The 115,343-nt window shown below is 67.4% G+C and carries 92 protein-coding genes and 1 tRNA gene (2 of these 93 only partly in view); 59 read left to right on the top strand and 34 right to left on the bottom strand.

Annotation, left to right across the window (positions count from 1 at the left end; translation table 11 throughout):
- On the top strand, positions 1-3,267 hold the 3' portion of the coding sequence (locus LRR16_RS04335; RefSeq protein WP_232204894.1) for a translocation/assembly module TamB domain-containing protein. Its footprint begins 936 nt before the window's first position; 3,267 of the gene's 4,203 nt are visible here — the last part of the coding sequence; its start codon lies off the left edge, out of view; it ends in the stop codon at positions 3,265-3,267.
- Between the two features lie 52 nt (positions 3,268-3,319).
- A complete protein-coding gene (locus tag LRR16_RS04330; RefSeq protein ID WP_006578135.1) occupies positions 3,320-3,868 on the top strand; it encodes a hypothetical protein in 549 nt (182 codons plus the stop codon).
- Positions 3,869-3,977: 109 nt separating this feature from the next.
- Here LRR16_RS04330 and metG read toward each other — a convergent pair whose 3' ends face one another.
- Entirely contained in the window at positions 3,978-6,062 is a 2,085-nt protein-coding gene (gene metG, locus LRR16_RS04325; RefSeq protein ID WP_232204893.1) for a methionine--tRNA ligase, read from the bottom strand.
- A 265-nt stretch (positions 6,063-6,327) separates the two neighbouring features.
- Complete coding sequence (locus LRR16_RS04320) at positions 6,328-6,960, bottom strand: OmpA family protein (RefSeq protein WP_023263915.1); 633 nt, start codon at positions 6,958-6,960, stop codon at positions 6,328-6,330.
- Positions 6,961-7,326: 366 nt separating this feature from the next.
- Between LRR16_RS04320 and apbC the strand changes: the two genes are divergently transcribed.
- The 14 genes from apbC to LRR16_RS04250 all read left to right on the top strand — a co-directional run bounded on the left by apbC (position 7,327) and on the right by LRR16_RS04250 (position 23,431).
- Positions 7,327-8,415: an iron-sulfur cluster carrier protein ApbC gene (gene apbC / locus LRR16_RS04315; protein WP_006578138.1), complete on the top strand. Its 1,089-nt coding sequence runs from the start codon at positions 7,327-7,329 to the stop codon at positions 8,413-8,415.
- A gap of 11 nt (positions 8,416-8,426) precedes the next feature.
- Positions 8,427-8,948 carry a DUF3305 domain-containing protein gene (locus LRR16_RS04310; protein ID WP_043438296.1) on the top strand — a complete coding sequence of 174 codons (522 nt, stop codon included), beginning with the start codon at positions 8,427-8,429 and terminating at the stop codon, positions 8,946-8,948.
- 76 nt (positions 8,949-9,024) lie between these two features.
- Positions 9,025-9,684: a DUF3306 domain-containing protein gene (locus LRR16_RS04305; RefSeq protein ID WP_232204892.1), complete on the top strand. Its 660-nt coding sequence runs from the start codon at positions 9,025-9,027 to the stop codon at positions 9,682-9,684.
- A 102-nt stretch (positions 9,685-9,786) separates the two neighbouring features.
- A complete protein-coding gene (locus LRR16_RS04300) occupies positions 9,787-11,952 on the top strand; it encodes a 4Fe-4S binding protein (protein ID WP_232204891.1) in 2,166 nt (721 codons plus the stop codon).
- A 286-nt stretch (positions 11,953-12,238) separates the two neighbouring features.
- Positions 12,239-12,874, top strand: coding sequence for a molecular chaperone (locus LRR16_RS04295; RefSeq protein ID WP_232204890.1), 636 nt, complete (start codon positions 12,239-12,241; stop codon positions 12,872-12,874).
- A gap of 251 nt (positions 12,875-13,125) precedes the next feature.
- Positions 13,126-13,335: a hypothetical protein gene (locus tag LRR16_RS04290; protein ID WP_006579351.1), complete on the top strand. Its 210-nt coding sequence runs from the start codon at positions 13,126-13,128 to the stop codon at positions 13,333-13,335.
- Between the two features lie 100 nt (positions 13,336-13,435).
- Positions 13,436-16,465 carry a molybdopterin-dependent oxidoreductase gene (locus LRR16_RS04285; RefSeq protein WP_232204889.1) on the top strand — a complete coding sequence of 1,010 codons (3,030 nt, stop codon included), beginning with the start codon at positions 13,436-13,438 and terminating at the stop codon, positions 16,463-16,465.
- Between the two features lie 10 nt (positions 16,466-16,475).
- Positions 16,476-17,165, top strand: a complete 690-nt coding sequence (gene fdh3B / locus LRR16_RS04280; protein ID WP_064572710.1) for a formate dehydrogenase FDH3 subunit beta — start codon at positions 16,476-16,478, stop codon at positions 17,163-17,165.
- Positions 17,162-17,401, top strand: coding sequence for a hypothetical protein (locus tag LRR16_RS04275; RefSeq protein ID WP_232204888.1), 240 nt, complete (start codon positions 17,162-17,164; stop codon positions 17,399-17,401). Before fdh3B ends, LRR16_RS04275 begins: the two co-directional genes overlap by 4 nt.
- 61 nt (positions 17,402-17,462) lie before the next feature.
- Complete coding sequence (locus tag LRR16_RS04270) at positions 17,463-18,704, top strand: formate dehydrogenase subunit gamma (protein WP_232204887.1); 1,242 nt, start codon at positions 17,463-17,465, stop codon at positions 18,702-18,704.
- 84 nt (positions 18,705-18,788) lie between these two features.
- Positions 18,789-19,334 (top strand): superoxide dismutase family protein, encoded by a 546-nt coding sequence (locus LRR16_RS04265; protein ID WP_006578443.1) that lies wholly within the window; start codon positions 18,789-18,791, stop codon positions 19,332-19,334.
- A gap of 94 nt (positions 19,335-19,428) precedes the next feature.
- The gene (locus LRR16_RS04260; protein WP_064572716.1) at positions 19,429-20,259 is read left to right on the top strand and encodes a formate dehydrogenase accessory sulfurtransferase FdhD; all 831 of its coding nucleotides are present in this window, start codon (positions 19,429-19,431) and stop codon (positions 20,257-20,259) included.
- Positions 20,260-20,398: 139 nt separating this feature from the next.
- Positions 20,399-20,965 carry a dCTP deaminase gene (gene dcd / locus LRR16_RS04255; RefSeq protein ID WP_006578441.1) on the top strand — a complete coding sequence of 189 codons (567 nt, stop codon included), beginning with the start codon at positions 20,399-20,401 and terminating at the stop codon, positions 20,963-20,965.
- Positions 20,966-21,160: 195 nt separating this feature from the next.
- On the top strand, positions 21,161-23,431 hold the full coding sequence (locus LRR16_RS04250; RefSeq protein WP_006578440.1) for an arginine/lysine/ornithine decarboxylase: 2,271 nt from the start codon (positions 21,161-21,163) through the stop codon (positions 23,429-23,431).
- Positions 23,432-23,536: 105 nt separating this feature from the next.
- Here LRR16_RS04250 and LRR16_RS04245 read toward each other — a convergent pair whose 3' ends face one another.
- The 3 genes from LRR16_RS04245 to argH form a co-directional block, all read right to left on the bottom strand.
- Positions 23,537-25,270, bottom strand: a complete 1,734-nt coding sequence (locus LRR16_RS04245) for a TRAP transporter large permease subunit (RefSeq protein ID WP_232204886.1) — start codon at positions 25,268-25,270, stop codon at positions 23,537-23,539.
- A gap of 12 nt (positions 25,271-25,282) precedes the next feature.
- Entirely contained in the window at positions 25,283-25,882 is a 600-nt protein-coding gene (locus LRR16_RS04240) for a TRAP transporter small permease subunit (RefSeq protein ID WP_232204885.1), read from the bottom strand.
- Between the two features lie 245 nt (positions 25,883-26,127).
- A complete protein-coding gene (gene argH, locus LRR16_RS04235) occupies positions 26,128-27,537 on the bottom strand; it encodes an argininosuccinate lyase (protein WP_232204884.1) in 1,410 nt (469 codons plus the stop codon).
- 183 nt (positions 27,538-27,720) lie between these two features.
- Here argH and LRR16_RS04230 point away from each other — a divergent pair, with 183 nt between their 5' ends.
- Positions 27,721-28,884, top strand: a complete 1,164-nt coding sequence (locus tag LRR16_RS04230; protein ID WP_232204883.1) for a YhcG family protein — start codon at positions 27,721-27,723, stop codon at positions 28,882-28,884.
- Between the two features lie 72 nt (positions 28,885-28,956).
- Here LRR16_RS04230 and ppc read toward each other — a convergent pair whose 3' ends face one another.
- Positions 28,957-32,028, bottom strand: coding sequence for a phosphoenolpyruvate carboxylase (gene ppc, locus LRR16_RS04225; RefSeq protein WP_232204882.1), 3,072 nt, complete (start codon positions 32,026-32,028; stop codon positions 28,957-28,959).
- A gap of 176 nt (positions 32,029-32,204) precedes the next feature.
- On the opposite strand from ppc, the gene hemC reads away from it, so the two are divergent.
- The 3 genes from hemC to LRR16_RS04210 are packed head-to-tail and all read left to right on the top strand — an operon-like array spanning position 32,205 to position 36,749.
- The gene (hemC, locus tag LRR16_RS04220; RefSeq protein WP_232204881.1) at positions 32,205-33,206 is read left to right on the top strand and encodes a hydroxymethylbilane synthase; all 1,002 of its coding nucleotides are present in this window, start codon (positions 32,205-32,207) and stop codon (positions 33,204-33,206) included.
- 9 nt (positions 33,207-33,215) lie between these two features.
- Entirely contained in the window at positions 33,216-35,555 is a 2,340-nt protein-coding gene (hemDX, locus tag LRR16_RS04215; protein WP_232204880.1) for a fused uroporphyrinogen-III synthase HemD/membrane protein HemX, read from the top strand.
- 3 nt (positions 35,556-35,558) lie between these two features.
- A complete protein-coding gene (locus tag LRR16_RS04210; protein ID WP_232204879.1) occupies positions 35,559-36,749 on the top strand; it encodes a heme biosynthesis protein HemY in 1,191 nt (396 codons plus the stop codon).
- Between the two features lie 76 nt (positions 36,750-36,825).
- Here the strand turns inward: LRR16_RS04210 and LRR16_RS04205 are convergent, their stop codons facing one another.
- A complete protein-coding gene (locus LRR16_RS04205; RefSeq protein ID WP_232204878.1) occupies positions 36,826-38,361 on the bottom strand; it encodes a deoxyribodipyrimidine photo-lyase in 1,536 nt (511 codons plus the stop codon).
- 104 nt (positions 38,362-38,465) lie between these two features.
- Here LRR16_RS04205 and LRR16_RS04200 point away from each other — a divergent pair, with 104 nt between their 5' ends.
- From LRR16_RS04200 to LRR16_RS04170, 7 genes are all read left to right on the top strand, one after another.
- Positions 38,466-39,206: a 16S rRNA pseudouridine(516) synthase gene (locus tag LRR16_RS04200; RefSeq protein ID WP_006575893.1), complete on the top strand. Its 741-nt coding sequence runs from the start codon at positions 38,466-38,468 to the stop codon at positions 39,204-39,206.
- 147 nt (positions 39,207-39,353) lie between these two features.
- A complete protein-coding gene (locus LRR16_RS04195; protein ID WP_006575892.1) occupies positions 39,354-39,926 on the top strand; it encodes a YqgE/AlgH family protein in 573 nt (190 codons plus the stop codon).
- Positions 39,919-40,386, top strand: coding sequence for a Holliday junction resolvase RuvX (gene ruvX, locus LRR16_RS04190; RefSeq protein ID WP_232204877.1), 468 nt, complete (start codon positions 39,919-39,921; stop codon positions 40,384-40,386). Before LRR16_RS04195 ends, ruvX begins: the two co-directional genes overlap by 8 nt.
- Complete coding sequence (pyrR, locus tag LRR16_RS04185; protein ID WP_232204876.1) at positions 40,383-40,946, top strand: bifunctional pyr operon transcriptional regulator/uracil phosphoribosyltransferase PyrR; 564 nt, start codon at positions 40,383-40,385, stop codon at positions 40,944-40,946. Before ruvX ends, pyrR begins: the two co-directional genes overlap by 4 nt.
- 118 nt (positions 40,947-41,064) lie before the next feature.
- Positions 41,065-42,036 carry an aspartate carbamoyltransferase catalytic subunit gene (locus LRR16_RS04180; RefSeq protein ID WP_006575889.1) on the top strand — a complete coding sequence of 324 codons (972 nt, stop codon included), beginning with the start codon at positions 41,065-41,067 and terminating at the stop codon, positions 42,034-42,036.
- 97 nt (positions 42,037-42,133) lie between these two features.
- Entirely contained in the window at positions 42,134-43,444 is a 1,311-nt protein-coding gene (locus tag LRR16_RS04175) for a dihydroorotase (RefSeq protein WP_232204875.1), read from the top strand.
- Between the two features lie 130 nt (positions 43,445-43,574).
- Positions 43,575-44,381 (top strand): 1-acyl-sn-glycerol-3-phosphate acyltransferase, encoded by an 807-nt coding sequence (locus LRR16_RS04170; RefSeq protein ID WP_232204874.1) that lies wholly within the window; start codon positions 43,575-43,577, stop codon positions 44,379-44,381.
- Positions 44,382-44,428: 47 nt separating this feature from the next.
- On the opposite strand, the gene LRR16_RS04165 is transcribed toward LRR16_RS04170, so the two are convergent.
- Positions 44,429-45,277, bottom strand: a complete 849-nt coding sequence (locus tag LRR16_RS04165) for a symmetrical bis(5'-nucleosyl)-tetraphosphatase (RefSeq protein WP_232204873.1) — start codon at positions 45,275-45,277, stop codon at positions 44,429-44,431.
- Between the two features lie 236 nt (positions 45,278-45,513).
- On the opposite strand from LRR16_RS04165, the gene rfbB reads away from it, so the two are divergent.
- From rfbB to LRR16_RS04050, 23 genes are all read left to right on the top strand, one after another.
- The gene (gene rfbB, locus LRR16_RS04160; protein WP_232204872.1) at positions 45,514-46,578 is read left to right on the top strand and encodes a dTDP-glucose 4,6-dehydratase; all 1,065 of its coding nucleotides are present in this window, start codon (positions 45,514-45,516) and stop codon (positions 46,576-46,578) included.
- The gene (gene rfbD / locus LRR16_RS04155; RefSeq protein ID WP_232204871.1) at positions 46,568-47,485 is read left to right on the top strand and encodes a dTDP-4-dehydrorhamnose reductase; all 918 of its coding nucleotides are present in this window, start codon (positions 46,568-46,570) and stop codon (positions 47,483-47,485) included. Before rfbB ends, rfbD begins: the two co-directional genes overlap by 11 nt.
- 10 nt (positions 47,486-47,495) lie before the next feature.
- Positions 47,496-48,374, top strand: coding sequence for a glucose-1-phosphate thymidylyltransferase RfbA (gene rfbA / locus LRR16_RS04150; protein ID WP_023264931.1), 879 nt, complete (start codon positions 47,496-47,498; stop codon positions 48,372-48,374).
- Entirely contained in the window at positions 48,371-48,958 is a 588-nt protein-coding gene (gene rfbC / locus LRR16_RS04145) for a dTDP-4-dehydrorhamnose 3,5-epimerase (protein ID WP_232204870.1), read from the top strand. The genes rfbA and rfbC overlap by 4 nt, the downstream gene beginning before the upstream one ends.
- Before the next feature lie 105 nt (positions 48,959-49,063).
- Entirely contained in the window at positions 49,064-50,479 is a 1,416-nt protein-coding gene (locus tag LRR16_RS04140) for a mannose-1-phosphate guanylyltransferase/mannose-6-phosphate isomerase (protein ID WP_232204869.1), read from the top strand.
- 1 nt (position 50,480) lies between these two features.
- Positions 50,481-51,311, top strand: coding sequence for an ABC transporter permease (locus LRR16_RS04135; RefSeq protein WP_006575880.1), 831 nt, complete (start codon positions 50,481-50,483; stop codon positions 51,309-51,311).
- Between the two features lies 1 nt (position 51,312).
- Positions 51,313-52,104, top strand: a complete 792-nt coding sequence (locus LRR16_RS04130) for an ABC transporter ATP-binding protein (protein ID WP_043441848.1) — start codon at positions 51,313-51,315, stop codon at positions 52,102-52,104.
- 128 nt (positions 52,105-52,232) lie between these two features.
- Positions 52,233-53,615 carry a phenylacetate--CoA ligase family protein gene (locus tag LRR16_RS04125; protein ID WP_232204868.1) on the top strand — a complete coding sequence of 461 codons (1,383 nt, stop codon included), beginning with the start codon at positions 52,233-52,235 and terminating at the stop codon, positions 53,613-53,615.
- Positions 53,612-55,174 carry a polysaccharide deacetylase family protein gene (locus LRR16_RS04120; RefSeq protein ID WP_232204867.1) on the top strand — a complete coding sequence of 521 codons (1,563 nt, stop codon included), beginning with the start codon at positions 53,612-53,614 and terminating at the stop codon, positions 55,172-55,174. The genes LRR16_RS04125 and LRR16_RS04120 overlap by 4 nt, the downstream gene beginning before the upstream one ends.
- Positions 55,171-56,286 (top strand): non-hydrolyzing UDP-N-acetylglucosamine 2-epimerase, encoded by a 1,116-nt coding sequence (gene wecB, locus LRR16_RS04115; protein ID WP_232204866.1) that lies wholly within the window; start codon positions 55,171-55,173, stop codon positions 56,284-56,286. Before LRR16_RS04120 ends, wecB begins: the two co-directional genes overlap by 4 nt.
- A gap of 130 nt (positions 56,287-56,416) precedes the next feature.
- Positions 56,417-57,535, top strand: coding sequence for a glycosyltransferase (locus tag LRR16_RS04110; RefSeq protein WP_232204957.1), 1,119 nt, complete (start codon positions 56,417-56,419; stop codon positions 57,533-57,535).
- Positions 57,532-58,524, top strand: coding sequence for a glycosyltransferase (locus tag LRR16_RS04105; RefSeq protein ID WP_232204865.1), 993 nt, complete (start codon positions 57,532-57,534; stop codon positions 58,522-58,524). The genes LRR16_RS04110 and LRR16_RS04105 overlap by 4 nt, the downstream gene beginning before the upstream one ends.
- An 87-nt stretch (positions 58,525-58,611) precedes the next feature.
- On the top strand, positions 58,612-59,868 hold the full coding sequence (locus LRR16_RS04100; protein WP_052511439.1) for a glycosyltransferase family 4 protein: 1,257 nt from the start codon (positions 58,612-58,614) through the stop codon (positions 59,866-59,868).
- The gene (locus LRR16_RS04095) at positions 59,865-61,811 is read left to right on the top strand and encodes a glycosyltransferase family 4 protein (protein WP_232204864.1); all 1,947 of its coding nucleotides are present in this window, start codon (positions 59,865-59,867) and stop codon (positions 61,809-61,811) included. The genes LRR16_RS04100 and LRR16_RS04095 overlap by 4 nt, the downstream gene beginning before the upstream one ends.
- Complete coding sequence (locus tag LRR16_RS04090; RefSeq protein WP_232204863.1) at positions 61,808-65,461, top strand: glycosyltransferase family 4 protein; 3,654 nt, start codon at positions 61,808-61,810, stop codon at positions 65,459-65,461. Before LRR16_RS04095 ends, LRR16_RS04090 begins: the two co-directional genes overlap by 4 nt.
- Positions 65,458-66,507, top strand: a complete 1,050-nt coding sequence (locus LRR16_RS04085) for a glycosyltransferase (RefSeq protein ID WP_006575871.1) — start codon at positions 65,458-65,460, stop codon at positions 66,505-66,507. The genes LRR16_RS04090 and LRR16_RS04085 overlap by 4 nt, the downstream gene beginning before the upstream one ends.
- 12 nt (positions 66,508-66,519) lie before the next feature.
- Positions 66,520-67,488: a glycosyltransferase gene (locus LRR16_RS04080; RefSeq protein WP_023264925.1), complete on the top strand. Its 969-nt coding sequence runs from the start codon at positions 66,520-66,522 to the stop codon at positions 67,486-67,488.
- On the top strand, positions 67,485-68,123 hold the full coding sequence (locus LRR16_RS04075) for a histidine phosphatase family protein (RefSeq protein ID WP_023264924.1): 639 nt from the start codon (positions 67,485-67,487) through the stop codon (positions 68,121-68,123). Before LRR16_RS04080 ends, LRR16_RS04075 begins: the two co-directional genes overlap by 4 nt.
- Positions 68,033-69,142, top strand: coding sequence for a glycosyltransferase (locus LRR16_RS04070; RefSeq protein ID WP_157072052.1), 1,110 nt, complete (start codon positions 68,033-68,035; stop codon positions 69,140-69,142). Before LRR16_RS04075 ends, LRR16_RS04070 begins: the two co-directional genes overlap by 91 nt.
- Before the next feature lie 50 nt (positions 69,143-69,192).
- A complete protein-coding gene (locus LRR16_RS04065; RefSeq protein ID WP_043441885.1) occupies positions 69,193-70,353 on the top strand; it encodes a glycosyltransferase in 1,161 nt (386 codons plus the stop codon).
- 37 nt (positions 70,354-70,390) lie between these two features.
- On the top strand, positions 70,391-71,374 hold the full coding sequence (locus LRR16_RS04060; protein ID WP_006575865.1) for an NAD-dependent epimerase/dehydratase family protein: 984 nt from the start codon (positions 70,391-70,393) through the stop codon (positions 71,372-71,374).
- Positions 71,361-72,344 (top strand): Undecaprenyl-phosphate N-acetylglucosaminyl 1-phosphate transferase, encoded by a 984-nt coding sequence (locus LRR16_RS04055; protein WP_006575864.1) that lies wholly within the window; start codon positions 71,361-71,363, stop codon positions 72,342-72,344. Before LRR16_RS04060 ends, LRR16_RS04055 begins: the two co-directional genes overlap by 14 nt.
- 12 nt (positions 72,345-72,356) lie before the next feature.
- On the top strand, positions 72,357-74,264 hold the full coding sequence (locus LRR16_RS04050; RefSeq protein WP_006575863.1) for a nucleoside-diphosphate sugar epimerase/dehydratase: 1,908 nt from the start codon (positions 72,357-72,359) through the stop codon (positions 74,262-74,264).
- Between the two features lie 53 nt (positions 74,265-74,317).
- Here LRR16_RS04050 and LRR16_RS04045 read toward each other — a convergent pair whose 3' ends face one another.
- The 7 genes from LRR16_RS04045 to LRR16_RS04015 all read right to left on the bottom strand — a co-directional run bounded on the left by LRR16_RS04045 (position 74,318) and on the right by LRR16_RS04015 (position 82,613).
- A complete protein-coding gene (locus LRR16_RS04045; RefSeq protein WP_232204862.1) occupies positions 74,318-75,532 on the bottom strand; it encodes a chondroitin 4-O-sulfotransferase in 1,215 nt (404 codons plus the stop codon).
- 105 nt (positions 75,533-75,637) lie between these two features.
- Positions 75,638-76,228 carry an adenylyl-sulfate kinase gene (gene cysC / locus LRR16_RS04040; RefSeq protein ID WP_023264920.1) on the bottom strand — a complete coding sequence of 197 codons (591 nt, stop codon included), beginning with the start codon at positions 76,226-76,228 and terminating at the stop codon, positions 75,638-75,640.
- A gap of 223 nt (positions 76,229-76,451) precedes the next feature.
- A complete protein-coding gene (locus LRR16_RS04035) occupies positions 76,452-77,546 on the bottom strand; it encodes a glycosyltransferase family 4 protein (protein WP_370646752.1) in 1,095 nt (364 codons plus the stop codon).
- 16 nt (positions 77,547-77,562) lie between these two features.
- Positions 77,563-78,831, bottom strand: coding sequence for a lipopolysaccharide biosynthesis protein (locus tag LRR16_RS04030; RefSeq protein ID WP_232204860.1), 1,269 nt, complete (start codon positions 78,829-78,831; stop codon positions 77,563-77,565).
- Positions 78,831-79,991, bottom strand: a complete 1,161-nt coding sequence (locus tag LRR16_RS04025; protein WP_232204859.1) for a glycosyltransferase — start codon at positions 79,989-79,991, stop codon at positions 78,831-78,833. Before LRR16_RS04025 ends, LRR16_RS04030 begins: the two co-directional genes overlap by 1 nt.
- Positions 79,992-80,095: 104 nt before the next feature.
- Entirely contained in the window at positions 80,096-81,421 is a 1,326-nt protein-coding gene (locus tag LRR16_RS04020) for an exopolysaccharide biosynthesis polyprenyl glycosylphosphotransferase (RefSeq protein WP_232204858.1), read from the bottom strand.
- Positions 81,422-81,431: 10 nt separating this feature from the next.
- Complete coding sequence (locus LRR16_RS04015) at positions 81,432-82,613, bottom strand: glycosyltransferase family 4 protein (RefSeq protein WP_232204857.1); 1,182 nt, start codon at positions 82,611-82,613, stop codon at positions 81,432-81,434.
- A 333-nt stretch (positions 82,614-82,946) separates the two neighbouring features.
- Between LRR16_RS04015 and LRR16_RS04010 the strand changes: the two genes are divergently transcribed.
- From LRR16_RS04010 to LRR16_RS03995, 4 genes are all read left to right on the top strand, one after another.
- A complete protein-coding gene (locus tag LRR16_RS04010) occupies positions 82,947-84,332 on the top strand; it encodes a phosphomannomutase/phosphoglucomutase (RefSeq protein WP_006575856.1) in 1,386 nt (461 codons plus the stop codon).
- Positions 84,313-85,443 carry a lipopolysaccharide heptosyltransferase I gene (gene waaC / locus LRR16_RS04005; protein ID WP_370646751.1) on the top strand — a complete coding sequence of 377 codons (1,131 nt, stop codon included), beginning with the start codon at positions 84,313-84,315 and terminating at the stop codon, positions 85,441-85,443. Before LRR16_RS04010 ends, waaC begins: the two co-directional genes overlap by 20 nt.
- Positions 85,444-85,445: 2 nt before the next feature.
- A complete protein-coding gene (gene waaA / locus LRR16_RS04000; RefSeq protein WP_232204955.1) occupies positions 85,446-86,849 on the top strand; it encodes a lipid IV(A) 3-deoxy-D-manno-octulosonic acid transferase in 1,404 nt (467 codons plus the stop codon).
- Positions 86,850-86,974: 125 nt separating this feature from the next.
- On the top strand, positions 86,975-87,802 hold the full coding sequence (locus LRR16_RS03995; RefSeq protein WP_232204856.1) for an META and DUF4377 domain-containing protein: 828 nt from the start codon (positions 86,975-86,977) through the stop codon (positions 87,800-87,802).
- Between the two features lie 82 nt (positions 87,803-87,884).
- Here the strand turns inward: LRR16_RS03995 and LRR16_RS03990 are convergent, their stop codons facing one another.
- The 7 genes from LRR16_RS03990 to LRR16_RS03960 all read right to left on the bottom strand — a co-directional run bounded on the left by LRR16_RS03990 (position 87,885) and on the right by LRR16_RS03960 (position 97,117).
- A complete protein-coding gene (locus LRR16_RS03990) occupies positions 87,885-89,048 on the bottom strand; it encodes an AAA family ATPase (RefSeq protein WP_232204855.1) in 1,164 nt (387 codons plus the stop codon).
- 41 nt (positions 89,049-89,089) lie between these two features.
- Positions 89,090-90,541, bottom strand: a complete 1,452-nt coding sequence (locus tag LRR16_RS03985) for a TolC family outer membrane protein (RefSeq protein WP_370646750.1) — start codon at positions 90,539-90,541, stop codon at positions 89,090-89,092.
- 117 nt (positions 90,542-90,658) lie between these two features.
- Positions 90,659-90,985 (bottom strand): rhodanese-like domain-containing protein, encoded by a 327-nt coding sequence (locus LRR16_RS03980; RefSeq protein WP_006579501.1) that lies wholly within the window; start codon positions 90,983-90,985, stop codon positions 90,659-90,661.
- A 13-nt stretch (positions 90,986-90,998) separates the two neighbouring features.
- Positions 90,999-91,652, bottom strand: coding sequence for a protein-L-isoaspartate O-methyltransferase (locus tag LRR16_RS03975; RefSeq protein WP_006579502.1), 654 nt, complete (start codon positions 91,650-91,652; stop codon positions 90,999-91,001).
- 163 nt (positions 91,653-91,815) lie between these two features.
- A complete protein-coding gene (locus LRR16_RS03970; protein WP_232204854.1) occupies positions 91,816-95,058 on the bottom strand; it encodes an efflux RND transporter permease subunit in 3,243 nt (1,080 codons plus the stop codon).
- Positions 95,059-95,076: 18 nt separating this feature from the next.
- Complete coding sequence (locus tag LRR16_RS03965) at positions 95,077-96,201, bottom strand: efflux RND transporter periplasmic adaptor subunit (RefSeq protein WP_232204853.1); 1,125 nt, start codon at positions 96,199-96,201, stop codon at positions 95,077-95,079.
- Complete coding sequence (locus LRR16_RS03960; RefSeq protein ID WP_231906235.1) at positions 96,185-97,117, bottom strand: TetR/AcrR family transcriptional regulator; 933 nt, start codon at positions 97,115-97,117, stop codon at positions 96,185-96,187. Before LRR16_RS03960 ends, LRR16_RS03965 begins: the two co-directional genes overlap by 17 nt.
- Before the next feature lie 195 nt (positions 97,118-97,312).
- Here LRR16_RS03960 and LRR16_RS03955 point away from each other — a divergent pair, with 195 nt between their 5' ends.
- The 3 genes from LRR16_RS03955 to LRR16_RS03945 all read left to right on the top strand — a co-directional run bounded on the left by LRR16_RS03955 (position 97,313) and on the right by LRR16_RS03945 (position 99,266).
- Positions 97,313-97,603: a YkgJ family cysteine cluster protein gene (locus LRR16_RS03955; RefSeq protein WP_232204852.1), complete on the top strand. Its 291-nt coding sequence runs from the start codon at positions 97,313-97,315 to the stop codon at positions 97,601-97,603.
- A 20-nt stretch (positions 97,604-97,623) separates the two neighbouring features.
- Positions 97,624-98,193 carry a DUF1439 domain-containing protein gene (locus LRR16_RS03950; RefSeq protein ID WP_232204851.1) on the top strand — a complete coding sequence of 190 codons (570 nt, stop codon included), beginning with the start codon at positions 97,624-97,626 and terminating at the stop codon, positions 98,191-98,193.
- A gap of 191 nt (positions 98,194-98,384) precedes the next feature.
- Entirely contained in the window at positions 98,385-99,266 is an 882-nt protein-coding gene (locus LRR16_RS03945; protein ID WP_006576557.1) for an undecaprenyl-diphosphate phosphatase, read from the top strand.
- Positions 99,267-99,613: 347 nt separating this feature from the next.
- On the opposite strand, the gene trmB is transcribed toward LRR16_RS03945, so the two are convergent.
- Entirely contained in the window at positions 99,614-100,393 is a 780-nt protein-coding gene (gene trmB / locus LRR16_RS03940; protein ID WP_370646749.1) for a tRNA (guanosine(46)-N7)-methyltransferase TrmB, read from the bottom strand.
- Between the two features lie 252 nt (positions 100,394-100,645).
- On the opposite strand from trmB, the gene LRR16_RS03935 reads away from it, so the two are divergent.
- A complete protein-coding gene (locus tag LRR16_RS03935) occupies positions 100,646-102,040 on the top strand; it encodes a Fic family protein (RefSeq protein WP_232204850.1) in 1,395 nt (464 codons plus the stop codon).
- A 225-nt stretch (positions 102,041-102,265) separates the two neighbouring features.
- Here the strand turns inward: LRR16_RS03935 and LRR16_RS03930 are convergent.
- The 5 genes from LRR16_RS03930 to ubiD all read right to left on the bottom strand — a co-directional run bounded on the left by LRR16_RS03930 (position 102,266) and on the right by ubiD (position 108,709).
- Positions 102,266-102,340, bottom strand: a tRNA-Gly gene (locus LRR16_RS03930).
- Positions 102,341-102,386: 46 nt separating this feature from the next.
- On the bottom strand, positions 102,387-103,316 hold the full coding sequence (locus tag LRR16_RS03925; protein ID WP_232204849.1) for an aldose epimerase: 930 nt from the start codon (positions 103,314-103,316) through the stop codon (positions 102,387-102,389).
- 97 nt (positions 103,317-103,413) lie between these two features.
- Positions 103,414-105,480, bottom strand: a complete 2,067-nt coding sequence (locus LRR16_RS03920) for an acetoacetate--CoA ligase (RefSeq protein ID WP_232204848.1) — start codon at positions 105,478-105,480, stop codon at positions 103,414-103,416.
- A gap of 99 nt (positions 105,481-105,579) precedes the next feature.
- Complete coding sequence (locus LRR16_RS03915; protein WP_232204847.1) at positions 105,580-107,061, bottom strand: NAD-dependent succinate-semialdehyde dehydrogenase; 1,482 nt, start codon at positions 107,059-107,061, stop codon at positions 105,580-105,582.
- 97 nt (positions 107,062-107,158) lie between these two features.
- The gene (gene ubiD, locus LRR16_RS03910) at positions 107,159-108,709 is read right to left on the bottom strand and encodes a 4-hydroxy-3-polyprenylbenzoate decarboxylase (RefSeq protein ID WP_006577484.1); all 1,551 of its coding nucleotides are present in this window, start codon (positions 108,707-108,709) and stop codon (positions 107,159-107,161) included.
- A gap of 651 nt (positions 108,710-109,360) precedes the next feature.
- On the opposite strand from ubiD, the gene LRR16_RS03905 reads away from it, so the two are divergent.
- On the top strand, positions 109,361-110,470 hold the full coding sequence (locus LRR16_RS03905; protein ID WP_043441833.1) for a lytic transglycosylase domain-containing protein: 1,110 nt from the start codon (positions 109,361-109,363) through the stop codon (positions 110,468-110,470).
- A 120-nt stretch (positions 110,471-110,590) separates the two neighbouring features.
- Here the strand turns inward: LRR16_RS03905 and LRR16_RS03900 are convergent, their stop codons facing one another.
- From LRR16_RS03900 to ribD, 6 genes are all read right to left on the bottom strand, one after another.
- Complete coding sequence (locus LRR16_RS03900; protein ID WP_232204846.1) at positions 110,591-111,775, bottom strand: pyridoxal phosphate-dependent aminotransferase; 1,185 nt, start codon at positions 111,773-111,775, stop codon at positions 110,591-110,593.
- Positions 111,776-111,955: 180 nt separating this feature from the next.
- A complete protein-coding gene (gene nusB / locus LRR16_RS03895; protein WP_006579655.1) occupies positions 111,956-112,450 on the bottom strand; it encodes a transcription antitermination factor NusB in 495 nt (164 codons plus the stop codon).
- The gene (gene ribH / locus LRR16_RS03890) at positions 112,443-112,943 is read right to left on the bottom strand and encodes a 6,7-dimethyl-8-ribityllumazine synthase (protein WP_006579654.1); all 501 of its coding nucleotides are present in this window, start codon (positions 112,941-112,943) and stop codon (positions 112,443-112,445) included. Before ribH ends, nusB begins: the two co-directional genes overlap by 8 nt.
- A 68-nt stretch (positions 112,944-113,011) precedes the next feature.
- Positions 113,012-114,121, bottom strand: a complete 1,110-nt coding sequence (gene ribBA / locus LRR16_RS03885; protein WP_064572811.1) for a bifunctional 3,4-dihydroxy-2-butanone-4-phosphate synthase/GTP cyclohydrolase II — start codon at positions 114,119-114,121, stop codon at positions 113,012-113,014.
- A gap of 170 nt (positions 114,122-114,291) precedes the next feature.
- Positions 114,292-114,930, bottom strand: coding sequence for a riboflavin synthase (locus tag LRR16_RS03880; RefSeq protein WP_232204845.1), 639 nt, complete (start codon positions 114,928-114,930; stop codon positions 114,292-114,294).
- A 98-nt stretch (positions 114,931-115,028) separates the two neighbouring features.
- Positions 115,029-115,343 carry the 3' portion of a bifunctional diaminohydroxyphosphoribosylaminopyrimidine deaminase/5-amino-6-(5-phosphoribosylamino)uracil reductase RibD gene (gene ribD, locus LRR16_RS03875; protein ID WP_232204844.1) on the bottom strand. It continues 804 nt past the right edge of the window, so only the last 315 of its 1,119 coding nucleotides appear in the window; its start codon lies off the right edge, out of view; its stop codon occupies positions 115,029-115,031.

Raw genomic sequence — 115,343 nt, 5'->3', positions numbered from 1 at the left:
CTGCGGCCGGTGGACGCCAGCGGTGCGGCGCCATCGGCGCCGGCCAGTGTTCCCGCGGCGCCGGCCAGCGTTCCGGCCGCGCCGGCCAGTGTTCCGGCGGCCTCGGCGCCGCAGGCTTCGGCCCCCGCCGCGTCTGGCGCCGCGCCGCTAACCGTGGCCGGCGAGGTGTCCATCCGCAATCACGAGGCCGGGCCGCTGGACGCCGAGCGGCTGCCGGTGCAGTCGGTGCGCGCGACGGTCGAGCTGAGCCAGGCGGCGCAGCATGTCCGCGACCTGCACGTGGCGCTGCCGGGCAATGGCGAGATCGCCGGCAGCGGTTCGCTGCGCGACGGCCGCGGCGGTTTCGACCTGGACGTGCGCCGGCTCGACCCGCATGCACTGCACGGCAAGCTGCGCAGCGCGCGGCTGTCCGGCCCGGTGATCGTGCGGCTCGAGCCCGGCCGCCAGAGCGTGGCGCTGGACCTGGGCGGCGGCGAGCTCAAGCTGTTCGCCGACGCGCGCATCGACGCCGACGCGGTCACGCTGGCCGCGCTGCGCCTGGGCGTCGCGCAGGGCAGCGTGCACGCCGAGGGCAGGCTCGGGCTGAAGGAGCAGCAGCCGTTCAGCTTCAAGGGCCGGATCACCGATCTGGACCCGGCGGGGCTGGCCAGCGTCGCCAAGGGCCGCATCAACGCGAACTTCGACGCCTCCGGCACGCTGGCCGGCGAGCCGCGCGTGGCGGCGGATTTCTCGATCGGCGACAGCGAATACGCCGGGCTGCCGATGACCGGCGGCGGCAAGATCCGGCTGGCCGGCCAGCGGCTGCTGCCGAGCGAGGCGACGCTGTCGATGGCCGGCAACCGCGCCGACCTGCGCGGCAGCTTCGGCGCGCGCGGCGACCGCATGACGGTGGCCGTCGACGCGCCGCAGCTCGACCGCCTGAAGTTCGGCGTGGGCGGCACGCTCAAGCTCGATGGCCAGGTCAGCGGTACCTGGCAACGGCCCGAGGTCACCGCGACCTACGAGGCGCGCGCGCTGTCGATGGGCCCGCATCGGGTCGACAGCGCCAGCGGCAACGCCGATCTGCGCGGCGGCATCGACGGGCCGCTGCGACTTCGGCTCGATGCGCGCGGCTATCGCGGCCCGCAACTGACGATCGGCACGCTGCAGGCGAGCCTGGACGGCACGCAGGCCAGGCACAGCTTCAGTGTCCAGGGCGAGGGCCGCGTTCGGCGCCGGCCGCTGCAACTGCAGGCGGCGGGGCAGGGCAGCTGGAAGAACGGCACCTGGACCGGCACGGTCAGCACGCTCGAGGAGCGCAGCACCGTCGAACTGCGGCTGCTGACGCCGGTGGCCGTCAGCGCCGGCGCGCAGCGGCTGACGCTGGGCGCTACCCGGCTGCAGCTGGAGCGCTCGACCCTCGTGCTGGACAGCCTCGATTGGGACCGCGGCCGCATCCGCTCGAAGGGCCAGCTCAGCGGCCTGCACGTCGGCCATCTGCTGGAACTGGCCGAGGTCTTCACCGGCGACGCGCCGCCGCTGCGATCGGACCTGGTGCTCGATGGCGAATGGAACCTGAATCTGGCAGAAACCGCGTCGGGCTTTGCCGAGCTGCGCCGCCGCAGCGGCGACCTGTCGGTCAACGCGGGCCGCGGCTACACCACGCTGGGACTGGGCCAGACCGTGCTGCGCGCCGACGCCGCCGGCAACCGCCTGCAGCTGCGCGGCAACGTGGTGTCGTCACGCCTGGGCAACGCCAAAGTGGACGCGTTCGCGGGGCTGATGCCGGAGCAGGGCGTGCTGACGGTGACGCCGGCCTCGGCGCTGGGCGGCCAGGTCGCCTTCGACGTGCCGCGGCTCAAGGCGCTGGAGGCGCTGACCGGTCCACAGTACGCGTTCGAGGGCCGGCTGGCGGCGGCGATGCAGCTGGCCGGCACGGTCGGTGCGCCGGTGCTGACCGGCACCGTCAACGGCGACGACCTGGGCGTCACGCTGTACGACCTGGGCATCCGGCTGACCGACGGCATCGTCCGCATCGTGCTCGACCGCAACGTGATCGAACTGCGGCAGGTGGTGTTCCGCGGCGGCGACGGCACGCTGACCGCCAGCGGCAACGTGCGGCTCGGCGAGGCGGACCCCACGCTGCGCGCGCGCATCGTGGCCGAGCGGCTCGAACTGTTCGCCAGCCCGGAGCGCACGCTGGTGGTGTCGGGCAATGCCGATATGGCCAACGAGAACCGGCAGTTCGTGATCCGTGGCAAGTTCCGCGTCGACCGCGGGCTGTTCGACCTGCCCAAGGCCGGCGCGCCGGTGCTCGGCGACGACGTGGTGATCGTGCGCAAGTCCGACCGGCGCGCCGAGCGCGACGTGCGTACCGCCGCCACGCCGGCGGTGCCGGAGTCGCAGCCGACCAGCCGCTTCGCCCCGGTGATCGACCTGTCGGTCGACCTCGGCGACCGCTTCCGCTTCCGCGGCGCGGGTGCGGATTTGCTGCTGGCCGGCCGCCTGGGCGTCAACAGCGAGCCCTTGACGCCGCTGCGCGTCACCGGCACCGTGCGGGTGGTCGACGGCACCTACGAGGCCTTCGGCCGCCGGCTGCAGATCACGCGCGGCATCGTCAATTTCAACGGCCCGGTCGGCAATCCGAACCTGAATATCCGCGCGATGCGGCTGAACCAGGAAGTCGAGGCGGGGGTCGAGGTCACCGGCACGGTACGGTTGCCGCGGGTGCGGCTGGTGTCCGAGCCCAATGTTCCAGACGAGGACAAGCTGTCATGGCTGATGTTCGGTTACGGCGCCGAGAGCGCGGCGGCGGGGCAGCAACAGCAGTTGAGCGGCGGCGCGCTGGGTGGCGCGGCGCTCGGCATGCTCGGCTCGAAGGCGGGCAAGGGCATCGTGCAGCGATTCGGCATCGACGAGTTCTCGATCGGCCCGAGCACGGCGGGCCTCAGCGACCAGCAGGTGGTCAGCGTCGGCAAGGCCGTCAGCGAGAAGATCTCGGTCGGCTACGAGCAGAGCCTGACCTCGGCGGCCAACGTCGCCAAACTGACCTGGGCCTTCTCGCGGCGCTGGTCGCTGATCGCCCGCGGCGGCTCGATCAACGGGCTGTCGCTGCTGTTCAATCGCCGCTTCGACAGCTGGAGCCAGCTGTTTTCAGGATCGACAACACGGCGCGAGGGCGCCAGGAGAGAGCAGGATGCAAGCACCGGAAGCACCGGCGGGGACGCCGACAATCCGCCCACGCCACCCGCGCCACCGGCAGGGCCCACCGAGGCCATCAAGCGATGACGGCGGCAATGGTGCCGGCGGGGGGCGCCGGTCCGCGCGCGGGGTCGCGGCGATGGGGTTGATCGCTTCGGTGCTGGCGCTGTTCGGCTGCGACCAGCGCAAGGTCGATGAAGCGCTGAACAAGGCCGGCGACGCCGCGCGCTCGGCCTGGCAAACGATCCAGCCCGACAGCCAGCTGTTCAAGGGGATCGAGCCCGGCGTCTCCAGCGAGGACGACGTGCGCCGCCAGGCCGGCAAGCCCGAGATCGTGTGGGAAGAGGAGAACGGCGCGCGCCGCCTCGAGTATCCGCGCGGGCCCGAGGGCGCGACCACCTGGATGGTGACGATCGGCGCCGATGGCAAGGTCGGCGCGATCGAGCAGGTGCTGACCGCGGAGAACTTCCAGCGCGTGCGCGCCGGCATGAGCCAGGACAGCGTACGCCGCATGCTGGGCAAGCCGACGAAGATCGAAGCCTTCCGCCTGAAGCAGGAGACCGTGTGGGGCTACCGCTGGTGGGAGACCTCGCAGGACAAGGCCTTCTTCAACGTGCACTTCGGCACGGACGGGCTCGTCACGCATACCTCGCGCAGCGACGACCCGTCGAAGGTGCAGGGCGGCTGAACCAGGTCTGTCGCCCCCTCGCAGGCGGGGGCCCAGCGGCTTTCGACGAGCGCCTGGTCATGCACTGGGTCCCCGCCTGCGCGGGGACGGCAGCTCGATGCGCTGCTGCTCAGCGAATCCGCATGCCGGGCACCGCGCCCGCGTGCGGTTCGAGGATATAGAGGCCCGGCGCCGCCTTCTCGTCGGCCGCCGACGCGGCCAGCACCATGCCTTCGGACAGGCCGAACTTCATCTTGCGCGGCGCCAGGTTGGCGACCACCACGGTCAGCTTGCCGATCAGCTGTTCGGGCTGGTAGGCCGACTGGATGCCCGAGAACACGTTGCGGGTCTTGCCTTCGCCCAGGTCCAGCGTCAGCTGCAGCAGCTTGTTCGAGCCCTCGACCTTGCGGCATTCGACGATGCGCGCCACGCGCAGGTCGACCTTGGCGAAGTCGTCGATCGTGATGGTGTCGGCGATCGGCTCGATGCCTGCCGGCGCGGCATTGCCCGCCTCCGTGGCACCGGCACCGGCCGCGGGGGCGGACTGCAGCGAGTCGCGGTTGGCCGCCAGCAGCGCCTCGATCTGCTTGCCGTCGACCCGGGTCATCAGGTGCGAGTACGGCTTGATCGGGCTGGCGCTGCTCAGCTGGCGGTCGATCGCGCGCCAGTCCAGCGGCTCGATATTGAGGAAGGCCTCGACGCCGGCCGCGACGTTCGGCACCACCGGCTTCAGGTAGACGGTCAGCAGCCGGAACGCTTCCAGCGATACCGAGCAGGCCGCGTGCAGGGCGGCCCGCCTGGCCTCGTCCTTGGCCAGCTCCCACGGCTTCTCGGCATCGACGAAGGCGTTGACCGCGTCGGTCAGCTCCATCACCAGGCGCAGCGCCTTGCTGTATTCGCGCCCCTCGTACAGCTGCGCGATCTGCGGCGCCGCCTGGCGCAGCTGCTCGAGCAGCGGATGGGACAGCGCGGCGTCGTCGACGCGGCCGTCGAAGCGCTTGACCAGGAAGCCCGCGGCCCGGCTGGCGATGTTGACGTACTTGCCGATCAGATCGCTGTTGACCCGCGAGACGAAGTCGTCCAGGTTCAGGTCCAGGTCTTCCATGCTGGCGTTCAGCTTGGCGGCGAAGTAGTAGCGCAGCCATTCCGGATTCATGCCGGTGTCGATATAGCTCTGCGCGGTGATGAAGGTGCCGCGCGACTTGCTCATCTTGGCGCCGTCGACGGTCAGGAAGCCGTGCGCGAACACATTGGTCGGCGTCCGGTAGCCCGAGAAGCGCAGCATCGCCGGCCAGAACAGCGTGTGGAAGTACAGGATGTCCTTGCCGATGAAGTGGTATTGCTCGGCGGTCGAATGCGGGCCGACCCAGGCGTCGAAGTCGATGCCCTTGCGTTCGCACAGGTTCTTGAAGCTGGCGTAATAACCGATCGGCGCGTCCAGCCAGACGTAGAAGAACTTGCCCGGCGCGCCCGGGATCTCGAAGCCGAAGTAGGGCGCGTCGCGCGAGATGTCCCAGTCCGACAGCGTGGAGGCCTCGCCGTCGCTGCCCAGCCATTCCTGCATCTTGTTGCTGGCCTCGGGCTGGGCCAGGTCGGCCACCCACTCGCGCAGGAAGCTCTCGCAGCGCGGATCGGACAGCTTGAAGAAGTAGTGGGTCGAGGACTTGCGCACCGGCGTCGCGCCCGACACCACCGAGTACGGGTTCTTCAGGTCGGTCGGCACATAGGTAGTGCCGCAGACCTCGCAGGAATCGCCGTACTGGTCCTTGGCGCCGCACTTCGGGCATTCGCCCTTGATGAAGCGGTCCGGCAGGAACATGTTCTTGACCGGGTCGTAGAACTGCTCGACCTCGCGCTCGGCGATCAGGTCTTCGGCCTTCAGCGCCAGGTAGATCTTCTCGCACAGCAGCCGGTTCTCCTCGGAGTCGGTGCTGTAGTAGTTGTCGAACGAGACCAGGAAGCTGTCGAAGTCGCGCTTGTGCTCGTTCCAGACGCGGTCGATCAGCTGCTTCGGCGTGATGCCTTCCTTCTCCGCGCGCAGCATCACCGGCGTGCCGTGCGTATCGTCGGCGCCCACGTAGTAGACCTCGTTGCCCATCATGCGCTGGAAGCGGACCCAGATATCGGTCTGGATGTATTCCACCAGGTGGCCGATATGGATCTGGCCGTTGGCGTAAGGCAGGGCAGATGTGACGAGGATGCGACGTGCTGTCATGGGGAATGCCGGTCGGGAAGCGGTTGGATTTCGGTGCTGCGCCGCGCGGGCGGCGCCGGCGCGGAAAACCGCCATTCTAGCAAGCGGGGCTGGAGGCCACCGGCGGCGGAGCTTGCCTGGTCCGCGCAGCCAAAAAAAAGCGCCGGTCAGAGCCGGCGCAGCTTTCCACAACGGAAAAGGAGGAGAAATCAGGTACCGCCCGGGAGGTCAGCCACCCATCGCGAGCCAGCAACGGTGGCAAGCGGTACCTGTTTCTATGACTCCATCATCCTTGAATTGGTTTCAAAAAAATTTCGACCCGGCGATTTTGGGCCCGGCCGGCCTCGGTGGCATTGTCCGCAATGGGCTGGGACTGGCCCCGGCCCTCGGCGCTCAGGCGGTTGCGGGCGACGCCGCGGTCGCCGAGATAGCCGGCCACGCTCTGGGCGCGGCGCTGGGACAGCTGCATGTTGTAGGTCGGGTTGCCGGTGCTGTCGGTATGGCCGATCACCGTGGCGTTGACATCCTGATGCTGGCTCAGCGTCTGGGCGACCTGGTCCAGCACCGAGCGGAACGACGGCTTGATGGTGGCGCTGTCGGTATCGAAGGTCACCTGGCTCGGGATATTGACCTTCAGCGAGCCGTCCGGCTGCTCGGTGATCTGGGTGCCGGTGCCCGCGGTATCGCGGCTCAGCTTGCCCCGGATCGCATTCCAGTTGTAGCCCAGCGCACCGCCCGCGGCCGCGCCGACGGCGGCGCCGATCACGGTGCCCTTGGTATTGCCGCCGATCAGGTTGCCCAGGCCGGCGCCAACGGCGGCGCCCGCGCCGGTACCCACGGCGGTGTGCGTACCCTGTTCGGTCGCACAGCCGGCGGCCAGTGCGGCGACGATCGAAAGGCTGACGAGCTTGAGTTTCATGCTTTCTCCTTCTGTCGATTGTTGTGCTTCCACTGCGGCTGCCTGCGCCTCGGGTCGAGGCATTGTGACGCACTGGCCTAATTGCGCCAGCAGCCTCCAAAAAATGCAAGCACCAAGTGGCGTTGCAGGCAGCTTTGAGGCTCGGCCGAAGTCCCTGACCGGATCCCGGGCGAGCCGACGTATCGGGGCACTACAATAGGGAGATGCCGCCCCGTGCACAAGCGCGACGCTGTGAAAGTTGTAAGCGCGTGTAATCCCTTGTACATCGCAGGGGTAATCGAGGCCTTCCAGGCGATTGCCGGGCCGCGGGGCCACTCTTTGATACAGTACGCGCCTTCCCCCACATATCAAGTAGCGGAGATTGTCTTGAGCCTTACCGTTGACCAGGTTACCGAAGCCCTGCGTACCGTGATCGATCCCAACACGGGCAAGGATCTGGTGAGCACGCGCTCCGCCCGCAATATCCGTGTCGATGGCGGCGATGTCTCGCTCGACGTCGAACTCGGCTATCCGGCCAAGAGCCAGCTCGATCCGATCCGCAAGCTGGTGATCGCGGCGCTGCGCGCGCTGCCGGGCGTCACCAATGTCAGCGTGACGGTGACCATGCACATCGTCGCCCATGCGGTGCAGCGCGGCGTCAAGCTGCTGCCCGGCGTCAAGAACGTGATCGCGGTCGCCTCGGGCAAGGGCGGCGTCGGCAAGTCGACCACCGCCGTCAACCTGGCGCTGGCGCTGGCCGCCGAGGGCGCGCGGGTCGGCATGCTCGATGCCGACATCTACGGGCCGAGCCTGCCGATGATGCTGGGCATCGACGGCCGTCCCGAGTCCGCCGACGGCCAGACCATGGAGCCGCTCGAAGGCCACGGCCTGCAGGCCAACTCGATCGGCTTCCTGATCGAGCAGGACAACCCGATGGTCTGGCGCGGTCCGATGGTGACTTCGGCGCTGGAGCAGCTGTTGCGGCAGACCAACTGGCACGAGCTGGACTACCTGATCGTCGACATGCCGCCGGGCACCGGCGACATCCAGCTGACGCTGTCGCAGAAGGTGCCGGTCACCGGCGCGGTGATCGTCACCACGCCGCAGGACATCGCGCTGCTGGACGCGCGCAAGGGCCTGAAGATGTTCGAGAAGGTCGGCATCCCGATCCTGGGCATCGTCGAGAACATGGCGGTCTACTGCTGCCCGAACTGCGGCCACGTCGAGCACATCTTCGGCGAAGGCGGCGGCGAGCGGATGTGCGAGCAGTATGGCGTCGACCTGCTGGGCAGCCTGCCGCTGAACCTGTCGATCCGCCAGCAGGCCGATTCGGGCCGGCCCACCGTGGTGGCCGAGCCGGACAGCCCGATCGCCGAGCTCTATCGCGGCATCGCGCGCAAGGTGGCGATCAAGGTCGCCGACAAGGCGCGCGACATGACCAGCAAGTTCCCCAGCATCGTCGTGCAGAACACCTGACCATGGAACCGATGCAGTCCGAGGTCCCGGAGCCGGCCGGCAGCCGCCCCGCCGTCACGATGGCGGTGGTGATGCGCAAGGTCGCGCTGGCCAGCCGCTGGCAGCCCTGGAAATGGGAACTCGAAGCGGTGGTGCCCGACCTCGGCGCATTCGGCGCCGAGCCGCACTGCCTGCACGAGGACGACCAGGGCGCGCGCTGGCTCTATCCGGGCTATCCCGTCGAGCTGTTCCGCGACGAGGCCGAGGGCTACTATCTGAACCTGAGCTCCACGGCGCCGTGCTGGTTCGTGCTGTGGCGCATGGACGAGACCCAGCCCGAAGACGGGCGCCGGCCGCTGCCGGTGACCGTCTCGCTGTCGTACAACGAAGCCGGACGCTGGCTCGATGCCGGCGAGACCGTCGAGAACGTGCCGCTCGCGCCCGAACAGCTGGCCTGGCTGCAAGCCTATGTGGCCGAGCACTACCGGCCCGAGCCGAAGAAGCGCCGCCGGCCGGAGTCGTTCAAGTCGCCGCAGGACCGGGCGCGCTATTGAACACTCTGCTGAACGCGCTACTGAAATCCGCGGCGGGGATGCCGTTATCGGTATCCCCGCCGCCTGATCCCGCATCATGAGCGATTCGACCGAAACGTCCTTCCTGTCCCGCTGGTCGCGCCGCAAGGCCGCCGTGCGCGAGGGCAAGGCCGTGCCGGCGGCGCCGGCGCAGCCGGTCGCCGCGCCGGTAGCGCCGGTCACCGATCCGGCGAAGGCCGACGCGCCGGCCGCTGCCGTCGCCCCCGCGGCCGAAGCGCCACCCCTGCCGACCCTGGCCGACGTGGCGACGCTCAAGCCCGGCGACAGCGTCGCCCGCTTCGTCGCCCAGGGTGTCGACGAGACCGTCAAGCGCGCCGCGCTGAAGACGCTGTTCGCCGACCCGCACTTCAACGTGATGGACGGGCTCGACATCTATATCGACGACTACAGCAAGCCGGACCCGATTCCGCCCGACGTGCTGCGGCGCCTGCGCCAGTCCGAGACGCTGGGCCTGTTCGATCCGATCGAGCAAACGGAAGAGGCCGGCACCGCCGCCGCCGGCCAGCAGGCCGCGCCCGCCGACGCTCAAGACGCTCAAGACGCTCAAGACGCTCAAGCCCAGGCCGAATCGTCCGTTGATGTCCCGGAGGACGGCACCGCCGAGCCGGATGCCGCCGCGCAGGCCGCCACGGCCGAGAACGCCCAAGCCACCGCCGCGGTGCCTGATACCGGACCAGCTACGGACAAACCTGCGTAGCCCCGGCCCGGTATCGGGCCCTACAATGTCACTCTCCCACAAATCGCCGGCGCGGACCCGCTCGACAGAAGCGGACCGACAAGCCGGCCAGCTGTACCGACCATGCCGACGCTGATCTGCAATTGCAACGACACCATGCCGCTTGACGGGGCGGCACTGTCGGATGCCTCCAACCAGCCGGGCGCCGCCCCGCTGAAAGTCCACCGCCTGCTGTGCCGCCGCGAGGTCGGCGCCTTCACCGCCGCGCTCGACGGCACCGAAGACGTGATCGTCGCCTGCACGCAGGAACGCCCGCTGTTCACCGAACTGGCCGCGAAGACGCAGGCCGGCGGCGTCGTCACCGCGCCGGTGCGCTTCGTCAATATCCGCGAGACCGGAGGCTGGTCGCGCGGCGCCCACAAGGATCCGCGCACCGCCAACGCCAAGATCGCGGCACTGCTCGCCGCCGCGGCGCTGCCCGATCCGGACCCGGTGCCGGTGGTCGAGTACCGCTCTGCCGGCAGCGTGCTGGTGATCGGCCCGGCCGCGCGGGCGCTGCCCTGGGCCGACCGCCTCGGTGAGGCGGGCCTCGAGGTGACGGTGCTGTTGAACGCGGCCAGTGCCAGCGCACTGGACGGCGCGACGCCTCCGGCGATGCGTGACTACCCGGTCCACAGCGGCCGCCTCGACAAGCTGACCGGCTGGCTCGGCGCCTTCGAGGCCAGCTGGGAAACCGGCGCCGGCCGCGCCAATCCGATCGACCTGGACCTGTGCACCCGCTGCAATGCCTGCATCGAGGCTTGCCCCGAAGGCGCGATCGACTTCAGCTACCAGATCGACCTGAGCCGATGCACCGCGCACCGCGATTGCGTCAAGGCCTGCGGCGCGGCCGCGGCGATCGACTTTGACCGGCCCGCCGCCAACGTCAGCGAGCGCTTCGACCTGGTCTTCGACCTGAACGACAGCCCCTTCTTCGGCCGGCATGCGCCGCCGCAAGGCTATCTGCATGCCGGCGCCGAGCCGCTGCGGCAGCAGCAGATGGCGCTGACCGCGACGCAGCTGGTCGGCGAGTTCGAGAAGCCCAAGTTCTTCCAGTACAAGGAATCGCTGTGCGCGCACGGCCGCAACCGGACCACCGGCTGCTCGGCGTGTATCGACGTCTGCTCGGCTGAGGCGATCGGCTCGCGCTGGCAGGACGGCAAGGGCCGCATCGAGGTCGCGCCGAACCTGTGCGTCGGCTGCGGGGCGTGCACCACGGTCTGCCCGACCGGCGCGATCAGTTATGCGTATCCGAAGCCCGACCATCAGGGCCGGCGCCTGCGCACGCTGCTGTCGACCTACCGGCAGGCCGGCGGGCGCGATGCCGTGCTGCTGCTGCATGGGCAGGAGCATGGCGACCCGCGCATCCTGGCGCTCGGCCGCGAGGCGCGCGCGGGCCGCCTCGGCGGCATCGCGCCGAACGTGATTCCGGTTGGCCTGTTCCATCCGGCCTCGGTCGGCCTGGAGCTGTGGCTCGCGGCAATCGCCTGGGGTGCGGACCGCGTCGCGGTGATGCTGACCGGCGACGAGGCACCGCAATATCGGACCGCGCTGGCCGAGCAGAAGGCCGTGGCGCAGGCCATCCTCGCGGGCCTGGGCTATCGCGGCGAGTTCTTTACGCTGATCGACGCGCCCGATGCCGGCTCGCTCGATCGTGCGCTGGCGCGCCTGGCGCCGAATTTCTCGACAAAGAGCGCGCTGCCGCCGGCGGCCTTCCATGCCGCGGCGGCCAAGCGCGAGACGCTGGGCTTCGCGCTCGATCACCTGGCCGCGCATGCGCCGGTGCCGGCCCAGACCGTGCCGCTGCCGGCGGGTGCCCCGCTGGGCGCGGTGCAGGTCGACGCCGGCCGCTGCACCTTGTGCATGGCCTGCGTCGGCTCCTGTCCGTCGCAGGCGCTGCGCGACAACAGCGAGCGCCCGGTGCTGTCCTTCCTCGAGCGCAACTGCGTGCAGTGCGGCCTGTGCGAGCGGACCTGCCCGGAAGACGCCATCACGCTGGTGCCGCGCCTGCTGACCGGCGAGGGCGTGCGCCAGCCCGTCACGCTGCACGAGACCAGGCCCTTCCACTGCATCCGCTGCGCCAAGCCCTTCGGCACCGCGCAGATGGTCGAGGCGATGCTGGGACGCCTGGCCGGCCATCCGGCTTTCGCCGGCGCCGCCGCCGACCGCCTGAAGATGTGCAGCGACTGCCGGGTCGTCGACATGATCGAGAAGGACACCGGCGCCGCGACTGGCGCGACGCTGCAATAGTACGATCCGCCCGCGGCGCGCCCTCTCCCCCGGCCCCTCTCCCCCGGCCCTCTCCCGCGAGCGGGAGAGGGGAGCGAAAAGCAATCCGAGGGCGGCATGCCCTCTGCCCCCGCCCCTTTCCCGCGAGCGGGAGAGGCGAGTGAAAGACCATCCGACGGCGCATGCGGATGCATCCTCTCTCCCGCGGGCGGGAGAGGGGCAGGGGAGAGGGGCAGGGGAGAGGGCAGCTCCGCCGACGACACGCGCCAACGTTTCCAACACCGCCTACGATCCGACCCGCCGAACGATGAGCGATACCCGACCGATCCGCCTTACCGAATCCTCCGCCCCCGCGGACGAGGCCGAAGACACCGCCCGCGCCGACCTGTACGGCCTGCTGGCCACGCTGTTCTATCGCGCCCCCGACGCTGCGCTGCTGCACCATATCGCCGCCAATCGTGCGCATGCCGACGATGCCGGCAGCCCGCTGGGCCAGGCGTGGAATGCGCTGGGCGAAGCGGCGGCGGGCACCACCGAGGCGGAGGCGGCCGACGAATACCAGCAGCTGTTCGTCGGCATCGGCAAGCCCGACATCTTCCTGTACGGCTCGTACTACCAGACCGGCTTCCTGCACGAACGCCCGCTGGTGGCGGTGCGCGAGGACCTGGCACGCTACGGGCTCGAACGTCATGAAGGCGTCAGCGAACCCGAGGACCATATCGCGACGCTATGCGAGGTGATGCGCTTCCTGATCGCGGGCGACGATCTCGCGGTGTCGAACCTCGGCGAGCAGCAACGCTTCTTTGCGCGCCATCTGCAGCCGTGGGTCGAGTCGCTGTGCGATGCGGTGATCGCGCATCCGGGCGCGCGCTTCTATGCGCGCGCGGCGGAGTTGCTGAAGTCGTTCGCGGCCGTCGAGGCGGTCGCGATGGAGATGCATTGATGGCGCGCGGCGCTAAAGCGAATGGCTCAGGGAGCCGATAAACGCGAGTTGGCGTGCAGATCGAGATGTCGCGACGCGGGTCGCGCGGCGTGCAACGACATGTCTCAAGACATTTGATGCACAGCGCCATGATTACGGAAAATCAGGATAAACCCGCGGTCAGCATGGTCATTGCGTGCATATCGATCTACAATACGCAAAACAATGCATAACTAGATTGGTAATCGGTAAATATTACCGAGGAGCCCCCCATGAAAGAGAAGGAAACCCGGGTCGCACGTCGCCATTTCCTCGCGGGCGCTGGCGTCGTCGCTGCCGCCGCGGGTGCCGCGGCGCTGACCGCGCGCACGCCTGCCGCCCCCGCCGGTGCGATTCCCGCGCCGGAACCCACAGCTGCCGACAGCAACGGTTACCGTGTCTCTGAACACGTACGGAAGTATTACCGGACGACGCTGGTATAAGCCGCGCGATATGCCGGTCCGCCGTGATGCCCGTCATCCCGGCGCGGCCGTATCTCGCAGTATCGCCTTTACCCGCTTCGTACCTTTCCCGAGGTGACACATGATTCTGACCCGCAAGCACGCGGCCCAGGGCGGCGCCCCTGCGCAGCGCGTTGATCGACTCGCGTCCGCTCAGCCGGCCGCCGCTTCGTCCGCACGCCTGTCGGCACGACTGGCCACGAGCCTCGCCGGCGCGATGCCGACGATGGACCGCCGCAGCTTCCTGAAGCGCTCCGGCATTGGCGTCGGCGCGGGCCTCGCAGCCTCGCAGCTGACGCTGATCCGCAAGGCCGATGCGGCCGACGGCAAGGCCGCCGGCGACGGCAAGGGCGACATCGTCGTGCGCCGCACCGTGTGCGGCCATTGCTCGGTCGGCTGCGCGGTCGATGCCGTCGTGCAGAACGGCGTGTGGGTCCGCCAGGAGCCGGTGTTCGATTCGCCGATCAACATGGGCGCCCACTGCGCCAAGGGTGCGGCGCTGCGCGAGCACGGCCACGGCGAGTACCGCCTCAAATACCCGATGAAGCTCGTCAACGGCAAGTACCAGCGCATCAGCTGGGACCAGGCGGTGGACGAGATCACCGCGAAGATGAAGCAGATCCGCCAGGAGACCGGCCCGGATTCGATGTTCTTCATCGGCTCGTCCAAGCACAGCAACGAGCAGTCGTATCTGCTGCGCAAGTGGGTGTCGTTCTTCGGTACCAACAACACCGACCACCAGGCGCGCATCTGCCACTCGACCACCGTCGCGGGCGTGGCCAATACCTGGGGCTACGGTGCGATGACCAATTCGTACAACGATATGCAGAACGCCAAGGCGGCGTTGTATATCGGCTCGAACGCGGCCGAGGCGCACCCGGTGTCGATGCTGCATCTGCTGCATGCCAAGGAGAACGGCTGCAAGGTGATCGTGGTCGATCCGCGCTACACCCGTACCGCCGCCAAGGCCGAGCAGTACGTCCGCATCCGCTCGGGCACCGACATTCCGTTCCTGTTCGGCGTGCTGTACCACATCTTCAACAACGGCTGGGAAGACAAGGAGTACATCCGTCAGCGCGTCTATGGCATGGACAAGGTGCGCGAGGAAGTGCTGGCCAAGTGGACGCCGGACAAGGTGGAAGAGGCCTGCGGCGTGCCCGAGGAACAGGTCTACAAGGTCGCCGAGACCATGGCCAAGAACCGGCCCAGCACGCTGGTCTGGTGCATGGGCCAGACCCAGCACACGATCGGCAACGCGATGGTGCGCGCCTCCTGCATCGTGCAGCTGGCGCTGGGCAACATCGGCGTGTCGGGCGGCGGCGCCAACATCTTCCGCGGCCACGACAACGTGCAGGGCGCGACCGACGTCGGCCCGAACCCGGACTCGCTGCCGGGCTACTACGGCCTGGCCACGGGCGCGTGGAAGCACTACGCCGCGGTCTGGGGCGTCGACTACGAGTGGATCAAGTCGCAGTTCCCCTCGCAGGCGATGATGGAGAAGTCCGGCACCACGGTGTCGCGCTGGATCGATATCGTCACCGAGAAGAGCGACCTGATCGACCAGGACAACAACGTCCGCGGCGTGTTCTTCTGGGGCCATGCGCCGAACTCGCAGACGCGCGGCCTTGAAATGAAGAAGGCGCTCGACAAGCTGGACCTGCTGGTGGTGATCGACCCGTATCCGTCGGCCACCGCGGCGATGGCCAACATGCCGCCGGCCGAGGGCGACAAGGTCAATCCGAACCGCGCCGTTTATCTGCTGCCGGCCGCCACGCAGTTCGAGACCTCGGGCTCGTGCACGGCGTCGAACCGCTCGCTGCAATGGCGCGAGAAGGTCATCGAGCCGCTGTTCGAATCGATGCCCGACCACACGATCATGCAGGCCTTCGCCGACAAGCTGGGCTTCGGCAAGGAGCTGTCGCGCAACTACAAGATGATCGAGGTCAAGCGCGCCGGCCGTACCTGGATGGAGCCGGAGCCCGAGTCGATCCTGCGCGAGATCAACAAGTCGAACTGGACCATCGGCTACACCGGCCAGTCGCCGGAACGGCTGAAGGCGCATATGAAGAATATGCAGATGTTCGACGTCAAGACGCTGCGCTGCAAGGGCGGCAAGGACGCGGCCACCGGCTATGACCTGACCGGCGACTACTTCGGCCTGCCGTGGCCGTGCTACGGCACGCCGGAACTGAAGCACCCGGGCTCGCCGAACCTGTACGACACCACCCGGCACGTGATGGACGGCGGCGGCAACTTCCGCGCCAACTTCGGCGTCGAGCGCGACGGCGTCAACCTGCTGGCCGAGGACGGCTCGCATTCGGTGGGCGCGGAGATCACCACCGGCTATCCCGAGTTCGACCACGTGCTGCTGAAGAAGCTGGGCTGGTGGGACGACCTGACCGATGCCGAGAAGCAGGCGGCCGAGGGCAAGAACTGGAAGACCGACCTGTCGGGCGGCATTCAGCGCGTCGTGCTGAAGGTGCACGGCTGCCATCCGTTCGGCAACGCCAAGGCGCGCGCCGTCGTGTGGAACTTCCCGGATCCGATTCCGCAGCACCGCGAACCGCTGTACTCGACCCGTCCGGACATGGTCGCCAAGTATCCGACCCACGACGACAAGATGGCGTTCTGGCGCCTGCCGACGCTGTACAAGACCGTGCAGCAGCGCAACATCGAGAACAAGGTCCACGAGAAGTTCCCGATCATCCTGACCTCCGGCCGCCTGGTCGAATACGAGGGCGGTGGCGAGGAAACGCGTTCGAATCCGTGGCTGGCCGAGCTGCAGCAGGAGAACTTCGTCGAGATCAATCCGCGCGCGGCCTCCGCCCGCGGCATCCGCAACGGCGACTACTGCTGGGTCAAGACGCCGACCGGCGCCACGCTGAAGGTGCGCGCGCTGGTCACCGAGCGGGTCGGCCCGGATACCGCCTTCATCCCGTTCCACTTCTCGGGCTGGTGGCAGGGCAAGGACATGCTGGACTACTACCCGGACGGTGCGCATCCGATCGTGCGGGGCGAGGCGGTCAACACGGCGACCACCTATGGCTACGACGCGGTGACGATGATGCAGGAAACCAAGACGACGGTCTGCCAGATCGAGCGCTTCGCGTAAGGGGAACACAATGGCACGCATGAAATTCATCTGTGACGCCGAGCGCTGCATCGAGTGCAACAGCTGCGTCACCGCTTGCAAGAACGAGCACGAGGTACCGTGGGGCGTCAACCGGCGCCGCGTGGTGACGGTCAACGATGGCGTGCAGGGCGCGGAGAAATCGATCTCGGTGGCCTGCATGCACTGCTCGGACGCGCCCTGCATGGCGGTCTGCCCGGTCGACTGCTTCTACCGCACCGACGACGGCGTGGTGCTGCACGACAAGGACGTCTGCATCGGCTGCGGCTACTGCTCGTACGCATGCCCGTTCGGCGCGCCGCAGTTTCCGTCGACCGGCACCTTCGGCGTGCGCGGCAAGATGGACAAGTGCACGTTCTGCGCGGGTGGCCCGGAAGCCAACGGCAGCGAGGCCGAGTTCGAGAAGTACGGCCGCAACCGCCTGTCCGAAGGCAAGCTGCCGCTGTGCGCGGAAATGTGCTCGACCAAGGCGCTGCTCGGCGGCGACGGCGACGTGATTGCCGACATCCTGCGCAACCGCGTGATCAAGCGCGGCACCGGCGGCGATGTGTTCGGCTGGGGCACCGCCTACGGCACCAACGGCCAGGCCGCCCAGCGCGCTCCGGCCGCGCCGGCCGGCACTCCGGCTCCGGCCCAGCAGACGCCGGCCGGTCCGTCCACTCCCGCGGGGCAGGCATCATGAACAAGAGCAAGCTGATGTGGGTCGCGGCCGCCGCCGCGCTGATCGGGCTGGCGGGCTGCGGCGAGGAGCCGCAAACCGCCAGGCCAAGCCCGAAGAAGACCGACACCGCGGCCTGGAAGGGCGCGCCCGGCGATCCCTTCGTCGCCACTGGCTGGACGCAGGGCGACCAGACCAGCTGGCAGAAGCAGATTCGCCAGCGCAACCAGCTGCAGAACGAGTACACGCGCGTCCAATGAGCGAGGCGTGCATGGGCGGCCGCCGTTGCCGCCGACTTCAAGCCGATCCGAAGGAGGCCCTATGAGCGCCAAGCTGATTTCCGCGCTGGCCGGCAAGGCCCGTGCCGCCGCGGCAACGGCCGCGTGCGCGCTGGCGCTGGCCGTGCCGTTGGGCGCGGTGCAGGCGCAGACCACGCCGGCGCAGACGCCTGCACAGGCAGCCGCGCAGGGCCAAAGCCCCGCCGCGACGCCGGCGCCGGCGGAAGCCGACACCAACAATCCCGCGCTGCATCCGCAGCAGCCGTTCTCGGGCATCGCCTCGCAGAACATCTTCGACGTGCCCGAGCGCGACATTGCCGCCGAGGCGCGCGAGCAGCAGAGCCGCACGCGCACGCAGCCGGGCAACAACGCGCCGGTCTGGCGCGAGATCAATTCGGACCAGCGCCACTACAGCAGCCTGCCGGACAAGGAAGCCGGCGTGCTGATCCTGCGTACCGGCCAGGAATGGCGGCTGTTGCGCAACGGCGTGATCACGGTCTGGGGCGGCTGGCTGCTGGTGCTGGTACCGGCGGCGATCCTGGCCTTCTTCGTCTGGCGCGGCACCATTCCGCTGAAGTCGCAGCCGACCGGCCGCATGATCGAGCGCTTCACGCCGCTGGAGCGCATCGTCCACTGGACCATGGCGATCGCCTTCGTGGTGCTGGCGGTATCGGGCATCGTGATGCTGTTCGGCAAGCATTTCCTGCTGCCGATCATGGGCCACACGCTGTTCGGCTGGCTGACCTATCTGCTGAAGAACGTGCACAACATCGTCGGCCCGGTCTTCACGCTGTCGCTGATCGTCGGCTTCGTGATCTTCGTGCGCGACAACCTGCCGTCGCGCGACGACATCCGCTGGCTGACCAGCCTGGGCGGCATCGCCAGCGGCAAGCATGTGCCGAGCGGCCGCTTCAACGCCGGGGAGAAGGGCTGGTTCTGGGTCGGGGTGTTCCTGCTCGGTCTGCTGATCTCGGCCTCGGGCTTCGTGCTCGACAAGATCGTGCCGGGGCTGGACTACTACCGCACCACGATGCAGCTGGCCCATATCGTCCACTCGATCGCCGCGATCGTGATGATGGCGATGGCGTTCGGCCATATCTACATGGGCACGATCGGCATGGAAGGCGCCTATCGCGCGATGCGCGACGGCTATGTCGACGAGGCCTGGGCGAAGGAGCACCACGAGCACTGGTACGACGACGTCAAGTCCGGCAAGATCCCGGCCCAGCGTTCCACGCCTTCGCGCCGCCAGCCGGAACGGCGGCCCGCGCCCGGCGAGGCGTAAGCACCGTCGTTCCGCTGCCGTACGGACCAGGCCGGGATGAGCGCTACAATGCATGCTCGACATCACCGTGACAGGAGGTTCGGCATGAAGCGTATTCTTTTCGGTCTGGTGGCAAGCGGCGCGCTGGCAGCGTGTTCGCAGACGGGACCCATCGGGAAGATGATGGGCGGCGGTGCGACGGCCGAGCGAGCCGTGGCGCCGCTGACCGCCAAGAGCGGCACCAATACCCAGGGCACCGTGACCTTCACCCAGCATGGCGATCATGTGATGGTGCTGGCCGACGTGACCGGCCTGCCGCCGAATTCGGTGCACGGCTTCCACGTCCACGAGAAGGGCGACTGCTCGGCCCCCGATGCGATGAGCGCCGGCGGCCATTTCAACCCGACCGGGAAGCCGCACGGTTCCGTCAATACGCCGGACCATCATGTCGGCGACATGCCGAACCTGACCGCCGACGCCAATGGCCGCGCGCGCGCCAGCTTCCAGCTGACCAGCATGACCGTCGCGCCCGGCGCGAACAGCGTGGTCGGCCGTGCGGTGGTCGTGCACAAGGACCCCGACGACTACAAGACCCAGCCCACCGGCAATTCGGGCGGCCGCATCGCCTGCGGCGTGGTGGTCAAGTCCTGACCGGCGCGGCCGGCGCCGTGGCTCCGCCCTGACCAACCAGGCGGGCTCGCCATCGCGCCGGCCCCGTCCCGATGTTCCAGATTTCCACGTAACCATGTCCCTGCGTCCCGAACTGAGCCAAGCCGCCGTCCCGCTGATCGAGGAGGTCGAGGTGGTCGACGAGCAGGGCCGCGTGCGCGCCGCCTTCCTGCCCGGCGAACGGCCGCTGACGGTCTATCTGGACAAGCGCGAGCTGGTCACGCTGATGACGCTGGGCGGCGCCCCGGAGGCGCTGGTGCTCGGCTACCTGCGCAACCAGCGGCTGGTCGAGTCGATCGAGGACATCGCCGCGATCCAGGTCGACTGGGAGACCGAGTCGGCCGCGGTGACCACGCGCGGCGGTGTCGACCGCATCGAGGAGCGCACCGCGCGCAAGATCGTCACCACCGGCTGCGGCCAGGGCACGGTGTTCGGCTCGCTGCTCGACGAAGTCGACCAGATCCGGCTGCCCGACGACGCGGTGCTGGACCAGCAGACGCTCTACAGCATCGTCGACACGATCCGGCTGCAGCAGTCGGTCTACAAGCAGGCGGGCTCGGTCCATGGCTGCGCGCTGTTCCAGGGCCGCGAGCTGCTGATGTTCATCGAGGACGTGGGCCGCCACAACGCGGTCGACGCGATCGCCGGACGGATGTGGCTGGAAGGAATGGACGGCGCCGACAAGGTGTTCTACACCACCGGCCGCCTGACCTCGGAGATGGTCATCAAGGGCGCGCAGATGGGCATCCCGTTCCTGCTGTCGCGCTCGGGCGTCACGCAGATGGGCTATCAGATGGCGAAGCGCGTCAATATGACGCTGTTCGCGCGCTGCACCGGCAAGCATTTCCTGCTCTATACCGGCCGCCAGCGCTTCCGTCATAGCGAGCCGCAGGCCGCGGTGGCCTGAGGCCGGTCCAGTCCTGAAGTCCCATTGCCCGGCCTTGCCGGGCAGGCTGCGCTTTGGTTGTACAATGCGGCCCATTGCGCGCCATGCCGCCCGTTGCGGCGTTCCACTTCGCGGCGCTTCTTCCGTTCACCGCTACCTTATGAGCATCAAATCCGACAAGTGGATCCGCCGCATGGCGGAGCAGCATGGCATGATCGAGCCGTTCGAGCCGGGCCAGGTCAGGGAAACGGATGGCCGCAAGATCGTTTCCTATGGCACCTCGAGCTACGGCTACGACATCCGCTGCGCCGACGAATTCAAGATCTTCACCAACATCAACAGCACCATTGTCGACCCGAAGAACTTCGACGAGAAGTCGTTCGTCGACTTCAAGGGCGATGTCTGCATCATCCCGCCGAACTCGTTCGCGTTGGCCCGCACGGTCGAATATTTCCGCATCCCGCGCAGCGTGCTGACGATCTGCCTGGGCAAGAGCACCTATGCGCGCTGCGGCATCATCGTCAACGTGACGCCGTTCGAGCCCGAGTGGGAGGGCTACGTGACGCTGGAATTCTCGAACACCACGCCGCTGCCCGCGAAGATCTATGCCGGCGAGGGCTGCGCCCAGGTGCTGTTCTTCGAGAGCGACGAGGTCTGCGAGACCTCGTACCGCGACCGCGGCGGCAAATACCAGGGCCAGCACGGTGTCACGCTGCCGAAAACCTGATTGCCCTACAATGCGGGCCAATGGCGCTTGACGCTGCAAGACCACCGCACCGACCGCCATCACGGAACACCCAGAACCGGCGCAGCGGCCTGACCGCTTCGCCATGAATATCCGAGCCACATGTCCCCGCGCGCCGAACGCGGGCCATGTGGCTCAAGTCCTTTTGCCTCTCTCTCCTTTCCGCGAGGACGCCCGATGAAATTCCGCTTCCCCGTCATCATCATCGATGAAGACTTCCGCTCCGAGAACATCTCCGGCTCGGGCATCCGTGCGCTGGCCCAGGCCATCGAGGCCGAGGGCATGGAGGTGATGGGCCTGACCAGCTATGGCGACCTGACCTCGTTCGCGCAGCAGTCCAGCCGCGCTTCGTCCTTCATCGTGTCGATCGACGACGACGAATTCGCCAGCGGCGCCGACGAGCCCGAAGCGGCGGCGATCGAGAAGCTGCGCGCCTTCGTCACCGAGGTGCGCCGGCGCAACGCCAACCTGCCGATCTTCCTGTACGGCGAGACCCGTACCTCGCGCCATATCCCGAACGACATCCTGCGCGAGCTGCACGGCTTCATCCACATGTTCGAGGACACGCCCGAGTTCGTGGCCCGGCATATCATCCGCGAAGCCAAGGTCTATCTCGAGTCGCTGGCGCCGCCGTTCTTCAAGGCGCTGATCGACTACGCACAGGACAGTTCGTACTCGTGGCACTGCCCGGGCCACTCGGGCGGCGTCGCCTTCCTGAAGAGCCCGGTCGGCCAGGTGTTCCACCAGTTCTTCGGCGAGAACATGCTGCGCGCCGACGTCTGCAATGCGGTCGACGAACTGGGCCAGCTGCTGGACCACACCGGGCCGGTCGCGGCCTCCGAGCGCAATGCCGCGCGGATCTTCAACTCCGACCACATGTTCTTCGTCACCAACGGCACGTCGACGTCGAACAAGATGGTCTGGCATGCCAACGTGGCGCCCGGCGACATCGTGGTGGTCGACCGCAACTGCCACAAGTCGATCCTGCACGCGATCATGATGACCGGCGCGATCCCGGTGTTCCTGATGCCGACGCGCAACCACTACGGCATCATCGGCCCGATCCCGAAGAGCGAGTTCGACCCGGAGACCATCCGCAGGAAGATCGCCGCGCACCCGTTCGCCAGCCAGGCGAAGAACCAGAAGCCGCGCATCCTGACGATCACGCAGGGCACCTACGACGGCGTGCTGTACAACGCCGAGCAGATCAAGGAGATGCTGGCCGCCGAGATCGACACGCTGCATTTCGACGAGGCCTGGCTGCCGCACGCGGCGTTCCACGACTTCTATCGCAACATGCACGCGATCGGGCGCGATCGTCCGCGCAGCAAGGACGCGCTGGTGTTCGCCACGCAGTCGACCCACAAGCTGCTGGCGGGGCTGTCGCAGGCCTCGCAGATCCTCGTGCAGGACTCCGAGACGCGCAAGCTGGACCGGTACCGCTTCAACGAGGCGTACCTGATGCATACGTCGACGAGCCCGCAGTATTCGATCATCGCCTCGTGCGACGTGGCCGCGGCGATGATGGAAGCGCCCGGCGGCACCGCGCTGGTCGAGGAGAGCATCCAGGAGGCGCTGGACTTCCGCCGCGCGATGCGCAAGGTCGAGGGGGACTACGACGCCGGCAACAACGGCGACTGGTGGTTCAAGGTCTGGGGCCCGGAAGACCTGAACGAGGACGGCATCGGCGACCGCGAGGACTGGATGCTGAAGGCCAACGACCGCTGGCACGGCTTCGGCGACCTGGCCGACGGCTTCAACCTGCTCGACCCGATCAAGGCCACGATCATCACGCCGGGGCTCGACGTCGACGGCGAGTTCAGCGAACGCGGCATTCCGGCGGCGATCGTCACCAAGTACCTGGCCGAACACGGCATCATCATCGAGAAGACGGGCCTGTACTCGTTCTTCATCATGTTCACCATCGGCATCACCAAGGGCCGCTGGAACTCGCTGGTGACCGAGCTGCAGCAGTTCAAGGACGACTACGACCAGAACCAGCCGCTGTGGCGGGTGCTGCCGGAATTCGTCGCGCGCTTCCCGCAGTACGAGCGGATGGGCCTGCGCGACCTGTGCGACGCGATCCATAGCGTCTACAAGGCCAACGACGTCGCGCGCGTGACCACCGAGATGTATCTGTCGGACATGGAGCCGGCGATGAAGCCGTCGGATGCCTGGGCGATGATGGCGCACCGCGAGATCGAGCGGGTGCCGGTCGACGACCTCGAGGGCCGCGTCACCGCGATCCTGCTGACGCCGTACCCGCCGGGCATTCCGCTGCTGATCCCCGGCGAGCGCTTCAACCGGACCATCGTCCAGTACCTGAAGTTCGCGCGCGAGTTCAACCAGCTGTTCCCGGGCTTCGAGACCGATATCCACGGCCTGGTGGCCGAGGAGATCGACGGCAAGCGCGTGTACTTCGTCGATTGCGTGAAGCAGACGGCTTGACGGCGGCGGCACGGTAAAGCAAAACGGCCGGCATCAACGGATGCCGGCCGTTTTGCTTGATGCCGTCGTTCGAGCGTGGCCGGCTCGAACGATCCCGTCTCGAAACTACTTCTTCTCGAACTCGAACACCGGGGCCGATGGGCCGCTGTCGCTGGACTGGCCCGGCGCGCTCGGCGTCTCGAGCTGCGCGCCGCCCGGCAGCGTTGGCGCTTCCGGTGCCTCCGACGGTCCGGACGGCGCCGTGCCGCCTGGCGCCGGCTGCGTGGTGGTGCCGAAGTCGATGTCCAGGCTGCGCGTGATGCTGCGGTCCTGGGCCTTCGTCTTGTCGGTGGTCACCAGGCCCGGGAAAATGATGATCAGCGACACCATGATCAGCTGGATCACCACGAACGGCACCGAACCCCAGTAGATGTCCGAGGTCTTGACCGAGCGCGGCGCGACCGAGCGCAGGTAGAACAGCGAGAAGCCGAACGGCGGGTGCATGAACGAAGTCTGCATGTTGACCGCCAGCAGCACGCCGAACCAGATCAGGTCGATGCCCAGCTTGTCGGCGACCGGGCCGACCAGCGGCACCAGGATGAAGGCCAGCTCGAAGAAGTCCAGGAAGAAGGCCAGCAGGAAGAACAGCACGTTGACCGCGATCAGGAAGCCGGTCTGGCCGCCGGGCAGCGCCGTCAGCAGATGCTCGACCCACAGGTGGCCGTCGACGCCGTAGAAGGTCAGCGAGAACACCCGCGCGCCGATCAGGATGAAGATCACGAAGGCCGACAGTTTCAGCGTCGACTCCATCGCCTGCTTGGTCAGGCCCAGGTTCAGCCGGCCCTTGATCAGCGCCAGCACCAGCGCGCCGAGCGCGCCCATGCCGCCGCCCTCGGTTGGCGTCGCCACGCCGATGAAGATCGTGCCCAGCACCAGGAAGATCAGCGCCAGCGGCGGGATCAGCACGAAGGTCACCTTCTCGGCCATCTGCGACAGCAGATTGAGCTTGAGCACGCGGTTGATCACGGCCAGCACGAAGGCGAACGAGATCGCCGCGCCGATCGACACCACCAGCCGCTCGTCCAGCGGACCGCCGGGGTTGTAGTTCAGGTCGACCACCACGCCGACCACTACGGCCAGCGCGGTCAGCACCAGCACCGAGGTCGAGCCGCTCTTGCCGCTGGGCTCGCGGAAGGTGCGCGCTTCCAGCGGCAGCGCCGGGGCGGCGGCGGGCTTGAACAGCGTGACCAGCAGCACATAGCCCATGTACAGGCCGGTCAGCACCATGCCGGGCACGAAGGCGCCCTTGTACATGTCGCCGACCGAGCGGCCCAGCTGGTCGGCCAGCACGATCAGCACCAGCGACGGCGGGATGATCTGCGCCAGCGTGCCCGACGCGGCAATCACGCCGGTGGCCAGCCGCTTGTCGTAGTTGTACTTGAGCATCAGCGGCAGCGAGATCAGCCCCATCGAGATCACCGAGGCCGCCACCACGCCGGTGGTCGCCGCCAGCAGCGCGCCGACGAAGATCACCGCGTAGGCCAGGCCCCCGCGGATCGGGCCGAACAGCTGGCCGATGGTATCGAGCAGGTCCTCGGCCATGCCGGACCGCTCCAGTATCAGCCCCATGAAGGTGAAGAACGGAATCGCCAGCAGCGTGTCGTTCTCGATGATGCCGAACAGCCGGCTCGGCAAGGCCTGCAGCAGCTCCGGCGGAAGCAGGCCCAGCTCGATGCCGATGAAGGCGAACAGCAGGCCGTTGGCGGCCAGCGCGAAGGCGATCGGGAAGCCCGACAGCAGGAAGACCACCAGGGAGCCGAACATGATCGGCGCCATGTTGTCGATCAGGAATTGCGTCATCGCGGTCCTCGCTTACGGGGTTGCCGGGGGACCGCTACGGCCGCCATCGGTCAGCGCGGCGGCGTTTTCCGCGGGGCTGTGGCCGTGCTTGCGGAACGCTTCGAACGGCAGGTCGCCCTTCAGATAGGCAAAGCGCTTGATCAGCTCGGACAGGCCTTGCAGGTTCAGCAGCGCGAAGCCCGCGACGATCAGGAACTTGGCCGGCCAGCGGATCAGGCCGCCGGCGTTGCCCGACATCTCTTGCCCGGCATAGGACAGCCAGAAGTAGGGGATCGACAGCCACAGGATGATCAGCGAGATCGGCAGCAGGAACAGCAGGATGCCGAAGATGTCGATCCAGACTTGCGTGCGCTCCGAGAAGCGTCCGGCAATCACGTCGATGCGGACATGCTCGTCCTTGCGCAGGGTGTACGGCGCGCCGAGCAGGAACACGCCGGCGAACATGTACCACTGCAGTTCGAGCCAGGCGTTGGAGCTGATGCTGAAGGTGTAGCGAATGATGGCGTTGCCCGCGCAGACCAGTACGGCCAGCAGGATCAGCCATTTCGCCCACCTCCCGATGGCATCGTTCACGGCGTCGATAAGCCGTGAGATCCTCATGAGGAGAGACATGTGAACGTCCTAGGGATGGGGAAAAACCGGGGTGGCGCGTCAGTTTACGGTTGAACGCCACGGCAAATCGCTAGGGTTAATCCCCAATTCGTCACATTGTCTGCGTTGTCTGACCCGGAAGCGGGCCGGTGGAGGAGGGCGGCGGGAGGAGGGATTCCCCACCTCGGTGGGGGAGCGTCCCCGTGGAGAACGGGGACGCTGCAAGGCGGATGGCCGATCGCCGGATCAGCCGATCGGGCCTTCGATCAGCCGGCCTTGCGCGCGGCCGCGATGGCGGCGCGGACCTGGTCAGGCGCGGTGCCGCCGATATGGTTGCGGGCGGCGACCGAGCCTTCGAGCGTCAGCACGCCGTGCACGTCGTCGCCGATCAGCGCCGCCTTGTCGCCCAGGCCGGTGGCATCGCGCAGCTCGGCCACGGTCAGATCGGCCAGGTCGCACTGGCGCGCGTCGCAGGCGCGCACGGCGTGGGCCACCGCCTCGTGCGCGTCACGGAACGGCAGCCCCTTCTTGACCAGGTAGTCGGCCAGGTCCGTCGCGGTCGCATAGCCCTGCAGCGCGGCGGCGCGCATCGCCTCGGGCTTGACCGTGATGCCCGGCACCATGTCCGCGAAGATGCGCAGCGTGTCGACCACGGTATCGACCGTATCGAACAGCGGCTCCTTGTCTTCCTGGTTGTCCTTGTTGTATGCCAGCGGCTGGCCCTTCATCAGCGTCAGCAGGCCGATCAGGTGGCCGTTGACGCGGCCGGTCTTGCCGCGCGCGAGCTCCGGCACGTCCGGGTTCTTCTTCTGCGGCATGATCGAGCTGCCGGTGCAGAAGCGGTCGGCGATATCGATGAAGCCGACGCGCGGGCTCATCCACAGCACCAGCTCTTCCGAGAAGCGCGACACGTGGGTCATGATCAGCGCCGAGGCGGCGCAGAACTCGATGGCGAAATCCCGGTCGGACACCGCGTCCAGCGAGTTGCGGCAGACGCCGTCGAAGCCCAGCTGCTGCGCAACGAACTCCCGGTCGATCGGGTAGCTGGTGCCGGCCAGCGCGGCGGCGCCCAGCGGCAGCCGGTTGACGCGCTTGCGGGCGTCCTGCATGCGCTCGGCATCGCGCGAGAACATCTCGACGTAGGCCAGCAGGTGGTGGCCGAAGGTCACCGGCTGGGCGACCTGCAAATGGGTGAAGCCCGGCAGGATCGTGTCGGCGTGCTGCTCGGCCAGATCGAGCAGCGCGTTGCGCAGGTCGCCCAGCAGGCCGACGATGTTGTCGATCTCGCTGCGCAGCCACAGGCGGATATCGGTCGCCACCTGGTCGTTGCGCGAGCGCCCGGTATGCAGCCGCTTGCCGGCATCGCCGACCAGTGCGGTCAGCCGCGCCTCGATATTCAGGTGGACGTCTTCCAGGTCCAGCTTCCATTCAAAGTTGCCGGCCTCGATCTCGCCGCGGATCTGCGCCATGCCGCGCTCGATCTCGGCCCGGTCGGCGTCGCTGATGATGCCCTGCCGGGCCAGCATCGCCGCATGCGCCAGCGAGCCCTGGATATCGAACAGCGCGAGGCGCTTGTCGAAGAACACCGAAGCGGTGTAGCGCTTCACCAGGTCGGACATCGGTTCGGAGAAGCGGGCGGACCAGGCTTCGCCTTTCTTGGCAAGTTGGGAGGTCATGGCGGTAGGGAACTGGACAGTGCCCACGCACCGAGGCGTGCCGGGCAACGGAAAGGATAGGAAAAGCGGGAATTATATCGTTGCCGGCCGGCCTGGACTGCCGGAAACAATTCCGGGATAGGTGCGGGGCTACGCTTGAGCGTCGAATTGACCTCCCCAGACGTTCCCGCTCAGCCTCCCGTTATGGCGCTTACCGATCCCGCGTCCCCCTTGCCGCCGTCGCGCCCAGACTATGAAGCGGTCTGTACCGATGTGGTCCGTCTGGTCCAGGCCGCCCGCGAGGGCGCGGCCCGCAGCGTGAACGCCTGGATGACGGCGACCTATTGGTTGATCGGTCGCCGTATTGTCGAGTCAGACCAGGGTGGCAAGCGTCGCGCCGCGTACGGCTCGGGACTACTCAAACGCCTGTCGGAAGAGTTGTCGCGACGCTTCGGTCGCGGCTTCGGCATGGTCAATCTGCAGCAAATGCGCCAGTTCTACCTTGCGTGGCCCCCGAAACAGATTGATCAGACACTGTCTGATCAATTCAAGCGGCAAGGCGGCCCGCGTGAAACAGCCGCCGAACTGAGCGATCTGGCTCGGGCATTTCCTCTGCCATGGTCTGCGTATGTCAGGCTGCTCAGTGTCAGAAGCCAACGCGCCCGCCGCTTTTACGAGAGGGAGGCGTTGCGCTGCGGATGGTCGGTACGTCAGCTGGCGAGGCAGATCAACAGCCAGTTTTATGAGCGAGCGCTCCTTTCACGCAATAAGGCGGGCATGCTCAAAGGCGCGACGGTGGCCGAAACCGATGATCTTGTCACCGCCGAAGAGGCCATCAAGGATCCATTTGTCCTTGAGTTTCTTGGCCTGAAGGACGAGTACTCCGAATCCAAGCTGGAGGAGGCCTTGATTCAGCACCTTGCAGACTTCCTGCTGGAGCTCGGTGACGATTTTGCTTTTATCGGCCGGCAGCGGCGACTCCGGATCGACGACAACTGGTTTCGGGTCGACCTCGTGTTTTTTCACCGCCGGCTGAAGTGTCTGGTGATCATCGACCTGAAGATCGGCAGGTTCGGCTATGCAGATGCAGGGCAAATGCACCTCTATCTCAACTACGCCCGGGAACATTGGATGAAGCCGGGTGAAAACCCGCCCGTTGGCTTGATCCTGTGCGCAGCGAAGGGGGAGGCGGAGGCGCACTATGCGCTCAGTGGCTTGGGGAACACCGTCGTTGCCGCCGAGTATCGGACGGTGTTGCCGGAGGAGCGGCTGTTGGCAGACAAAATGGCACAGACCCAGCGGGAACTCGAGTCGATGCGGCGGCCCGCCTCGACCTCCGGCGAGTTTGACGCGGCAACTCGCGGCTGAGCCGCTCGGCACCGTGTCAGACGGCTCGACAACGTGGCTGGAGGCTGGACGACTGCCTCCAGCCACGTGCCCTCAACCGGTATTGCGCAGCCCCGCCGCAATCCCGTTGATCGTCAGATGGATGCCGCGCCGCACGCGCACGTCGTCGCCGTCCTTGCCGGCCCGGTAGCGCTTGAGCAGTTCGACCTGCAGGTGGTTCAGCGGGTCCAGGTAGGCGAAGCGGTTCTTGATCGAGCGCGCCAGCAGGGGGTTGTCGGCCAGGCGGTCGTGCTTGCCGGTGACCAGTCCCAGCATCTCGCCGGTCAGATGCCACTCGGTGCTGATGCGGTTGAACACGGCCTTGCGCAGCGCCGCGTCGTCGCACAGCTGGGCGTAGCGCGAGGCGACGGCCAGATCGGTCTTGGCCAGCACCATGTCCATGTTGGACAGCAGCGTCGAGAAGAACGGCCACGTCTTGACCATGCGGCGCAGCGTCGCCACCAGCGCCTTGCGGGCCTTGTCGTCGCCGGCCTCATCGAGCAGCGCGCGCACGGCGCTGCCGAAGCCGAACCAGCCTGGCAGCAGCAGGCGGCACTGGCCCCACGAGAAGCCCCACGGAATCGCCCGCAGATCCTCGATGCGGCGGTTCTTCTTGTCCATCAGCTTGCGCGAGGCCGGGCGGGAGCCCAGGTTCAGATCGGCGATCTCGGTGATCGGCGTGGTGGCGAAGAAGTAGTCCTTGAAGCCCGGGGTGTCGTAGACCAGGTCGCGGTAGGCGACGAAGGCGCGGTCCGACAGCTTCTGCATGATGCTCTCGAACGTCGCCAGGTCCTTGGGCGCGTTCTGCGTCGGCAGCAGCGATGCCTCCAGCGTGGCGGCGATCACCGTCTCCAGGTTGCGGCGGCCGATCTCGGCGTTGGCGAACTTGCTGTTGATGATTTCGCCCTGCTCGGTCAGCCGGATCTGCCCGTTCACCGTGCCGGGCGGTTGCGACAGGATGGCCTGGTAGGTCGGGCCGCCGCCGCGTCCCACCGTGCCGCCGCGGCCGTGGAACAGCCGCAGCTTGATCTTGCGTTGCGCGAACAGCTGCACCAGCGCCAGTTCGGCCTTGTACAGCTCCCAGTTCGAGGTCAGGAAGCCGCCGTCCTTGTTCGAATCCGAATAGCCCAGCATCACCTCCTGCTCGCCGCCCTGATTGGCCAGCACCGCGGCGAAGCCGGGCAGATCGAGCAGCGCCTGCATGATGCCGCTGGCGTTGCGCAAGTCCTCGATGGTCTCGAACAGCGGAATCACCATCAGTTCCATGCGCGCCGGATCGTTCTTGCTGCCCAGCGTGCCGCGCAGCATGCCGGTCTCCTTCTGCAGCAGCATGACCTCGACCAGGTCCGACAACGTCTCGGTGTGCGAGATGATGTAGTTGCGCGCGACGCGGGCGCCGTAGCGGGCCCGCAGTTCGCGCGCGGTCGTCAGCACGCGCAGCTCGCTTTGGGTTTGCTCGGAATAGGTATGCCAGGGCAGCGTCAGCAGTCGCGGCTGGCGCAGTTCGGCCAGCAGCAGCTCGAGCTTGCGCTCCTCGGACAGCGCGGCGTAGTCCGCCTCGACGCCGGCTGCGGCGAACAGCTCGGCGATCACGGCCTCGTGCACGTCGGACACCTGGCGCATGTCGATCGACGCCAGATGGAAGCCGAACACGCCGATCGCGCGGTGCAGCGCATCGATGCGGGCGCGCGCCAGCGCCTCGCCGTGGTGCTCGCGCAGCGAGTCGATCACCACCTCGATGTCGGCGGCGAAGGACTCCGCACTGGCGTAGGGCTCGGCGTCGGCGACCGGATGGCGCGGCGCCGCGCGGCCGGTCAGCGCATGGCAGGTCGCGGCCAGCCGCGCGTAGATGCCGATCAGCGCGCGCCGGTACGGTTCGTCGGCGCGGTGCTCGGAGCGGTCGGGTGAGGCGTCGGCCAGCGCCAGCAGCGCGGGGCTGGCCTCGACCATCAGCGTGGACATCGACAGTTCGGCCCCCAGCGCGTGCACCTCGTCCAGATACCACTCGAGGATCAGCAGCGCCTGCTGGCAGGCCGCGTGCTCCAGCGTGTCCGCCGTGACGTTGGGGTTGCCGTCGCGATCGCCGCCGATCCACGAGCCCATCTGGAAGAACGGCGGCAGCGGACCGGGTTCCGTCTTGGCGCGGCGCGAGGCCGGGAATACCGCGGCGATGTCCTCCTCCAGCTCGGTCATCAGCTGCGGGATGCCGCGCAGGAAGGTGGTGCGGTAGTACGACAGCGCGTTCTCGATCTCGTCGACGACCATCAGCCGCGTATTGCGCAGCATCCGCGTCTGCCACAGCGTGGTGACCTTGGCGCGCAGCTGGGCGGTGTTGTGCGCCAGTTCGCGCGCCGTCATCGGCAGGTCGCGCTCGGCCAGCAGACGGGCGATCTCGCGCTCGGCGTCCAGGATGCTCTTGCGCTGGACCTCGGTCGGGTGCGCGGTCAGCACCGGCACGATCAGCGCCTCGTCGAAGAACTTGCGCAGCTGCTTGCCGGTGACGCCGGCGGCGTCGATCGCCTGCAGCGCGCGCGCCATGCTGCCCGGCTGGGGCGGCGAGCCGGCCAGCGCATGGACGCGCCGGCGGCGGTTGTGGTGCTGGTCCTCGGCGATATTGGCCAGGTGCGAGAAGTAGCTGAAGGCGCGCACCACCTGGTTGGTCTGGTCGCGCGACAGCCGCTTGAGCAGCCGGTCCAGCTCGGCCGCGGCGGCGCGGTCGTTCTCGCGGCGAAAACGCACCGCGGTCTGGCGGATCGTCTCGACGATCTGGAAGGCTGCCTCGCCTTCCTGCTCGCGCAGCACGTCGCCGAGCAGGCGACCCAGGAAGCGGATGTCCTCGCGCAGGGGCAGGTCCTTGTCGTTGGCCGCCTTGCGCGCCGGTGCTGCCGGCACCACTTCGAGGTGGGAGGCCGGTTTTGCGGCGGCGCGGCGGGTCGGGCGGGCGGTGGAAAGTGTCGGCTGGGCCGCTTCAACGGTCGGGGGCGAGGGGGCGTCTGTCCCTGGTCCGATCGATCCATTGGCGTCTTCGCGCCCGCCGATTCCGTTTGCGCCGTCGCCGGCGGTTTCCGATCGGCCTCGGACTGCGCGGATCCGGCGGCCGGCCGGGCGCGCTGCTGGCTGCGTCATGCAATCTCCTCTGCGTTTGGTTCTGATGCTGCTGTTGTTTCCGATCGTTCCGATCGCCTTCCAGACCCGGTGTTGCCCTGGCCGCTTTGCCCCGGCTCTTCGGCCTTCGGACGCCACGCCGCCAGCTTCCGGGACGGCGGCCGGACCGGCAGGGGGTGCGTGCTACCATTCGCGGCATGCAAGCTTCCGTCCCTTCCGCATCCTCATCCGCCGCGCCGGGCAGGCTGGTGATCGCGTCACGCGAAAGCCGGCTGGCCATGTGGCAGGCCGAACATGTGCGTGCTGCGTTGCAACAATACTATCCCGCGTGCGATGTGTCCATTCTGGGTATGACTACCCGGGGCGACCAGATTCTGGACCGCAGCCTCTCCAAGGTCGGCGGCAAGGGCCTGTTCGTCAAGGAGCTGGAAGTGGCGATGGCCGAGGGCCGGGCCGACCTGGCGGTGCACTCGCTGAAGGACGTGCCGATGGAGCTGCCCGAGGGGTTCGCGCTGGCCGCCGTGATGGAGCGTGAGGATCCGCGCGACGCGCTGGTGTCGACCCGCTTCGCCTCGCTCGACGAGATGCCTGCCGGCACCGTGGTCGGTACCTCGAGCCTGCGCCGCGAGGCCGCGCTTCGCAGCCGCTATCCGCATCTGGTGGTGCAGCCGCTGCGCGGCAATCTCGATACGCGGCTGGCCAAGCTCGATCGCGGCGACTACGGCGCGATCATCCTCGCCGCGGCCGGCCTGAAGCGCCTGGGCCTGGCCGGTCGTATCCGCGCGCTGCTGGAGCCGGCGACCTCGCTGCCGGCCGCCGGGCAGGGCGCGTTGGGCATCGAGATCCGCTCCGATCGCCCCGAACTGGCCGCCTGGCTGGCGCCACTGAATCATCTTTCCACCGCGCTGGCGGTCGGCGCGGAGCGGGCGGTATCGCGCCGGCTCGGCGGCTCCTGCCAGGTGCCGCTGGCCGCTCACGCGCACTGGGATGGCATCCGCCTGCATCTGGACGCCTTCGTCGCCACGCCGGACGGCGCGCGCAGCGTGCACGCGCAGCGCGCGGTCGAAGTGGCCAGCGCCGCCGATGCGGAAGCGCTGGGCAACGCCGTCGCCGATACGCTGCTGGCCCAGGGCGCCGACGCGCTGCTGGCCGTGGCGCTGCAGAACGACGGCGCGCCGGTGCGCCCCAGCGGCGACTGAGGGGAAACGATGCCCCGCCCGACCGTCGTCGTCACACGACCCGCCGGGCAGTCCCGGCAACTGACCGAGGCGCTGCAGGCCGCGGGTCTGGACGTATTGAGCTTTCCGCTGCTGACGATCGGCCCGGCGGCCGATGACGGCCCGCTGCGCGCGGCGCTGGCGCGGCTGCCGGATTTTGCGCTGGTCGTCTTCGTCAGCCCCAACGCGATCGCCTACGCGCTCGATGCGCTCGCGCTGGCGCAGGGCGGCGTCGCGGTCTGGCCCGAATCGGTGCCCGTTGCGGTGGTCGGACCCGCCAGCGTGGCGGCGCTTGCCGAGCGCGGCATCGCCGCGCCGCGCCATCGCGTGATCTCGCCGGCGGGCGCCGATGGCACCGCCCCCGATATCGATCCCGCCGAAGCCCGCTTCGATTCCGAGGCGCTGTGGGCCCAACTCGACGTGCCTGCACTGGCCGGCCGCGAGGTGCTGATCGTGCGCGGCAACGGCGGCCGCGACTGGCTCGGCGACAAGCTGCGCGAGGCCGGTGCGACCGTGCTGGCGGTCGAGGCCTATCGGCGCACGATACCGGTGCCCGGATCGATGCAATGGCAGGCGGTACGCGACGGCCTGAAGCCGGGCGCGGCACCGCAGGCCTGGCTGCTGACCAGTTCCGAAGCGGTGCGCAACCTCCACCAGCTGGCGCGCGACAACCTGTCGCCGGAAGAAGACGCCGCGCTGCGTGAAGTGCAGTGCATTGTCCCGCATGCGAGAATTGCCGAGCAGGCTGCGGCACTCGGCTTCACACGCGTGCAAATGGCCGCGCCGGGCGACGAGGGCTTGCTGGCGGCTTGCCTGCGCTGGGCCGAGCCGTATTTGAGCGAGTTGAAGGGGGCTTCGGAAACGGCCTCACGAACGGCTTCACAGGCGGCTTCACAGGCGGCTTCACAAACGGCTTCACCGACGGTTCTGCAACCGGTGGAGCCCTCGGTGCCGCCTTCGACATCGAAGCCCGAGCCGGGCCCGACTGCCGCAACCGTTCCCGCGGCTGCTCCAAGTGCGGCCGCTTTGGCCGCGGCTTCGGCAGCGCAATCGCAGGCGCCATCCGCGGCCGCATCGGCTGACCCGGCTGCTCCGGCGGGCTCGCCCGCCGCTCCGCCCCCAATTCCGCCCACTGAATCACCGCAATCCACGTCAACGAAGGTCGATCGCGTGACGCAACAGCAAACCTCCACCGCTTCCTCCTCCGTTCCACCGGCCGGCATGCCGCCCGGTGCGGCGCCTTCCAGCGCCTCGCCCGGCGAGCGGCCGGCTTCGCGCAGCCCAGGCAGCGCGGGCGGCCGCGGCGCGCTGGCCTGGCTGCTGCTGGCCATCTTCGTGCTGGTCGCCGGCGGCGCGTTCTGGTGGCTGCAGCAACGGGTCGACCGGCTGACCGAGGAACTGGCACGCCGCCAGCAGAACAACGACGCGCTGGTGCAGGAATCGCGCGTGCTGACCCGCGAGGCCCAGACTACCGTCAAGGAAATGCAGGCCAAGGTCGGCGCGCTCGAGGCCCAGGTCGGCGAGACCCGCGACAAGCAGGCCACGCTCGAACAGGTCTACCAGGACCTGATGCGCAATCGCGACGACTGGGAGATCGCCGAGATCCAGCAACTGCTGACCAACGCCGGCCAGCAGCTGCAGCTGACCGGCAACGTGCAGGTCGCGCTTTCCGCGTTGCAGAGCGCCGACGTTCGCCTGGCCCGCTCCGACAAGCCCGAATACAACCAGCTGCGCCGGGCGATCGCGCGCGACATCGGCCGTCTGAAGGCGATGCCCGACACCGACCTGACCGGCGCGGCGATCAAGCTGGACGAAGCCATCAACCAGATCGACGCGCTGCCGCTGCTGTCCAGCGAACGGATGCTCGAACGCAGCGAAGGCGCGCCGCGCGGCGCGGCGGCCGCGTCGCAGCCCGGCGCGGCATCGGCCGCTGCCGCGGGCGACGGCGATGGCCTCGGCAACCGCGTGACGCAATGGTTCGCAGGCGTCTGGGCGACCGTGCGCGACGAGCTGATGCGCGTGATCCGCGTGCGCCGCGTCGACGATACCGAGGCGCTGCTGCTGACCGGCGATCAGGGCTGGTTCCTGCGCGAGAACGTCAAGCTGCGGCTGCTGAACGCGCGGCTGGCGCTGCTGTCGCGCAACGAGCAGGTGTTCCGCAACGATCTGGCCGCAGCCCACGGCATGATCGAGCGCTATTTCGATACGAAGAGCCGCCGCGTGCAGGCCGTGCAGACTCTGCTGAAGCAGGCGCAGGCCGGTGCCGTGGCCGTGCAGCTGCCGACCATGTCCGACAGCCTCGGCGCGCTGCGTTCCCTGAAGAAGGAGTAGCGCATGCGACTTCTATTCTGGGTGGCGATCCTGTTTGGCGGCGCCGTCGGGCTGGCGCTGTTCACGCAGTTCAATCAAAGCAATGTGGTGCTGTTCTACCCGCCGTATCGGGTCGAACTGTCGCTGAACCTGGCGCTGGCGCTGCTGTTGCTGCTGTTCTTCATTGCCTGGACCGTGCTGTCGGCGATCCGGCATCTGTCCGAGATGCCTCGGCGCGCCGCCGCCTACCGCGAGCGCAATCGCATGCTGAAGGCGCAGGCCGCGCTGCGCGAGGCGATCGAGAACCTGTTCGCCGGCCGCTTCGCCCGCGCCGAGCGGACCGCGCGCGAGGCCCAGGTCTGGCCCGAGCAGGCGCAGACCGCGGCGCTGATCGGCGCGCGCGCCGCGCATCAGATGCAGGAGGCCGAGCGGCGCGACGGCTGGCTGGCCCAGGTCACCGCGCCCGAGCGTGAGCAGGCCCGGCTGGTATCGCTGGCGGAAATGCTGGTCGACGCCCGCGATGCCGATGGCGCGCTGGAAACGATCGCGCAGCTGCAGGCGCAGGGCGGACGGCAGATCCATGTGCAACGGATCGCGCTGCGCGCGCACCAGCATCTGAAGAACTGGAGCGAGGTGCTGCGGCTCGCGCGTTCGCTGGAGAAACGCAACGCGCTGCATCCGGTGCTGGCGCTGCGCCTGAAGCAGCTGGCCTGCGAGGCGATGCTGGAAGAGCGCCGCCACGACGCCGACGCGTTGCAGGACTTCTGGCGTTCGCTGTCGAACGACGAGCGCCGCGCGGCTCGCATCGCCGAGCCGGCCGCGCGCTATTTCTCGGCGCTGGGCCGTCAGCAAGAAGCCCGCCGGATCGTCGAGGACGCGCTGAAGGTCAACTGGGACAGCCGGCTGGTGCTGCGCTACGCCGACTGCGCCGAGCCGGGCCAGGCGTTGCCGCAGATCCAGCAGGCCGAGAAATGGCTGGCGCAACATCCGAACGATGCCGAGCTGCATTTCACGCTGGGCGTGTTGTGCCTGGGCGAGCAGCTGTGGGGCAAGGCGCAGTCCAACTTCGAACGCGCGCTGAAGTACGCAACCAGCGAGGAACAGCGCCGCCTGCGCATACGGGCGCATCTGGCACTGGCGCGGCTGTTCGAGCAGACCGAACGTCCCGAGGACGCGCAGCGGCACTATCGCGAAAGCGCGTTGCTGGCAGCGTAGGCCCGCTGCTCTACAGGGGGCCTTCTCCCCTCTCCCGCATGCGGGAGAAGGGTTGGGGGAGCGGGCAAGGCGCCCGCTATGCCGATCCCGTCGCTGCCGCGGCCCCCACCTTCACCACCGCATACCGCTGCAGCGTTTCCTGCCGTGCCACGTCATGCTGCACAAGCGGACGCGGATAGTCCTTGCCCAGCGTGATGCCGGCCGCGGCCAGCACCGCCTCTGGCGCGGTCCACGGCGCGTGCAGATACCTGTCCGGCAGATCGGCCAGCTGCGGCAGGTAGTGCCGGATGAAGCGGCCCTCGGGATCGAACTTGCGGGACTGCGTGACGGGATTGAAGATCCGGAACCACGGCTGCGCGTCGCACCCGGTCGATGCGGCCCACTGCCAGCCGCCATTGTTCGCCGCGAAGTCGTAATCGGTGAGCAGGTCCGCGAACAACGCTTCGCCGCGGCGCCAGTCGATGCCCAGATCCTTGACCAGAAAGCTGGCGCTGACCATGCGCAGGCGGTTGTGCATATAGCCGCTCTGGCGCAGCTGAAGCATCGCGGCATCGACCAGCGGATAGCCGGTACGCGCCTCGCACCACGCGCCGAAATACTGCTCGGCGATGGGTCCGGTGCGCCAGCGGATCGCGTCATAGGCGGCGTGGTACGAGCGGCCATCGGCCAGGTCCGGGCGATGGTGCAGCACCATGAAATAGAAGTCGCGCCAGATCAGTTCCGACAACCACGCCGCCGCGCCGCCGGCATCGGCACCGCCTTGCAGCATCGCCGCATGCGCGGCGCGCGCCAGCGTGCGGATCGAGATGGTGCCGAAACGCAGATGCACCGACAGATAACTGGGCCCGCGCACGGCAGGGAAATCGCGCCGGCGCGCATAGTCGCCCAGCCGGTCGAGGAAGGCATCGAACAGGGCATGCGCGCCGGGGCTGCCCGGAACGAGCGGCATCGCCTGCGGCTCGGGCGGCGTGAAGCCCAGCGCCTCCAGCGTGGGCAGCGGACGGTCGTGCGCCGCCGGCAGCGGCGCCAGCGCATGCAGATAGGGCGCGACCGGGTAGGGCCGCAGATCGAAGGGCTGCAGCGCCTTCAGCCAGGCGTTCTTGTATGGCGTGAATACCGAGAAGGGTTTGCCCTGGCCGTTCAGGATCTCGTCGCGCTCGAACACGGCCTGATCCTTGAAGGTGAACCAGATGCGCGCATCGGCGGCCAGCGCGTCGGCCACGGCGCGGTCGCGCTCGATGGCCGCAGGCTCGTAGTCATGGTTGGCGAAGACGGCCTGTACGTCGAGCTCCCGGGCGAGCCGGGGGATCGCCGTACGCGCGGCGGCGTGCAGCACGATCAGGCCGCCGCCTGCCGCCCGCAACGCGGCGTCCAGCGGAGCCAGCGAGGCGAGGATGAAGGCCACGCGGCGATCGCTGGTCAAGCCGCGAGCCAACAAAGGGGCGACGATGTCCCGATCGAATACGAATACGCACCATACCCGGCGCGCATGCTTGAGGGCATAATGCAGCGCCGCGTGGTCGTCCACGCGCAGGTCGCGGCGAAACCAGACCAGTGCGCGGTCGAACGAACGGCCGACGCGGTACGGCTCGCGATGGGGGGATGGGTTCAAACTCGATCTCCGAGAAGGCTGCGCCGCCAGCCGCGCGACCGTTTACCGTAGCATGGCCCCCTGCGCCATTCCCCCCTGCAACGCGCCGCTTTCCCTGATCGCCGATGAGCTCGAAGACCGCCAAACCGCCCAAGACCACGCCGCTGGACCGCATCCTGCAATCGCAGGGCTTCGGCACGCGCCGCTATTGCGGGGATCTGGTGGCGGCCGGCATGGTCGAGGTCGATGGCGAACTGTGCGAGGACCCGCGCGCGGAATTCGTGCTCGAAGGGCTGCGGCTGACCGTCGATGGCGAGGCGTGGGTCTGCCACGAGAAGGCCTACCTGATGCTGCACAAGCCGACGGGATACGAATGCTCGCAGCGGCCGCTGCATCATCCGAGCGTCTACACGCTGTTGCCGGTGCCGCTGCGCGAGCGCGGCGTGCAGGCGGTCGGCCGGCTCGACCAGGACACCACCGGGCTGCTGCTGCTCAGCGACGACGGCCAGTTCATCCACGCGCAGACCTCGCCCAAGCGCAAGGTGCCCAAGGTCTACGAGGTCACGACCGCGGAGCCGGCCACCGAGGCCCAGGCCGCGGCGCTGCGCGAAGGCGTCCAGCTCGAGGACGAACCCGCCCCGATCGCGGCGCTGGCCTGCGAGATCGTCGGCGAACGCGCGCTGCGGCTGACGCTGGCCGAAGGCAAGTATCATCAGGTCAAGCGGATGGTCGCCGCGGCGGGCAACCATGTCGCCGCGCTGCATCGCAGCCGCATCGGCGGACTGGCGCTGGATCCGGCGCTCGCGCCCGGCGAATGGCGCTGGCTGACGCCGGCGGATCTGGCCGAACTGGCGCGCAAGGATTGAGGCGGGGACTGGGCGGCAAGGCTCACCGCGGCCCCGATGCTGCGATGCAACGGCTGTGCGGCGGCGCGCACCATCCCAATCCCCGCGCGGGCCCGGACGAGGGAATCTTTTCCGGAACATTGGCGCTGATTTGATAAAATGCAACGCATGGCGACGTCCGCAGCCCCCATCAATCTGACGAATCAATTCCTGATCGCCATGCCCGGCATGGCGGATCCGACTTTTACCGGCGCCGTCGTCTACATCTGCGAACACAACGAGCGTGGCGCGCTCGGCCTGGTGATCAACCGGCCGATCGACATCGACATGGCCACGTTGTTCGACAAGATCGATCTCAAGCTCGAAATCCAGCCCGTTGCGCAACAACCCGTCTATTTCGGCGGCCCGGTGCAGACCGAGCGCGGCTTCGTGCTGCACGACCCGGTCGGCGTCTATGTGTCGTCGCTGACGGTGCCGGGCGGCCTGGAGATGACTACCTCCAAGGACGTGCTCGAGGCGGTCGCCAACGGCAGCGGTCCGCACCGCTTCCTGCTGACGCTCGGCTACGCCGGCTGGGGCGCGGGCCAACTGGAGGAAGAGCTCAGCCGCAACGGCTGGCTGACCGTGCAGGCCGACCCCGAGATCGTATTCAGCGTTCCGCCCGAGGAGCGCTTCGCCGCCGCCATTCGCCTTTTGGGCATCGACATCACCATGCTCTCCGGCGAGGCGGGGCATGCCTAGCGCGGACGCGGCCACGCCGCTCCACAAGCCGGCGCCGCAAGGCCCGCCAGTGTCCGCCGTGCCCACCGATGGCACCGTATTGGGCTTCGATTACGGCGAGCGCAAGATCGGCGTGGCGCTGGGCAACTTCATCACGCGGGAGGCGCGGCCGCTGACCATCCTGCCGAACATCACCGTCGAAGGGCGCTTCGAGGCCGTCGCCGCGCTGATTGAAGAATGGGCGCCGGTGCATCTTGTCGTTGGACTGCCCCTGACGCCTGACGGCGGCGAACAGCCGGCGACCAAGCTGGCGCGACGCTTCGGCAATCAGCTGAACGGCCGCTTCAATCTGCCGGTGACCTGGGTCGACGAGCGCTATAGCTCCCTGGAGGCCCAGGCGTCCGGCGCCAGGCCCGGGGCGCTCGACCACGAGGCGGCCCGCATCATCCTGCAACAGTATTTCGACCAACTCCCGCTATGATTTCCAACGTCACTCTCGACGCCGAGGCGCTGTACCGCGCGCTGCGTGACCACGTGCAAGGGATGCTGTCCGCGCCCTCGGGCTCCGCTTCGGGCGGTGCGCCCTGGTCGATCGCCGGCATCTATTCGGGTGGCGCGTGGATCGCGGAGCGGCTGGCCGCCGATCTGCAGTTGCCGCATTACGGCGTGATCAACGTGGCCTTCCACCGCGACGATTACGCGAAGAAGGGCCTGCACAGCCAGGCGCAGCCGAGCACGCTGCCGTTTTCGGTGCAGGACAGCCAGGTGCTGCTGATCGACGATGTGCTGGCCACCGGCCGTACCATCCGCGCCGCGGTCAACGAGTTGTTCGACTACGGGCGGCCTGCGCGCGTTGCGCTGGCCACGCTGGTCGATCGCGGCGGCCGCGAGTTGCCGATCGCGGCGGACTTCGTCGGCGAGCGGATCACGCTGCCGCGCGGCACCAACCTGGTGTTGTCGCGCGAAGGCGAGGGCGCCGGCATCCGTTTTTCCTTCGCCACCGAAACGCTGAACGGCAACCACGGTTCCGCCGCGGGCTGAACGGAAAGCAGACCAGCAGGCAGACCAGCAGTAGAACAAGCAGAGCCGCCCGAGCCAACGCAAGCACAGCACCCGCGCACCCGTACCGAGCCAAACCGCACCCGCCCACGCCTCACCCATGACCAAGACGTTCCGCAACCCGCAGCTCACCAGGAACGGCGAGCTCAAGCATCTGCTGTCCATCGAGGGGCTGTCGCGCGACATGATCACGCACATCCTCGACACCGCCAGCCAGTTCGTGTCGCTGTCGGACTCCGACCGCGACGTCAAGAAGGTGCCGCTGCTGCGCGGCAAGAGCGTGTTCAACCTGTTCTTCGAGAACTCGACGCGGACCCGCACCACGTTCGAGATCGCCGCCAAGCGGCTGTCCGCGGACGTGCTGAACCTGAACATCAATGCCTCGTCGACCAGCAAGGGCGAATCGCTGCTCGACACCATCAACAACCTGTCGGCGATGTCGGCCGACATGTTCGTGGTGCGGCATGCCAGCTCGGGCGCGCCCTATCTGATCGCCGAGCATGTCGCGCCGCACGTGCACGTGATCAACGCCGGCGATGGCCGCCATGCGCACCCGACGCAGGGCCTGCTGGACATGTACACGATCCGGCATTACAAGCAGGACTTCACCAAGCTGACCGTCGCGATCGTCGGCGACATCCTGCACTCGCGGGTGGCGCGCTCGGACATCCACGCGCTGACCACGCTGGGCGTGCCCGAGGTGCGTGCGATCGGTCCGCGCACGCTGCTGCCGTCGGGCCTCGAGCAGATGGGCGTGCGCGTCTTCCACAACATGGAAGAGGGGCTCAAGGGCGTCGACGTGATCATCATGCTGCGGCTGCAGAACGAGCGCATGAGCGGCGCGCTGCTGCCGTCGGCGCAGGAATACTTCAAGGCCTTCGGCCTGACGCCCGAACGTCTGGCCCTGGCCAAGCCCGACGCGATCGTGATGCACCCCGGGCCGATGAACCGCGGCGTCGAAATCGATTCGGCCGTGGCCGACGGTCCGCAGTCGGTGATCCTGAACCAGGTCACCTTCGGCATCGCGGTGCGGATGGCGGTGATGGGCATCGTCGCCGGCAACAACGACTGAATGACTGAAGCGCGATCCACCGGGCAATCGTCGGCCTCGTGACGGTCGCCAGGCACCAAAACAAGCCGCAATGGCAAGCGATAGCAAGCGACACGATATGAAGATCCACATCAAGGGTGGCCGCCTGATCGACCCGGCCGGCAATATCGATGCCCAGCAGGACCTGTTCCTGGCCGCCGGCAAGATCGTCGGCATCGGCAACGCGCCGGCCGACTTCCAGGCCAACAAGACCATCGACGCCAGCGGACTGATCGTCTGCCCGGGCCTGGTCGACCTGTCGGCCCGGCTGCGCGAGCCGGGCTACGAATACAAGGCCACGCTCGAATCCGAAGTGGCCGCGGCCACCGCCGGCGGCGTCACCAGCCTGGTGTGCCCGCCCGATACCGACCCGGTGCTCGACGAGCCGGGCCTGGTCGAGATGCTGAAGTACCGCGCCCGCACGCTGAACCAGACCCATGTGTACCCGCTCGGTGCGCTGACGCTGGGCCTGAAGGGCGAGGTGCTGACCGAAATGTCGCAGCTGACCGAAGCCGGCTGCGTCGGCTTCTCGCAGGCCGAGGCGCCGATCCTCAACACCCAGGTGTTGCTGCGCGCGTTGCAGTACGCGCAGACCTTCGGCTTCACGGTCTGGCTGCGGCCCGAAGACCCGTACCTGGGCGGCGGCGTCGCGGCCAGCGGCGCGGTCGCGTCGCGGCTCGGGCTGTCGGGCGTCTCGGTGATCGCGGAGACCGTGCGGCTGCATACGATCTTCGAGCTGATGCGCTCCACCGGCGCGCGCGTCCACCTGTGCCGGCTGTCGTCGTCGGCGGGCCTGGAACTGGTGCGGCAGGCCAAGCGCGAGGGGCTGCCGGTCACCTGCGACGTCAACATCCACCACGTCGCGCTGACCGACATGGACATCGGCTACTTCAATTCGCAGATGCGCTTCTCGCCGCCGCTGCGCAGCGGGCGCGATCGCGACGCCATCGTCGCCGCGCTGGCCGACGGCACCATCGACGCGCTGTGCTCAGACCACACGCCGGTCGACGACGACGAGAAGTTGCTGCCATTCGCCGAAGCCACGCCGGGCGCGACCGGGCTCGAACTGCTGCTGCCGCTGACGCTGCGCTGGGCCGACGAACACAAGGTGCCGCTGGTCAAGGCGCTGGGTCGCATCACCAGCGAGCCGGCACGCGTGATCGGCCTGCCTGCCGGCCGGCTCGCGGTCGGCGGCGCGGCCGACGTCTGCCTGTTCGATCCGAATGCCGTGTGGAAGGTCGAGCGCCGCTCGCTGAAGAGCCAGGGCAAGAACTCGCCGTGGCTCGGCTACGAGATGCGAGGCCGGGTCACGGCCACGCTGGTCGGCGGCCAGCTGGTCTACGAGCTGGCCGGCCAGCCGCGCAACGGCGAGGCGGTGGCCGCCCGCTGACGGCCGCGGGCAGCGCTGTCTTTTCCCGACCAATGCTCCCCTCGCCCGCTTGCGGGAGAGGGGCCGGGGGAGAGGGCGACCGCCACTGGCAAACCATGCCCGCTTGCTCTTGCCACTTCTGCTCCATCCCATGATCGCCCTGCGCAAGCTCGCCCTCTGCCTGCACCTGCTGCGCGGTCTGCTGACCTGCGCGGTCCTGTTCCCTTGGCTCGGCAAGACATCGCGCCAATGGCATATCCGCCGCTGGTCGCGCCGGCTGCTGCGCATCTGCGGCGTCGACATCGAACTGATCGGTCCCGTTCCGGCGACCGGGCGCGGCGCCATGATCGTCGCCAACCATATCTCCTGGCTCGATATCTTCGTGATGCACAGCTGGGAGCCGTCCCGCTTCGTCGCCAAGTCGGAGATCCGCGACTGGCCGCTGATCGGCTGGCTGTGCGAGCAGACCGGCACGCTGTTCATCGAACGCGGCCGCAAGCGCGACGCGCACCGCGTGCTGCACGACATCACCGACTGCATGCTGCAGGGCGATCGCGTCTGCGTGTTCCCGGAAGGCACCACCACTGATGGCACCGACGTGCTGCCGTTCCACGCCAACCTGATGCAGGCGCCAATCTCTGCGGGCCTGCCGGTGCTGCCGGTGGCGCTGCGCTATTGCGACGCCGCCACCGGGGAGCGCACCGTCGCGCCGGCCTATATCGGCGACTTGACGCTGTTGCAGACGCTCGACGCGATCCTGCACTCGCCACCAATCATCGCGCAGATCGCGTTCGGCCAGCCGCTTCAGGCGGACGGCGGCGGGCGCCGTGCGCTGGCCGAGCATGCGCGCGAAGGCGTGGTCGCGTTGTGCCGGCAACTAGAGGGCGAGACGGCGGTGCCCGCCGGCGGACCGTCCGCCACCGCGGCGGAAACCACGGCCACCGGCAATCCGGTCTGATCGTCGGTGCGCCTGCACACCGACATCCCGTCGAGGGGATGACAAAATCAGCCTAAAGGATCACAATATTGCGGGCAATCGACCTGGATGACCTCGCGGTCGGCCGGATCGGGCGCCAAGCGCGCTGCGGTCAGCCGGCCGCCCCAGACGCAGCCGGTATCCAGCGCCATCAGGTCGGGCCGCATCACCAGCCCCAACGTGGACCAGTGGCCGCAGACGATCGTGGTATCGCCGGTGCGGCGTGCCGGCACGTCGAACCAGGGCAGGAAGCCATCGGGCGCCTTGCCCAATCCCTCCTTGGTCTTGAAGTCCATCACCCCGTCGAGGGTACAGAAGCGCAACCGGGTCAGCGCATTGATCACGACGCGATGCCGCTCGATGCCGCGCAGCCCCTCGTGCCAGCGGTTCGCTGCATTACCAAAAACATCCGCGAGAAATGCTTTCCAGTCCGGTCCCTGTAGCTTCCGCTCGACTTCGCCGGCAAGCTCGAGCGTCTGCTCGACGGTCCATTGGGGCAGCACGCCGGCGTGGATCAGCAGGAAGCCGTTCTCATGGAGGGCCAGCGGCCGGTGGCGCAGCCAGTGCAGCAGTTCCTCCCGGTCCGGCGCCTGAAGGATGTCATCGAGCGTGTCAGACGAACCCGGATTGCGTACGCCGGCGGCGACGGCTAATAGATGGATATCGTGGTTGCCCAGCACCGACTCGGCCCGCTTACCCATTGCCCGGACTCTCCGCAAGGTATCCAGCGACGCCGGCCCGCGGTTTACCAGATCCCCGACGAAGCGAAGTGGCGCATCGTCGGGGATTTTGGTGACAAGTTGTTCCAGGGAGGGACAGCAACCTTGCAGGTCGCCGACGGCGTAGGGGTAAGGGGCTGGCACCGAGGAATGGGGCATAGAGGTAAAAAAGAGAGCCGGAGGCGGCTTTTTGTCGATTGTAAAGAGGGGGGGCGTGAGCCGTTACAACAGGCTACAAAAAGATGACTGGCCCGGGTAATCCCGGGGGGGCGCTCGGATAGAATACCGCCACTTCTGAGAACACTGATGATCCTGCCGTCCCCCAAACGGATCAAGGCGGGCGCCGGGCTATTGTCCCGTTTTCGAAACATATCGATAGTTAGGGAGAAAGGGGTTTGCCGCACATCCTCGTGACAGGGGGCGCCGGTTTCATTGGCGCCAATTTCGTCTTGAACTGGCTTGGCAATGCCGACGCCGACAGCGTCGTCAATGTCGACAAGCTCACGTACGCCGGCAACCTGAAGACGCTTGCCTCGCTCGAGGGCAATCCACGTCACATTTTCTCGCGCACCGACATCTGCGATCGCGCCGCGCTGGACCGGCTGCTGGCCGAGTACCAGCCCCGCGCAGTCCTGCACTTCGCCGCCGAAAGCCACGTCGACCGCTCGATCCACGGCCCCGGCGAGTTCATCCAGACCAATATCGTCGGCACCTTCACCCTGCTCGAAGCCGTGCGCGCCTACTGGAGCGGCCTCGACGACGCTCGCAAGGGCGCCTTCCGCTTCCTGCACGTGTCGACCGACGAGGTGTTCGGCTCGCTCGGACCGAACGATCCGCCGTTCTCGGAGACGACGGCCTACGCGCCCAACAGCCCGTATTCGGCTTCGAAGGCAGGCTCCGACCATCTGGTCCGCGCCTACCACCACACCTACGGGCTGCCGGTCCTGACGACCAACTGCTCGAACAACTACGGGCCGTATCACTTCCCCGAAAAGCTGATCCCGCTGATGATCGCCAACGCGCTTGGCGGCAAGCCGCTGCCTGTCTACGGCGATGGCCTGAACGTACGCGACTGGCTGTATGTAGGCGACCACTGCGCCGCGATCCGCGAGGTGCTCGCGCGCGGCCGGCTCGGCGAAACGTACAACGTCGGCGGCTGGAACGAGAAGACCAACCTGGACGTGGTCCACACGCTGTGCGACCTGCTGGACGAACTGAAGCCAAAGGCCTCGGGCTCCTACCGGGACCAGATCACCTTCGTCAAGGACCGCCCTGGCCACGACCGGCGCTATGCGATCGACGCCCGCAAGCTAGAGCGCGAACTTGGCTGGAAGCCGGCGGAGACTTTCGAGACCGGGCTGCGCAAGACGGTGCAGTGGTATCTGGACAATCAGGCCTGGGTGCAGGACGTGATGTCCGGGGAATATCGGAATTGGGTGGCGAAGCAGTATGCGGCGTGAAAGCTCCCGTGTCCCGACCCTTCTCGTCACTGGAAGCAATGGCCAGGTTGGTTTCGAGCTGCGCCGCAGCCTGGCACCGCTAGGCCGCGTCGTCGCGCTGGACCGCAATGCCTGCGATCTGGCCGACCCGGAGCAGCTTCGTCGCGTCGTGCGGGAGGTCCGCCCGGACATCGTCGTCAATCCCGCCGCCTACACCGCGGTAGACAAGGCCGAGAGCGAGCCTGAGCTGGCTCACGCCATCAATGGCGTGGCCCCCGGCGTACTCGCCGAGGAGGTGCGGGAGCTCGGCGGCCTGCTGGTCCATTACTCGACCGATTACGTGTTCGACGGCCGCAAGACGAGCCCGTATGTCGAGACCGATCCGGTCGACCCCCAATCGGTCTACGGCAAGAGCAAGCTCGCAGGCGAGCAGGCCATCGCGGCAGCCGGTGCCGATGCACTGGTGCTGCGCACCTGCTGGGTGGCCGGCGCGCACGGTGCCAATTTCGCCAAGACGATGCTGCGGCTCGCGTCGGAGCGCGACGCGCTGCGTGTCATTGCCGACCAGTTCGGCGCTCCGACCACTGCGTCGCTGATCGCCGACGTGACGGCCCAGATTGTCGCGCGCCATTGGTTGCACGGCGATCGCGCGGGCTTCGCTGGAGGCGTCTATCACCTCGCCGCCGCGGGCGAAACGAGTTGGCATGGCTATGCGACGGCGGTGCTGCGCCACGCGGAAACCAAGGGCATTGCGCTGAAGGTCGGGTCCGACCGGGTGGCGGCGATCGCGTCCACCGAGTATCCGCTGCCGGCGCCAAGGCCGGCGAATTCGCGCCTGGACACCAGCAAGTTGCGCGATACGTTCGGCATTCATTTTCCGGACTGGCAGCAGGGCATCGCCCACCTGCTGGACCAGATCCTTTCCTGAGTGGTTCGCCATGCGCAAGGGCATCATCCTGGCCGGGGGCTCCGGCACTCGCCTTTATCCCATCACCCGCTCGGTGTCGAAGCAACTGCTGCCTGTCTACGACAAGCCGATGATCTACTATCCCCTGTCGACGCTCATGTTGGCGGGGATTCGTGACATCCTCGTTATATCAACGCCGGAAGATACGCCGCGCTTCGCGGAAATGCTTGGCGATGGCAGCAAATGGGGACTGAATCTGCAATACGCGGTCCAGCCATCGCCAGATGGGCTGGCCCAGGCGTTCCTGATCGGCCGCGATTTCATCGGCAATGATCCTTCGACCCTGATCCTGGGGGACAACATCTTCCACGGCCATGACCTGGTCAGCCAGCTGACGCGAGCGTGCGCGAAGGAAGACGGCGCGACGGTGTTCGCCTATCACGTGCACGATCCCGAACGCTACGGCGTGGTCGAGTTCGACGAGAACTTCCGGGCGATGTCGCTGGAGGAAAAGCCGCTGAAGCCGCGCTCGAACTATGCGGTGACGGGACTCTATTTCTACGACAACCAGGTCTGCGATATCGCGGCCGAGATCAAGCCGTCCGCACGTGGCGAACTCGAGATCACCGACGTCAACAAGCGTTACCTCGCGATGGCGCAACTCGAGGTCGAGATCATGGGCCGCGGCTACGCCTGGCTGGACACCGGCACGCACGATTCGCTGCTGGAGGCTGCCAGCTTCATCGCGACGCTGCAGAGCCGGCAGGGATTGATGGTCGCGTGTCCCGAGGAAATTGCGTTCCGCAATAAATGGATCTCCGCCGATCAGGTTGCCGAACTGGCGCGCCCTCTGTCGAAGAACGGCTATGGCGCCTACCTGATGCAGATCCTGTCGGAGGCCATCAAATGAGCCTGAACGTCATTCGCACCGAAATCCCGGAGGTGTTGATCCTCGAGCCCAAGGTCTTTGGCGATCAACGCGGGTTTTTCTTCGAAAGCTTCAACGCCAGGCAGTTCGCCGAGGCGACGGGCTTGAACCGGGTCTTCGTGCAGGACAACCATTCGCGTTCGGCGCGTGGCGTGCTGCGCGGTCTTCACTATCAGATCCAGCATCCCCAGGGCAAGCTCGTCCGCGTGGTCGCGGGCGAGGTGTTCGATGTGGCGGTGGATATCCGCAAGGGTTCCCCCACCTTCGGCAAGGCGGTCGGCGTCACGCTCTCGGCGGAGAACAAGCGCCAGTTATGGGTGCCCGAAGGCTTTGCGCATGGATTCCTCGTGACGTCCGACCATGCCGAGTTCCTGTACAAGACTACCGATTATTGGTATCCCGAATACGAGCGTAGCTTGTTGTGGAGCGACCCGGCCCTGGGCATCGACTGGCCGACCGACGGGAACCCCATGCTGGCCGCGAAGGACGCCGCCGGCAAGCCGCTCGCCGAAGCGGACCTGTTCTCGATGGACGATCCATCGCTGCAGGTGCAGGGGCGCGGCTGACCCGATGCCGGATTCCGACGGGAGTGTGCCTTGCGGCCCAGATCCAACGTCGACATTTGAAACGCAACACCAAGCGCAACGATTGACGCGCATTGTGAGGAACATGTGAGTTTGGTACCCATCATCCTGTGCGGTGGCGCCGGTTCCCGGCTGTGGCCCGTGTCGCGTGAACTGCATCCGAAGCCGTTCATCCGTCTGTCGGATGGTCAGAGCCTGCTGCAGAAAGCATTCTTGCGCGCGGCAGCTCTGCCGGGCGTGGCGGAAATCCTCACGGTCACGAACCGGGAGCTGTTCTTCAAGACGGAGGACGAATTCCGTGCCGTCAATGAACAACATTGCGCTACCTCGTACATCCTCGAGCCGCTCGGCCGGAACACCGCCGCCGCGGTCGCGGCAGCGTCGCTGCGCGTCGCGCAGACCCATGGCGACGATGCCGTGGTGCTGGTGCTCGCCGCCGATCATCTGATCGCCAATCAGGACGCGTTCCGCGACGCCGTTCAGCAGGCCGAGGCGCTGGCGCGCGAAGGCCGCATCGTGACCTTCGGTATCCATCCGGAGTCGCCCGAGACCGGCTATGGCTATATCGAGGCCGATGGCAATAAGGTACTGCGTTTCGTCGAAAAGCCATCGCTGGAAAAGGCGCGCGAGTATCTGGCATCGCAGCGGTTCCTGTGGAATTCCGGCATGTTCTGCTTTACCGCGGGCGCCATGCTGCGCGAGCTGAAGGAGCATGCGCCGGATATCCTGCAGGCTACCGAGGCCAGCCTCGCCAGATCGCGCGTCGCCACGGCGAAGGGCTGGGCCCAGGTCGAACTGGAGCAGGAGAGCTTCGCCGCGGTGCCGGAAGACTCGATCGACTACGCCGTGATGGAAAAATGCACGCGGGCCGCGGTGGTGCCGTGCTCCATCGGCTGGAGCGACATCGGCTCCTGGGCCGCGCTGAGCGAACTGTCGAAGGCCGACGACAAGGGCAACCGCGTCGAAGGCGAGGCGCTGTTGCATGACGTCAGCGACTGCTATCTGGTGAGCCGCGACCGGTTGATCGGCGCGGTCGGCGTGGAAGGCCTGATCGTGATCGACACCCCCGATGCACTGCTGATCGCCAACCGGGAACGGGCGCAGGACGTCAAGCACGTGTTCGCCAAGCTCAAGGCGCAAGGCCATGAGGCGCACCGCCTGCATCGGACCGTGCATCGGCCCTGGGGCACCTATACGGTGCTGGAAGAGGGCCCGCGCTTCAAGATCAAGCGTATCGAAGTCAAGCCCGGCGCCAGCCTGAGCCTGCAGATGCATCACCATCGCAGCGAACACTGGATCGTCGTCAGCGGCATGGCGAAGGTCGTCAACGGCGACAAGGAGTTCTTCGTCGCGATCAACGAATCGACCTATATCCCGGCGGGCCACAAGCACCGGCTCGAGAATCCGGGCGTGGTCGATCTGGTCATGATCGAAGTGCAGAGCGGCGAGTATCTCGGCGAGGACGATATCGTCCGCTTCGAGGACATTTACGGACGTGCATGACATGGCGGAAACCGCAGCAGCTGAACACAGCTACGACACCGACGATATCACCCGGCATAGCCATAGCGACGACATGCTGGTGGGCATGCGTGCGTCCCGTATCTGGGGCACGCTGGGCTGGCATGACATCCGCCAGCGCTATCGGCGCTCGGTGATCGGGCCGTTCTGGTTCACGTTGAGCACGGCGATCATGGTGATCGTGCTGGGCGCGCTGTACTCGACGCTGCTGCAGCAGGAAATCTCGGACTATCTGCCGTATCTGGCGATCGGCCTGGTGGTCTGGCAATACCTGGCCTCCGTCGCCAACGAGGGCTGTACCGCGTTCATCGGCTCGGCCTATCTGATCAAGCAGATACGCATCCCGCTGACCGTACATGTATGCCGCATCGCGTGGCGGAATTTCGTCATCCTGCTGCACAGCCTGCCGGTGGTGATCATCCTGATGGTGGGCTTCGGTCACTGGCCGACATGGGAGTTCCTGCTCGTGCCGGTTGGCCTCGCCATGCTGCTGTTGCACGGCATCTGGGTCGGCGTCTCACTGGGCGTGCTGTGCGCCCGCTTCCGCGATATTCCGCCGATCGTGACGAACCTGGTTCAGGTGATTTTCTTCTTCACGCCGGTGATGTGGATGCCGGAGATCCTGAAGGATCGTTCCTGGATTGCCCACATGAACCCGCTGTATCACCTCATTGAAACGATCCGCGCGCCGATTACCGGCAGGCCGATGCTTTGGGAATCGTGGGCCTGGTCGTTCGGGCTGCTGATTCTGGGATTCGCGTTTGCGCAGTATCTGATGAGCCGATACCGCAATCGCGTTCCATACTGGCTGTAACATCGTGACCTCATCCATCGTTGCAAAAGACATCTCCGTCGCCTTTCCGATTTACGAGAACTCGCACCGTTCTCTGAAGAAGGCCGTGCTGAACCTGACCACAGGTGGCCGGATCGGACAGGATGCCGGCAAGCACGCGATCGTGACTGCGCTCGATCGGCTCAGCTTTCGCTTCGCGGATGGTGAGCGGGTCGCACTCGTGGGCCACAACGGCTCCGGCAAGACCACGCTGTTGCGCACGCTGTCGGGCGTCTATGCGCCCGTCAGCGGCGAACTGCATACGCGTGGCAAGATCGCCTCGCTGCTCGACGTGTCGATGGGGCTGGACCCCGACGCGACCGGATTCGAGAACATCTATCTGCGCGGCATTCTCGACGGCCTGCGGCCTGCGCGCATTCGAAGCAAGATCGACGACATCGCCGAGTTCAGCGAACTTGGCGATTACCTGAACCTGCCCGTTCGCACGTACTCGAGCGGAATGATGCTGCGGCTGGCCTTCGCCATCTCGACCAGTGTCGAGGCCGACATCCTGATCATGGACGAATGGCTCAGCGTGGGCGACGCCGACTTCAGCCTGAAGGCTGCCAAGCGCCTGGACGAGCTGGTCGGTAAGGCTTCGATCCTGGTGCTGGCGTCGCATGACCCGAAGCTGGTGGCGCGAGTCTGCAATCGGCAGATCAAGATGGAACACGGCCGGATCGTCTCGGACGAGCCAGTGGTGGCCGCAGCCCCGGCCAAGGAGGAGGCGGCGACAACGGAGGCTGCCGGCCTCGCGGCGAGCTCGGTCGGCTGAGGCGCGTCGGCGGATATCGATAACAAGGACGCCTGCGTACCGACAGGCGCCATGGAAAGCCCAACCCGACCATCGGCGGCTTTCCCGAACACAGTGCGGTCAGCCCTATGAGCGACATGACATTTACTATGCGAGCTGATCATCCCCTGCTTCGTTATGGCGAACTCGTTTTTGCTCGCCAGCCGCTGCGCACGCTGAAGGGCGTGGTCGGCGGCTATATCGGCTATCCGATCGCCGAACGGCGGGAGCGCCGCAGCGTCACGCCGAAGGTGGCGGAGCTCCGCCGCTACTACGCCAAGCCGATTGCCGAACGGCGCCGTATCGCGCAAAAGCGGCTTGGAGACATCCTGGCCTTCGCCGGCACCCATGTGCCGTACTATCGCGACCTGTTCCGCCAGGTCGGCTTCGATCCACAGCGTGCGGCCGAGGATCCGCGTCGACTGGAGGTCCTGCCTTACCTGACCAAGGACATCATCCGCGAGCAGGGCGAACGCCTGCTCTCGCGCCCGCTGGCCGAACTGCGGCACCACGCGTGCAAGACGGGCGGCTCGACCGGGCTGTCCTGCACCATCTACTACGATCAGGAAGCGGCCGATTATTCGTCGGCCGTCACGCGCTATGCGCGCGAGCGCATCGGCAAGTCGGGCCATCGATCGGAACTGCATTTCGCCTGTCGCTTTCCCGATATGGCGGTCCCGCAGTGGCCGTCCCGTGAAGACTTCAAATGCTTCGTCAATAACCGAAGCAATATCTTCTTCGACCGCATCGACGATGTCGGCCTGGAAGAGATCTGGCGTACCCTGCAGCGCCGCCGGCCGTATCTGGTCCATGCGCATCCATCGACCATCTACGCGTTGGCCTGCTATGTGCAGCGTCGGTACGGCGGCGGAAAGACCTTCGAAGTGTTCGAGTCCAGTGGTGAACTGCTCGAGCCTCACGCCAGGAAGACCATTGCGGCCGCCTTGCAGTGCCGGGTGGTCGACCGCTACGGTCTGGCCGAACTCGGCGTGATGGCCTACGAGCTCGACGGTGAACAGGGCGGCTTCCAGGTATTGGAGTCGGAGGGATGGCCGGAGTCGCGCACGGTCGAGAACAATGCGGACGGTGCGCACGAACTGGTGTTCACCGGTTTCCGCAACCGGCTGATGCCGCTGGTGCGCTATGCCACCGGCGACCTGGCTCGGGTCGAGGAACGTTCGACCGGCTTCTATCTGACCGATGTGGTCGGCCGCATCCACGACGTCGTGCCGATCAATGGCGTCGATCATCCGACCCACCATATCCAGGACATGCTGGACCACCGGGTCGGCGGGATCCAGGAATTCCAGATCGATCTGCGTACTTCGCCGCCGACGCTCCGCATCGTGCTCGAACCGTGGGCCAGTGCGGACGACACCATGGCCAAGCTCAAGGCGTTCTGGGGCGATGCCTTCACCGTGGCGTTTGTCGGCCATGACGACTTCGTGCGGGTTGGATCCCGTGCCAAGTTCCGGCATGTGGTGACTGGATGATCGGCGTCGCCTTTCCCTATTCCGCGCGGGCTGCCGGGCAACTGGTGCTCGCGGCCGTGCGCCGTTCGGTCAGCGCGTCGCAAGCGGCGGCGTTGTCGCGGGGCGCGCTGGCGTCGGTCTCGACGCTGGTAGCGGTCGATATGCCGGATGCCTGGACGGATGACCTGATCGCATGGCTCTCTCGGGGAAGGCGCAAGCTGATCGTGTTTGGCCGTATCTCCGACGTGCTGGCACGCCATCTGGGCTGGCAACCGTCCGCGCTGCCGGACGAGCTCGAGCCGGCCAGCCGCAGCGTGGCGGCACCGCGTTATGGCATGGCGGCGAGCCGTGCCGCGGTGCGCTATAACGGCGCTGCCGCGGCGCTGGGTTTGCCGGCATGGCACCGACCGTTCGAGCGCTTCGATTTTGCCGACGAGTGGAACAACCTCGGCTACGGTGCGATCCGCGCGGACGGTTCATGCTGGAGCATCGCGGTCGGCATGGATACCGGCGCCGACGAACTGGCCGCGATCGACGTCGATGGCCAGCGCCAGGGCAGCTATGCCGCGCTGGCACGGCGCGACGAAGCCAGCGTGCTGTGGTTCAACCGCGCCGCCGGCCCATGCGATTCCTGGGAATGGCGCATCGTCGAGCAGTTCCTGTCGGCGCACGGGGCGGAGACGCTTCCCTGCCATCCCGTGCTGTCCGAAGTGCCATGGGGCCATGACGCGGCCATTACGTCGCGGCTGGATTGCGACGAAGACGTCGAGTCTGCACGCCCTTTGTGGGACGCTTACCGCGAGGCCGGCGTGCCGTTTTCCCTGGCGGTTCACACCAGCACGCTGGAGGACGAGCGCCAGCACGGGCTGCTGCGCGAACTGGTCGCCCAGGGCGGTGCCGTGCTGTCGCATACCGCGACGCACGCCCCGCAATGGGGCGGCAGTTACGAAGCGGCGCTGCACGAAGGCTGGGCCTCGGCGCACCGTCTGCACGCGGTCACTGGCCGCGAGGTCCGCTATGCGGTCTCGCCGTTTCACCAGACTCCGCACTACGCCCTGCAGGCATTGGCCGATCTCGGCTATGCCGGCTGCATCGGCGGCATCATCCGCAACGACCCCGAATTCGTTCTTGCGCGCGGCGGCGAGCTGGCCGATCTGCCGGCGGGCTTTGTCGGCCACAGCCAGCAATGCATGCTGCACGGGGACTGCTTGCTGGCGGAAGGGGATCCGCTGGCCGTATATCGTGAAGCCTTCGACCGTGCCCATGCGACCGGCACGCTGTTTGGCTATCTCGATCATCCCTTTTCCGCCCGCTATGCCTATGGCTGGGCCGATGAAGCGGCCCGCATCGACGCCCATCGACAATTGATCGCACATATCCGCGCGCGGGCACAGTCGCCGCTCTTCCTGCACGAGGAGGCGGCAATGGATTTTCTGCAATATCGCGCCCGGGCGTCGGTGCGCGAGCAAGAGGGCGCCTATCGTGTCGCCGTGCCGGTCGGCGCATCGAACGGACTGCAACTCGCGGTCGAGTATCACGGCCGCCGGATGTGCGCGACCGGATGGGAGGCATCGCGATGAAAGTCATGGTCGTGATGGGCACCCGTCCCGAGGTGATCAAGCTCGCGCCTGTCGTCGCGGCCCTGCGCGAAGCGGTCGACGTCACGGTCTGCAGCAGCGGTCAGCACCGCGAAATGCTCGAACAGGCGATGTCGTACTTCGCGCTGTCGCCGGATATCGGCCTCGATTGCATGCGACCAGGCCAATCGCTGAACGGTCTGGCATCGCGCCTGCTGGCGGAGCTGGACGAGGCAATCGCCGCTCAACGGCCCGACTGGGTGCTGGTGCAGGGCGATACCACCACGGCCTTTTGCGCGGGCCTCGCGGCGTTCCATCGCGGCGTACGCGTCGGGCACGTCGAGGCCGGCCTGCGCACTGGCGATCTGGCCAGTCCCTTTCCCGAGGAGGCCAACCGCAGCCTGCTGGGCCGCATCGCCGCGCGCAACTTTGCGCCGACCCGATCGGCCCGCGCCAACCTGCTGAACGAGGGCGTCCGCGCCGATACGATCGTCACGACCGGCAACACCGTCGTGGACGCGATCGAAATGGTGCGCGCCGGCTGGGCGGGCCATGCACCGGAGCTGCCCCCCGAACTGCGCCATGGCGGTCCGCAGGTCCTCGTCACGTGCCATCGGCGCGAGAACTTCGGCGACGTGATGCTCGGTATCTGCACCGCACTGCGCGAACTGTGCGGCCGCTATCCCCACCATCGCTGGATCTTCCCCGTGCACCTGAATCCGGCGGTGCGCGAGCCGGTGTTGCGTGAACTGGGCGACGTTCCGAATCTGTCGCTGGTGGAGCCGGTCGACTATCCGACCAGTCTCTATCTGATCAGCCGCAGCGACCTGGTCGTCAGCGATTCGGGCGGCATCCAGGAAGAGGCGCCGACCTTCGGCGTGCCGGTGGTCGTGATGCGCAGCCATACCGAGCGGCGTGAAGGCGTCGATGCCGGCTTTGCGACGCTGGCGGGCCAGGATCCGCGGTCGATTTGCGCGGCGGTTGCGGACTGGCTCGATGCCCCGCAGCGTGTCGTCGCGTTGCGCGATCGCGCCAATCCGTATGGCGACGGTCGCGCGTCGGCGCGTGTGGTCGCGAGCCTGCTTGATCGGCCGATGGAGGACTTCGGTGGCTGAGGCGATCGACAGGTCCGAAACGGCGAGCGCCCGTCAATCCGCGTCGGCGATAACCGGCGCGGAAGCGGGCGATTGCGTGTTGTTCTGGACCGCCGATTGGGACGAGCCTTACTGGACCAACAAGCAGCATATGTCCTGCGAGCTGGCCGGACTCGGCTGGCGGGTCTTGTATATCGAGAGCGTGGGCCTGCGCAGGCCCCGCATGGCGAGCGGACGAGACTGGAAGCGCCTGTGGCGACGGCTCTGGCGTGGCGTGCAGTCCGTCGTGATCGGTCCACCACGGCGCCGCGACAATATCTGGGTGCTGTCGCCGCTGATCGTGCCGGCGAAGCATCATTGGCCCGTCGTTCGCTGGATCAATCAGGCCCTGCTGCGACATGCCCTGGGGCGATTCCTGCGGGCCAGGCGTTTCGCGCAGCCGCTGGTGTGGACCTACCACCCATACATGCAGAACGCGATCGCCGACATGCCGCGCGGTCCACTGGTCTATCACTGTGTCGACGATCTGTCGGCGGTGCCGGGTGTCGACGTGGCGGCGTTCGATGCCGCCGAGCGCAGCTTGCTACAGGCATGCGACCTGGTCTTCGTCACCGCGCGCGCGCTCGAGGACCGTTGCCGCCCGTTCAATCCGAACACGTATTTTCTGCCCAATGTGGCGGACGATCGCCACTTCGGCAAGGCGCTGGCCGCCGGACCGGTGCCCGACGATCTCGCTGCCATTCCGACGCCGCGTCTCGTTTATCACGGCGTGCTGTCCGACTTCAAGGTCGACTTCGCGCTGCTGCTGGAGGTCGCGCGTCGGCGTCCGGATTGGCACTGGGTGCTGATCGGCGAGCAGCGCGAGGGGCAACAGAGCCAGCTGGTGGATGCACTGGCGGCCTTGCCCAACGTGCATCTGCTCGGCTACCGCAGCTATGCGCAATTGCCCGACTACCTGCGCGGCATGCAGGTCGGCCTGCTGCCGACACTGATCAACGATTACACCAGATCGATGTTTCCAATGAAGTTCTTCGAATACCTGGGGGCCGGCTTGCCGGTAGTGTCGACCCCACTGGCATTCACCGAAGGCGGGCCGGCCGGCCTGGAAATCGGCGCCGATGCGGACGCGTTCGAGGCGGCGATCGAGCGTCAGCTGCGGCGCGGACGGTTGAGCGAAGAGGAGGCCCGGCGCTTCGTCGGCGACAACACTTGGCGGGCCCGCACCGCGCGCATGCTCGGACGCGTCCGTACGTTGGAGGCCAGACCATGAAGGTGATGTTCGCCACGTATCCGATGGCGTTCCATACGCCGGGCGGCGGGGAGATCCAGCTGCTGGCCTATCGCAAGCATCTGCCCGCGCATGGCGTCGAAGTTTCGCTGTTCGACCAATGGGCGCCGCGTTTTCTCGAGCACGATGTGGTGCACTTCTTCTCGTGCATTGGCGGCTCGGTGCACTTCTGCCATTTCGTCAAGCAGTTGGGGTTGCCGCTGGTCGTGTCGACCAGCCTGTGGATCACCGAAGGGACCCGGCACCTGTACCCAGTGGACGAGATTCGTGCCCAGCTTGCGCTTGCGGACCGGGCCGTCACCAACTCGGATATCGAGAGCGACATGCTGGCCAGCGTGCTGGACCTGCCGCGCTCGAAGTTCGCCACCGTCTACAACGGCATCGACGAGTTCTTCCTGCAGAAGGTCGGCCCGGAAGGGTTTCGGCAACGCTTCGGTATCGACGGTCCATTCGTGTTGAACGTCGGCAATATCGAGCCGCGCAAGAACCAACTGGCGCTGGTGCGCGCGATGAAGCGGCTGCCGCAGTGCAGACTGGTCCTGATCGGTCACCAGCGCGATCCGGGATATGCGCGCCAGGTGCTGGAGGAGGGCGGCGCGCAGGTCAGTTACCTGGGACCGATGCCGCACGACGAAACGCTGCTGTCCGCGTACACCGCATGCGAACTGTTCGCGCTGCCCAGTACGTTGGAGACGCCCGGCCTTGCGGCGCTGGAGGCGGCGGCGCAGGGTGCGCCGCTGTTGCTGACGCGGGAGGGTTCGTGCCAGGAGTATTTTGGTGACCGTGCCGTGTACGTGGACCCAGCCTCGGTGGACGCAATCGCCGACGCCATCAGCGCGATGCTGTCGAACGGCGGGCGCGCGGGCGCGCGGGAACAGGCGGACTCCGCGGCGTCCTCGTTCCGGCTGGAGGGGTTCACCTGGTCGTCCACGACGGCGGCGCTGCGCGATGTCTACCGGCAGCTGATCTAGCCTCATGACGACCGACGCAGCAGATACGTCGCAGACGCGCCGCAGATACGCCGCAGAAACACAGAACGGCCATACGCCATTAGAACGATGATGAAACCCAGTTTCGCTTCCATCCCGCAGAGCAGCGCCAGGCCGCGCGTGCTGATGGTCACCCATGTGATGCCGTACCCGCCCGCGGCGGGCAACGAGATCCGCATCTACAAGATGCTGTCGTGGTTCCGGCACAAGGGATATGCGGTGACGCTCGTGCTGAAGCCGCTGGGCGACACCGAGGTCACCAATCAATGCATCGTTGGCCTGCGCGAGGTCGTCGACGCGTTGCATGTGTTCGACAATCGGATCGTGCTGCCGCGGCCCGGAGGCACGATGGCCAAGCCGGTGCAGGTCGATACCGATTTTGCAGACGCCGAGCTGTCCCGCATCCAGGACGGCTTCTGCCCCGACTGGTTTGCCGCCGAAGTGGCGCCGATCGTGGCCGCGGTCCGTCCGGACGTGGTGATCGCCCAATACGTGTTCATGAGCCGTATTCTCGAACTGCCGGAATGCGGGGATGCGCTGAAGATCATCGACGCCCATGATCTGTTTTGCCGCAAGCAAAAGACGGTGGAACAGTACGGGATCAAGAACTACACCCTGAGCCTGACCGAGGCGCAGGAAAGCGCCTTGCTCCGCCGCGCCGACATCGTGCTGGCGATCCAGAAGGCCGAGCAGGACGAGCTCCGGCAACTGGTGCCGGAAGTCGAGGCGCTGCTGACGTCGTTCGATCTGGACATCCATCATGGCGATTCCGCCGCGGTGGTGGCGGACCAGGTGCTGATCGTTGCATCGAGCAACGAATTCAACGTCAAGGGAACGCAGGACTTCCTTGACTATACGTGGCCGCTGGTGCGTGCCGCGCGTCCCGGCGCGCGCCTGCGGGTGATCGGCAAGGTGTGCCAGTTCGTGCATTGCGACGATCCGACCGTATCGCTGCTTGGATTTGTCGAGAGTCTCGAAGCGGAATATGAGCAGGCTGCGGTCGTGGTGAATCCCTGCCGCGTCGGTACCGGCCTGAAGATCAAGACCATCGAGGCGCTGGCGTGGGGCAAGGCGCATGTCGCCTGGCCTTCCGCGGCGGACGGACTTCGTGAGCTCGGCGACGTGCCGGCGGTGATCGTCCACGACGCGGTGGCGTTTGCGCGCGAGATCGTGGCCCTGCTGGCGCGGGAGCCCGAGCGCATCGCGCTGCAGCAGTCCGCTCACGCCTTCATCGAACAACATTTCGGTTCCGAAAGCGTTTATTCGGCCCTGACCGGCCGGATCGACGCATGCCGCAACCACGACATCGAACAGGTGCCCGCTTGACCAGCAAGATCGCCATCGTCATTACCTTGCCCGAGGCTGCCCAGCCCGGGAAGCAGGCTATCGCCTGCCTGAGCGCGCTGGCCGCTGCGTCGCTGCGGCAGCTCGTCGGGCGCGTCCATGTCTTCGTGCCCGCCGGCGCGGCGCCGATCTCGGACGACCCGATCATCGATACGATCCCGGTGCGGGACGCCGGCGATTACATCGCACGGTTGAACCGCGTCGTGCATCCGCTGGCGGAAGCCGGCACGCCGGTGCTGTTCACCGCGCCAGAGTACGAGTTCGACGGGGAGGCGGTCGCGCAGCTGCTGGAGGCGCTGTCCGCGGATCCGCTGTATGGGTTTGCCGTGCCGCGCACCAATATCGGCGGTTCGGCGCCGGTTCCGCGCCAGGGCGGAGACGAGGCGCTGACCGGCCGCGAACCGCTCGCGCCGTTTCTGCAATCGTTGCCGTCGCGCTGGGGCGGGGGCATCGTCACGGGCGCGCCCGTGCTCGTGCGGGGCGACATGCTGTACCACTTCGGCCGGCTCGACGGCAAGGACCAGGGGCTGGGCGATGCGCTGGGGCGGCTGTTCATCCGTGCCAACCGCCGCGGCTACAGCGCCGTGGTCTGCAATCGCGCGTTGTTCTTTGCCGCCGAGTCGGGGCCCTATCCGGGCGCGGCGCAGCCGCCGTCGATCGAACGGGCGGCCGACTATGCGCGCGCCATTTCGCGCCGTGCGGAGTTTCCGGAGCAGCGCTGGGAGGCGCTGCTGTGGCAACGGCTCAAGCCGAAGGCAATGCGTACGGTCCTGTTCGACATCCGCAATCTCGCTCCCGGCTACAACGGCACCGCGCAACACATCCTTTCGCTGCTTGACCCGATCGTCAGGCTCGCCGACAGCTTGTCGGTGACTCCGCGTTTCTGGGTGCTTCCGGAGGCCGCGCAGTTCCATGGGCTCGACCGCACCATGCCGGACGCCCTGATCCACACGATGCCCGACGATGCCATGTTCGATGCGGCGATCCGTCTGTCGCAACCGTGGAGCTTCAGCGAACTGCGCGACCAGGCGCGTCGCTCGACCGTGAATCTGTATCTGATCATGGACGCCATCGCCTGGGACTGCCATTACATCCGCATGCCGCATATCGATGGCGTATGGCGCGCGGCCGCCAGCTATGCCGATGGCTTCGTCTTCAACAGCGGCTATACCCGCAATGCGTTCCACGAGCGCTTTCCGGCGTCGCGCGAAGTGCCGAGCGCCATCTCGTACTGCTCGCTGGATCCCGCTGAATACTACGCACCGCCAACGGTGGGAGACGGACCGGAAGGCGAGCCCTATGTGCTGGTGGTCGGCAACCAGTACTACCACAAGGGCCTGCACGAAGCGGTGCGCGTGCTCGCCGCTGGCTTTCCGGAGGCGCGGATCCGCGTTCTCGGCGAAGTGGGCGAGCAGTACCCCAACGTCGAGCAGCTGCCTTCTGGCATGTTGTCCAACGAAGCGGTCGATACGCTGTTCCGCGAATGCGCCTGCCTGGTGTTCCCGTCGTTCTATGAAGGGTTCGGTCTTCCCGTGCTGAAGGCGCTGTCGTTCGGCAAGCCGGTGATCGCGCGGCAAAGCCAGCTGATCGACGAGATCCGCTCGCGCGTCAGTCCGGTCGACGGCATCGTGCCGTTCTCGCGGCGGACCGAATTGCTGCAGGCGGTCAGCGAGGTGCTGGAGCGCAAGGAACACTGGCGGAATTGCCAGACCCAAACGCAACGGCCCGCCCAGGTCTTCGGTTGGGAGGCGGCTGCGCGCGAAGTGCTGTCGCTGGTGGACGCATCGCTGCGCGACGCGGATGCCGGGCGCTGCCTGCAGCGGCTGGAGTTCCTCTATCGGATCGACCAATTCGACGTGGAGCGCGCGGGATGGGCCAACGCGGCGCAGAACAAGGTCATCTTCGAAGTGGAGATGGAAGAATGAAGCTGCTTACCTTGTTCGTCCGCTACGGCGATGCCGACTACCAGGGCGCATTCAAGCGGCTGTGCCAGCTTTACCAGCGCATCGAAGGGCTCGACTATGATGCCGTCCTGATCGACACAGCGCTGCCCACGGACCTGACGGTGAACCTTGGTCCGAACATCGTCATGATCGGCGGCGACAACTCGCGCCGCGAATTCAGCGGCTGGGACACCGCGCTGGCGCGCTTTCCCGCCTTGCTGGATGGTTACGACCTCGTCCATATCGTGACGTCCGCCTTCGAGAACGAGTACAACGGCTTCTATCCGTACATCAATCGGCAGATGTTCGACTATGCGGCAAGCCACGACGATGTCGTGCTCGCGCATATCGATGCCTATCCCGACGCGGTGCGGCAGTTCGGGCGCAGTTTCCAGACGTGGGGTTGTTCCAAGTTCCTGATCGCGGTCCCCGAGCGGATCCGCAAGCTCGGCAGCTTCGTCGGCCGGTTTGGCCCGGAGGCGCTGTTCGCGCCTTCGTCCGACCGCCCCTTCCGCGAAGACGCGCCGTTGTCGGCAAACTACCAGTCCTATCTGCTGGAATGGCTGACCGGAGACGGCCTGCCGCACGGCAAGTGGCATTCCGTGTTCGAGCTATCGCCGCAGAACCTGCAGCGCTTCCAGGCGAAGGCAATCTCGATTCTCGACGAACATGCACTGTCGATGCGGCTGCGCGAAACCGGCGCTCGCATTGTCGACTACACGTGGCTGCATTCTCGCGGGCTCGAGCAGGATGTTGGCAGCATCCCGGATGAAATCCAGCAGGTGCAGGAACGCAACCGATATCTGTTCGACAATCCCATCGTCGACCGTGGCCTCGATCTTTCCGACCATCGGCATCATCGGAGCCTGTCGACGCTGTTCCAGCGCCGGCAGAAGAGCGAGACGCCGTTCGGTCGCACTCCGGTGCTCGAGGCGTTGTGGCTCGGCAACCGTGTGCTGCGATCCCAGTTCGATCTCGACGATCCGCTGCACTGCGCCGCCATCCATCTGAACCAGGGCGTCGCGATCGATGGCGAGCAGCGCGACTGGCTGGCGCGCCCCGATACCACGCTGCCGCAGGACTGCTGGCTGCCGCTGACGCGCGGCCTGCATGCCATCTATCTCGCCCGTGACGACCTGCGTGCTTCGTTCGATCTGGCCACCCGCGGCGGCAGGCACGGCCTGGTGTCATGGTGGCTGCTGGAAGGCCTGCGCGATGCGCGCTACGTCGGCTTCATGCGCGACGACATGTACGCGCGCGTCGATGAAACCGTGGTGCAGGACCAGCCATTGCCCATCACCTGCGGCTTGCACGCGATATGCGAGGCTCGCGACGATTTGCGCGAGCAGGCCGACCTGTCGACCGAGGCCGGGCGGCGTACGCTGCTTTCCTGGTGGATGCTCGAAGGCATTCACGATCCTTCGCTGAGGACATGCATGCCGGCGGCCCTGTACGCGGAAGTGTCCACGCAGGTCGACCAGGATGCCGCCATTCCGCTGACACGCGGTTTGCTGGCGCTCAGGGTGGCGCGGCAGGATTTGCGGGGCATGGATACCGCCACGCGCGAGGGGCGTGAGCGGCTGGCGTCGTGGTGGGTGCTGGACGGCCGCCACGAATCCCAGCCCGTCTGCATCGTGCGGCCTGAAGAGTATGCGGCGGTTGACCCGGCGATCGTGCAGGACGCATTGCTGCCCATCACCAAGGGTCTGCATGCCGTCTGCAAGGCGCGCACGGATCTGCGCGACCAGATCGATCTGGCCACGCCTGAAGGCAGGGGCAAGCTGGTCCAGTGGTGGATCCGCGAGGGCGCCGGAACGCCGGCGTTCGACGGCTTCCTGCCGATCGCCTTCTATCACGAGCTGGCTCGCGATATCGCACAGGATGCACCGCTGCCGATTACGCGCGGCATGCAGGCCCTGCACGCCGCCCGGGACGACCTGCGCGAATTCGCCGATCTGGCGAGCAGGGAAGGGCGCGCGGCTTTTGTCTCGTGGTGGATTCGCGAGGTGCCGGGCAATGCGTTCCTTGCCCAGTTGATCTCCCGCGACCAGTTGCAGCAGCCCGACACCGCGGTGACGCAGGACCAGCAGGTTCCCATTACGCGGGCGATGCGAGCCCTGTACACAGCTCTGGCCGGCGGGCCTGACACCGACAAGATCTTGTCGAAGGCAGAGGGCCGCGGTGAACTGGTGGCATGGTGGAGCGAGCTGTTGCTGCGCGGCGCGGTTCCCCGCGCGCTGCTGCCCACCGACGCAACACTGGGCATCTCCGACCCGACGCAGCCCGGCAACGAACGCGACGTGGTGCATCCGCTGGCCGCGGCCGCCTATGCCCAACGGTCCGATCTGCGTGATGCGTTCGACATGGGCACGGCCGAAGGCCGTCTGGCGCTGAACTTGTGGCTGTTCAACTTCGGCAAGTACGAACTGCGCCTGCATATCGAGGATGAAGAGTCGCAGACGCATGAAATTCGGCCCGCGCAGCAGGCCGCGGCAACCGGCAAGTTCCTGCGCGGCGGCGTCAATATCGTGGGCTTCGGGCGCGGCGAGCTGGGCATCGGCGAGGACGTCAGGATGGCATCGCTCGCGCTGCGCCATGTCGACATGGACCTGTGCGTCCCTGCTATCCCGCTCGCGATCGGGGCGCGCCAGCAGGATCTGTCGCTGCGTGCCTATGAGGTCGACGCGCCGCTGTACAACACCAATCTCGTGTTTCTGCCTCATTACGAGACGATCCGGCTGCTGGGCGCCACCGGCGAGAAAATGTTCGGCGACCGCTACAACATTGGCTGCTGGCAGTGGGAGTTGCCTGCCTACCCTCGCGGCATGGAGCTGGCGTTGGAACTCGTCGACGAAATCTGGTCGAGCACGCGCTTTACTGCCGAGGCAATGCGCGGCGCCACCGACAAGCCTGTGCTGGTGATGCCGATGGCGGTCGCGCTGCCGCCGTTGAGCCGCGCCTACACCAGGACGGAGTTCGGCCTGCCGGAAGACGCGTTCGTCTTCCTCAATATCCTGGACGGTAATTCCAGCGTCCATCGCAAGAATCCGCTGGCGGTCATCAAGGCGTTCCAGCGGGCGTTCCCCCCGGGTACGCCCGGTGTTCACCTGCTGTTCAAGACGATGAACATGGGGAATGCGCCGGGCCAATGGGCCGATGTGCTGGCGCTGTGCCGCGACGATCCGCGTGTCTCGATCATCTCCGAGGCCATTGCGCGCGAGGCGGTGATCGGGCTGCAATCGGTCTGCGACTGCTTCGTGTCGCTGCATCGTGCCGAAGGCTTTGGCCGCAATATCGCAGAGGCGATGCTGCTGGAGAAGCCGGTGATCGCATCGGCGTTCTCGGGCAATACGGACTTCACCAACGACACCACCGCGTTCATGGTCGGCGGCGAAGCCATTGCAGTTGGCGCCGGCGAGTATGCATTCGCGGAGGGGCAGCATTGGTGGGATGCCGACGTCGAATCGGCGGCGTCGCAGATGCGGCGCTGCGTCGAGGACGAGGGCGAGCGCCGGCAGCGTGCGCTGGCAGGCAAGCACTTCGTGCTGGCCCACTATTCGCCGGAAGCGGTGGGGCGCAACTATCTCGAACGGCTGCAGCAATTGAACGCGGCGGGCAAGGAGGGCGCATGACGCTATTCATCGCTGCACCGGACATCCACGTCGGGGACGCCGTGGGCAACCACTGCCTCGGTATCGCCCGCGCCGCCGAGCGGCTGGGCATACCGGCGCGCGCCTGCGCGAAACACTTCACGGGCGACGTGGAACCGCTGGATACGCTGTTCGAGCAGATCCAGCCGCAGGATACGCTGCTGGTCAGCTATTCGATCTACGATCCGATGCTCGAGCGGCTGCTCGCGCTGGGAAATCGCAAGCTGTGCTATTTCCATGGCGTGACCGAGCCGGAGCTGCTGCGCGAATTCGAGCCCGTCACCGCGGATCTGTGCGCACGCTCGCTGGAGCAGTATCCGCTGCTGCGCCAGTTCGATCTGGTAATGGCCAATTCCCGGCTGACCGCGGCATCGCTGTCACCGCATCTGCGGACCGACGAGATTCTGGTAATTCCGCCGGTATGGCCGGATATGCCGCTGTTCCGGCGTATCCCCGCCGGACAGGCCGACCCCACCGGCCCATTGACGCTGCTCGTGGTGGGACGGGTCGTTCCGCACAAGCGGGTCGAGGATGCCATCGAGATCCTCGCTCTGGTTCGAGAAGCCGGTGTCGACGCGAAGCTCGAAATCGTCGGCAGCGCGCCCAACGGCGTCTATCTCGCTTTCCTGCGCGAGCGCGCGGCGCAATGCGGCGTGGCCGAGCACGTCGACATCACCGGCATGATCGACGACGAAAGCCTGTTCGCGCGCTTCGACCGCGCCGGCGCCTTGCTGTCCGTCAGCCAGCACGAAGGGTTCTGCGTGCCCGTGCTCGAGGCCATGCACCTGGGCGTGCCGACCTTCGTGCGCTCCGGCACGGCGGCGAGCGAGGTCGGCGCCGATGCCACGGTCTCGTTCGACCGCCTGGACGACGCGCCCACGGCGATCCTGCAGATGCATCGCGATCCGGGGCGCCGTACCGCCATGATCGAAGCGGGCAAGCGGCGCGCGGCGGCGGTGCTGGCGCAGGCCGACGACAAGGCCCTCGCCGCGGTGCTGTCGGTGCCGCGCCAGGCCAACAACTTCTAGCTGGATATCATCTTGTCCGATCCTCGTGTATTGATCACCACCTACCACCAGGCGTTTCTGGTGCGTGGCGGCGGCGAGTACGAAATCTTCTCGGTGGCCGACAGCCTGAAGCAGCGCGGTCTGATCGTCGACATCTATGGCCCTTATTCCAGGGACATGGACAACTACGATGTCGTGCTGCATTTTTCGGTGCACGGAGGCGGTATCGAGTTGCTGCAGGAATTGAAGGCGACCGGCAAGCCGGTGGCACTGTGGCCCAACCTGTGGGTTCGGGACATCGGCAACGCGCCGGTCGATCTGGTCAATCGGCATGTCGATCTCGCCGATGCGGTGATCTTCAAGTCGGACGCAGAGCTTGCGCACTTCCGCGAGCGCTTCCGGCTGCCTGCCGAGAAGGAGCACCGCGTCACGGTCGGCGCCGACGCCGCCTACATCAAGCGGGCACCACAGGGCCTGTTCCGCAGCCTGTATGGTCTGGATCGCTACGCGATCTGGTTCGGCGTGATCGAGCCGAACAAGAACCAGCTGGCGGCGATTCGCGTGCTGCGCGAAAAGGGCATCCCGTTGGTGCTGGTCGGGCGTAGCCGCGAGGAAGCGTACTTTCGCCAATGCAGAGAGGCCGGCGGCGACAACGTGCTGTTCATCAAGGGGCTGCCGCAGAAATCCGAAATCGTCCGCAGCGCGCTGCAGGAAGCCCTGTTCTATATCGAGGTTTCGCATGAGCCGCCGGGGTTGTCCGCCATCGAGGCAGGCTTGTCCGGCTGCCGTCTGCTGTTGAGCGATTCTCCCTGGTCGCGCGAGCACTTCGGCGATCATGCGGTCTATGCCGATCCCGCCAGCGACGACGCCATCGCCGCTGCTGTCGATCAGGTACTGGCGCTTCCCGCCGATACCACGTCGCTGGTCGATGACATGCGCCGCTTCTGCCTTCCCGGTGCGATCAATCCTCTGATCGACATCCTGCGGAGCATTGCCAGATGATGCTCTATCTGGTCCGCCATGGCCGTTCCGTGGCCAACGATGCCGGGCTGGTGACCGGCACCACTGCCGACGAGCTCGATGCCATCGGCCTCGCGCAAGTCGAGCGGATGGCGGCGTGGTTCTCGCGTGCCGGCATTGTCGCCGATCGCTACGTGACGAGCCAATGGCGCCGCGCCCAGCAGACCGCGCGCGGGCTCGTGCCCGGCGTGGAGTGGGAGGTCGACTCCCGGCTGGGCGAGACCGACGCCGGCGAGGTGGCCGACTGGCAGCTTGCCCGCTTTGTTGCGCAATGGCCGGACTTTTATGCCGATCCGGGCAATCGCTATCCGGGCGGCGAGTCGCATCTCGCGCTGAACGAGCGCGTGCTGGCCTGGCTCGATGAACAATTGGCGCGGCCGGTCGACGCCCTGATGGTGGTGGCCCATTCGGGCCCGATTTCTTGCATCCTGCAGCATATCCACGGCGTGGGGATGGAGCGCTTTCCGGCCTTCCTGCCGGCCCATGCCAGCCTGTCGGCGATCGAAATGGTGCGCGGCGACGATGCATGGCACGGCCGACTGCTCGGATTCGCGCTGGGCCCGCTGGAAAACCTGCCGGTCTCGATCCATGGGGCGCGGGGGAGGGCGGCATCGTGAAAGTCGTCGCCTTGCATCGCGAGTCGCATGTGGCACAAGGCGTGCCGTCGTTGTCCGTCGCGGCCCGGATCACCGAGGTGCTGGAGTACATGGAGTCGCGCGGCCAGCTGGTCTTCACGGCGATTTCCGAGAACGACGAAGCGGCGCGCAACGGCGTCAATTGGGCCGACGTGCTGATCCTGAGCAAGCACAGCTCTCAGCGCGCGCTGGACCTCGTCCGCCATGCCCGAGCCCGGGGCGTGCGCGTCATCTACGACATCGACGACTGGATCTTTTCCTTTCCGAGCTATAGCGGCGCCCAGGCGCATAACAGCAAGGTCGCCCTGATCCGCGACATTCTCGCCCTGTGCGACGTCGTGACGGTGGCGAACCCCGTCCTGCTCGACAAGGTCCGGCCCTATGTGCCGGAACCTGTGCTGGTGCCGAACGGCATGTGGGTGGAGAAATATGCAGCGGGCGTGGTCGAAGAAGCGATGCCGCCGCGCATCGTCTTCACCAACGCGGACTTCCTGAAGATGCAGAGCGCGAAAGACATGCTGCTGACGGCGCTTCAGGTCTTTTTCCTGCGTCACCCGGACTACGCGCTGGACTTCTATGGCGACCCCTTTCCGGAGATGTTCTCATTGCCGTTCCTGCATTTCACCAACCGGATGCCGTATGCCGACTATATGCGCGCGCTGGTTTCGGGCCGCTACCAGTTCGCGATCACCCCGCTGGGCGGCAGCGAGGACGTGGAGGCGGCCGAGTTCAATGCCTGCAAGAACCCCTTCAAGTATCTGAACTACGGTACCGCGCGCGTGCCGGGCATCTACTCGTCGGCACCGATTTACCAGGGTTGCGTGATGCCGGAACGCACGGGGCTGCTGGTCGGCAACGACTTCCAGGAGTGGGTGGACGCCCTCGAGCGCCTTGCCGGCGACCGCGCGCTTCGGCACCGGATCCGCGATGCGGCGTTTGACGACGTGATGCGCAGCCACCACGTGGAGGCGAGCGCCGCCGCGCTCGCCGCGGTGCTATGAGGCCAGCGATGATGGGCGCCTCCATCCCGGCAAAGGGCGAGCGTCGACCGCTGCGGGTGCTGCACGTGTATCGGACCTATTTCCCGGACCCCCCGGGGGGGCTGCAGGAAGCCATCCGGCAGATCGCGCTCGGTTGCCAGCCGTACGGCGTCGAGAGCCGCGTCTTCACGCTCTCGCCGACCCCCACGCCATCGGAGATCGCTCTCCCGGAAGGGACGGTGCTGCGCAGCCGCTCCTGGGCGGCGCCGGCGTCTTGCGATCTCGGCGGGATCGGGTCCGTGCTGCGCTATCGGCGGGCCGCCGACTGGGCCGATGTGGTGAATTTTCATTTTCCCTGGCCGTTCGGGGACGTCCTTCATCTGCTCGGCGGCAGCAGCCGTCCCGCGGTGATGACGTACCACTCCGATATCGTGCGCCAACGCATGTTGGGCCAGGTTTACGGCCCTCTGATGCGCCGCACGTTGCGCGCGATGGATGCGGTGGTCGCGACATCGCCGGCCTATGCCCGGACCAGCGAGGTGCTGAAAGCCAATGTTGTACCGCAGCGGCTGCGCGTCATTCCACTCGGCATGGCCGATCTTGCCGAAACGGCGCCGACTGCCGGCGAGGCGGAATCGCTGCTGCAGCGTTTCGGCCTGGGCGGACGGCCGTTCCTGCTCGCGCTGGGCGTGCTGCGCTACTACAAGGGGCTGCATTCTCTGATCGAAGCGGCGCCGGCCATCGCTGGCGATATCGTCATTGCCGGGTCCGGTCCGGAGATGGAGCGGCTTCGCGCGCTGGCAGCGCAGAAGGGTGCCACCAACGTCCTCTTTGCCGGCCAGGTCTCCGATGCGGAAAAGGCCGCGCTGCTGCGTGGCTGCCGCGCGCTCGTGCTGGCTTCGCAATTGCGGTCGGAGGCATTCGGCATGGTACTGGTGGAGGCATCGATGTTCGCCAGGCCGATGGTCTCCTGCGAGATCGGCACCGGCACGTCCTATGTCAATGCCGATGGCGTGACGGGTTTCGTGGTGCCGCCGGAATCGCCTGCCGAACTCGCGGCGGCCGCTTCCCGCTTGCTCGATGACGGCGCGCTTGCCGAACGGATGGGCCGCGCCGCGCGCGCGCGCTATGAGCAGCTGTTCTCCGGCGCGGCACTGGGGCAAGCGTACAGCGATCTCTATCAAGAGGTCGTGGCGGCTTGCGCGGCGGGCCGGTCCACGCAACGGGCCTAACGCGGCTCTACGCAAGGACGGCAATCATGGAGGCGCGATGGAACATGTTCTGTTGACCGGCTCTGGCGGATTCGTCGGCGCGGCGTTGTTGCGTGCGCTGGAAGCCGTCCACGTGCAAACGACCTGTGTGGTCCGCGGTGGCACAGGGCGGCCGGCGGCGCAGCGGCACGAGCTCGTCGTGGCGGACGACTTCGCCGATATCGAGTCGGCATGGCCGGACTCGCTGCGGCCGGATTGCGTCATCCATCTGGCGGCACGGGTCCATGTCATGCGCGATCGTGCGCCCGATCCGCTTGCCGCCTTCCGCGCGACCAACGTCGAAGGCACGCTGCGTGTGGCCCGTGCCGCGGCGCGGGCGGGGGCAAGGCGCTTCATCTATGTCAGCAGCATCAAGGCGGTGGCCGAGATCGATCCCGGGCGTCCGCTGCGCGAGAGCGATACGCCGGCGCCGGCCGATCCCTATGGGATATCGAAGCGGGAAGCGGAGCAAGCGCTGGCCGAGCTGTGCCGGGATCACGGAATGGAATGGACCGTCGTGCGTCCGCCGCTGGTCTACGGCCCGGGGGTCAGTGCGAACTTCCGCAGCCTGCTTGGCGCGGTGGCGCGCGGCGTACCGCTCCCGCTGGCATACGCCAATGCGCCGCGCAGCCTGGTCGCCGTCGACAATCTGGCCGATGCGCTGCTGGCCTGTGCGCGTCACCCCGCCGCCGCCGGCAAGATCTTCCATGTGTCCGATGGCGAAGACGTCACGGTGGCGCAACTGGCGCGGCTGATGGGCGACGCGCTGGACCGGCCCGCCCGCCTGGTGCCGATGCCGTTGGCACTGTTGAAGCTGGCGGGGGCGCTGACGGGCCGGCGCGATGCCGTCGCCCGGCTGGTCGAGCCACTGAGGGTCGACAGCACCAGGATCGTCGGCGAACTGGGCTGGCGCCCGCCACTGACGCTGCGCGAGGCACTGAAGCAGACGGCGGACTGGTATCGGCAACGAACCGGGGGCGAGATCGCGCATGCCGTTCGCTAGTCTCCTGCTGCCTCCCGCGGCGCTCGCCTTCGTCGCCAACGCGGCACTGCTCTATCTGTTGCTTCGTACCGGCCTTGCATGGCGGCTGGCCCTTGACGTGCCGAACGCGCGCTCGCTGCATCAGCGTCCGACGCCGCGGGTCGGGGGCGTCGGCGTGACGCTGGTCAGCGCGATATCGATCGCCGTGTTCGCGCCCGCGTTGAGCGCACTGGCGGGGCTCGCGCTGGCGCTCGGCATGCTGTCGCTGGCCGATGATCGATGGGGCATGCCGGCGCGCTACCGCTTCGCCGCGCATTTGGCCGCCGCCGCCGCCTTGCTGTGGCTGCTGCCGCTGCCGTCCGGGCTCTGGATGCTAGCGCCGGTGCTGGTGGTTGCCGTCGTGTGGGCGGTGAACCTGTACAACTTCATGGACGGAGCGGATGGCCTGGCCGGGGGCATGGCCGTCATCGGCTTTGGCGCCTACGCCGTTTGCGCCGGTCCCGCACATGCCGACCTGGCCGTCGCCTCGATCACCGTGGCCGCCGCCGCCGCAGGGTTTCTGGTCTTCAACTATCCGCCGGCGCGCATGTTTCTCGGCGACGCAGGCTCGGTGCCGCTCGGCTTCCTGGCCGCGGCACTTGGTTACTGGGGCTGGCAGGAACAGGCCTGGCCGTTCTGGTTTCCCGCGTTCGTGTTCGGTCCGTTCGTCGCCGATGCGACCGTCACCTTGTTGCGGCGGCTGCTCAATGGAGAGCGCTTCTGGGAAGCCCATCGGACGCACTACTATCAACGGATGGTGCAGATGTCCGCTGGCCATCGCAGCGTGGTGCTGCGGTGGTATGTCCTGATGCTGGTCGGTACAATTCTGGCCGTCATGTCGGTCGACATGCCCGGCTGGAAAGCAGGTGCGGTGATGGTGACATGGGGATTGCTGCTGATCGGTCTTGGCCTGACGATCGATCGTCGCTGGCGTCAATTCAAGTCCGGTTAGATTTACCGAGAGATGTCCAAGATGCCGATTCTCAAAGCCTCACGCGTGGGTGCGCGCTGGTTGTCGCTGGCCGCATTCGCCTTCGATGTCGGATCCGTGGCCGTCGCGTGGCTTCTGTGCTACGTGATCCGTTTCAATGGCATGCCGCCGGACGATTTCCGCGAAAGCGGATTGTTGGCGATCGCGTGGGTCGTGCCGGTGTACGCGGTGATGTTCCGCGTATTCGGCCTGTATCTCGGCATGTGGGTGTTTGCCAGCCTGCCGGATCTGTTCCGCATCGCCAAGGCGATCATCGCCGGTGCCATTGTCGTGACAGTCGCTTCCACGATGCTGCAGCCGTCGCCGCCGATTCCGCGATCAGTGCTGCTGCTGATGCCGGTGATGCTGTTCTTCATCATGGGCGGAAGCCGGGCCGCGTATCGCGCCACCAAGGAGTTCTACCGTTACGGTGGCTTGATCGGCCAAGGCAAGCCGGTGTTGCTGCTGGGGGCCGGGGAGGCCGGCGCCAGCCTGGCCCGGGAGTTGCGCCGATCGCCGCAATGGCGGCTGGTCGGCCTGCTCGATGACGACGAGCGCAAGCTCGGGCGGGAGATCCATGGCTACAAGGTGCTCGGCCGCATCAGCGATCTGAAGGAAGTGTCGGAGCGCCACAAGATCGAGCACGTGATCATCGCGATGCCGTCGGCCCCCGCTCCGATTCATCGGCGCGTGGCGCGCCTGTGCGTACGCGCCAACGTCCGTGCGCTGGTGCTGCCGGCGCTGACGCCGCTGACCCAGGGCCAGCCGTTCATGTCGCGCGTGCGGCAGATCGACCTGGAGGACCTGCTGGGCCGCGAAGAGGTGACCATCGACACGCCGCACATCGCGCAGTTGCTCGAGGGCAGGGCCGTCATGGTCACCGGCGCGGGAGGTTCGATCGGGTCGGAATTGTGCCGTCAGATTGCACGGTTCCATCCGGCTACCCTGATCGCCTACGAGATCTCCGAGTTCGCCAGTTATCGGCTGGCGGAGGAATTGCGCGAGCACTTCCCGCGGCTCAATGTGATTTCAGTGGTCGGGGACGTCAAGGACACGCTTCTGCTGGAGCAGACGATGCGGCGCTTCGCGCCCTACATCGTCTATCACGCTGCCGCGTACAAGCATGTTCCGATGATGGAGGAGCTCAACACCTGGCAGGCGGTGCGAAACAACACGCTGGGCACCTACCGGGTGGCGCGCGCGGCCATCGATCACGGCGTACGGCGCTTTGTGCTGATTTCCACCGACAAGGCCGTCAATCCGACCAACGTGATGGGTGCCTCCAAGCGCCTTGCGGAAATGGTTTGCCAGGCCCTGCAGCAGACGACCGCGACCACCCAGCTGGAAACCGTTCGTTTCGGCAACGTGCTCGGCAGCGCCGGCAGCGTGATTCCGAAATTCCAGCAGCAAATTGCGCGCGGCGGTCCCGTTACCGTCACGCACCCGGAAATCATCCGTTATTTCATGACGATTCCGGAGGCGGCCCAGCTGGTGCTGCAGGCGTCCAGCATGGGCGAGGGCGGGGAGATCTTCCTGCTCGACATGGGGCAACCGGTCAAGATCGCCGATCTGGCCCGCGACCTGATTCGCTTGTATGGCTTCGACGAGAACCAGATCCGGATCGTCTATACGGGCCTGCGGCCCGGCGAGAAGCTGTACGAAGAGTTGCTGATGGATGACGAGACCACGCGGCCGACGCCGCACGACAAGCTGCGGATCGCCCGGGCGCGCGAGGTGCCGGAGCATCTTCTCAGCGAGGTGCTGCCATGGCTGATGCAACGGCGCATCCCGTCCGACGACGAGGTGCGGCGCGACCTGCGCCGCTGGATCGTCGAATACACGCCGAGTGTGCGGCCGACACTGCAGCCGGTGCCCGAGCGGGCCTGGTCACGGACGGGCTGAACGCGCTACCCGCCTCGCGTGCCGGCGCCCGCGGCACGCAGGCGGCGGTGGCGTTAGCCGATATGCCACCCCTGGCGCCAAGGGCCGGCATTGTTCAGCGGGTCGCTGGCGCCCGCGATTGCCACGCGAAACGCCGTGCCGTGCAGTGGCGGGAGCGCGATAGAGAAACCGGTATGGCTGCTGCCATAGCCTGCGGCAGCGACATCCGGACGCGGCTCGCCAGTCGTTCCGGCCGCTACCATCTCGTTCCCGCTCCACACTTCGATGGAAACCGGTCGATCGGGGCGCGTCAGGTTGATCGCCCATCCGCTGACACTGTTCTCCCGTACCGCATCGACGAAGCCCTCGTAGATGTCAGCGGGGGCGGCGATGGATTGCTGGCTATGCTCGATATAGTCGCGGATCGGGGCAAGGTCGAAACTCTGCGCGATCTCCCGCAGCTTGCCCAGATGCGCGTGGTCGTAGCCGAAGATCATCGACGCATGCTCGTGCGGGTTCTCGACCTGGTTCAGTTCGGCCTGCACGGTCCGGACCAGGGCCAATGCCTTGTCGAACAGCTCGCCGCCGGCGGTCTTGTCGCGGTCGTTCGACTCGCGGACATCCTGATACAGCGCGTAGTCCCACGCATTGTCCGCGAGGAATTTTTCGCGCGCCGACTCGCTGAGCTGTTGCTTGCGGCTGCCCGAGATGTTGGTCACGTTGGTCTCAGCGTAGAAGGGCAGGCCAAAGCCTGTCCTTCCGCACAATCTCAATAGAAACGCACTCATGTCCTCGCACAGTCCGGCGACCGGGATATGGTGCCGCAGGTTATATCGGGCCAGGTCGAGGCTGTGCTCGTTCAATGCCGGATCGCCGCTGAGCATATGAACGTACAGATTTTTGCCGGCGTACGATCCGGCCACCCATTCGTCGAGCGAAATCTCGCCGCGCCGGACCATGGCTTCTACCGTCGATACGCTGGCGCCGCGTTCGACCTCGCCGTTCTTGCCATTGAAGGCATACCAGTAGTGCGAAATCTGCCGCGCCAGCGGATCGCGCAGAATGGTGCAATAGGCCAGCGGCCTTTTCAGGAACCGGTGCATGCCAAAGGAGTGATGGCCTCCGCCTACTCCCGTTTCCACCAATCTGCCCAAGCTGGTACGCCATTCCGGATCGCGATCCCATTCGAAATGAACAAACTGGCGTTCACCTCGATTCAGCTCGAAGAAGGAAATGACGGTGGAACCGCCGCTCTTGGGCGGATGAATGAAAAAGATGGGTGATTGCATGGCGGGCATCCACGGATTCGCGAAGGATTTATCCGCGACCGGTATTGGCGAATCTCGGCAAATCGGCAACGCCTTTCGTCATCGGCAGGCGTGGACGGACATTGGCTAGCGGGAAAGACGGCCGTCCAGGAACGCGGCGAGCACTTCGACGCATTCCTCGACCTTTGTGGTGGTGGTGTCGACGGTCAAGTCCGGGGCGACCGGAGGCTCATACGGTGCGCTGATGCCGGTGAATTGGGCAATGCTGCCGCTAGCGACCTTGCGATAGAGACCCTTGGGGTCGCGTTGCCGGCAGCGCTCCAGATCCGCGTGAACGTACACTTCGGCAAATCGGTCGGCACCGACGATCTGCCGCGCCGCTTCACGATCGCGCGCGGCAGGCGAGATCAACGAGGCCAGAACCAGCACACCTTGATCGTTCAGCAGCTTCGCCATATGCGCAGCGCGCCGGACATTGGCATGGCGCTCTTCTGCGGAAAATCCAAGATCGCTGGTCAGTCCGGCGCGCAGTTCGTCGCCGTCCACGCGCAAGGCAGTGATGCCACGGTCGTAGAGCCGCCGCTGCAGATTGCGCGCAAGCGTCGTCTTGCCGGCCCCGCTCAGACCGGTCAACCAGAGCGTGATCGGGTAGGAACGCGCGGGCGGAGGAGCATCGACCGCCTCGAGAGCGGACGATGGGGGAGCTTCTTTCGTCATCGTTGTATTGGCGCTGGCTGACCGGGATAAAACGGGCGAACCTGAGCAATGCGGACTGAGCGGATCGTTCTGCCAGCCGGAAAGTCAGGAGGTCGGATAAAACGCGCCGGACGGCCGCTCCATATTGCCGTGTTAATTGATGTGCAATGCAGATTTAAACAACTGCGTTGCAGAGGGACTCGATGCTGCTTATTTTCTGGACTCGAATGTTAGCACGCGAATATCAGGATTGAGGATTGACTCCGCTTTGATGCGCGCCCGCTATTTCGGATTGTTCGAGCAGCGGAAGCCAGGCAGCCGCAATCCGGTTTGCCTCGTAATATCTGGCCCGCTCGATCCCGAGGTGCGCCATGCGGGCCGTCATGTCCGGATCGGCGATGGTCCGACAAATCGCGTGCCCCAGCGCATCGGCGTCGTCAACGGGGACCAGCGCCGCGTGCGCCGCCGCTCCGAGTACCTCTCTCGGTCCCGTCTCGCAATCGGTCGCCACGACGGGCAGGCCATGGGCCATCGCCTCGATCAGTACCAGGCCGAAGCCTTCATAGCGGGACGACAGGCAGAACAACGATGCGCCGCGATACAGGTCGGACAAATCTCGGCGCGCAGGCAGTAGCCGAACGCTTGCCGACAAGCCGAGCTCGTTCCGCAAGGTCATCAGCGCATCGTGCAACTCCCCGTCGCCAACGATATCCAGCCGCCAATCCGGATGCTCGCGCGCGACTATCTTCCAGGCGTGCAACAGCACATCGAATCCCTTGGCATGCGTCAACCGCCCAACGGCGAGCGCGATCTTCGACGTTCTGTCCGATCGCTTCTCGGGCATCGCGAACGGCAACGCATTCGGAATCGCGACCACATTGCGTGCCCCCAGCGCTTGTTCCCATTTGTCCCGATCCCGCTGCGTCAGCACCACAATATGCTCGCAAGTCCGAACCGCGAGTCGCCGAGCGACCCGCCGCGCGCCCCGTCCGAGGTCCTGGTCGAAATTGCAGTGCTCCCACGCAATGCGGCGTACGCCGAGGCCCGCGCATGCCGGCAGCGTAAACAACGTCAGCATCGTATCGACCTCGATCAGCACATCGATTCGGTGCCGATTCAGATACCGTCGTATCCCTATAACGGTCGATACGAAGCGCTTCTTGAACGAAGGCCGCTGCGCAAACAGCGCCTCGTGCCGTACCCTGGGTTCGAGGTCGAAACAACTGGCGGCGTCCCACAGGCTCAGGATATGCACCGTGTAGCCGCGCCGCGCCAGCTCGTTGGCGATCACCGCCGTCATGCGTTCGGCGCCGGCGAACGCATTCAGCGTTCCGGTCAAAAAGCAGAGGGTAGGCCTAGTGCTCATGGGCTGCCGTCGCCGTTTGAAGGGCGGTAGACGACCGCCAACGCCACCACAGCGCCAATCCGATGATCACCGCGAAGCCGTTGGCGAGCGCATAGCCCGCAACCGCTCCCCAGATGCCGTAACGCGGTACCGCGATCAGGTCGAATACCAGGATCATCGCCAGCGTGCCGGCCCATTTGAGTGCAACCCATTCGGGCTTGCGCAGATACACCGGCAGCAAGGTAAGGCCAACATCGACGAACAGCAGCGCGGTGGCGAATGCCGCGACGCGCAGCAGCCCGATGGCGGCGCTGAATTGCTCGCCATAGAGCAGGTGAATGATCCAGTCCGCCGCGCCCGCGATTACCGCCGCTCCCGCGAAGCCGACCGCACCGAGCATCAGCGCAAGAAGGCCAACGTTGCGGCGGGCGAGGGCGGCGTCGGCTTGCCCGTAGACATAGACCGGCGCAGCGCCGGCGGCGATGATGGTGGCCGCCGCGGCGTAGTTGTCGAGGATCTGCATCGTCGCCGCATAGGCGCCGAAGTCTGCGAGCGGTACCAGCGGCTGCAGGATCAGCTGATCGACGCGGCGCGCGGCCATCATCATCATGAAGCTGGCCCAGAACAGCGTGCCGCCGCGCAGCAGTTGACCCGCCAGCGCGGAATCGACCGCGATGCGCCGGTGCGGCACGCGGCTCAGGTAGTAGCCGGCGAGCAGCAGCGCCAGCACCACCGCCTCGACCGCGAAGGCGCTGGCGAAGGCCGGTGCGGCGCGGCTGCCGGCGGTGAACAGCAGCGCCACCATGCCGGCCTTGATGGTCAGCGAAATCAGGCTGAACACGGTGGCCGGCCGGTTGTTGGTATGCGCCTGCATCCAGGCGCCGACCACGCCAAACGGTTCGCGCAGCAGGATGGCGATGCCGAGGAGCAGCGCCACGGCCCAGACCTCCGCGGCGGCGCCTGCCACGGCCAGATAGCCGCACATCAGCGCATAGCCGAGCAGGCCGCCAAACGCGCGCAGCACGAAGGCATGCGCGAGCAGGCGATGCTGGGCCGCGCTCGCCGCATCGGCAACCAGCCGCGGTACCACTACTTCGCTGCCGCAGATCAGCGCGACCGACGCGGCGATGGTGACCACGGCCTGGGCATACTGGAAATGCGCGAAGCCTTCGGGTCCCAGCGCGCGCGCCAGCATCGCGACGATCGCGATGCCGGTGACCACCTGCAGCCCGCGCTCGGTCAGCATCCACAGCAGGTTGCCGGCGACCCGTCTGCGCATCAGGCGGTTCCCATGCGTGAGTGGGCCTTTGCAGCGGCAAGCGCGGCGTAGCGCGCCAGCCATTGGTCCGCGATGGCCTCGAGGCCGAGCGAATCCGCGATATGGCGGTGCCTTGCCGCTTGCTGTGCGATGTCGCCGCGTCCGTCGCGCAGGGCGCGAGCGAGGGCGGCTGCCAGCGCGTCGGCATCGCCGCGCGGTACGACCTGGCCAAAGCGGTCGACCATCTGCGCGACACCGGCCGCATCGGTCGCCACCACGGGGCAGCCGCAGGCCATCGCTTCGCCGACGACCAGCGGCATGCCCTCGATATCGGACGACAGCGCAAACACGTCCGCCGCATTGAGCAGGGCCGGGATATCGGCGCGCGTGCCGAGCAGACGGACGTAGTCGCCGATCGAGAGGGCATCAATGCGGCGTTCCAGCGCGGCGCGTTCGGGGCCGTCGCCCGCGATCAGCAGTTGTGCGGAGGCAAGCGACGACGGCAGGCGGGCAAATGCCTCCAGCAGCAAAGCCTGGTTCTTCTCGGGGACGAGTCGTCCGACATGAAGCAGCAGCGGTGTGGCCGCATCGAGGCCCAGCGCCGCGCGCGTCTGCGCCCGCGCCGTGCCATCGGGCCGGAACCGTGCGGTATCGATGCCGTTGGGCAGCACCACGATGCGCCCCGCCTGCACTGCACCAGCCGTGATCATTCTTTCCCGGCCCTCGGCGCTGACATGCGTCGTCAGGCCGGCCCAGCGATCGGTCAGCCGATAGGCCAGCATGCGCGCCATGCCGCCCTCGCGTGCGCTGTGCGCAGTGCAGACGAGCGGCGGCATGGTGCGCGCCGAGCCGGTCGCGACCAAGGCGCGGCCGAACAGGTTGGCATGGACCATGTGCGCGTGGATGACGTCCGGCCGCCAGTGTTGGATGAAACGGCGCATCTGCCGCAGCGCCCGCGCCATCGACCACGGCGACTTGCGCATGGCGAGGTTCAGCGTCTCGATGCCGGGCGGCAGTGCCACCTCGCATCCCGGCGTCAGGCTGACCACCGCTACCCCGTGGCCCAGTGCATCGAAGCGGCGCGCGAGCGCGGCGACCTGCTGCTCTGCGCCGCCAAGGCGCAGGCCGGTGGTCAGCAGCAGAATGCGCATCGGCGAGCGCGGTAACTGCGGCAGTTCCATGGAGGAGGAGGTCGACGCGAACGGCAATGCCGTCGAACCAAACGATCCGGGCGCATTCGCCGACAGGCCACGCACCGGCGCCACGCCGCGCTCATGCGCCTGCATCACCGCGCCCCATACCCAGTCAGCAACGTCCGCACCGTCTTCACCGCCACCAGCAGATCGAGCGCGAAGCTGCAATGCTTCACGTAGTACAGGTCGTAGCTGAGCTTGGTGACCGTTTCCTCGTGCGTGCCCGCATAGCCCTGCTGCACCTGCGCCCAGCCCGACAGGCCTGGGCGCACCAGATGCCGGTACGGGTAGTAGGGGATCGTGTCGGCAAAGCGCTCGACCATCGGCACCTGCTCGGGACGCGGCCCGATCAGGCTCATGTCGCCGGTCAGCACGTTCCACAGCTGCGGGATCTCGTCGAGCCGGTATTTGCGGATCACGCGGCCGACGCGGGTCACGCGCGGGTCGCGCCGGGCGGCGAAGCGGGCTGCGTCCTGCGGCGCGGCTTCCATGCTGCGGAACTTGAGCATCGTGAATGGCTTGCCCAGCAGGCCGACCCGTACCTGCCGGAACAGCGCGGGGCCGGGCGAATCGAGCCGGATAGCCACCGCAACGGCAAGGGCCGCGGGCAGCGCCAACGGGGCCAGGCACAGCACCGTGGCGACATCGATCAGGCGCTTCAGATAGCCGTAGAAATAGTGCGCGGCATGATCGTCGAGGAAGTTCTCGTCGATATGGTCGAGCCCCAGCCGGCCGGTCAGCATCTCGCCGACGCGCTCGACCGAGTAGATCCGCACGTGGCTCATCTTGTAGCGCGCCAGCAGCCGCGTGCGCTCGGGATCGGCGGCGGCGCTGCGATCGAGCATCAGGCCGTCGCAGTGCACCGCCTCTTCGATCGAGGCAATCGGCTCGAAGCGGGTACGTCCCGGCGGCAGCGCGCCGGGCATCGCCAGCAGCTGCTGCAGCTGCGCGAGGGCCGCGGGGTCGGTGTAGCCGAACACCGGCACGTAGTTCTGCACATAGCGCCGGTAGCCGGCCCAGATCCACGCCAGCGTGGTCAGGTAGCCGAGCAGCAGCGCGCCGCGCGAGTAGGGGATCTGGAAGGCGGCGAAGGCGAACAGCAGCGCGACGAAGGGCAGGGTTGCCGCGAGGCCGACCAGGCTGTTGCCTTCCATCGCTGGCAGATGCAGCGAGCGGTGCAGCAGCACGAAGGCCAGCAGATACGGGACGATCGACCACAGCAGCGTGCGCGGGAACACGTGGGTGACGTAGCCCGCCTGGTGCGCGGCTTCGGCCAGTCCCATGTTCAGCGCGAAAGGCAGCAGGCCGAGCAGGGCCCAGCCGAGCATACGGCTGGCGCGGCGCATCGTTTCGGAGCCGCGGGCGCGGATGGCCAGCGGTACGCGGGCTTGGCGGGCGGTGCCCGATGCCTTGTCCATGCGCATTCCCTCAGGCCCTGTCCCGCGCGAGCGGCACGTTGGCCGGCGCGGCAGCCGGCAGATTCTCGCGGTAGGTCGACCAGGTCGCATCGGCCATTGCGGTCACGCCATAGTGCAGCGCCCAGCGTTCGCGTGCGGCCGTGCCCAGCGACGTCCGCAGCGTGGCATCGCCGGCCAGGCGCGCCAGCGCGTCGGCCAAGGCCGGCACGCTGCCGGGCGCGCACAGCAAGCCGCAGCGTCCGTCGTCGAGCTGCTCGCGAATGCCGGGCAGATCGGTGGCGACGACCGGCAGACCGGCGCGCATCGCCTCCAGAATGGACAGCGGAAAGCCCTCGTGGTCGGAGGCCAGCACGAAGGCCTGCGCCGATGCCAGCAGCGCGGGCACGTCGGCGACATTGCCGCTGAACACCACGCGGCCGGGGGTGAGGCGTTCGGCCAGCGCCCGCATCGCCGGCAGTAGCGGGCCATCGCCGGCGATCACCAGCTCGCAACCGGCCAGCGCGCCATCGCCATGGGCCAGCTCGGCGAAGGCGCGGATCAGCAGATCGGCCCGTTTGGGGGCGGCGAAGCGTGCAACCATCACGATGCGATGCATCGGCGCGCCAGGCTGGGCGCGCGCCGGCACATCGGCAATGCCGTTGTGGATCACGGAGATCCGCCGCGCCGGCAGGGGCAGGCCACGTGCCAGTTCGCGCTCGGCCTGGGCGACGCAGATCAGCCGTGCGGTCAGCGGGGCCAGCAGCCATTCGGCGGCGCGGGCGGCGATCCGCTGCCGGCGCGGTGCGGCCGGCTTGAAGCCGAAGCCGTGCACGGTATAGACGACGGGGATGCCAAGCAGCCAACCGGCGATGCGGCCCAGCGCGCCGGCCTTGGCACTGTGCGCGTGGATCAGGTCCGGATCGGCCTGGCGCAGCGCCTGGATCAGTTCGCGCAGCGCGGCGAACGCGCGCAGCGGAGACAGCGCGTTGTCGAGCAGGGACAGCCGGACCGTGCGCGCCCCGAGCGCTGCCGCGGTCGGCAGCAGCGGACCGTCGCCGCCGGCCAGCACGATCGCTTCCACCCGGTTGCCCAGCGCCTCCAGCAGCGTGGCCACATGGGCCTGCGCGCCGCCGATCTCCGAATTGGTGATCAGGTAGGCGATGCGGGGCCGCCGTGCCTGTTCCCGATCCCCCGGCAGCGCGGGGGCAGACAAGGGCTGGGACTCGGACAAACGCTGGGACCGGCGCAGGGACCAGCGCGCCGGAGAATGGGGAAACGAGCGCGGCGACAAGGGCACGGTGGCAGGAGGGCGCGATATCGGAATGGCGGCGGGAATGGCGGCGGGCGGCGCAGCAAATCGTGGGTGCGATGGCGTGTGTCAGGACACCGAACTGCCCGGCCGAACCGATTATAACTGCCGTGCCTGATCGCAATCCGGCAAAATACAGGTTTTGGCGCGCCGTTCTGGGCACATGGCGGGGCATACGAACTGTCCGGCTCCAGGCCCTCGGTGGGGCGCCCGCTCCCTTCACTTCCAGGAAGCTGCATGCAAATCGATTCCTCCATCTTCAAGGCTTACGACATCCGCGGCATCGTCGGCAAGACCCTGACTCGCGATGTCGCCCGTGCCATTGGCCTGTCCTTTGGTTCCGCTGCGGCCGAGGCCGGCGAGACCGCGGTCGTCGTCGGCCGTGACGGGCGCCTGTCCGGGCCGGAACTGCTGTCGGCATTGGTCGAGGGCCTGCGCGCCGCCGGCATGGATGTGATCGACCTCGGCATGGTCGCCACGCCGATGGTGTACTTCGGCACCAATGTCGAGCTGGCCGGCCGCCGCGCGACCTCGGGCATCATGGTCACCGGCAGCCATAATCCGCCCGACTACAACGGCTTCAAGATGGTGCTGGCCGGCAAGGCCATCTATGGCGAGCAGATCCAGGGCCTGCGCGAGCGCATCGTCGCCGAACGCTTCGCCAGCGGTGCCGGCGACTATCAGCAGGTCGACATCCGACAGCAGTACCTGGACCGCATCGCCAGCGACGTCAAGCTGGCGCGGCCGATGAAGATCGCGCTCGATGCCGGCAACGGCGTGGCCGGCGCCTTCGTCGGCGACCTGTTCCGCGCGCTCGGCTGCGAAGTGACCGAGCTGTTCTGCGACGTCGACGGCAACTTCCCGAACCACCATCCGGATCCCGCGCATCTGGAGAACCTGCAGGATCTGATGCGCTGCCTGCGCGAGACCGACAACGAGCTGGGCCTGGCCTTCGACGGCGATGGCGACCGGCTCGGCGTGGTCACCAAGGATGGCCAGGTCATCTTCCCGGACCGTCAGCTGATGCTGTTCGCGCAGGAGATCCTGTCGCGCCATCCGGGCCAGCAGATCATCTACGACGTCAAGTGCACCGGCAAGCTGGCGCCGTGGATTCGCGAGCATGGCGGCGAGCCGCTGATGTGGAAGACGGGCCATTCGCTGGTCAAGGCCAAGCTGAAGGAAACCGGCGCGCCGATCGCCGGCGAGATGAGCGGCCACGTGTTCTTCAAGGACCGCTGGTATGGCTTCGACGATGGCCTCTACACTGGCGCACGCCTGCTGGAGATCCTGTCGCGCCACGACGATCCGAGCGCCGTGCTGAACGCGCTGCCCAATTCGATCTGCACGCCGGAGCTGCAATTGAAATGCGCGGAAGGCGAGCCCTTCACGCTGCTCGACAGGATCCGCGCCAATGCGAAGTTCGAAGGCGCGCGCGAGGTCATCACGATCGACGGCGTTCGTGTCGAATATCCCGACGGTTTCGGGCTGGCCCGTCCGTCGAACACCACGCCGGTGGTGGTGATGCGCTTCGAGGCCGATAACGACGCCGCGCTGGCCCGCATCCAGGCGGAATTCAAGCGCGTGATCCTGGCCGAGAAGCCGGATGCCCAGCTGCCGTTCTGAGCGGATGCCGGTCGATCCGGCAGTACCGTTGCAGGACAGCGCCGCCCCCGAGGCGATCGAGGCCGCCGGCATGCCGCGCCCGCTGGGCGTGCGCATGCCGGAGCGGCCGCGCATCCTGGTGGTCAAGGTGTCCTCTCTCGGCGACGTCGTGCACAACATGCCGCTGATCCACGATCTGCGCGCGCGCTGGCCTGATTGCGAGATCGACTGGGTCGTCGAGGAGGGCTATGTCGAGCTGGTGCGGCTGCTGCCGCAGGTGCGGCGCGTGATTCCGTTCGCGCTGCGGCGCTGGCGCAAGGGCCTGTTCTCCGGCGCGGTGTGGAGCGAGCTGGCGGCCTTCCGCCGCGCGCTGCGCGAGGACGCCTACGACGCGGTGATCGAGACGCAGGGGCTGCTGAAGACCGCGGTGGTCTCCCGCATCGCGCGCCGGAATGCGGGCGCGCCGGTGATCGGCCTGGCCAATGCGACGCAGGGCTCGGGCTACGAGCCGGCCTCGCGGCTGTTCTACACCGATCCGATCCAGGTCCCGCTGCAGACCCATTCGGTGCGCCGTTCGCGCCTGCTCGGCGCCGCGCTGACCGGCGTCGCGCCGGCCGAGCCGCCGCGCTTCTTCGGCGACGAGGCGCGCGTGCTGCATGCCAACGATCCGCTGTGGTCCGATCTGCCGACGCGCTACGCGGTCTGCTTCCATGCGACCGCCGGCGCGAAGAAGCGCTGGCCGCTGGAACACTGGCATGAGCTGGGCCGGCGCCTGTTCGCCGAGGGGCTGGCGGTGATGCTGCCTTGGGGCAACGAGGCCGAGCGGCAGGCCGCCGAGCGCATCGCCGCCGGCGTGCCGGGCTCGCGCGTGCTGCCGCGCTTTACGGTGATGCAGGGCTTCGGCCTGATCAATCGCGCCGAACTGGTGGTCGGCGTCGACACGGGGCTGGTGCATATCGCCGCGGCGCTGTGCCGGCCGACCGTGGAAATCTATACCGCGACCTGGCGCTGGAAGACCGAGGGCTATTGGTCGGCGCGCATCGCCAATGTCGGCGACGACGGCGAGGCGCCGACGGTCGAGGAGGTCCATGCGGCGGCGCGCCGCGTGCGTGGGCTCGGACGGGAAGGCTGATGCTGTTGCGTGTTCTGTACAACCTGGCCTGGGGTTTGATCCTGCCGACGGCGCTGGCGCGGCTGGCGTGGCGCGCGCGCAAGGAGCCCGGCTATCTGCGGCATGTCGGCGAACGCCTCGGGCGCTACGAGGGGCTGCCGACGCAGGGCCCATGGCTCTGGGTCCATGCGGTCTCGGTCGGCGAGACGCGCGCCGCGCAGCCGTTGATCGCGCGGCTGCTGGCCGCCTATCCGGGCCATCGCATCGTGCTGACGCATATGACGCCGACCGGCCGGCAGACCGGCGCCGAGCTGTTCGGCGCAGAGATGGCCACCGATCCGCCGCGGCTGGTGCAGTGCTACCTCCCTTACGACGTGCCGGCGCTGGTGCGGCGTTTCCTGGCGCATTTCCGGCCGGAGGCCGGCATGCTGATGGAGACCGAGGTGTGGCCGAACCTGGTGCGCGGCGCGCGGCTGGCCGGCGTGCCGCTGTACCTGGTCAATGCGCGGCTGTCGCCGCGCAGCTTTCGCCGTACCGCCCGCTTCGGCCGCGCCGCGGCGGCGATGTATGCCGACTTCACCGAGGTACTGGCGCAGACCCAGGGCGATGCCGAACGCTTCCGTGCACTCGGCGTGGCGGCGGTACGCATGACCGGCAACCTGAAGTTCGACATGCAGCCATCGGCCGAGCAGATCGAGCGCGGACAGCGGCTGCGCCGGGCCTTTGGCACGCGGCCGGTATTGGCCGCGGCGAGCACGCGCGAGGGTGAGGAAGCGATGCTGCTCGATGCGCTGTCGCGCTGGCGCAAGCTGTGCGGCGACGTGTGGGGGCAGGGCGCCGACACGGCGCGTCCGCCGGCGCTGCTGCTGGTGCCGCGCCACCCGCAACGCTTCGATGCGGTGGCGGCGATGGTCACGCAGACCGGCTTCACGCTGCAGCGCCGCAGCGCGCTGGGCGAGGACGGGCTCGATCGGCCCATCGACGCGGACGTGCTGCTGGGCGATTCGATGGGCGAGATGGCCATGTATTTTGCGGCATCGGATGTCGCCTTTATCGGCGGCAGCCTGTTGCCGCTCGGTGGCCAGAATCTGATCGAGGCCTGCGCGGTCGGCACGCCGGTGCTGATCGGCCCGCATACGTTCAACTTCGCGCAGGCCACCGACGATGCGATCGCCGCCGGTGCCTGCCTGCGCGTCGACAGCGCCGAACAGCTGATGCATACGGCCGCGGTGCTGCTGTCGGACCGCGAACGGCTGTCGCGCATGCGGACGCAGGCGCGGGCCTTTGCCGGCGAGCACCGTGGCGCCACCGCCCGCACCGTCGAGGCGCTGGTGCCGGCGCTGCCGGCGCCGGCCCAGGCTCCGGCGACCCAGGTCGGCCAAGGGACCGATGGATCGGCCGCGGCGCACAGCGAAGGCTCTCGCTGACCGCCGCCCCGTCAAACCGATTGCGTACACTTGCCAGGCGCCCCGTGTGGGCGCGTCCGGCATTCTCTTTGCTTCGGGACGCATCATCGTCGTCGATACGTCCCGCCAACCCGAGGAGCGAACCGATGTCCCTGTCCTTCCGCATGGGTACCGCCGCCGCGGCAGCAACGCTGCTTGGCGCGGCGATGACCGGCTGTGCCACCGCGCCGGCCCCCGATTCGCCATCGGCCACGCCGACGCTGAGCGAGACCCGGCCCGGCGGTCCGAGCCGCTGGGAGCTGGTGCGCTGGCAGATGCCGGACGGCTCGCTGAAACAGATTCCGCATGGCGACAACGGCGAGCCGGTGCTGTTCGAGTTCAACGCCGGCATCGACGCGGCGCAGGGCACGGTGACTGGCAACGCCGGCTGCAACCGGATGACCGGCAGCTATGGCAAGACCGACAGCGGCATGCGCTTCGATCGCGTCGCCACCACGCGCCGCGCCTGCCCGCCGCCGCTGATGGAGGTCGAGAACAGCCTGCTCAAGGCGATGCAGTCGCCGTTCACGACGGTCGGCACGCAACCGTCGGCCGGGTCGACCGGGCGCCAGATCATCTGGAAGACCGCCGATGGCGATCTGCTGCATTTCGTGGAGCGCGAGGGCGTCGGCCGGCGCGGCGACCGGCTCGATGACCAGCAGGCCAAGGCCGCGCCGGGCGTCGAGAAGATTGTCTATATCGACTCGCAGCGGGTCGAATGCACGGGCGTTGGCAAGCAGACCTGCTATCGCTTCCGCGACGATCCCAATGGCGCCTGGCAGCTGTGGTACGGACCCATCGAAGGGCTCGACTTCGAGCCGGGCATCGCCTACACGCTGCGCGTGCGCGAGTACCGCGTGCCCAATCCGCCGGCCGATGCATCGGCGATCCGGTGGGAGCTGCTGGAGGTGCAGCGGCGTACGCGGGTCAATTGACGGGAAGCTGGTTTTACCGTGGTCTCCGCTCTCCCGCGCGCGGGAGAGGCCGGGGGAGGGGCAGCAGCACCCGAAATGTCGCCTAACGCGGCAACCAGCTCCACGCCGGCCGCTGCAGGTCGCCAAGGCCCGCCACCTGCGTCTGCCCCAGCGCCTTCTCCAGCACGATCGCCTGGCTGTCCGGCTGCTGCTCCAGCGCCGCGATCAGCCGCGCCGCATGCGAGACCACGATGACCTGCGAGCGTTGCGCGGCCTTGCCGATCATGCGGCCCAGCGCGGGCAGCAGGTCGGCATGCAGGCTGGTTTCCGGTTCGTTGAGCACCAGCAGCGCCGGCGGTCGCGGCGTATGCAGCGCCGCGGCTAGCAGCAGATAGCGCAGCGTGCCGTCGGACAGCTCGGCGGCGCGCAGCGGCCGCAGCATGCTGGGCTGCCACAGCAGCAGCTCGAAACGGCCGTCCTGCGCGGCGATCTCGATGCGCGAGCCCGGGAAGGCATCGTCGATGCATTCGTTCAACGCGTCACGGTCGCCGATTTCGCGGATCGTCTGCAGCGCCGCGGCCAGGTCCCGTCCGTCGTCCGACAGCACCGGCGTATGCGTGCCGACCTGAGGCTGGCGTGCCAGCGCATCGGCATCGGTACGGAAATGATCGTAGAAGCGCCATGAGCGGACCTGCTCGCGCACCGTCAGCATCTCCGGTGTGCTGCGGCGGTCCGCATATTCGGTCAGCATGCTGTCGAAGCCGCGCAGGGGCAGCGGCAGGCTTTGCCAGCGTCCCTTGTCGTCGCGCGCCCGCACGCCCGCGCCGCGCCGGTCGACCAGCAATGACGAAGGATGGGCCGCCTCGCCATGCCAGATGGTTTCGCGCTTGATGTCCGGGTCCAGCGTGAACATCGAATCGATTGCCTGCCGCAGCCCGAGTTCGATCGCATAGCCGAACTCATCGGAGGCAAAGCCAAGTCGCAGCGATACCGGATGCTGGCGCACCGTCCCCTGCACCGGCTGCTCGCCGCGCAGCATCGCGCGGGACACCGTCTCCGGCCCGGCCCACAGCGTCGATTGCATGCCGCCTTCGCGCGCCAGCGCCGCCACCACGCCACCTTGCGCGGTTGCCGCCAGCAGGCGCAGCGCGCGATACAGATTCGATTTGCCGGTCCCGTTCTGGCCGCTGACCACATTGAGCGGCCCCAGCGGCATCACCAGCTCCCGGATGGAGCGGTAGTTGGCGATGGCGAGCGTCGTGATCATGCCGGCCGGCTACGCTGCGGCACGAGGCCTGACGGATCGGCTCAGCCGCGCCTTGCCGTCCGCGCCGGCTTGGACGCGGGCGCCGCGGCCTTCGCCGGCTCGGGCAGCTTGTACATCGAGCCCGGCGGCAGGGTCAGCAGCGTGTTGATCTGCACCAGGTCGTCTTCGCTGAGCGAGCCGGTGGCGGCCTTCAGGCGCAGGCCGTTCATGATGGCGTCGTAGCGGGCCCGGGCCAGGTCGCGGCGGGTCGAGAACAGTTGCGCCTCGGCGTTCAGCACGTCGATGTTGATGCGCACGCCGACCTCGTAGCCGAGCCGGTTCGACTCGACCGCGGTCTGCGCCGAGCGCTCGGCCGCTTCCAGCGCGCGCACCTGGGCCAGTCCGTTCGATACGCCGGAGAAGGTCTGCCGCGCATTCTGCGCCGCGGTGCGGCGCGCGAATTCGAGATCGCTGGCGGCACGGTCGGCCAGCGCCAGCGTTTCGCGCGCACGCGACTGGATCTGGCCGCCGGCGTAGATCGGAATGGTCAGCTGCACGCCGATCTGCGCGCTGTTGTAGCGGCTGGCGACGTTGATCTGCTGCTGCACCAGGCCCGATGAATCCTGATAGCCGTACGAGGCGACCAGATCGACCGAGGGCAGGTGGCCGGCGCGCGCCTTGTTGTATTCGCGCTGCGCGGTCTCGAGGTTGTAGCGGGCCAGGCTGACCTGCGGGTTGGTCTGTTCGGCCTGCTGCGCCCACAGGTTGACGTCGGCCGGCTGGGGGCCGGGGATGTCGGCGGCGGGGCGCAGGCCCATCAGCTCGTCGACCGGCCTGCCGGTGATCTGCTGCAGCGTCGCGCGCCGGACCTCGAGCTCGTTCTGCGCGGCGATTTCGGTCGAGACGGCGAGGTCATAGCGGGCCTGCGCGTCGTTGGTATCGGTGATCGTCGCGGTGCCGACCTCGAAATTGCGCTTGGCCTGCTCGAGCTGCTCGGCGATCGCGCGCTTCTGCGCGCCGGCCAGATACAGGTTGTCCTGCGCGGCCAGCACGTCGAAGTAGGCCTGGGACGTGCGCGTGATCAGGTCCAGCTGCGCCTGGCTGAAGGTGACTTCCCCCGCCAGCGCAGCCAGTTCGCCCTGCTTGTAGGTTTCCCAGCGGTCCCAGCGGAACAGCGGCTGCGTCAGCTGCAGCGCCCAGTTCTTGTTGTTCAGGAAGCGGTTGGCGTCGATCGGCGCGCTCTGGTCGATCTTGGTGCGGGTAACGCCGGCCACGCCGTTGATTTGCGGCAGCAGGCCGGCGCGGCCCTGCGGCAGCCGTTCCTGCGAGGCGGCAAGCTGGGCGCGCGCGCTGGCGAACTGGGCGTCGTTGGACTGCGCCTCGCGATAGACCTGCAGCAGGTCGGCCGCGCTGGCAGGCAACGGCAGCAGGGCGGCCAGGCACAGCGCCAGCGCCACGCCGGAGACGGCGCGCGATGGACCGAGCGCAAGGCCATCGACCCGACCCTCCGACAAACCCTTCGACACTCCATTCGACGCAACAGCATGCGCGGCACTCCGCGCGGGACACAGCGCAAACCTCATGACGTCTCCAGCTTGTCGGACGCGGCGCGGCCGACGGTTAGCGTCCGCTCAGTACTTCGGCATCGCGGGATCGACCTGTTCGGCCCAGGCATGCACCCCGCCGCTCAGGTTGTAGACCTTGCCGAAGCCATGTTGCCGCTCCAGGAAGTTGGCCACCTGCATGCTGCGGCCGCCGTGATGGCAGACGCAGACGACTTCGGCGTCCGGGTCCAGCTCGGCGGCGCGCGCGACGATCTGGCCCATCGGGATATGCGTGATGCCGGGCAGCGCGCAGGTCTGGACTTCCCAGTCCTCGCGCACGTCGAGCAGCACCGGCTTGGCGCGGTTGGCGTCGCCCAGCCATTGGGACAACTCGGTGGCGGTAATCTGCTGCATGGTGGTTTCCGGTTCAGAACTGGAAGCGCGACGGCGGCTTGATGCCGGTCAGCGGGGCGACCGCGGTCTCGAACAGATTGACGGTCTGGTATTCGGTGTCCGACACGCGCGTGATCAGCTGCGCCTCCATCACCGGCAGCGTGCCGACGAAGGCGGCGATGCGGCCGCCGACCTTGATCTGCGACAGCATCGCCTCGGGCACCGCCGGCAGCGAGCCGGAGATGCAGATCACGTCGTAGGGGGCGCCGGCGGGCCAGCCGTCGGCGGCATTGCCCTCGGCGACCTCGACGTTGACGATGCCGGCCTTGGCCAGGTTCTCGCGCGCCAGCGCGGCCAGTTCGGGGCGGATGTCCACGGTCAGCACGTGGCGGGCGCGATGGGCCAGCAGCGCGGCCATGTAGCCGGAACCGGCGCCGATCTCCAGCACGTTCTCGTGCTTGCGCACGCCCAGTTCCTGCAGCACGCGGGCCTCGACGCGCGGTGCCAGCATGTTCTGGCCGCCCGGCAGCGGGATTTCCGTATCGACGAAGGCCAGCGCCTGGTACGCCGCGGGCACGAACTGCTCGCGCTTGACCACGGCCAGCAGGTCGAGGATTTCCTGATCCAGCACGTCCCAGGGCCGGATCTGCTGTTCGATCATGTTGAATCGGGCTTTTTCGAGGTCCATCTTGCCTTCCTTGCTATGCCAACCGCTATCTGTTTCGTATTCCGGCCGCGCGGTGCCAGGGGCCGGGGAATTCCGTCAAACCCGACATTTTAACTCCCCGGCGTGACGCCGGGGCATCCGACCGGAGCGGGGGCGGGGCGCCTGGCGCCGGTGCGTCGGATCGTCATTCCGCGCTCGCGGGCCGGCGCGAGGCCGGCAGGGCAGCGTCCGCCGACGGGTCCTGACCCGCGGGAGCCGCCGCTCCGGCTTCGCCCTGGGGTACGTCCCCCGCCGCCTTGCCCCGCCAGCGCCGGGCCAGCCAGCCGCCAAAGTCGTCCAGGTAGGTGTAAATCACCGGCACCACCACCAGCGTCAGGATCGACGAGGTGATGATGCCGCCGATCACCGTCTGTCCCATCGGGGCGCGCTGCTCGGCGCCTTCGCCGAGGCTGAAGGCCAGCGGCACCATGCCGAAGATCATCGCCAGCGTGGTCATCAGGATCGGGCGCAGCCGCACGCGGGCCGCCTCGACCAGCGCCGCCTCGCGCGACAGCGGTGCCTTGCCGTGCTCGCCGCGCCGCGCCTGATTGGCGAAGTCGACCAGCAGGATCGCGTTCTTGGTCACCAGGCCCATCAGCATGATGAAGCCGATGATCGAGAACATGTTCAGCGTCGAGCCGAACAGCAGCAGCGCCGCGAACACGCCGATCAGCGTCAGCGGCAGCGACGTCATGATGGCGACCGGCTGGAAGAAGCTGGCGAACTGCGAGGCGAGGATCATGTAGATGAAGATCACCGCCAGCGCGAGCGCCGACACCGCATAGCCGAACGATTCGTTCATCGACTTGGTCGAGCCGCCGAAGCGGTACTTGTAGCCGACCGGCCACGTCATGCCGTCGAGCGCGTGCTGGATGTCGCGCGCGACCTCGCCCTGCGACCGTCCGGCCGTATTGGCCGTCAGTTCGACCTCGCGGTTCAGGTCGCGCCGGCTGATCTGATTGGCCCCGGTGGTCGGCACCAGCTCGGCGATCTGGCGCAGCGGCACCATCCGCGGCGAGCCGTCGGGGTTGGTCTGCGTGCTGGCGATCATCAGCGCCGACAGGTCCGCCATGCCGGTGCGCGCGTCCTTCGGCAGCCGCACGCGGACGTCGTAGTTCTCGTCGTCCGGCGCGCGCCAGCTGCTGATCGCATCGCCGGCCAGCAGCGGCCGCAGCGCATTGCCGATCTGCGTGATGCCGATGCCCAGGTCCGAGGCTAGCTCGCGGCGGATCCGCACCTCGACGGTGGGACGGTCGTCCTTCATGCTGGAATCGAGATCGACCAGCCCGGGGATCGCCCGCATCCGGCGCGATGCCTCCTTCGACAGCCGCTTCAGTTCGCCCAGGTCGTCGCCCTGCAGCGAGACCTGGATCGCCTTCTGCCCGCCGGCGCCATCGGGCATGCCGACCATCGTCAGCGTGATGCCGGCGATGCGGTTCATCCGCTCGCGGATCAAGGGATTGAGCTGCGTGGTGGTCCGCTCGCGCTGCTTGCGGTCGACCAGCCGCACCGACACCAGCGCGTTGTTGCGGCCCGAAGTGTTGCCGGCATTGATGGTCGCGTAGGTGTAGGCGACCTCGGGGAATTCGCGCAGCGCGGCCTCGACCTGCCGCACCTTGGCCTCGGTGACCTCGAGCGCGGTGCCGACCGGCGTGGTGAAGCCGATCTGCGTCTCGCCGAGGTCGGCGTTCGGTACGAACTCGGTGCCGATCAGCGGCACCAGCGCGAAGCTGCCGAAGAAGGTCGCCACGGCGATCAGCGCGGTCGCCAGCCGGTGCTTCAGCGCCCAGCCCAGCATTGCGCCATAGCCGTGGCCGAGCGCGTCCATCCGCGCCGAGAACCAGTCCAGCAGCCGGCCGATGCTGCGGCCGTACCAGCTGCGCTTGTTGCCGGTGCCGTGCAGGTCCGGGTCGTGCCAGACCGACGACAGCATCGGGTCCAGCGTGAACGACACGAACATCGAGATCATCACCGCGGCGACCACGGTGATGCCGAACTGATGGAAGAAGCGGCCGATGATGCCGCCCATGAAGCCGACCGGCAGGAACACCGCGACGATCGAGAACGTCGTCGCCAGCACCGCCAGGCCGATCTCCTCGGTGCCGTCCAGCGCCGCGGCGCGGTGGTTCTTGCCCATCAGGTTGTGCCGCACGATGTTCTCGCGCACCACGATGGCATCGTCGATCAGCAGGCCGACGCACAGCGACAGCGCCATCAGCGTGATCACGTTCAGCGTGAAGCCGAACAGGTACATCACGCCGAAGGTGCCGATCAGCGCGATCGGCAGCGTCAGCCCGGTGATCACCGTGCTGCGCCACGAGCCGAGGAACAGGAAGACGATCGCCACCGTCAGGAACGCACCCTCGAGCAGCGTCGAGCGGACCTCGTCGACGCTGCGGCGGATGCCGCGCGCGCTGTCGTTGATCACGGTCAGCTGCACGCCGGCCGGCACCAGCTTGCGCACCTCGTCGGTCATGCGCACCAGGCCGTCGACCGTATCGACGGTGTTCTGCCCCTGTGCCTTGACCACCGACAGGAACAGCGCGCGCTTGCCGCCGAGCAGGGCCAGGCTTTCCTGTTCCTGTTCGCCGTCGCGGACCTCGGCCACCTGCTCGAGCGTGACCGGCTGATTGCCCCGGCGCGCGACGATGATCTGCCTGAACGCGGCCGGATCCACCACACGGCCCTTGATCTGCACCACGGTCTCGGTCGCCGACGAACGCAGCTCGCCCGCGGGCAGCTCCTGGTTCTCGTTGCGGATCGCGGTCATCACCTGGTCGACACCGATGCCCAGCGCCTCCAACTGCGCCGGGCGAATCCGGATCTCGATCTCGCGCTTGGTGCCGCCGACGATGCTGATCGCGCCGACGCCGCGCACCGTCTCCAGCCGTTTGCGCACGATCTGGTCCGCGATGGTGGTCAGTTCGCGCTGGCTGCGCGCGGAGCCGGGCGCGTTCGAGACCGACAGATGGAAGATCGGCGCGTCCGACGGGTCGTAGCGCAGCACGCGCGGTTCCTCGACCTCGTCGCGGAACTGCGGCCGGATCAGCGCGATCTTGTCGCGCACGTCCTGGGCGGCCTGCGCCACGTCGACCGACAGGTCGAACTTGATCACGACGACCGAGGTGCCCTGGTACGAGTGCGAGAAGATCTCGTCGATGCCCGAAATCGTATTGACGATCTCCTCGACCTTGCGCGTGACATCGGACTCGACCGACTCGGGCGGCGCGCCCGGATATTCGGTCTGCACCACGACGATCGGGAAGGTGATGTCCGGGAACTGGTCGACCGGCAGCCGCTGGTACGAAAACAGCCCGATCACGATGAAGGCCATCATCATCATCGTGGCCATCACCGGGTTGCGGATCGACAGACGCGTGAACCACATATCGGGCGCTCCGCTCGTTCAGGCCTTGACCAGGCGAACCTGACTGCCGACCCGCAAGGTGCCGAGGTTGCTGCGCACGACCTGCGCGCCGCTCGTCAGGCCGCCGGCGATCTCGACCAGCCCGGTGCTGTCGTCGCGGATGCCAAGCTGCACCGGCCGCTCGGCCAGCACGCCGTTCTCGATCACATAGACGAAGGCCCGCTCGCCCTCGGTTCGTACCGCGGTGATCGGCACCGACACCACGCCGGCGCGCTGGCCGAGAACCAGTCCGCCCTGCGCAAACATGCCGGCGCGCAGCCGGTGCTCGGGATTGTCGACGCGCACGTAGACCATGATGCTGCGCGTGCCCTGCGTGACGGCCGGGTTGATCCGCACCAGCTTGCCCTCGAAGCGGCCCGCGCCCTCGACCTCAAGCTGGACCGGCTGGCCGATCGCCACGCGGCCGACATCGGCCATCGGCACCGGCGCCTCCAGTTCGAGGACGCGCAGGTCGACCACCTCCAGCAGCGCGGTGTCCGGTGACACCTTCTCGCCCGGCTGCACCGAGCGCACGGCGACCATGCCGTCCAGCGGCGACTTGACCACGGTGTCGGTCAGCGCCTTCTGCGCGACCGCCAGCCCGCCCTCGGCCGCATCGAGATTGGCCTTGGCCACGTCGAGCTCGGACTGGAACTTGTCGAAGGCGGTCTTCGAGATGAAGCCGCGTCCGACCAGATCGCGATTGCGCTCGTATGTCTGGCGCGCGTTCTCGTACTGCCCGCGCTGGGCCAGCATCTGCCCGCGCGCCTGCGTGACCTTGGCCTGGTATTCGGTCGGATCGATGCGCACGATCACCTGGCCCGCGCGCACCGGTTCGCCTTCGCGCACCAGCACGTCGCGGACCTCGCCCGAGACCTTGGCCTTGACCGCGGCCTGGTTCAGCGCGCGCAGGCTGCCCGACAGCGGCAGCGTCACGCGCAGGTCGTGCGCCGCGGCGGCGACCACGTCGGCCTGCAGCAGCTCGATCACGTTGGCCGCCGGGGCAGGGGCCACCGCTGCAGGGGGCTGCTTGCTGCCGCTGGCCTTGCGCACCATCGCGCCGGCGCCAACCAGCACGGCCAGGCCCAACACCGCGAGCAGCAGCTTGTTACGCGAAATCTTCATCGTCAGGGGCGCGGCCGGTCCGGCGGCGTTTCGGTTTCGGTTCGGGAGTGGCCGCCGGGGTGGGGCGGCCGTTTGCCCGCACTGCACGCACGGGGTGGCGCACGGTATCGTGCGGCGATCCGTCGACGCGAGCGTCGCCTTGCAGACGGGCTTGTTCCTGCATCTCGTCGCGGATCTGTTCCCAGACGTAGGGACCGGCCTGCGGCGGCAGCGGCGTATCGCGCGCGGCGCCGGCGGTCAGGCCGAACAGCAGCACCTGCAGCAGGTTGTCCAGAAACGCCTCCGGATCGATGTCGACGTCCGAGCCGATGCGGAACGCGCGCTGCCACAGCATCAGGAAAACCAGCGGCGCGCAGATCAGCGTGGTGGTCGGGTTGGCCGGCAGCGAGCGGAACTCGCCGCGGGCGACGCCACGCGCCAGCACGCGCGCGAACAGCTCGTCGCCGGGCACCATCACCTCCTCGTGGTAGAAGCGCGCGATATCGGGGAAGTTGGCCGATTCCGCCATGATCAGCTTGGTCAGGCCGGCCACCGGCGTCGCGCCGATCAGTCCCCACCAGCCGCGCAGCAGCTCGCGCAGCAGCTCCGGGGTCGAACCCTCGTAGGTGTCCACCAGATCGGTGCCGCGCACCAGCGCCGGCACCAGGTTCTCGCGCACCACGGTCTTGAACAGTTCCTTCTTGTTGGCGAAGTACAGATAGACCGTGCCCTTCGATACCCCGGCCGCCGCGGCGACGTCTTCCAGCCGCGTGGCCGCGTAGCCGCGCTCGACAAACAGTTCGAGCGCCGCCGCCACCAGCTCCTGCGGACGGGCGGATTTGCGGCGCGACCAGCGCCGCGCTTCGGGGGCGCCGTCGTTGGGCCCGGTGTTGGCACCAGCGGTGGCGTCGAGGCGTCGGACTTGGGGTGGATTCACTGCAGGGGAGCGCCGCGCCAGGACGGGCGGCGAAATAAATAACCGATGGGTCAGTAATGTAGTGTGCACGCCCGGGAGCGGTCAAGCGCGGCGCCCGGATGTGGGCCGGAACACAGGCCGCGGCCGGGCGGTGGTGCACAATGGCTGCTTTGGCGCCGGGCGATCGCCCCCGCCATGCCGTTCTGAACCATTGCGATGTCCTGCCAGTCTGACGTTTCCTGCCGTGCCGGTTGCGGCGCCTGCTGTATCGCGCCGTCGATCGCCTCGCCGCTGCCGGGCATGCCGCGGGGCAAGCCGGCCGGCGTACCATGCGCGCAGTTGCTGCCCGACATGCGCTGCGCCGTGTTCGGCCGCCCAGATCGGCCTGCCTTCTGTGGCGGCCTGCGGCCCTCGGCCGAGATGTGCGGCGAATCGCGCGAGGCGGCGCTGCACTGGCTGACGCAACTTGAGGTCGCGACCGCGCCGGCATTGGCCCGCGGCGCCTGACCGAACCTGGAGAACAGTGGATGGCCATGATTTCTCGCCGGCGCTGGCTGGCGGCCTGCGGCACCGCCGCGCTGACCGTGTCGCTCGCCTGGCTGGCCGGTTGCGGCTGGGTCGGCAACGAATACACCTTTTCGCAGAGCCAGCTACAGTCCGCGCTCGAGCGCAAGTTTCCGTTCAGCCAGCGCTACATGCAGCTGTTCGACATCCAGCTGGCCAACCCGCAACTGGTGCTCGATCCGCAGCGCAATCGCGTCAGCATCGCGTTCGACGCCACGCTGGACAACCGGCTGTTCTTCCGCGAGGCGATGAAGGGACGCTTTGCCCTCGACAGCGCGCTGCGCTACGACCCGGCGACGAAGTCCGTGGTGCTGCAGGATCCCGAGGTCAAGCAGTTCGACGTGGCCGGGCTGCCGCAGCAGTACTCGCGTCAGCTGAACGCACTCGGCGGCATTCTGGCCGAGCAGCTGCTGCAGGACTATCCGCTCTATACGTTCAAGCCCGACGAGCTCAAGTTCGGCGGCTCGCGTGTCGAGCCCGGTACAATCACCGTGCTGCCGGACGGCATCAACGTCAAGATCAACCGGCAGTAGCAGCAAGAACAATATTCGATGCGGGGCCGGCGTTCGCCCGGCCTTCGCGGGGCGGCATGGTCGTGCCGCCCTGGGTCGTCCCCTGGAATCGACGCTGTCAACAACGCTATCAACGCGTGCCCGTGTGGCTGCGCCAATGCGCCGGCCGGCGGGCGCCTTGTCCCTGAATCGCTTCAATCGTCCGCTATCGCATGGATATCGCCATCGCCCTCAAAGCCCTGATCCTCGGCATCGTCGAAGGACTGACCGAGTTTCTCCCGATCTCCAGCACCGGGCACCTGATCCTGGCCGGCGAGCTGCTGAACTTCAACGACGAGAAGGGCAAGATCTTCGAGATCGTGATCCAGTTCGGCGCGATCCTGGCCGTGTGCTGGGAATTCCGCCGGCGCATCGTCGACGTCGTCGGCGGGCTCGCGACCGAGCCGCGCGCGCAGCGTTTCGCGATCAACGTGATCATCGCGACGGTGCCGGCGATCGTGCTGGCCTTCCTGCTCGGCAAATGGATCAAGGCCTATCTGTTCAACCCGATCACGGTGGCGACGGCGTTCATCGTCGGCGGACTGGTGATCCTGCTGGCCGAATGGCGCGAGAGCCGGCGCGGGCAGGTGTCGCATCCGCAAGGCAATGCGCTGCTCGAGGCGGCCAAGGCCAGCGCGCCGCGCATCGAATCGGTCGACGACATGAACTGGCGCGACGCGCTGAAGGTCGGCATCGCGCAGTGCTTCGCGCTGGTGCCGGGCACCTCGCGCTCGGGCGCCACCATCATCGGGGGCATGCTGTTCGGACTGTCGCGCCAGGTCGCGACCGAGTTCTCGTTCTTCCTGGCGATCCCGGTGATCTTCGGCGCCAGCGTCTACGAACTGTACAAGGCGCGCGATCTGCTGTCGGCCGACGACATCGGCGTGTTCGCGATCGGCTTCGTGTTCGCTTTCCTGTCGGCCTTCCTGTGCGTGCGCTGGCTGCTGCGATTCGTCGCGACGCACGACTTCAAGCCGTTCGCCTGGTACCGGATCGTGTTCGGCGTGCTGGTGCTGGCCACCGCGCAGCTGGGCATCGTGGCCTGGCACGGTTGAACGTCTTTGCCGCGGTTTGCTCCCCTCTCCGGCTTGCGGCAGAGGGGCGGGGGAGAGGGCACGCGGCGGTGGCTATGCCGGCATGGTTTGAAACCACCTCCCTCTCCCCAACCCTCTCCCCCATGAGGGGGAGAGGGAGAACACATTAGGTTTGCCAAGCCCCGTAGTGCTGCATTCTTTCTCCCCTCTCCCGCTTGCGGGAGAGGGGCGGGGGAGAGGGCATGCGGCGGTGGTCATGCCAATGCCGATTGAAACCACCTCCCTTTCCCCGGCCCTCTCCCATGAGGCGGAGAGGGAGAACGCAATAGGCCGCCTGAGGGTCAGGTCAGCTATCCTTCAGCCTCCGCTCATCCCCGCTTGCGGAACACCACATCCCAGACGCCGTGTCCAAGCCGTAGCCCGCGGCGCTCGAACTTGGTCACCGGCCGGTAGTCGGGCCGCTCGGCAAAGCCGCCCGGCGCGTCCGAAGTATTGGCCAGCGTCGGCTCGCCCGACAGCACCTCGACCATCTGGTGCGCGTACTCCTCCCAGTCGGTCGCACAGTGCAGATAGCCGCCGGACTTCAAACGGCTCGCCAACAGCTTGACCAGCGGCGGCTGCACCAGCCGGCGCTTGTTGTGGCGCTTCTTGTGCCACGGATCGGGGAAGAAGATGTGAACGCCGTCCAGGCTTTCCTCGGTCAGCATGTGGGCCACCACTTCGACCGCGTCGTGCTGCAGGATCCGGATATTGCCGATGCCGCGCTCGCCGATCAGCTTGAGCAGTGCCCCCACGCCTGGCTCGTGCACCTCGCAGCCGAGGAAGTTGTCCTGCGGCCGCAGCTGCGCGATATGCGCCGTCGTCTCCCCCATGCCGAAACCGATCTCCAGGATCGATGGCGCTTCTCGCCCGAACGCCGCCTGCCAGTCCAGCGGCTGGCCGGTGTAGGGCAGCACGAAGCGCGGGCCCAGCTCGTCGATGGCGCGCTGCTGGCCGGTCGAGGTCCGCCCCGCCCGGCGCACGAAGGAGCGGATGCGGCGCGGATGGGCGACATTGGCGGCGGGATCCTGCGCGTGGCCGCTCGGTTCGCCGGCAGTGCCGGACATCTCGTCGTCGGGCAGGGTAGGGGTGGATTCGTCGGGAAGCATGGCAACAAAAAGGCCGCCGGGCGATTCACCGAACAGGGCGAGAGCGGCGGCCAGAGGATACGTTTGTCAGGGGCGCCATTTTACCGCAGGCGTACCGGCGCAATAGCCGCGCCGCTGTTGTCCCGGGACGATACTTTCGGTCTGCGGTGTGGCCTGTCTTTCAGCGCTGGAATGGGTGCAATGAGCTGCAACGGGCCGAAATGGGCTGCAATGAGCTGGAACGGGCTGGAAATGAGCTGGAAATGAGCTGCAATGAGCTGCAATGAGCTAGAATGGGCCAAAACTGCCCGGACGAGGCCAATGACAGTCAGAGATGAGGTTCTTGCTGCACTTCAACAGCAAAGCCGTACGAACGCCCCATGGCTCAGCTCTACCGAACTTAAAAGTAAAGTCCGGGCCGGCTGGACCACGGTCAAGCGTCAACTCGACGCGCTCGTCCGAGACGGCCAGGTGGTGCGCGAGGGGCGGTCACGCGCCACGCGATATCGCCTTGCCGAGGGCGGCCAGCCGGTCGCGACGGTGGCGCCGCGGCCCGCGGACCGTCGCGGACCGGCGTGGTCCGACGAAAGCCAGGCGATCCTGGCGATACTGTCGCTTCCCTTGGGCATGCGAGAGCCGGTCACCTACGATCGATCGTTCGTCGACGCCTATGTGCCCAACGTCAGCACGTTGCTGTCTCCGAGACTGGCGGCCGCGCTGGCAGAGGAAGGCCGGATGAGCGGCCAGCAGCCTGCCGGCACCTATGCGCGCAAGGTGCTGGAACCGCTGCTGATCGATCTGTCCTGGGCGTCGTCGAGGCTCGAAGGCAACCGCTATTCGCTGCTGGCCACGGAGCAGCTCTTCAAGAGCGGGATCACGGACGGCGACCTCGATGCGGTCATGCTGCTCAATCACAAGGCGGCCATCGAATTCATGGTCGATGCGGTGCCCGAGTATGGGTTGACCACGGTGCTCGTCCGAAACGTGCATGCCATCCTGATGCGCGACCTGCTGGCGGACGCCAGCGGACTCGGCGGCATTCGTCGCAAGGTGGTCAATATCACCGACACGACCTATTTGCCGGCCCAGGTGCCGAACCTGCTCGAAGAGATGCTGGGCCAGATCATCGAGAAGGCCCGAAGCATCAAGAACCCCGTCGAAGCCTCGTTCTTCCTGTGGGTCAATCTCGCCTACCTGCAGCCGTTCGAGGACGGCAACAAGCGCACCAGCCGGCTGTCCGCCAACATTCCGTTGATGCTCTACAACTGTGCGCCGCTGTCGTTCCTCGATATCGAGGTGCGCGACTACGCGCTGGCCATGATGGGCGTCTACGAACACCGCAACATCGCCTTGGCCGCCGACCTGTTCGAATGGGCTTACCGGCGTTCGATCCGGAAATACGCCGTGATGCTGGAAGCGATGGGCGTTCCCGACCCTGTGCGGCTGCAGTTCCGCGAAGCCTTGAACGAGGCGATCGGCCGCGTGGTACGGGAGCGCCAAACCGCTGAGGAGGCGATCGCCGCCATGTCGCTGCAGGAAGACCAAAGCGAGGTCTTCCGAACCCTGCTCGATGCGGAGCTTCGCAGCCTGGACCTTCATAATTGCGCGCGCTATCGCCTGACCCTGCGACAGGTCGAGCAATGGATCAGCGCAGGCAGGCCGCGGTAGTGTGGAGGCGGGCTCCGAGGTGGCGCACCGGGCGGCGCGCGGTCAGCGCCCCGAGGATGGCGGCGATGTTTCCCGGCTACCACCCCTACTATCCGAGTCGCCGCCATTCGTCGCGGGCGATGCGATCGCTGATCGGGGCACTGCGTTATTCGGCGAAACGGCCGGCATCGCGAGAGAACACCGACAGGCGCTCATACAACCGGAAGGAACTGCAGGAGGGAAGGGTGGAGCGGGCGATGGGAATCGAACCCACGTCTTTGGCTTGGGAAGCCAAGGTAATAGCCATTATACGACGCCCGCGCGAGGCGGCCATTTTATGCGCGATCCGGCTGCGCGCGCAAGGCGGCTAGGTGGGAAGCAGCCGGCAAACCGCCTCGGTGCGGTCGCCTGGCGCAACCCACAGCGTTTCGCCGGGCCGATGAATCGCGTCGGGCAAGGCCAGCCACGGCTCGACGCAATAGAAGTCCGAATCCTCGCGTTCGCTCCAGGTCGTCACGGCTTGCCAGGGGACCGTGCTTCCGTTGGCATCGAGATCGATCCGGATGGCGCGGCCCGTGCCGCCGCCATCGCTTGACGGAATCGCCAGCTGACACGCGCGGACCACGGGCGCATGCAAGCGGTGGAAGGTGTCCTGCAAGCGCGGGTCGTCCAGCGCGTAGACCGCTTCGCCGGGCTCGGCCGCGGTCAGGCTGCCATCGGGGCGCTGCCGTAGCCATTCGGCCGGCGGCATCGTGAGCCGGCATTGGCCGCGCAATTCGTGAGGCACGGCGAAATAGAAGTGGTGGCCCGCATAGAAGGGCAGCGGCTCGCGGCCGGTATTGCGCACCGCCAACGTGACTTCGAGTCCGTCTTCAAGCAGCCGGTAGCTTGCCTCGAAGCGGAACGAAAACGGATAGGCGTCGCGCGTCGCTTCGGAATCGGTCAGCACCATCGTGATCGACCGCGCCGGATCGCAGTGCTCGATCTCGAACGGCAGGTCGCGTGCGAAACCGTGCTGCGGCATCGTCCGTACCACGCCGCCGGCATCGCGCCATTTGCCTGCTTCGCCGTCGACGAAATGGCGGCCGATAAAGGGAAACAGCAGCGGATTGCCGCCGCGGATCTTGGCCGGGCGCGACCAGTCGGCGTGGTGCGGCCAGAACAGGATGTCGGCGCCGCGATGGATCCAGCGCACCAGGCGGCCACCGGCCCGCGGCGCGAACAGCAGCGCGTCGTGGTCGTCCCCGATGCGGATCAGGTCCTGGTCCTGGAAGCGAAACGTCGGGTAGCTGGGCATGGTGCTTGCGGAAGACGGGTAGGGCGCGGAACACCGGATGATACCGGCACGACGCCGCCTACCCTTGCTGCTTCGATTACGTAGATGCCGCGATGCGCTAGGCCGTCGCCGCGCTGCTCTCGCTCAAGTACCGCCGCGCGTAGTCGAAGTACCAGTCCAGCGTGTCCGGGTTGGCCATCGCGTCGCGATTGGCGATCTTGTCGGGGTCATGGCCGAGCAGCAGCTTCTTGATCGGCACCTCCATCTTCTTGCCCGACAGCGTGCGCGGGATGCCGGGGACCTGCAGGATCGCGTTGGGCACGTGCCGCGACGACAGCGCCTCGCGGATGCGCGCGCGGATCGTGTCGACCAGCTTGTCGTCCAGCGCGATGCCTTCGCGCAGCACGACGAACAGCGGCATATACGAGTCGCGGCCGAGATATTCGAGGTCGACCACCATGCTGTCGAGCACCTCCGGCAGTTCCTCGACCACGCGATACAGTTCGCTGGTGCCCATGCGGATGCCGTGCCGGTTGATGGTGGCGTCCGAGCGGCCGTAGATGATGGCGCCGCCGCGCGAGGTGATCTTGATCCAGTCGCCGTGGCGCCAGACGCCGGGGTAGGTATCGAAATAGCTGTCGCGGTAGCGCTTGCCGTCGGTGTCGCCCCACAGATAGAGCGGCATGGAGGGCATCGGCTCGGTGCAGACCAGTTCGCCGACCTCGTCGATCCGCGGGTGGCCGGCCTCGTCGAAGGCCTCGACCTTGGCGCCGAGGCAGCGGCATTGCATCTCGCCGGCGTAGACCGGCAGCAGCGGGCAGCCGGCGACGAAGGAGCCGGCGAAGTCGGTGCCGCCGGACATCGGCGCCAGCCAGATATCGTCGCGCACGTTGCGGTAGATCCAGTCGTAGGCCTCGGCGGGCAGCGGCGAACCGGTCGAGCCGATGCCGCGCAGGCGGCTCAGGTCGGCCTCGCGCGACGGCACCACGCCGGCCTTGATGCCGCCGGTGAAGAACGCCGCGCCGGCACCGAACACCGTGATGCCGGCGTCTTCGACGAAGCGCCACAGCACGCCGGCATCGGGCCAGGCCGGATTGCCGTCGTAGATGGCGATGGTGCTGCCGAGCAGCAGCCCGGCCACCTGCGCGTTCCACATGATCCAGCCGCTGCTGCTGTACCAGTGGAAGACATCGTCGGGGCCGAGGTCGTTGTGGAACGCCATCAGCTTGAGCTGCTCGATCACGATGCCGCCGTGGCCGTGGACGATGGGCTTGGGCATGCCGGTGGTGCCGGACGAATAGACGATCCACAGTGGGTGGTCGAACGGCACGCTGTCGATCTGCAGCGGCACCTGGTGGGCGAGTGCGTCTTGCCAGCGATGGCGGCGCAGGGCGTTTGCAGTGCCCGACGAGGTTGCCGGTGCGGTTGCCGGCGCGGTTGCCGGCGCGGCCGGCAACATCTCGTCCGGCGTACCCAGCAGCGGCACGACGATCAGGTCCGTCAGCGATGGCAACGCATCGACGAGCTGCGCGACGACCGGCGCGCGGTCGTAGGTCTTGCCGCCGTAGCGGTAGCCGTCGACGGCGATCAGCACCTTCGGTTCGATCTGGCGGAAGCGGTCGATCACCGCGACCTGTCCCATGTCCGGGGCGCAGCCCGACCAGACCGCGCCGACGCTCGCGGTGGCGAGGAAGGCAACGATGGTCTCGGGGATATTGGGCAGATAGCCCGCGACGCGATCGCCGCGCTCGACGCCGAGTTGGCGCAGCGTATGCGCCAGCGCCGCGACCTGCGCCTCGAGCGCGTCCCAGCTCAGTTCGGCCAGCGGCTGCGCTTCTCCGGCATGGCGAATCGCGGCGCGCTGGCGCGCGGGGCCTTCGCCCGCATGGCGGAAGACCTGCTGCACATAGTTCAGCGTGGCGCCCTCGAACCAGCGCGCCCCCGGCATCTCGCGGCGCGCCAGCACTTGCCTGGCCGGGGTGTCGAAGCGGACGTCGAAGTAGGCGCGGATCGCGTCCCAGAACGCTTCGATCTCGGTGACCGACCAGCGCCACAGGCTGTCGTAGTCGTCAAAGGCAAGACCGCGCTCGTCGCGCAGCCACTCCATGAACTGGGTCAGCCGCGCGCGCTCGCGCACCGCGCGCGACGGCGTCCAGACCAGCTTGCCTTCTTCCAGCGTCGTCATGTCTCCTCCTCTGCCTTGTTTTTTGCGCCCGCGCCGATGGGGCGCGGGTCGGGATGGCTCAAGGGATGGGGGCGGGCGCCGCCGGCGCCCGCGCGGCGGTCAGATGCCGCCGAGGCAAAGGTACTTCAGCTCGAGGTACTCGTCGATGCCATAGGTCGAACCTTCGCGGCCGAGGCCCGACTGCTTGACGCCGCCGAACGGCGCCACCTCGTTGGAGATCAGGCCGGTGTTGATGCCGACCATGCCGTATTCGAGCTGCTCGGCCACACGCCAGACGCGGCCGATATCGCGGCTGTAGAAATACGAGGCGAGGCCAAACTCGCTGGCATTGGCCAGCGCCACGGCCTCCTGCTCGTCGCGGAACTTGAACACCGCGGCCACGGGGCCGAAGGTCTCCTCGCGCGAGATCAGCATCTCGGGGGTCGCGTCGGCCAGCACGGTCGGCGCGATGAAGCGGCTCGACCCCAGGCCCTCGACCAGCTTGCCGCCGGTCAGCAGGCGTGCGCCGCGCGAGGTCGCGTCGTCGATATGCTGGCGCACCTTCTGCACCGCCTGGTCGTCGATCAGCGGGCCTTGCGCCACGCCGGCGTCGAAGCCGTTGCCCACGCGCAGCCCCTCGGCCTGGCGCGCCAGCTTGGCGACGAACTCGTCGTAGATCGACTCATGCGCATAGAAGCGGTTGGTGCAGACGCAGGTCTGGCCGGCATTGCGGTACTTCGACGCGATCGCGCCCTCGACCGCGGCGTCGATGTCGGCATCGTCGAACACGATGAAGGGCGCGTGGCCGCCCAGTTCCAGCGCGATCTTCTTGACCGTCGGCGCGCACTGCTCCATCAGGATGCGGCCGACCGGCGTCGAGCCGGTAAACGACAGGTGGCGGACCACCGGCGACGCGCAGAGCGTCTTGCCGATCGCGATCGACTGGTCGGCATCGCCGGTGACGATATTGATCACGCCGGCCGGAATGCCGGCGCGGTGCGCCAGCTCGGCCATCGCCAGCGCGCACAGCGGCGTCTGCTCGGCCGGCTTGACCACGATGGTGCAGCCGGCGGCCAGCGCGGGCGCGCACTTGCGCGTGATCATCGCGATCGGGAAGTTCCATGGCGTGATCGACGCGCAGACGCCGATCGGCTGCTTCAGCACCACCATGCGCTTGTCGGCCCAGGTCGAGGCCGGCACGTCGCCGCTGACGCGCTTGGCTTCCTCGGCGAACCACTCGATAAAGGACGCGCCGTAGACGACCTCGCCCTTCGATTCGGCCAGCGGCTTGCCTTGTTCGGCCGTCATCAGCGCGGCCAGGTCGTCGGCGTTCGCGATCAGCAGATCGAACCAGCGGCGCATCAGATTCGCGCGCTCCTTGGCCGTCTTCGCGCGCCAGGCCGGCCAGGCCGCCTCGGCGGCGGCGATCGCGCGCTCGGTCTCGGCGGCGCCCAGGTTGGCGACCTGCACCAGTTCCTGGTTGTTCGCCGGGTCGATCACCGGGAAGGTCGTGCCGTTGTCGGCGCCGACCCATTCGCCATTGACATAGGACTGGCTGCGGACCAGGGCACGGTCCTGGATTCGGTCTAGCGCATTGGCCATCGTGGTCTCCTGTAATCGGTTCTCGTATCGGTTCTGGTTGCAGATGATAGCGGGGGATGGCGGCGGCCGCGTCCGGGCCGCTCGCCGCGCGCGGCGCTCAGCCGCCGGACGGGCGCTCGAACAGCGTCTCCCACATGCCGTCGACGCGGGTCCTGGTCGCGGCGTCCATCTGGATCGGACGCCCCCATTCGCGCGTGGTTTCGCCCGGCCACTTGTCGGTGGCGTCGATGCCCATCTTCGAGCCGAGGCCCGACACCGGCGAGGCGAAGTCGAGGTAGTCGATCGGCGTATTGTCGACCAGCACAGTATCGCGCGTCGGATCGACCCGCGTGGTGATCGCCCAGATCACCTCCTTCCAGTCGCGCACGTCGACATCGTCGTCGACCACGACGATGAACTTCGTATACATGAACTGCCGCAGGAAGCTCCAGACGCCGAACATCACGCGCTTGGCGTGGCCGGCGTACTGCTTCTTCATGCGGACCACCGCCATCCGGTAGCTGCAGCCCTCGGGCGGCAGATAGAAGTCGGTGATCTCGGGAAACTGCTTTTGCAGCAGCGGCACGAACACCTCGTTCAGCGCGACGCCGAGCACTGCGGGTTCGTCGGGCGGCTTGCCGGTGTATGTCGAGTGATAGATCGGATCGCGCCGCATCGTGATGCGGTCGATCGTGAAGACCGGGAACCAGTCCTGCTCGTTGTAGTAGCCGGTATGGTCGCCGAACGGGCCCTCCAGCGCGTGCTGATAGCCGGACGGATGCGTGGGGTCGGGCTGGATATGGCCTTCGAGCACGATCTCGGCCGAGGCGGGCACGCTCAGTTCGGACAGCGTCGGGGTCAGGCAGCCGGCCAGCGCGGTACGGCTGCCGCGCAGCAGGCCGGCGAACTGGTATTCGGACAGCGTGTCGGGCACCGGCGTCACCGCGCCGAGCATCGTGGCCGGATCGGCGCCCAGCGCGACCGCGATCGGAAACGGCTTGCCGGGATTGGCCAGCGCGTGCTCGCGAAAGTCGAGCGCGCCGCCGCGGTGCGCGAGCCAGCGCATGATGACCTGGTTGCGGCCGATCACCTGCTGGCGGTAGATGCCCAGGTTCTGCCGCTTCTTGTGCGGGCCCTTGGTCACCACCAGGCCCCAGGTGATCAGCGGTGCGGCGTCGCCGGGCCAGCACTTCTGGATCGGCAGGCGCGCCAGGTCGACGTCGTTGCCTTCCCAGACGATCTCCTGGCAGGCCGGGCTCGACACCTTCTTCGGCGCCATGTCCCAGACCGACTTGACCAGCGTGAACAGCTTGCCGGCCTCGCGCAGGCCGCGCGGCGGTTCGGGTTCCTTCAGGGCCGACAGCACGCGCCCGATGTCGCGCAGATCGGCCAGCGATTCCGCGCCCATGCCCAATGCGACCCTGCGTGGTGTGCCGAACAGATTGGCCAGCACCGGCATGTCGAAAATCGCCTCACCAGCTGCCGTGCCGTTGCCCGCCGCCGTCTTCTGCGTGGGGCGTTCGAACAGCACGGCGGGACCTTCGGCACGCAGCAGCCGATCGCAGATCTCGGTCATTTCGAGGTCGGGCGACACCGGCGCCGCGATGCGCCGTAACTCGCCCTGTTGTTCAAGCTGACCGATGAAATCGCGCAAGTCTTTGTATTGCATCAGGAATTTGTGGTTTGGCGAGGGGCGCGGCAATGGCGCCGCGCTCATCGGAGTGTCGATCTGAGTGAACTACGGTCCATATTGGACCGCTTCGGAAGAAAATTTTTGCGGCACAGCGTACCGGCAAATTGTAAGTTTTTTTGAAAGACAGGCGGACGAGCAGCGCGGGGCATCCTAGGCCAGCACTACGATTGCGGCCAGCCGAGTGATTCTTTCACCCCACAATAGCGGGGTTTTGATATAACGAAAAGGAATTGTTTTCGATTCCTTAATTCTTGACTCGATATAAAACGGTTTTTACAATCGCGTCTGCTCAAAGGTGTGCTGCGTTGCAACAACGAACTTTTCGATCCTGTCAAGGGGTGTAACGCAGATCACCACGTTGGATCAACCAGAGCGGACCGCTACATGTGAGGTCCCTCCGATCACCGCCGGCAACGACCGGCGCGTCTTGAGTCTTCGCAGCAGGGCAGGCTACCCCAAGAGCCTCCTCTGCTAATCGCTGGGCGCTTGGGGAGCGCCCACCAACAACAGATGCCGGTCGTCCCTGCAAGGCGGTGCGGTGTCCTTACTTGACTACGTTGCCAGAGCACGGTGATGCGTGGGCGAATGCCCTGCAGGACCGGGAGACGGCGGCGCATGGAGGTAAGCATGAGTGGTTGGAAAACCCTTCATCTTCCCGGTGTTGGGCGGGCGTTGCAGGTCCGCTTCAGGCAACCGGTTCCCGGTGTGCGGCGTGCCCTGCAGGTTCGTCTCGCGCATCCGGTGGCCGGCCGCGCACTGCGCGGCGGTCGTGCAACGTTGAAGTACGCGCTGAACGGCGCGGGTCTGATCGCGGTGGTGGCCGGCATTTCGCTGTCGGTCAGCCAGGAATGGCGCACCGCGCTGGCCGGCATGCTGGCCGGCGACGAAGCGCCCGCCATCCTGCTGGAGGCGGCGACCGCGTCGGCGCCGGTCCATGCCAGCACGGCGGACGTGGCGGCGGCCAAGCTGCTGCCGGCCGTCAAGGTGCCGGCAGGCGGCGGCGCCGCCTCGCCGGTCGCCACGGCCGGCCTGCCGAGCGTCTCGGGCGTTAGCGAGTGGGCCAATGCCGGCCAGTCGAAGGTGCCGTCGGTCGCCCATCTGGCGGCCCGTATCCCGGCCCAGCGCGTGGCGCTGGACGCGCGCTACAGCAGCACGCTGGCCAACGCACGCGAACAGGCCGCGGTGGCCGAGTACATCGCGCGCAAGTACCGCGTGGCCGCGCAGGCGACCGCGCAACTGGTCAAGGCCGCCTATCTGACCGGCCGCGAGGTCGGCATCGATCCGCTGCTGATCCTGGGCGTGATCGCGATCGAGTCCAGCTTCAATCCGTACGCGGAGAGCGGCGTGGGCGCGCAGGGCCTGATGCAGGTCATGACCAAGGTCCACCAGGACAAGTACGAGCACGTCGGCGGCGTGGCGGCCGCGCTCAATCCTTACGCCAACATCAAGATCGGCGCGCTGGTGCTGAAGGACTGCATCGCCCGCGCCGGTTCGATCGAAGGCGGCCTGAAGTACTACGTCGGCGCCACCACGGCGACCGATGGCGGCTATGGCGCCAAGGTGCTGGCCGAGCGCGCGAAGCTGCGCCAGGTGCTGGGCATCCGCGGCAAGGCGGCGACGCCGGACGCGACCGAGTCGCTGCCGGGTCCGTCGTCGACCAAGACGCAGGCCGAGCACACGCCCGAGCCGCAGGACGGCATCGAGCTGGAGGCGGCGCAGACGCCCCGCAAGGCCTGATAGCCGGATTGCGGCGCGGGTTTGTCCGCGCAGGGCCCAAAGAAAAGCGGCGCAGCCTGATTGGCTGCGCCGCTTTCGTTTTGGCGGGCCGCGGCGATGGCCGCCGCGATTGCGCTATCTCTATTTCCCGAACAGCTTGCCGAGCCGCCGCATCGCTTCCTCGATATGCGCCATCGACGTGGCGTACGAGATGCGGATGTACTCGCGCGCGGTATGCGGACCGAAGTCCAGTCCGGGCACCAGCACCACACCCGCTTCGTGCAGCATCGCCTGCGTCAGCCGGTCCGAATCGCCGGCGGCCGCATGCTGGACGCCGCGGCAATCGGCGTAGACATAGAACGCGCCATCGGGCCTGACCGGCACGCCGAAGCCCAGCGCTTCGAGCGCGGGCACGATGGCGTCGCGGCGGCGCTGGAATTCCGCCTTGCGCTCGTCGTAGATCGCCAGCGCCTCGGGCGTGAAGCACGCCAGCGCCGCGTGCTGCGCCACCGCCGACGCACAGATGAACAGGTTCTGCGCGACCTTCTCGAAGTCCGCCACCAGCGCGTCCGGCACCACCAGCCAGCCCAGCCGCCAGCCCGTCATGTTGAAGTACTTGGAGAAGCTGTTGACCGTGACGGCATTGTCGTCCAGCGACAGCGCCGACACAGGCCGGCCGTCATACGACAGTCCCTGGTAGATCTCGTCGACGATCGCGAAGCCGCGGCGCTGCCGCACCTCGGCGAGGATGCGCGCCAGCTCGTCGGGCAGGATCGAGGTGCCGGTCGGGTTCGACGGCGAGGCCAGCAGCACGCCGCGGGTCGATTCGCCCCAGTGTTCGCGCACCTGATCGGCGGTCAGCTGGAAGCGCGCCTCCGGGCCGCTGGGAATCATCCTGGCGACGCCGTCGAATGCCGCGACGAAGTGACGGTTGCAGGGATAGCTCGGGTCCGGCATCAGCACCTCGGCGCCGATCTCGACCAGCACCGCGCAGGCCAGCAGCAGCGCACCGGAGGCGCCGGCGGTGACGATGACCCGGCGGGCCGGGATATCGAGCCCGTAGGCGGTCTTGTAGTAGCCGGCGATCGCCTCGCGCAGCGCATGGATGCCGAGCGCGCCGGTGTATTGCGTCACGCCGCGACGCATTGCCGCTTCCGCCGCCCGCACCACGGGCTCGGCCGCGGTGAAGTCCGGCTCGCCGATGCCCATGTGGATGATGTGGCGGCCGGCTCGTTCGAGCTCGGCGGCCTGCTTGGCCAGCTCCATCACGTGGAAGGCGCGGATGTTGGCGAGGCGGGAGGCGGTGGCGAGGCGCTGTGGGTCCATGGCGGGAAACGTTGGAATCGGTGGAATGGGTTGAATCGGTGGAGTCGGTGGAGTCGGCGGAAAAAGCGGTGCTTGAAAGAGGGCAGGCGAGGCGCGGGCCCAGTCGCAATCATCGCCGGAAATGAAAACACCCGCCTGGGCGGGTGTCGGTCCGGCGCATGCCGCGGGGCAGGGCGCCGGTCAGCGTCGGGCGGCGACCTCGGTCGCGCGCACCTGGGCGGCAACCTTGTCGAGCACGCCGTTGACGTACTTGTAGCCTTCGACGCCGCCAAAGGTCTTGGTCAGCTCGACGGCCTCGTTGATGACGACCTTGTACGGGATGTCGATGCAGTGCACCAGCTCGTAGCTGCCGATCAGCAGCGCGGCGCGCTCCACCGGCGACAGCTCGTCCACCGTGCGGTCCAGGAACGGCGAGAAGGCCGCGGTCAGCCGTTCTTCCTCGCGCACGGCGCCGTTGAGCAGCGCGTCGAAATGCTCGCGATCGGCCTTGTTGAAGCCCTGGGCATCGTGCAGGTGGGCCTGGATCGCGCCGATGTCGTTGCGGTTCAGCAGCCACTGGTACAGGCCCTGCAGCGCCAGTTCGCGCGAGCGGCGGCGCGCGCTCTTGGGCGGCGCCTTGGCGTCGGAGCGGCCGGACTTGGCGGCAGGCTTGCCGCCCTGTGCTGCATCACTCATCGTCGTCCTCGTCCTCGTCGTCCTGGCCACGCAGCGAATCGAGCGCCGCCACCAGGTTCGCCATTTCGACCGCCGCACGGGCGCAGTCGCGGCCCTTCTCGCGGGTGCGGGCGTGGGCCTGGGCGTCGGTATCGACGGTCAGGATGCCGTTGGCGATCGGCAGGTTGAAGTCCAGGCCGACGCGCGTGATGCCAGCGCCCGACTCGTTCGAAACGAGCTCGAAGTGGTAGGTTTCGCCGCGCACCACGGCGCCCAGCGCGATCAGCGCATCGAACTGGCCGCTCTCGGCCATCTTCTGCAGCGCCAGCGGGACTTCCAGTGCGCCGGGCACCGTCACCACCAGCGTGTCTTCGCCTTCGATGCCCAGCGTTTCCAGCTCGGCCAGGCAGGCTTCGCGCAGTTCGTCGCAGACCGGTTCGTTGAAACGCGCCTGCACGATGCCGATGCGCAGGCCTTCGCCGTCGAGGTTGCTCGGGTAGAAACCGTGATCCATATCGTTCTCCAGGGTTCGGTGGGCGGCCGCGCCCGGGATGGGCCGGCCGCCGGTGTTTGGGGGGACGCTCAGTCGTCGTCGCCGTTCATCGGCTGGTAGCCGGTCACTTCGAGATCGTAGCCGGTCATGCTCGGCATCTTGCGCGGCGAGGCCAGCACGCGCATCTTGCCGACGCCCACGTCGCGCAGGATCTGCGCGCCGATGCCGTAGGTGCGCAGGTCCGGCTTGCGCGGCGCGCGCGTCTGCGGCTCGTCCAGCGCGCTGAATTGCGCGAACAGCCGCTCGGCGCTGTCGCCGCAGTTCAGCAGCACCATCACGCCGCTGTCGGCCGCGCCGATCGCTTCGAGCGACGCCGGCACGGTCCACGAGTGGGTGGTGCGGGAGACTTCGAGCAGGTCCAGCACCGACAGCGGCTCGTGCACGCGCACCAGCGTTTCGCGGTCGCGCTGCGGCTCCCCCTTGATCAGCGCCAGATGGGCGTGGCCACTGGGCTTGTCGCGGTACGCGATGCTGCGGAAGGTGCCATACGGCGTCTGCATCGTGCGTTCGCCGACGCGGTCGACGATGCATTCGGTGCGGCTGCGGTAGTGGATCAGGTCGGCGATGGTGCCGATCTTCAGGCCGTGCAGCTCGGCAAATTCGATCAGGTCCGGCAGCCGCGCCATGGTGCCGTCGTCCTTCATGATTTCGCAGATCACCGCGGCCGGGGTCACGCCGGCCAGCGCGGCCAGGTCGCAGCCCGCCTCGGTATGGCCGGCGCGCATCAGCACGCCGCCGGGCTGGGCGGTCAGCGGGAAGATGTGGCCGGGCTGGACCAGATCGCTGGGCCTGGCGTCGCGCGCGACGGCGGCCTGCACGGTACGGGCGCGGTCGGCCGCGGAAATGCCGGTGGTCACGCCTTCGGCCGCCTCGATCGACACCGTGAAGGCCGTGCCGTGCGGGGTGCCGTTGCGGCTGACCATCGGATGCAGTTCCAGCTGGCGGCAGCGCTCGGGCGTCAGCGTCAGGCAGATCAGGCCGCGGCCGTACTTGGCCATGAAATTGATGGCCTCGGGCGTGACGAAATCGGCCGCCAGCACCAGATCCCCCTCGTTCTCGCGGTCTTCCTCGTCGACCAGGATGACCATGCGGCCGGCACGGATCTCGGCAATGATGTCTTCGGTTGGGGCGATCGTCATGAGGTAGGCAAAGGAAAGTCTGGCGGGGCGGCCCCGGGCGGTACCCGTGAGGCGACTGCGGCGCGCCGGGGCGGCGCGCGGTTTAACCCGGCATTGTACGCGATGTGAGCCGGGGGAAAGGGGCCCGGCGGCGCGCCCGAGCACGGGAGCCGGGCCGGCCCGCGTGGCCCTCAGAGGGGTTGGCCCGCCTTGCCGTCGGCGCTCAGCATCCGCTCCACATAGCGGGCGATCAGGTCGATCTCCAGATTGACGCTGGCGCCGGGACGCAGGTCCTGCAGCGTGGTCACCTCGATCGTATGGGGGATCAGGTTGATCGAGAATTCGCAGCCGTCGGGCTGGTCGACCACGCCGTTGACCGTCAGCGAGACGCCGTTGACCACCACCGAGCCCTTGTAGGCCAGATAGCGCGCCAGCTCGCGCGGCGCCCGGACGCGCAGCTCGTGCGATTCGCCGACCGGCGCGAAATGGGTGACCTCGCCGAGCCCGTCGACATGGCCGGACACCAGGTGGCCGCCGAGCCGGTCGGCCAGTCGCAGCGCCTTTTCCAGATTGACGCGGCCCGGCTGCGCGAGGCCGGTGGTCTTGTCCAGCGACTCGCGCGAGACGTCGACGTCGAAGCGGCCGGGCTGCAGCGCCACCACGGTCATGCAGGCGCCCTGGATGGCGATGCTGTCGCCGATCTGCACGTCGGACAGGTCGAGCCCGCCGGCGTCGATCCGCAGGCGGACGCCGGCGTCGTCGGAGTTCTGGTCGCCCAGCGGCGTCACGGAGTCGATGCGGCCGACGGCCGCCACAATGCCAGTAAACATGGTCTGGTCAGCAGGAATAGAAGGGATAGCGAAAGGGGGAAAGCGAAAAGGGGGAAAGCGAAAGCGGCATGCTAGCAGCCCGAAGAAAGACGTGCCGCTCAGCCCGCCGGATGGCGGCGCGCGATCAGCCGCAGGTCGTCGCCGATCTGCCGCACGTCGTGCCAGCGGAAGGCCGGGGCATCCTGCAGCCGGGCCAGTGGCGGCAGGTTGAACATGCCCTGGGCGTCGCCGAGCAGCCGGGGCGCCAGATAGACCAGCAGTTCGTCGGCGCAGCCCTCGCGGATCAGCGACCCGTTCAGCTTGAAGCCGGCTTCGACATGCAGCTCGTTGATGCCGCGCCGGCCCAGTTCCTCGAGCATGCGGCGCAGCTCGACCTTGCCGTGCGCGTTGGGCAGTACCACCACTTCGGCGCC

Origin of the sequence: Cupriavidus sp. UGS-1 (genome assembly GCF_021213615.1) — a bacterium.
Taxonomy (GTDB): Bacteria; Pseudomonadota; Gammaproteobacteria; order Burkholderiales; family Burkholderiaceae; genus Cupriavidus.
Note: the sequence above shows the minus strand (reverse complement) of the source record. Positions and strands in the feature narration are given on the sequence as shown.

Excerpts from the sequence above, each read along its gene's own strand:
- LRR16_RS04330 (WP_006578135.1), top strand. The coding sequence starts at position 3,320 with ATGGGGTTGATCGCTTCGGTGCTGGCGCTGTTCGGCTGCGACCAGCGC.
- metG (WP_232204893.1), bottom strand. The coding sequence starts at position 6,062 with ATGACAGCACGTCGCATCCTCGTCACATCTGCCCTGCCTTACGCCAAC.
- LRR16_RS04320 (WP_023263915.1), bottom strand. The coding sequence starts at position 6,960 with ATGAAACTCAAGCTCGTCAGCCTTTCGATCGTCGCCGCACTGGCCGCC.
- LRR16_RS04310 (WP_043438296.1), top strand. The coding sequence starts at position 8,427 with ATGCAGTCCGAGGTCCCGGAGCCGGCCGGCAGCCGCCCCGCCGTCACG.
- LRR16_RS04305 (WP_232204892.1), top strand. The coding sequence starts at position 9,025 with ATGAGCGATTCGACCGAAACGTCCTTCCTGTCCCGCTGGTCGCGCCGC.
- LRR16_RS04300 (WP_232204891.1), top strand. The coding sequence starts at position 9,787 with ATGCCGACGCTGATCTGCAATTGCAACGACACCATGCCGCTTGACGGG.
- LRR16_RS04295 (WP_232204890.1), top strand. The coding sequence starts at position 12,239 with ATGAGCGATACCCGACCGATCCGCCTTACCGAATCCTCCGCCCCCGCG.
- LRR16_RS04290 (WP_006579351.1), top strand. The coding sequence starts at position 13,126 with ATGAAAGAGAAGGAAACCCGGGTCGCACGTCGCCATTTCCTCGCGGGC.
- LRR16_RS04285 (WP_232204889.1), top strand. The coding sequence starts at position 13,436 with ATGATTCTGACCCGCAAGCACGCGGCCCAGGGCGGCGCCCCTGCGCAG.
- fdh3B (WP_064572710.1), top strand. The coding sequence starts at position 16,476 with ATGGCACGCATGAAATTCATCTGTGACGCCGAGCGCTGCATCGAGTGC.
- LRR16_RS04275 (WP_232204888.1), top strand. The coding sequence starts at position 17,162 with ATGAACAAGAGCAAGCTGATGTGGGTCGCGGCCGCCGCCGCGCTGATC.
- LRR16_RS04270 (WP_232204887.1), top strand. The coding sequence starts at position 17,463 with ATGAGCGCCAAGCTGATTTCCGCGCTGGCCGGCAAGGCCCGTGCCGCC.
- LRR16_RS04265 (WP_006578443.1), top strand. The coding sequence starts at position 18,789 with ATGAAGCGTATTCTTTTCGGTCTGGTGGCAAGCGGCGCGCTGGCAGCG.
- LRR16_RS04260 (WP_064572716.1), top strand. The coding sequence starts at position 19,429 with ATGTCCCTGCGTCCCGAACTGAGCCAAGCCGCCGTCCCGCTGATCGAG.
- dcd (WP_006578441.1), top strand. The coding sequence starts at position 20,399 with ATGAGCATCAAATCCGACAAGTGGATCCGCCGCATGGCGGAGCAGCAT.
- LRR16_RS04250 (WP_006578440.1), top strand. The coding sequence starts at position 21,161 with ATGAAATTCCGCTTCCCCGTCATCATCATCGATGAAGACTTCCGCTCC.
- LRR16_RS04245 (WP_232204886.1), bottom strand. The coding sequence starts at position 25,270 with ATGACGCAATTCCTGATCGACAACATGGCGCCGATCATGTTCGGCTCC.
- LRR16_RS04240 (WP_232204885.1), bottom strand. The coding sequence starts at position 25,882 with ATGTCTCTCCTCATGAGGATCTCACGGCTTATCGACGCCGTGAACGAT.
- argH (WP_232204884.1), bottom strand. The coding sequence starts at position 27,537 with ATGACCTCCCAACTTGCCAAGAAAGGCGAAGCCTGGTCCGCCCGCTTC.
- LRR16_RS04230 (WP_232204883.1), top strand. The coding sequence starts at position 27,721 with ATGGCGCTTACCGATCCCGCGTCCCCCTTGCCGCCGTCGCGCCCAGAC.
- ppc (WP_232204882.1), bottom strand. The coding sequence starts at position 32,028 with ATGACGCAGCCAGCAGCGCGCCCGGCCGGCCGCCGGATCCGCGCAGTC.
- hemC (WP_232204881.1), top strand. The coding sequence starts at position 32,205 with ATGCAAGCTTCCGTCCCTTCCGCATCCTCATCCGCCGCGCCGGGCAGG.
- hemDX (WP_232204880.1), top strand. The coding sequence starts at position 33,216 with ATGCCCCGCCCGACCGTCGTCGTCACACGACCCGCCGGGCAGTCCCGG.
- LRR16_RS04210 (WP_232204879.1), top strand. The coding sequence starts at position 35,559 with ATGCGACTTCTATTCTGGGTGGCGATCCTGTTTGGCGGCGCCGTCGGG.
- LRR16_RS04200 (WP_006575893.1), top strand. The coding sequence starts at position 38,466 with ATGAGCTCGAAGACCGCCAAACCGCCCAAGACCACGCCGCTGGACCGC.
- LRR16_RS04195 (WP_006575892.1), top strand. The coding sequence starts at position 39,354 with ATGGCGACGTCCGCAGCCCCCATCAATCTGACGAATCAATTCCTGATC.
- ruvX (WP_232204877.1), top strand. The coding sequence starts at position 39,919 with ATGCCTAGCGCGGACGCGGCCACGCCGCTCCACAAGCCGGCGCCGCAA.
- pyrR (WP_232204876.1), top strand. The coding sequence starts at position 40,383 with ATGATTTCCAACGTCACTCTCGACGCCGAGGCGCTGTACCGCGCGCTG.
- LRR16_RS04180 (WP_006575889.1), top strand. The coding sequence starts at position 41,065 with ATGACCAAGACGTTCCGCAACCCGCAGCTCACCAGGAACGGCGAGCTC.
- LRR16_RS04175 (WP_232204875.1), top strand. The coding sequence starts at position 42,134 with ATGAAGATCCACATCAAGGGTGGCCGCCTGATCGACCCGGCCGGCAAT.
- LRR16_RS04170 (WP_232204874.1), top strand. The coding sequence starts at position 43,575 with ATGATCGCCCTGCGCAAGCTCGCCCTCTGCCTGCACCTGCTGCGCGGT.
- LRR16_RS04165 (WP_232204873.1), bottom strand. The coding sequence starts at position 45,277 with ATGCCCCATTCCTCGGTGCCAGCCCCTTACCCCTACGCCGTCGGCGAC.
- rfbD (WP_232204871.1), top strand. The coding sequence starts at position 46,568 with ATGCGGCGTGAAAGCTCCCGTGTCCCGACCCTTCTCGTCACTGGAAGC.
- rfbA (WP_023264931.1), top strand. The coding sequence starts at position 47,496 with ATGCGCAAGGGCATCATCCTGGCCGGGGGCTCCGGCACTCGCCTTTAT.
- rfbC (WP_232204870.1), top strand. The coding sequence starts at position 48,371 with ATGAGCCTGAACGTCATTCGCACCGAAATCCCGGAGGTGTTGATCCTC.
- LRR16_RS04135 (WP_006575880.1), top strand. The coding sequence starts at position 50,481 with ATGGCGGAAACCGCAGCAGCTGAACACAGCTACGACACCGACGATATC.
- LRR16_RS04125 (WP_232204868.1), top strand. The coding sequence starts at position 52,233 with ATGCGAGCTGATCATCCCCTGCTTCGTTATGGCGAACTCGTTTTTGCT.
- LRR16_RS04120 (WP_232204867.1), top strand. The coding sequence starts at position 53,612 with ATGATCGGCGTCGCCTTTCCCTATTCCGCGCGGGCTGCCGGGCAACTG.
- wecB (WP_232204866.1), top strand. The coding sequence starts at position 55,171 with ATGAAAGTCATGGTCGTGATGGGCACCCGTCCCGAGGTGATCAAGCTC.
- LRR16_RS04110 (WP_232204957.1), top strand. The coding sequence starts at position 56,417 with ATGTCCTGCGAGCTGGCCGGACTCGGCTGGCGGGTCTTGTATATCGAG.
- LRR16_RS04105 (WP_232204865.1), top strand. The coding sequence starts at position 57,532 with ATGAAGGTGATGTTCGCCACGTATCCGATGGCGTTCCATACGCCGGGC.
- LRR16_RS04100 (WP_052511439.1), top strand. The coding sequence starts at position 58,612 with ATGATGAAACCCAGTTTCGCTTCCATCCCGCAGAGCAGCGCCAGGCCG.
- LRR16_RS04090 (WP_232204863.1), top strand. The coding sequence starts at position 61,808 with ATGAAGCTGCTTACCTTGTTCGTCCGCTACGGCGATGCCGACTACCAG.
- LRR16_RS04085 (WP_006575871.1), top strand. The coding sequence starts at position 65,458 with ATGACGCTATTCATCGCTGCACCGGACATCCACGTCGGGGACGCCGTG.
- LRR16_RS04075 (WP_023264924.1), top strand. The coding sequence starts at position 67,485 with ATGATGCTCTATCTGGTCCGCCATGGCCGTTCCGTGGCCAACGATGCC.
- LRR16_RS04070 (WP_157072052.1), top strand. The coding sequence starts at position 68,033 with ATGGCACGGCCGACTGCTCGGATTCGCGCTGGGCCCGCTGGAAAACCT.
- LRR16_RS04060 (WP_006575865.1), top strand. The coding sequence starts at position 70,391 with ATGGAACATGTTCTGTTGACCGGCTCTGGCGGATTCGTCGGCGCGGCG.
- LRR16_RS04055 (WP_006575864.1), top strand. The coding sequence starts at position 71,361 with ATGCCGTTCGCTAGTCTCCTGCTGCCTCCCGCGGCGCTCGCCTTCGTC.
- LRR16_RS04050 (WP_006575863.1), top strand. The coding sequence starts at position 72,357 with ATGTCCAAGATGCCGATTCTCAAAGCCTCACGCGTGGGTGCGCGCTGG.
- LRR16_RS04045 (WP_232204862.1), bottom strand. The coding sequence starts at position 75,532 with ATGCAATCACCCATCTTTTTCATTCATCCGCCCAAGAGCGGCGGTTCC.
- cysC (WP_023264920.1), bottom strand. The coding sequence starts at position 76,228 with ATGACGAAAGAAGCTCCCCCATCGTCCGCTCTCGAGGCGGTCGATGCT.
- LRR16_RS04030 (WP_232204860.1), bottom strand. The coding sequence starts at position 78,831 with ATGCGCAGACGGGTCGCCGGCAACCTGCTGTGGATGCTGACCGAGCGC.
- LRR16_RS04025 (WP_232204859.1), bottom strand. The coding sequence starts at position 79,991 with ATGGAACTGCCGCAGTTACCGCGCTCGCCGATGCGCATTCTGCTGCTG.
- LRR16_RS04020 (WP_232204858.1), bottom strand. The coding sequence starts at position 81,421 with ATGGACAAGGCATCGGGCACCGCCCGCCAAGCCCGCGTACCGCTGGCC.
- LRR16_RS04010 (WP_006575856.1), top strand. The coding sequence starts at position 82,947 with ATGCAAATCGATTCCTCCATCTTCAAGGCTTACGACATCCGCGGCATC.
- waaC (WP_370646751.1), top strand. The coding sequence starts at position 84,313 with ATGCCCAGCTGCCGTTCTGAGCGGATGCCGGTCGATCCGGCAGTACCG.
- LRR16_RS03995 (WP_232204856.1), top strand. The coding sequence starts at position 86,975 with ATGTCCCTGTCCTTCCGCATGGGTACCGCCGCCGCGGCAGCAACGCTG.
- LRR16_RS03990 (WP_232204855.1), bottom strand. The coding sequence starts at position 89,048 with ATGATCACGACGCTCGCCATCGCCAACTACCGCTCCATCCGGGAGCTG.
- LRR16_RS03980 (WP_006579501.1), bottom strand. The coding sequence starts at position 90,985 with ATGCAGCAGATTACCGCCACCGAGTTGTCCCAATGGCTGGGCGACGCC.
- LRR16_RS03975 (WP_006579502.1), bottom strand. The coding sequence starts at position 91,652 with ATGGACCTCGAAAAAGCCCGATTCAACATGATCGAACAGCAGATCCGG.
- LRR16_RS03970 (WP_232204854.1), bottom strand. The coding sequence starts at position 95,058 with ATGTGGTTCACGCGTCTGTCGATCCGCAACCCGGTGATGGCCACGATG.
- LRR16_RS03965 (WP_232204853.1), bottom strand. The coding sequence starts at position 96,201 with ATGAAGATTTCGCGTAACAAGCTGCTGCTCGCGGTGTTGGGCCTGGCC.
- LRR16_RS03955 (WP_232204852.1), top strand. The coding sequence starts at position 97,313 with ATGTCCTGCCAGTCTGACGTTTCCTGCCGTGCCGGTTGCGGCGCCTGC.
- LRR16_RS03950 (WP_232204851.1), top strand. The coding sequence starts at position 97,624 with ATGGCCATGATTTCTCGCCGGCGCTGGCTGGCGGCCTGCGGCACCGCC.
- LRR16_RS03945 (WP_006576557.1), top strand. The coding sequence starts at position 98,385 with ATGGATATCGCCATCGCCCTCAAAGCCCTGATCCTCGGCATCGTCGAA.
- trmB (WP_370646749.1), bottom strand. The coding sequence starts at position 100,393 with ATGCTTCCCGACGAATCCACCCCTACCCTGCCCGACGACGAGATGTCC.
- LRR16_RS03935 (WP_232204850.1), top strand. The coding sequence starts at position 100,646 with ATGAGCTGCAATGAGCTAGAATGGGCCAAAACTGCCCGGACGAGGCCA.
- LRR16_RS03925 (WP_232204849.1), bottom strand. The coding sequence starts at position 103,316 with ATGCCCAGCTACCCGACGTTTCGCTTCCAGGACCAGGACCTGATCCGC.
- LRR16_RS03920 (WP_232204848.1), bottom strand. The coding sequence starts at position 105,480 with ATGACGACGCTGGAAGAAGGCAAGCTGGTCTGGACGCCGTCGCGCGCG.
- LRR16_RS03915 (WP_232204847.1), bottom strand. The coding sequence starts at position 107,061 with ATGGCCAATGCGCTAGACCGAATCCAGGACCGTGCCCTGGTCCGCAGC.
- ubiD (WP_006577484.1), bottom strand. The coding sequence starts at position 108,709 with ATGCAATACAAAGACTTGCGCGATTTCATCGGTCAGCTTGAACAACAG.
- LRR16_RS03905 (WP_043441833.1), top strand. The coding sequence starts at position 109,361 with ATGAGTGGTTGGAAAACCCTTCATCTTCCCGGTGTTGGGCGGGCGTTG.
- LRR16_RS03900 (WP_232204846.1), bottom strand. The coding sequence starts at position 111,775 with ATGGACCCACAGCGCCTCGCCACCGCCTCCCGCCTCGCCAACATCCGC.
- nusB (WP_006579655.1), bottom strand. The coding sequence starts at position 112,450 with ATGAGTGATGCAGCACAGGGCGGCAAGCCTGCCGCCAAGTCCGGCCGC.
- ribH (WP_006579654.1), bottom strand. The coding sequence starts at position 112,943 with ATGGATCACGGTTTCTACCCGAGCAACCTCGACGGCGAAGGCCTGCGC.
- ribBA (WP_064572811.1), bottom strand. The coding sequence starts at position 114,121 with ATGACGATCGCCCCAACCGAAGACATCATTGCCGAGATCCGTGCCGGC.
- LRR16_RS03880 (WP_232204845.1), bottom strand. The coding sequence starts at position 114,930 with ATGTTTACTGGCATTGTGGCGGCCGTCGGCCGCATCGACTCCGTGACG.